The organism is Bradyrhizobium sp. SZCCHNRI20481, from assembly GCF_032485055.1.
Taxonomy (GTDB): Bacteria; Pseudomonadota; Alphaproteobacteria; order Rhizobiales; family Xanthobacteraceae; genus Bradyrhizobium.
Genome location: NZ_JAUEUE010000016.1, coordinates 1 through 112,430 on the forward strand (window position 1 = coordinate 1; position 112,430 = coordinate 112,430).

The window sequence follows — 112,430 nt, forward strand, 5'->3', positions numbered from 1 at the left end:
TCAGAGACGGCAATATCGTCGGCGGCACCGCGCGCACCGTGTCATTCCACTCCGCCAGCACCCGACGCCGCTCCGCCGCGTCGAGAATGTCGATTGCGCCAATCGGCCGACTGGGATCGTGTGCGATTGCCTCGACCAACCTCACGAGACGTTGCTGGTGACAGGCGAGATCGTTCGAGGTGTAAAGGGCGGGATTAGCGTCGAAATCAATTCGAAGCCCTTTTCCATCTCCACGGTCGTAGACGAAAATTGCGAGGTCGTCGGCCGAGCCATTGGAGAGGTTGTGAGTCGTTGCGGAATGGCCGCCGAACCGGAGGTCGTAGTCGAATGGCTCGATATTGATGACAGTGGTAAAAAGGTGCCCGTTGGTGGAAAGCAGGCTAAGGTCCCGCCTGAGGTCCTCGTATCTGTAGGACTGGTGTCGAATCGCTTCGCGGACCTGCCTTCCCACATCGCGAATGAGTGCCGTCGCGCTCATGCTCGGACTCATCGCCAAACGTAGCGGCACGGCGTTGGCAACCATGCCGGGAACACGCCGCAGCCGTCCCTTGGGCCGGGCGGCAACCGGCAGGCCAACGACCAAATCGTCAATACCTGTCACGCGATGGATGTAGGCTGCGATCGCGGCGATCATGATCTGCGGGAGACTTGCGCCGCTGGCCTGCGCCGTTGCGCGCATCGCCTTCACGCTTCCAGCACCGAGATGGGTCGTCTGGCGGAGAAGGCCACCGACATTTTGCCTTCGCTGATCGGCAAGACTAAACGCAACCGGGCGATCGGCGAAGTGCTTCAGCCAATACTCGCGGTCGCGTGCAAATCGTTCGGAGCTCCGATACGCGGTCTCTTCTTCGAGGAGAAGCGCCAAAGGACCGAAAGTACCTTGTTCGGGAGCGCGTCCCTCGGTGAGAGCCGTGTAGATCTCGGCGACGCGCCGGGCGAAGAGCCCGCCGGTGAAACCGTCCATGACGATGTGATGGCTGCGATGATACCAGAAATAGTGATCCGCCGCGGCCTTGAACAATGCGCAGGTCCAAAGCGGCCCTGTCAGCAGATCGACCGGTTGGGTCAACTCTGCCATCATCCAGCCTTCTGCTGCCGCCCGCGGGTCAGGTTCGGAGCTAACGTCGATGAATGGAAAGGTCGTATCCAATCTGCGGGGAATCATCTGGCGAATTCCATCACTTCGCTCGATGAACCGCACTCGCACGGTTTCCGCTTCCATCCCGGCTTGCCGCAAGGCCGCCTCGAACAGCGGCGGATCAATCGGACCGTGTATCTCTATGGACTCCGCAAGATTGAATATCGAGTCCGGCGAACTGAACTTCTGCGCAAACCACATGCCCGTCTGAGCCGCGGAGAGTGGCAATACCTGTGAAGGTTCGTTGATCGCGTTCACGGCTTCCCCAACCATGTATTATGCCTTAGACGGATGATCGAGTCTGCGGCTATGCCGGATGGCTATCAGCGCGGGCTCTCGGAAGCATGTCCGTCCAGTTTGTGTCGATGTAGTCGATGCAGGCCCGGCGGCTGTTCTGTGCGTAGACCACGGACCAGCCGGCCGGAATCTCCGCAGCTGCGAGCCAGAGCGAATGTTGACCTTGGTCATTGAGCAGGACGACGAAGGTGCCGCCCTGATCATCGAAAGGGTTACTCACGTCTCGTGCTCCGATCTCGACTAGGGGATGACTTCAGTCGTGCGCCCACGATCAGGCCGCGGCTGCGTGCGCGAGGCCCACACGCGCTTCAAGCTGTCGAAGGATTTGTGTAGACACGTCAAGCTGTCCGGCCATGGCGATGGTGTTGCCGACTCGGCGCGCGGGGCCGAGGCGCTCGAGTCGCCAGCCAGCCCGCCGCAGGACTCGCTCCATACGCACGTCGACGACACAAGCGATCGTGTTTATGCCGTTCGACAAACTGAATTTCAGAACTCCGATCAGCAGATCGTAGGTCGCTTGTGATATGCCCGATTGAGTGCCGCCGGTGTTCCCGCTCACTGCAAATCGGCTGGCTTCCCACACGCGTTCTCCGCGAGGCACGGCTGCCTTGGTCACAAGGGACGCAAAGATATCGCGAAGCATATTCGGACCGGTCGTCGGCAGGAGGCGGACGCAACCGTTCAGGATGCCGTGTCTGTCCATCGAGAGCAGATAGCGAGGCCGCAAGGCGTCGTATTCGTCAACCTCAAGTTCGCCGTTTACGATGACGTCCCAACCGAGCCGGTCCTTGAAGACCGCCTTCCGAAGACGATGCATTTGATACAAACCGCTACCGCTGATGTGGCGTTCTGCATTGTCCTTCGTGACAATTCGTATCATTGGCGTCCTCGTGCCGTCCGTCAGGCTGGAGTATGACCCGGCGCCAACATCAGCTCGAGCTGTCTACCTTTGCAGGTATCCCGTGTTTGGGGACTGCCCTAGAGTCGGCGTCGGTAGCTCGCGAACATGCTGCGCTATGCACCGACGCGGCCACAACGGGTGGTGCCGACACGATAGACGGATGCGACACCAAGTGACCTCGAGGAGCGACGCTACGGAGAGCGACGCTATCAAGACGCGCATCTGCAAGCCCAGGCGCGACCACTCCAAGGTCGCGGCACTTCGGACCGCTCGACGAACGGCTACATGCTGATGATGTCGTACGCCAGTCCCTTGGCGACCGCCTGTTGCACGGTCGCAACTCCGAGCTTGCGCTTGGCATTCTGGGTGTGAAAGACAACCGTTCGTCGGCTGACGTTTATGATTTCCGCTGTGTCCAAAGCGCTCTTTCCGCGAGCTGCCCATTGCAGGCAGACCCTCTCGCGCTGTGTCAGGTATGGGCGAGGCGATGACGTGGGCGATGGCGTTACGTCACGCAATTGCGCATACAGGTAGATCGCAATGAGATGCAGCTGATGGCGGTATTTCTCGACTTGGGATTCGAACGCCGGACGGGAATTGCCAGCCGAGAGCGTGAGTGTGGCAACTTTACCCTGGCGATCATGGATCGGAATCGTGACACCACGTCGAATGTTGAACTCGCTGGCCTCTTTTAGAAGCCCCTTCTGCCTGTTGGTCAGCCCTGCATCAAATCGATCAGCCGACCAAGCGAAGGGAAGCGTCGTTGTAACCGAGCGGGCGATCACCGGATCGATCCTGTCGTACCGATTTGCACAGTACCGCTCCACCCAGGAACTCGGATACGTCGTCATTGCCAGTGTATCGTCTTCGTCACCTCGCGGCGTGAAGCTTAGATAAGCGAAACATGGAAAGCCGTACTGATCCAAGGTCTGTCGCAATAGACGCTCGATTTCATGCGCGTTGTCGCACGTCGTCAGATTTTGAACGAATTGTTCAAATACCCTCATGTCGCACCCCCTTGCCTACGACAGCCGCGCCTTTCTTCGAGCTGATCCATAACCGATTTGGGGGATACGGCGACACTTCTGGCCCCTGTTGGTGATGTTGCCGTCGGACCATTGCGTTGGCGGTGAAGATCATCGTGACTATTGACCGTTGGTTACTTACTTGAATTCGTGCCTTCCTGAGCTGCCACCACAGCATTCATAATGGTTTATGAACGAGGATAGGCTGGATAACGACTCTCCAAGCTTCACATCCCCACCATCAGACGAATCCGAAGCTAAGGATTCCGCCGAGCTCACGGACGATGCCCTGAAGTTGATAGTACATCGACGCATTCAGAGGTTGCAAATGAAAATTACACGACAATCAGATTTGGAACAGCATTGCTGCGAGTTCTCGTAGCTGCGTCGCAAAGCCGCAGCCTATCGAGCTGATGAATCCAATTTTCTTTTCCATGAGCAGATCAGGCATCAGTTTGGTGGTGCTGCTGTCGGTGCTAACGAGATGCCGCGCGCGGGCTCGGCCTTAAGCGCGCCGGGTCACTCGCGACTGGACGCGCCTTGCAAAGATGCGGCTTCCCGCTATTGTCGCGCGATCGGACGGAAGCTTCCTGGTGCTGGCACCTAATGAGCTTGGTGTGAAATGGATTTTCAGCATCTCGAAATCGATGGTCTTGTTCTCATCGTCCCCTCAAGGCGTGGTGACCATCGGGGTTTTTTTTCGGAGACCTTCCGCAAGGATGATCTGAGGGCACACGGCGTGACCGACGATCTGGTCCAGGAGAACCATGTCTTCTCCGCCGAACGCGGCGTGCTGCGCGGACTTCATTTTCAACTGCCTCCCAAAGCCCAGGGCAAGCTCGTTCGTTGCGTCGGAGGATCGATCTTGGATGTGGCCGTGGACATCCGGCGAGGATCTCCGACCTACGGACGTCATGTAGCGATCGAGCTGTCTGCGGCGAACTGGAAGCAATTATGGGTACCGTCAGGATTCGCTCATGGCTATGTGACCTTGGAAGCACCGGTCGAGGTTATTTATAAGGTGACCGACTATTGGGCCCCGGATCTCGAGCGAGGGATCGCCTGGGACGATCCGGACCTTGCAATCGATTGGCGATTAGCAGTTGAGCCCATTTTGTCTGAAAAGGATCAGCGGAATCCTCGACTCAGTTCCGTTGTCTCTCCCTTCTCCGTTTTCTCTTCCTTCGAGAATGCGCTGGGGAACGACTGAACATGCACATTCTTGTCACGGGCGGAGCAGGATTTATCGGCTCGTCGGTCTGTCGGCATTTTGTTTTTGACCTTGGCCTCAAGGTCGTTGTCGTCGACAAATTGACCTATGCCGGCAATTTGGCCTCGCTTGCGCTGGTTGCCGAGCATCCCAACTATGCGTTCGAGAGGGCCGACATCTGCGATGCCGATGCCCTGCAGAAGATTTTCATCAAGCATAGACCGACTGCAGTCGTTCATCTTGCAGCAGAAAGCCACGTCGACAGGTCGATTACGGGCGCAAATGCATTTGTCCAAACAAACGTTGTAGGCACCTTCACCCTGCTGGAGGCCACGCGCCGCCATCTCGACCATAATCCCCTGCTCGCCGATCGATTCCGGTTCATTCACGTTTCGACCGATGAAGTCTACGGCTCGCTGGGAGAGACCGGACTTTTCACCGAACTTACGCGATATGATCCGAGTTCCCCCTATTCAGCGACCAAGGCCGCGTCCGATCATCTTGCAAAGGCCTGGCACAGAACCTACGACGTGCCCGTCATTGTATCCAATTGCTCAAACAATTATGGGCCCTATCAATTTCCTGAAAAGCTCATTCCGTTGATGGTCCTCAACGCTCTGCATGGGGAGCCGTTGCCGGTGTATGGAAATGGTCTAAATGTCCGGGATTGGCTGTTTGTCGAGGATCATGCGCGCGCGCTGGGCTTGATCCTCGAGAAAGGAGTTCCAGGCGAGACCTATAATGTCGGTGGTCGCAACGAACGCTCCAACATCGAGGTGGTAAGACAAATCTGCGCATGCCTTGACGAACTGCGTGGGCCCGCACATTCGCACGACGGCTTGATCACCTATACCGAGGATCGTCCGGGTCACGATTTGCGCTACGCCATCGACGCAACAAAGCTCGAAACGGCTCTGGGTTGGCGCGCTGAGGAGACTCTGGAAAGCGGCATCAAAAAGACGGTCAGATGGTATCTCGAGCATCCCGCGTGGTGGAGGCCGCTGCGCGAAAACGTATACCGTGGCGAGCGACTAGGTCTTGGTCGACATTGAGCAGAACGATGCGTCTATATGTTATTGGGAGCGAAGGTCAGGTCGCTCGATCATTGCGGGAGGCTGCCGCAGCGAACCCCGACATCACGATCAGATGCTCCACGCGCTCCGACCTCGACCTGTTGCGCATCGAACAGATTGAAAGGGCTTTGGCGGAGTTCTCGCCAGACATCGTTGTAAATCCTGCCGCCTATACCGCTGTCGATCGTGCGGAGACGGAACCGGATCTGGCCTACTCGATCAATTCCAAGGCAGCTGGTGCGGTCGCATCAGCAGCAAGTCGATTGGATGTTCCCCTCATCCATCTGTCGACGGATTACGTTTTCGACGGCAAGAATCCGGCTCCTTACGTCGAAACCGACGCGACTTCGCCGCAGAGCGTATATGGTCGATCGAAGCTCGCCGGCGAAGTCGCGGTGGCGTCTGCCGCCGATCGTTACCTGATCTTGCGAACTTCATGGGTCTACGCGCCCTATGGCAACAATTTCGTGAAGACGGTCATGCGGCTCGCCCGGCAACGGGATCGATTGGGTATCGTCAACGACCAGATCGGCTGCCCCACTTACGCGCCCGACATCGCCGATGCCATCATTGCCGTCGCTCGGCAGATCGCGGGTTCGGGCTGGCAGTCTGGTCATGGCGGCGTCACGCATCTGGCGGGTCCTGACGAAATGAGCTGGTTCGAGTTCGCCAGACGCATCGTCCTCGACCTCGCAACGAGACGAGATTGTCCAGCCCGTGTTGAGGCGATCTCGACGAAGGACTATCCGACGGCCGCTGTTAGGCCGGCGAATTCCCGTCTGAACTGCGACAGATTGAACTCTGTCTTCGGGCTGCGCCTGCCTCACTCATCGCAATCCTTGCGGATCTGCCTCGATCGCCTGTGCGATCCCGCTCACGCCAATTTGGAGTAGATCTTGAAAGGCATCATTCTGGCTGGCGGAACCGGCACCCGCCTCTATCCCATGACGTTGGTGGTGTCCAAACAGCTCCTGCCGATTTACGACAAGCCAATGATCTACTACCCGCTAACGACATTGATGCTGGCGGGTATCAGGGACATACTGATTATATCGACACCGGGCGATCTTCCGCTATTTCAGTCCCTGCTGGGCGACGGCGGGCAATGGGGACTGACGCTATCCTATGCCGTGCAACCCAAACCTGAAGGCCTGGCTCAAGCCTACATTATCGGAGCAGATTTTGTGCGCGGCGAATCGTCAGCCTTAATCTTGGGCGACAACATCTATTTTGGCCATGGTCTGCCGGACATGCTTGTCAGGGCCGCTGGCCGCCGGTTCGGTGCGACGGTCTTTGCCTATCATGTCGCCGACCCCGAACGGTACGGCGTGGTTGGCTTCGACAGCACAGGACAAGCAACTTCGATAGAAGAGAAACCCGCAACTCCAAAATCGAACTTTGCCGTGACGGGGCTATATTTTTATGATCCCCAGGTGGTCGAAATTGCCGCCAGCATTGTTCCCTCCGCGCGAGGGGAGCTTGAGATTACCGACGTCAACAGGGTCTATTTGGAACGAGGGCTGCTCGCTGTTGAGCAAATGGGCCGCGGCTTCGCTTGGTTGGATACTGGAACACCCGACAGTCTCATGGCCGCCGCGGACTTCGTCGCGACCCTGGAGAAACGGCAAGGCTTTCGCATCGCCTGTCCGGAGGAGATCGCGTTCAAACAGGGTTTCATCGAGCAGAAGCAGCTGGAGCGGCTGGGGGCAGCGCTCGGCAAGAGCGACTACGCCAGATACGTGCAGGCTCTCGCCAAGGCAGCTGCTCTCTGATACGCGCGCGTTCCGAGATTGACGTTCGACGATTCGCGTTGATTGATGGCGCGCGCCGTGTGTTCGACAGGCCTCGGCGAGCTAGAAACGTGCTTCGCCGCAAACGTCTTGTGTCAACTTGTCCCGGAAGAGCCGTTTTGCAATCACTAGACCAGGTGTGGTGCCCTGCTGGGCTCGTCCCTTCTCATCCATGCTCTCGACGGCCCGACCCGCGGCTCGCTTGAATTACGCAAATGCCCAGTTGTCGAAGCTACGGTCGCTCGCGTGCACCGTAGCTAGGACCGTAGTTTTATAAGCCAAGGTTCGAAAACCGCTTACTATTCAATGCTCTTGATGACACCCCTTCTTCCAACGACCCGACGAGCCTCGCCGAGAAGGTCCGCCGATCCGCCCACCATCTTCCGGGGTTTCTGCTTTTGGTCGTGGGCCGGAGACCTTCTTCGGAGGGACTATGGGTGTATTTCCATCTCATCGATGGCACCTGGCTCGAGGCTAAGAACGCCCACTTCTAGGCCAATATCAGATCATGATGGATGGCTCATCATGGCACGACAATCTTCGGATCGAGCGCTACGACCGCACCTTGAGTTTAGCCGGGTCGACGCTCTTCTCTTTCGCCCACGCGGCCACGGTTGATCAAGAAATGTACGAATAACCGAGTCGTGGTTGACGCAAGTTGACTCGCAATCGGAAGGACGCTTGATGCGGGTGCGCGGGCTATACGTCGCAATCAGCTCGTCGCAGTTCGGTTCTCGGTCAGAGAGCGAGCGGCGCTTCCGGGGCCGCACTTGCGGCTTTATCGAGGGCCGACAAGGGTCCTCGGAGGAGGCGCAGCCCAGGGAATTGTTTGTTTCTGGAGGCGCCCATCGGGTACAGGGAGGGCGCCGATTTCAGGCTTTCGAGCGGGCGTTCTGCGACAATTGGCGTGCGCGAATTTCCGATAGACGACGCCTTGGGAATCGGGGAGGTCTTCACTACAACCATTCTCGGCCGAAATCGGACACCCCACCCTTTGCAGATCAATTACTTAGCTCGCCAAAAAATCGCAAATCCCGAACTTCGAGCGCGAATCCGCGAACTCGGGCTAGCTGTTCGCAGCGCAAGTTGCTTGCGATGAATCGCATAGCGAAGCTGGACGACGCTGCGAGCGCGCGCCTCTCGCCCGCTCTGCCAAATCTTCGTTGTTCATCGCCGGCCGCGGCCGCCGCCCAGGCCGGGAGGACTGCCGCCGCCAAGGCCGGGAGGACCGCCGCCTCCAAGGCCGGGAGGACCGCCACCGCCAAGGCCGGGAGGACCGCCACCGCCAAGGCCGGGAGGACCGCCACCGCCAAGGCCGGGAGGACCGCCGCCGCCAAGGCCGGGAGGACCGCCACCGCCCAGGCCGGGAGGACCGCCGCCTGGCACAGTAGCGCCGCCCGGGACGTCCGAGCCGCCGGGCGTCGCACCCGGAGTTTGCTCGGATCTCGTACCTTGGATCGAGTCGCCCGGAAATTTGTTGACGGATTGGATGGATTCAACCCGCAAGCCACGGGAACTGTCAAAGGTGGCGTTCACGACCACGCGGGCATTGCCTGAGGATGCGAAGCGACTATCGTCATGCGCGACATAGCCCGAGCCGAATTGCAGATAGCTGCCGACGCGGCGGACATAGCCTTCGATCGACAGACGGTTCGCGCCGAAGAAATCAGAAAGGTTGTCAGCCCTTACGCGCGAGATCTGCATCACGCCTTGCGTAACGCGGCCCTCAGCCTGAACACGTTGTCCGACGAGTGCGGCATCGGCGCCGTTGAGTCGCAACCCGCCTATTCGCAGGCCGCCGCGATCGCGTTCGAGTGGTCCGGAAACCCGCGTTGTCGCGTTAAGGCGTTGCTCGACCAGGCTTGAGACGATCACGCCGTCGATGCGGCGCACCCCGAAGACCGCGACATTGGCGCCCGGATGGCGCCAGCTTTCGTGGCCGGCCGCTATGATCCGCTGGCCCAGCACGGTCATCTCGCCGTCCCTGACGCTTTCGATCGGCCCCATCACCTCACTGACCACGTTGACGCCGCGGGTGATCAGCGAACCGTTCGCCTGCGGCAGCGCCAGCACACGGGCCAGATGTCCGATCTTGAGCGCCTTCGCCGATACCGGTTCGCCATCGATCCGCACCGGGACGTTCGGCGCATAGCTGATGCGTTGGCCGTTGACGAAAATGCTGCCGAAACGCTGAATGACGCCAACAATGCCGGTGCCGCCGATGCCCTGATCGTGGCCACGCGTGATACCGGTGCCGCCGATACCCTGATCGCTGCCGCGGCGCACCTGTGCCCAGGCGGAGGACGATCCGGCAAGCCAGAGTCCCATAAGCAACGAGCGGCGCGAGATGACGGGCTGCTTGGTCATGACGAGCCGCCTTCGTCAGCATCACCATTCGCCGCGTCGTCCGGACCTTCGCTGTAAATGTAGATGCCGAAATTCCAGCGGTGGTCGCCGCCCTTGTCCCTGGCGAGCGCGCGGTTTGCTTCCCGGTTGGCGATCTTCAGGGCGTCCATGGCCAGTTCGCGCGAACGCCCTTCGAGACGTTTTGCGAGCTTGGCCGAAAGGCCGTCATAGTGCACCGCGCGTTCGAGGAAACGGGGTGCTGGCCCGGATACGTTTTCGGCGGCTGCCGCGATATGATCATGCAGGTTACGGCCGAGATAGTGCCATTTGCGCTCGTCATCGCCGCGCGGAACGAAGCCGGTGTCCACCAACACGATCTCTTCATCGCCGTTGATGGTCACGAGCTCGCGGTCCAGCCATTCATCCAGCACTGCGCGCGGGCGGACATCCTTCGTGATCGAACTGACGAGCTGCTCGAACGAGGGCGCATCGCCACTGGCCATGCGCGGCAAGGGCAGCGGATCGCCGTTCGCGTCCGTGAACTCCGGAGCGGCGAGCCAGCGTGCCATGATCGCGCTGGTCAGCGACAGAGTGGCAGGCGTTTCATTGACCGGCGCACCGGCGCCGCGCAGCCGCGCAACCTCCTTGCGGTGAATTCCGGTGAGCAGACTCACGCGGCTGTCGGTCTGCTCCTTTCCCTCCAGGGCAAAGTCGTGCTCGGCAACATTGACGAAGAGTTCTCGCAACAGCTGAGCCAGCTCAGGAAATGTCATTCCGCCGCGGATGCATAGCCGCACCAGCGGGCGCAGCAGGCGCGCCAAGGGCGCGCGCAGGCTCGCCGCCGCAATCGGCTGATGCGAAGCCGACTTCGATCTCCGGGATTTGGCGTTCATGGCGAAATTGTAGCGGCGAGTCCCGTGGGATACAATCCCACTTTTCCGTCGAGATCAATTGACGTGTGAAATTTTCCCACATATAAGGGAGGCGCTCAGTCATGGAGAGTTCGGCCATGCTCGCTCCCTCTCGGCGCCTCTCGGTGCTTCACATCTTCAATGACTGCTATCCCGACCTGTTCGGCGGAGCCCCGTCGGTGATCCGCGACATATGCGCAGGACTGAAAGACGCGTTCACCGCCTGCGTGCTGGTCTGCTCCAAGTCGAACGGGCAACGGCGCATCGTCGTGAACGGCGTAACGATCGAGCGCGTGCGCTCGTTCGGCGATGTAGGTTCGCTTCCGGCCGCGCCGACTTATCCGCTGCGGTTATGGCGCCAGGTCGCCGATCACGATCTGCTCGCGCTTCATGCACCGTTTTCGCTCGCCGATCTCATGCTCGCCCTGGGGTTGGGCCGCGATCGACCTTTGGTCGTGCACTACCATGCGGACATCGTTTCGCATGCCGGACTGAGGTGGTTTATGAAGCCGCTGTTGCGCCGGACGCTGCGGCAGGCGGACGCAATCATCGTGTCCAATGCCATTCTGCTGTACAGCAGCCCGCTGCTGCAGGAATTCGCTGAGAAATGTCACGTCGTTCCGTTCGGCGTCGATGCCTCGAAGTACGATTGGCCGGAGCCGCGCGACAATGACGCTGCCGAACGCGATCGTGGACGGCTCGTGCTGGCTTGCGGGCAACTCGTCCCCTACAAGGGCTTCGATGTGCTGGTGCGAGCGGCGGTCGGCCACCGCTTTGAGGTCTGGATCATCGGCGAGGGTCCAGAACGGGCACGGCTTGAACGAATGATTCATAGCCTCGGCGTCGCGGATCGCGTCCGCCTGCTCGGCTCCGCTCCGAAGGCCAAACTCGCCAGTCTCATGTGTACAGCGGACGTCTTTGTCCTGCCGTCCGTGACCAATGCGGAAACGTTTGGCATCGCTCAACTGGAAGCGATGGCGGCGGGACGGCCGATCATCAATACATGGCTTGACACGGCCGTTCCACGCGTTGCGCGCCACGGCATCGAGGCCATCACCGTTCCACCCGGCAATCATGTTCGGTTGGCGGAAGCGATCGAAACATTGCTCCGCGATCCGGAGCGGCGCTGGCGCATGGGCCATGCCGCCCGGCTTCGCGCAACGACGCAATATTCCGTCGACGCCTTCGGGAAGGGAATCGAAACTGTCTATCGCCATGCCGTGATGACCAAGGCATCAAGCCGGTCGACCCTGGCTTCACGCCCCGGAACAATCGGAACGGGTCCGGAAAATCGACATTGCTGAGACTGATTGTGCTGAAACTCGTCGCGCAGGCTCAGCTCGCGATCACGATCCGTGAATAGTCAGGAAGGAGCTACTTATGTACTCGCAAAGCATACCTCTCGTAGAGAATGCGTGGGACGGGCCTGCGCGCGATCCAAACGGCCGATTCGATCCGCGGATTGGAAAGCCCATGAAACCGCCTGGCCGTTCTCCTCGCCCCTCCGGCCTCAAGGACGACAATATCGCGAGCGACCGGCCGTCGATTGGCAGGCGAACACTCCACACCCTTGCCCGGCTCGTTATTGCAGTTCTCATCGGTATCGGCGCCACCCTTGCCTGGCAGTCCTACGGTAACGCAGCAAGGGACAAGGTGGTGGCCCGGGCTCCATCGCTGGGCTGGTTGTTATCCGTCTCGACGACGAAGTCGCCAGCCATTGCTGCAACTGTCCCGGACCCGATGCAGCAGCTTGAGCCCCTGGCGTTCAATCTCGATGTCGTGCGGCGCAGCGTCGAGCAACTCACCGCCAAGCAAGAACAGATGACCCAGAGCATTGCGACGCTGCAAGCTGTCGCAGACGACATCAGACAGAGAATGTCAACAACCCCGCCTTCGTCGCTGTCCCAGCAGCAGGCGGCCCCGATCCCGCAGCATAAACCCTCGCAACCCAGGGCACAGTCAGCGGCTGTGCAGTCGTCAGTGCCTCGTCCGCTGCCCTCTGCCGGACCACCCCTGCTCTCGCGCTGATGGCCCAGATTGCCGGCGGGCTTTTTTATTGATGGGACGTAGACGCGCGCGGCATGACGGTGCGTAAGCTGCGCCTCAAGTCACGTATCGTGAATTTGTCGATACCCGCTTCCTTGATCACGCGATTGACCATCGTTTTGAAGTCGGACATTTGGCGTCCGGACTTCATAAGCCTGCGAAACTGCTGGAGAATCGACGTTCAACGGCGGCCCCACGGCCTACTACCTTCCGCCTATGAGAGCCTGGCAGAGCTGATGCTGTAATCGCTCCCGATGCTTGCAGCGCGACTGCACATCTGGGGCTTGGCGCGCACGTGCCACAACAAAGAAATATGCGGAGGGAACTGATGAATTTCACGAGCAGGAGATTCTTGGCTGGCATCTCGACGGTTGCCTTCCTCGTCGCCGGCACGCTTGGCGTCCGCGCCAACGACTCGGCGCTGAAGGCCGCCGGCGCGCCCGGGGCCTGGGCGATGGCGGGCCATGATTACGGCAACACCCGGTTCAGCCCGCTCAAGGAGATCAACACCGAGAACGCCGGCAAGCTGTCGCTGGTCTATTCGTTCTCGCTGGCCTCGCTACGCTCGAACGAGGCCTCGCCGATCGTGATCGGCAACACGCTCTACGTCTCGACGTCGTGGGGGCCGAAATACGTCTATGCGCTTGATGCCGCGACCGGCGCGCGCAAATGGACCTATGAGCCGGACATTCCGGACGATACGCTGCAATATGCCTGCTGCGACGTGAACAGCCGCGGCATCTCCTATGCCGACGGCAAGCTGTTCGTCGGCCGGCTCGACGGCAAGCTGACCGCGCTCGATGCCGCCACCGGCAGGGAGCTCTGGACGTCCAAGGTGGTCGACTACAAGCAGGGCTCGGTGATCACCTCGCCGCCGCTGGTCGTGCGCGACAAGGTCATCACCGGCTTCGGCGGCGGCGAGTACGGCGTGCGCGGCTCGCTGCAGGCCTACGACATCAACTCCGGCAAATTGGTCTGGCAGACCTATACCGTGCCTGCGCCCGGCGAGCCCGGCAGCGAGACCTGGAAGGGCGACACCGGCCTGCATGGCGGCGGCGCGGCCTGGCTGGTCGGCTCCTACGATCCGAAGAGCGACACGGTCTATTGGGGCACCAGCAACCCCGGTCCTTGGAACACCGCTGTGCGCTCGACCGGCAATGGCGATTTCGGCAAGCTGACCAATCTGTATACGGCGTCCACGCTGGCGCTCGATCCGAACACCGGCAAGATCAAGTGGCACATCCAGACGACGCCTGCCGATGCCTGGGACTATGACGGCGTCAACGAGGCTATTCTCGCCGATCTCAAGGTTGGCGGTGCGGCTGTCCCGACGCTGATGAAGGCCGATCGCAACGGCTTCTTCTTCGTGGCCAACCGCGAGACCGGCAAGGTGATCTCGGCCGAGAAGTACGTCTTCGCCAACTGGGCGCAGAAATGGGACATCTCGACGTTGCGCGCGGTCGAGGATCCGGACAAACGGCCGGGCCCTGGACATCCCGTCAAGGACGTCTGCCCGAACCTGATCGGCGGCAAGAACTGGCAGCCGATGTCGTACAATCCGGACACCGGGCTGGTCTACATCCCGGCGAACAATGTCTGCATGGACTGGTCGGTCAGCGACGTCTCGTACAAGCGCGGTGTGTTCTATCTCGGTGCGGAATTCCCGACCAAGGAAGGCCCCGGCGGCTTCCTCGGTGAGCTCATTGCCTGGGATCCCGTGAACAACAAGAAGGTGTGGTCGATCCAGGAAGACCTTCCGTTCAACGGAGGCACGCTCAGCACCGCCGGCGGCCTGGTGTTCTCCGGCAATCTGCACGGCGATTTCCGCGCCATCGACGCCAAGACCGGCAATATCCTGTGGAAGCGCAATCTCGGCTCCGGCATCGGCGCCGGTCCAGTGACCTACTCCGTCGACGGCAAGCAGTACGTAGCTGTCGTCGTCGGCCGCACCGCCTCGATCCCGGCGTTCCTGGGCGAGATCGGCAAGAAGATGACGAACGCGGCTCCCGAGGGCGGCGCCCTGTTCGTGTTCGCGATCCAATAGCCGCAACGCTCGCGACGGCTGCGCGTGCCCCCGGCCGCGGGGACACGCGCAGCGTTTAGCCAATCCGCATCAAGCGGACGAAGACGGCCCGGCCGCGAGACCGAACCGTACAAACAGATAAACAAGACCCGAGGGATCGAGGATGCGCCTGAATCGCCGTCAGACTGGCTCGAAGTGGCGGGCCGCCGCCGAACTGGCAGCAAGCGCGACGGCACTCGTCGCCTTGGTGGCCTCTACCGTGCTGGCCGCATCGTCGGCGGGCCTGGCCAACGAGGCGGACCCGCTGCGGCTCTGTGCGGATCCGACCAATCTTCCATTCTCGAGCGACAATCCAACGCAGCCGGGATTCTACCTCGAGGTCGGCCAGGCGCTGTCACAGCAGCTCGGACGGCCCGTGACGTATGACTGGTACAAATCCTATTTCGGCAAGCGAACCGTGCGCGTGACGCTGCTCGGCAAGCAGTGCGACGCGATGATCGGCCTGCCGCTGTCCTCGGATTTCATGGGACCGACGGTGATCTTCTCGAAGAAGATCGCGACCGAGACCTACGCGCTTGTCAGCCGCGGAACGCTCGTCGTCCACAGCATCGACGACCTCCGAGGCAAGCGCGTCGCCGTGCAATACCAGACCACGCCGCAAGATCTGCTGGCCGAGCGCGACGACATCGAGAAGGTGACGGTGCTGACGCCGAACGAGGGCATGGTGGCGCTGGCACAGGGCAAGGCCGACGTCGCCTTCGTCTGGGGACCGGTTGCAGGCTGGCTGAACAAGACGACCTACGAGAGCAGCTTCCGGATCCAGCCGGTCGAAGGCGACGGTCTGTCCTGGGATGCCGCGATCGGCTTTGCCAAGGGCTCCACGCAGTTGCGCGATCAGATCGACGTCGCCTTGCCGCAGCTCGCACCGCTGATAGCCGAGCTGGCTGGCAAATACGGGCTGCCCAGCGAACCACCGATCAGGCTCGGCGCCCTGCCTGGCCCAATCAAGCTGGCCTCGCTGGCCGGCCCTGCTCAGCTTCTCCGCCAGCCGGTCGCCGAGGCGGCCGTGATCAGGGTTTCGGACTCGGCTGCTGCGAGCGATTCCAAGACCGAGGCGGTCAGCGCCGGCAAGGAGATCTTCAACGGCACCTGCGCGCATTGTCATGGACCGGACGCCGTGCAGGCGGAACGGAAGATCGACCTGCGGCGGCTGCAGACCCGTTATGGCGAGGATATGCGCGACAAGTTTTGGACCACCGTGCATGAAGGCCGTCCGTCCAAGGGCATGCCGGCCTGGAAGGAGGTCTTTACCGACGAGCAGTTCGAGAGCATCTATGCGTTCCTGCGGACCGTGCAGTCGTCCGAAACGGCCAATTGAAGGAGGCGGACACCGGCCGCTCGATCTGCCGGATCACCCGGCGCGTACAGGGGGCAAGTGAGGGGGGGGGCGGACATGACGCGCTTTCTGATCATCGACGATCATCCGCTGTTTCGCGAAGCCCTCGGCAATGCGGTGCGTCTGGCGCATCCTGACGCCGAGATCTTCGAGGCGCTGTCGATTGCCGATGCGCTCAACACCCTCGCGCTAGAACCCGACATCGACCTGGCGCTGCTCGACCTGACGCTGCCCGATGCCGTGGGCTTCTCAGGATTCCTGCGGCTTCGTGCCACGCATCCCCGGCTTCCGGTCGCGATCGTCTCCAGTGATGAAGACCTCAACGTCGTGCGCGAGGCGCTTTCGCTCGGCGCCGCCGGCTATCTGCCGAAGTCGACCTCGAAGCGTGAGCTGACGTCCGCGATCGAGCGCGTGCTCAGCGGCTCGATCTCGGTCCCGAAGGACTTCGTGCCCGTGGCGGAGCGCCACGGCAACGGCTCCGCCCGCGCGCTGCAGGCGCGCCTCGAGGAGCTGACCCCACAACAGCTTCGCGTCCTCGACCTGATCAGGCGTGGCTATCAGAACCGGGAAATCGCGGGCGAGCTTCAGCTCGCGGAGTCAACCGTCAAGGCGCACATCACGGAGATCCTGAGAAAACTCCGCCTGTTCAGCCGCAACAAGGCCGTTATCGAGATCGGCAAGATCGCGCTGCCCGTTCCGGCCGACCGCCAGGGATCGCGCAACGTCTCGCGCAGAAAGCACCCGTAGCGCTATTGCTGCGCTGCAGGAGGTCACGGCCGCCGCAGGCGTCGCACCGTTGATGGCGTCTTGGTCGTTGATTGAGGCCGACCGACGCGCTATCGCTGGTGCTCCGGCCCTGACGTTCTTTCGAAGACGCAGCGCGCGCACTGGTTTGAATGTCAGATCCGCGACAATGAACAAACCGGATCTCCGATCCGGCCGGGGGGTGACAGGCACGTGGCTCGATTGCTCATCGTCGAGGACCATCCGCTGTTTCGCGAGGCGCTGGAGAGCGCGATCCGCGCCGCTCTGGCTGATGCCGAGATGCGCGAGGCAACATCCATCGACATGGCCGTCGATCTTCTGTCATCGCCTCCGAGATTCGACCTGATCCTGCTCGACCTCTCAACACCCGGAACGACCGGGCTCTCCGGCGTGATCCGCATTCGCAAGACCGCGCCGCGCACACCGATCCTGGTGGTTTCCGCGCATCAGGACCCGCGCCTCGTCGCCCATGTTCTCGCGCTGGGTGTCTCCGGCTATATTTCGAAATCAACCTCGAAGCAGCAACTGGCCGACGCGATCAAGGCGGTGCTGCGCGGCGAAGTCCACGTTGAAGGTGGCTCCCTCTGCGCCGGCGTGCGCCGTGGCCGACTTCCCGCTCAAGATCTCCTGAAGCGTCTTCACGAGCTGACGCCGCAGCAGCTGCGCGTGCTCGACCTGATCCGCCGCGGACTGCAGAACAAGCAGATCGCCTTCGAACTCGGGATCTGCGAGACGACGGTGAAGGTCCACGTCTCTGAAATCCTGCGAAAGCTCCGCGTGATGAGCCGGACCAAGGCCATCATCGAGATGGAAAAGATCGACTTCGTAAACCTCATCAGCGGGCCACGCATGCCGGCGCGGGCGAGCGGCGTTGACGCGCTCATGACAGCAGGAACGACAACAGCGCGCGAAGCTCCGCAGGCCTGACCGGCTTGGTCAGGATCTCGAGCCCGTATTGGCTCGCTTCCCTGGCTGCATCTTCGGAATAGTCAGCGGTGACGATCATGGCCGCAACATCTCGGCTGAGGAATTGCCGGATGTCCCGGATGGCGGCAAGCCCGCTCTCGTCGCCATCCAGGTGAAGATCGGCGATGATCGCCTCGGGGGCCGCCCCGAGCGCACTCAGGCGCTGCAGCGCGTCCTTCGACGAGACCGTGGCCACGACGTCGCAGCCCCATTTTTCCAGCAGACCGACCATGGCATCGGCGGTGGCCAGGTCGTTTTCGATCAACAGGATCTTGGCGCCTTCGAGCCCGCCATAATCGTGCTCGACGTGCTCAGCAGGATGCGGATCCGGCGGTACGGCTGCCGGGTCTGCCCGGTCGAGCGCGAGCTTGAATGTGGATCCATGGCCAACCCGCGAAGCCAGCCTGACTTCATGGTCCAATGCATTGGCGAAGCGACGGACGATCGACAGGCCGAGCCCAAAGCCGGCCTGGTCCTCGGCGCTCGAATGACCGCGCTGGAATTCGAGGAAGATCGCCTCCTGCTGCGGCTTGGGAATGCCAGGGCCGGTATCGTAGACCTCGATGCGAACCCGGCTTGCCCCCGGTCCGCGCCGGCATCCCATGACGACGCCGCCTCGCCGCGTGTAGCGCAGAGCGTTCGCGAGGAGATTCTGCAAGATGCGCCGCAGCATCATAGCATCCGAGACCACCGCGACCGAGCAGGGACAAATGCGCAAGGACAACCCGCGTTTGGCCGCGATCGGGGCGAATTCGCGTTCGAGCGGCTCGAACAGGCTCGAGATCAGAACGGGCCTCACGTCGGGCCGCAGGGCTCCGGCATCGAGCTTGGCAATCTCCAGCAGGGACCGCAGCAGATCTTCCAGCATGGCCAGCGAATGGTCGACCTGGCCGACCATGGCTGTGCCACGATCGGACGAGACTTCGTCCGCCAAGGTCGACAGCGTCAGCCGCGCCGCGTTGAGTGGCTGAAGCAGATCATGCGTGACGGAGATGAGAACCGAGGATTTCAGGGAGCTGGCCGCTTCGGCCTGCTGCTTGGCGCGAAACAGGTCCTTGTTGGCCGTTTCGATCGAACGCAGCGCATCGCGCAGCTGCCGCGTCCGCTCGCGCACCTGCTGATCGAGTGCGATCGCCGTTTCGAACAGTGAGAACGCATTGAACTGCTGGTCCATCGAGCGCTCGACCCGGGACATCAGTGCGGCATTGATCTTCCTGAGCTTGGCCGCCTCGCGCTGCAGGTCTTCCGGAGACCCGACGACAGTCATTGCTGCGCCCCTGGACGCTTGCCGATCGCGACGCCGGTCAACGTCTGATTGACGTGCATTGAACCGTACTGCTCACCATAGGTATGGAACCCGACGATCCGGTTATCGCGATAGAGCTCGGACATTTCCCGCGCGAACTGATGCTGCTCAGCGTCGAGACGACGGAGGATGCACTCGAAACCGATGAAGATCGAGACCTCGCCGATGTCGTCTCGAACCTCGGCCAGCATCTCGCGGGCGGCGGCCACGGAGTTGCGCGACCTTGCCGCCGTCAGCACCATTCCTTCGTCGATCGCGCAGAAGAACCGCAGCGAGCCGTCAGGGCTGACGCGCTGAATCGAGCGCGCGAAATAGGAGCCGCCGACGCGCACCAGCACCGGATGGGCTGCAAACAGGAATGGGTCGAGCTCGGAATCCGCGATGCCCACCGCGCGGCAATATTCCTCCGCCGCCGGCTCGGCATTGAGCTGCTTGACGATACGCTGTTCGAGATCGGCCTCCGTCACCACCATCTTGGTCGAGGTCGGCTCGAAATTGTCACATTTGAACAGCCGGAACGGCAATGACGTCCTGATCAGGATCAGCACCGCCATGTCCGTATGCGCTTTGCCGTCGTGAAAGACCCAGGTGCGCTCGAAGCGCAGACCATCGCCGGCCGACCCGCCGACCAAGGGGATATTGTCGAGCGACGCATAGATCGCCGACATGACCGCCTCTTCGCGCTGGCACATGCCGTCGATCAGGACGAGCCCGAACACGCCGTCATCGTCGCGACCGCCGTGCCGCGACAGATCCTGCCTCAACTGGATGCCAAGGCGGCGGCCCTCGTCGACGCGGAAGCCCGACAGCCCGAAGATGGGCTGTGCGAATACCGTGAAATCGTCGGCGGCAAAGCCGAGAGCGACGACGCTGTTGTCGTCCCAGCCATCGGGCGACAGCTCTCCAGCCGTCGTACAACCATACACGGGGATGTCTGCGAGACGGGTCGTCACTTCCGCCATGAACGCGTTTGGGTCGTAGTGGGGCGACAGGAAGATCAGCACCATGGCCAAGCCGTCAGCCGGCAACTGGCCGCAGATGTCGGCCGCCGCGGCGGCCTCCGTCGCAGCCTTCGACTTCGCCGCAATCACGCCAGACGGACGCGCGGGCCGAGGATCGGCGTCTCCCACCGGGCACCTCCCAGAACGACACTTTGGGTTTCGTGTTGGTGATCGTTCGTTTTTTTAGAAGATTAAGCCAATTGAGCAGCAACGGCAACTGCGCGGCTTGATCCAGAACAAGGACTTGGGCCGGGCTGTCGTCAGATCATCTGCACCGATCTGCTCACCGGCCTGGCCGCGGGGCTGGCGCGCGCCCGCTCCGGATCAAAAGGGAAGGATTCGCATGCTCCGCCGCATCGTTCTTGTCGTTGTTCTCGCAATTCTGGCGTCGAGCGCCCGGGCGCTGGATGGGGATCCCGTCGCTGGGAAGGGCATCTTCCAGCGCATCTGCCAGAATTGCCACTCTGCCGAGATAGGCATCAACAAGGTCGGCCCGAGCCTCTGGAACATCGTCGGACGGCAACCGGCGGTTGTACCGGACTACGCCTATTCCGAGGGCATGAAAAAAAACAGCGCGCCTTGGACCACGACCGCGCTGGATGCCTATATCGCCGATCCGCGCGGGGACGTTCACGGCGTCAAGATGTATTTCAAGGGATTGGCGGACGCGAAGGAGCGGGCCGACGTCGTCGCCTATCTGTCGACGCTGAAATAGCGCAGCCGGGGAAGCCTACGCTACCGCAAGGCCTCCTTACGCGTTAACTGCACTCGTTACAGAATCTGTACTCTGCTCTCCACGTTGACCCGCAAAGGGCGGCTGTTGCGGGGCAACACTCTCGCGTTTTCCTGCTTCCCGCGTCAGAACGCGGTTCGCCAGACTGCGGCCACTGGTATGCGATCGATTCCTGTCCGCCGACTGCTTCCGGATTAATATCTCAGGCCGGCACAACGGCGTCGCCGCCGATGGCACGGTCATTGTCGGCACCGACATCAATCCATCCGGCAACACCGAGACGATCATGCGCTGCAAGTGGCGGAAGGTCGTTATCTGACGGGGGAGTTTGACTGACACTCCCTCAGTTAGACTGGGCGGGACTTCCCAATCGCGAAGCTCAGCCGCTTGTGTGCAGGATGGCTCTACGGCCCAGGCAAGCCTCCAGCCGGTCTTTTCTTGAGGACTCAGGGTTTGCCAGCTCTCGGAAAATGCATTGTGTACCTGCGGAATCGAACCCCTGTTTCAGCCTAGAGAGGATGTTGCCCCCGACGGGCCGCACCAGTCTCGCACCAGAAACGATCCGAACAAACCGCAACGAACTCAATCGAAATCGAACGAGAACGCAGCAAAATCGACGAAGCCGATCGATACCTTGCCGCTCATCCCGCGCGGCGCACTGCGCCCAGGTCGTGCATCGATCATGTCCCTCTGAATGAGGAGAGCGCGCGAGGAAGGCCGGACCTCGGCTGAGGCCCGGATCGCGATCTGCGATCGCGCCGCGGAACGCAGGGACACTCAACAATGAGCCGGGCCTGCTTTGTCCTTCAGGATCTCGCGGGCCGCGATCGCGATACGCCGGCACAGAGCCAACGCGGTCTCCCTGTCCTTCACATGGAAGATCTCGTCGCTGATCAGGCGGTCGGCGAGCCAGGCGCGGAAGGCCTGCTCGCTGTCCGCCGTGAACGTGCCGTCCTCATAGACGAATCCACTGAGGGGCCCCTCGATCACGTAATCCGTCTCATCGGCATGTTGCGAGGACCGCGCGCATTGCGCCCAGACGCGGCCTTCCTCGTCGACGACGGCCAGCACGCCGTCATCGCGCTGTTCGACTTTCATTCCTACCTCCGCAGCGCGTGAACAAAGGCGAGCCTTCTCCACGTCATTGCGAGCGCAGCGACGCAATCCAGAGTCTTTCCGTAGAGGCAGTCTGGATTGCTTCGTCGCTGACACTCCTCGCAATGACGGAGGAGAGGTGATGCGCTCTCTGTTCGCCCCGAGCCTGCCGCCTGCCCCCGGTCCGCACGATACGGCCGCCGCCGGATCGCTAACCCTGCCGCGGACAGTTGATCTCCTTGTAGACGGCGTCGGCAAACGCCTTGATGCCGGTGTTGATGCGCAAGGGCGAGGTCAGCGTCTGATAGGTGACGATGCCGCGCGTGATCGACAGCACCTTGTAGCTCTCGGCGATCTTCGTCTTGTAGCACTTGCCGACCTGGATGGCGTCCTCTGTCAATGGCATGCTGTCTCCCGTCGCATTGGCGTCCCGGACCTCACATCAAGAATCACGCCAGCGGCACGGCAGCTCGCGCCGCGGCCGGGACCGGCGGCCCGCGATCGACGGCCTTGAGCGCGTCGAGACATGCCAACAGCGCCTGCTGACCGTCGGCAACCGCCTCCTCGGCGTGGGCGCCGATGCCGATGACCCCGGGAATGTCGGGGAAGGTGACGAGAAAGCCGCCGCCATCCTCGGCGCCGAGCGCCGTGACCTCATGGGCATAGACGCGGGAATCGCTCATCGCGTCGCCTCGTCCATTCCGTCGATCATCGCCACGAAGGCCCGGACATGCGGCGGCCTGATCCTCGCCTTCAGCGGGATCGTCACGCAATTCGGGACCGCGGGATGCAGGAACACCTCGTGGGTGCCGGTGATCTTGCGAAACTTGATCGCGTATTGCGAGGCGATGATCTCGAAATCGACCGGCTTCCAGTCGCCGCCCGGACTAGCCCGCAGCGCATCGATGCGGCGCGACTGCGTCCGGCCCTGTCGGCTTTCCGACGCGTCGCCGGACGTCGCTACGCCGTTGTCCCTCGCGGCGTCGTCCGTTGTGGCGCCGCGCCCCTCGGGAAGTACCAGTTGCAGGAAAGCCACGATGAAGTCACCGACCGTGTCGCTGCGATGCGCCAGGCGCCAGTTCTGCGACAGCACGAGGCTGGCGCCGCTCGCTGCATTGTGGCGCGCAACGAGTTCGTCCATCATGGTCAGGACCCTGACGACGCTTAGATTGTAGGGCTCCTGGGTGAACTTCCGCGCGAGGTCGACGCGCTCCCGCCTGAGGCTCGCGTTCTCGATGAGCCAATCGATAATCGTAGCGGCCCAGAGCTCCCGGGCATTGCGCGGCTCAGACATGGACCGTTCTCCAGGCACGCGATCTCGACCAGCAAGCCGCGCGAGCGGCGAACCGACCGACCGAGATCACAATCCGACGGCATCGCCACACCGCATGCGCGTCGGACGTTCAACCGCTCGCGGAGATCGATACAAGACTTATGCCATGGGAAAGCAGGACATCAGGGGCCATCACGACGCCAGCGGGGCGCAGGGGAGGTCTCGTCAGCCGGCTAGCCGTCACGCCAGATCGCCAGCGCGATCTGGCGCGCAGACGACCTCGTGTCAGAGGATCAATCGGCCGATCTCACCACCACGGGCCGCGCCAATGACCACCCAACCGTCATAGCGGTGCCGCCAATATGGACGGGCCTCGTATGGACGACCGTAGTACGGCCCGTAGCCGACGCCGACATAGCCGTAGAGAGCTGCAGCCGCCCGTTCTCCTTCTCCGGCAGGAGACGGACAAATCTCCGCATCGCGGAACGTTCCGGGAGAAACGCACGACGTCTGCGCTCACCCTCGCCGCTTGCGGCCCTGCCCGGCCGCGGCCTGCTTGCGCAGACCCTGGGCCGCGCTGCCGACGATCTCGGAAATCTGCATCAGTTGCTTGGCGAGCGGGCTGGTCTTGCGCCAGACCATGCCGACCGTGCGCTGCGGCTGCGGATCGGCGAAGCGCGCCAGCGACACCGACGCCGAGCGCGTCTCGACGCCGACCGCCATCTCCGGAATCAACGTCACGCCCATGCCGGCGCCCACCATCTGCACCAGGGTCGACAGCGAGGAGGCATCGAGCATCTCGCGCGGCGCCTGCATGTTGCAGAACGACAGCGCCTGGTCGCGAAAGCAGTGCCCCTCCTCCAGCAACAGCAGCCGCATCTCGCGCAGCATCTCGCTGCTCGGCACCGCCGCGCCTTCATATTCCGGCGGCCGCACCAGCAGGAAGTTCTCCGCGAACAGCGCGACCTCAGTCAGCGACGGCTCCGAGACCGGCAGCGCGACGATGGCGGCATCGAGGCGGCCCTCGACCAGCTCCTCGATCAAGGTCGGCGTCTTGGACTCGCGGACGTGGATGTCGATCTCGGGATGTTTGCGCGTCAGGTTCCCGATCACCTTGGGCAGCAGATAAGGCGCAATCGTCGGGATCATGCCGAGCCGGAGCCGGCCGGTGAGCTTGTCGCGCGAGGCGCGGGCGAAGTCGCCGAGCTCATCGACCGAGCGCAGGATCTCGCGCACGCGCTCGGCGAGCTGCTCGCCGAACCGGGTCAGCACGACCTGGCGGGCGTTGCGCTCCAGCAGCACGCCGCCGAGCGCCTCCTCCATCTCCTTGATCTGCATCGACAGCGCCGGCTGCGAGATCGCGCAGGCCTCGGCGGCGCGGCCGAAATGCCCCAGACGCGCCAGCGCGTCGAAATAGCGAAGCTGCCGCATCGTCAAATGTATCATCAGATTATCTTATCGATCAGCGCCGCGAAGTCAATTTTCCTGACCACAATCTTGAGATGCGGAGGTAACGCACCGCGTCCATATGCGTTTGGACAGCGTCACACCACATTCATCAGATAATCTTATCGTTATGATCATCAATCTCAATTTCCCCTGATCGAAGTAGCCGCGTAGGGTCCCGGCTCCCACCCCAGGGGGGAACCATGACGATCACGTCAGGAGGCAAACATGGATGACGTCAGCAAGTGCCCGTTCTCGGGCGGCTTGAAGGGATTTTCGAACAAGGATTGGTGGCCGAACCAGCTCAATCTGTCGGTCCTGCATCAGCACTCGAACCTCTCCGATCCGCTCGGCGAGGCGTTCGATTACTCCAAGGAATTCAAGAGCCTCGATCTCGACGCGCTGGTCAAGGATCTGCACGCGCTGATGACGGATTCGCAGGACTGGTGGCCGGCCGATTTCGGCCATTACGGTCCGCTGTTCATCCGCATGGCCTGGCACGCCGCCGGCACCTATCGCATCGGCGATGGCCGTGGCGGCGCCGGCACTGGTCAGCAGCGTTTTGCGCCGCTGAACAGCTGGCCGGACAACGCCAACCTCGACAAGGCGCGCCGCCTACTGTGGCCGATCAAGCAGAAGTACGGCCAGAAGATCTCCTGGGCCGACCTGTTCGTGCTGACCGGCAACGTTGCGCTGGAATCGATGGGCTTCAAGACCTTCGGCTTCGGCGGTGGTCGCGCCGATACCTGGGAGCCCGAGCAGGACATCTATTGGGGCCCCGAGGGCAAGTGGCTCGCCGACGAGCGCTACAGCGGCGACCGCGAGCTCGCAGGCTCGCTCGCTGCCGTGCAGATGGGCCTCATCTACGTCAACCCGGAAGGCCCGAACGGCAATCCCGATCCGCTGGCTGCCGCGCGCGACATCCGCGAGACCTTCGCCCGCATGGCGATGAACGACGAAGAGACGGTGGCGCTGATCGCCGGCGGTCACACCTTCGGCAAGACCCACGGCGCGGGTGATGCGTCGCTGGTCGGGGCCGAGCCGGAAGGCGCCGACATCGCGCAGCAGGGTCTCGGCTGGGCCAGCAAGTACGGCTCCGGCAAGGGCGGCGATACCATCACCTCCGGCATCGAAGTGATCTGGACGACGACGCCGACCAAGTGGAGCAACAACTTCTTCTGGAATCTGTTCGGCTATGAATGGGAGCTGACCAAGAGCCCGGCCGGCGCGCACCAGTGGAAGCCGAAGCATGGCGCCGGCGCCAACACCGTGCCGGATGCGCATGACAAGTCCAAGCGCCACGCGCCGTCGATGCTGACCACCGACCTCGCGCTGCGCTTCGATCCGGCCTACGAGAAGATCTCGCGCCGGTTCATGGAGAACCCGGATCAGTTCGCCGATGCTTTCGCCCGCGCCTGGTTCAAGCTGACCCACCGCGACATGGGTCCGAAGGTGCGCTACCTCGGCCCGCTGGTGCCGAAGGAGGATCTGATCTGGCAGGATCCGGTGCCGCCGGTCGACCATCCGCTCGTGGACGACAACGACGTCGCGTCGCTCAAGGCGAAGATCCTTGCCTCTGGCCTGTCGGTGTCGCAACTGGTGTCGACGGCCTGGGCCTCGGCCTCGACCTTCCGCGGCTCGGACAAGCGCGGCGGCGCCAATGGCGCGCGCATTCGTCTCGCTCCGCAGAAGGACTGGGCGGTCAACAACCCGGCCGAGCTCGCCAAGGTGCTCTCGACGCTCGAGGGCATCCAGAAGGAGTTCAACGCGCAGGCCACCGGCGGCAAGAAGGTGTCGCTCGCCGACCTGATCGTGCTGGCCGGCAATGCCGGCATCGAAGCGGCGGCCAAGAAGGCCGGCGTCGAGGTGACCGTGCCGTTCGTGCCCGGCCGCACCGATGCCTCGCAGGAGCAGACCGACGTCGAGTCGTTCGCGGTGCTCGAGCCGACCTATGACGGCTTCCGCAACTATCTCAGCGGCAAGCAGTGGCTGTCGGGCGAGGAGCTGCTGGTCGACAAGGCCCAGCTGCTGACGCTGACCGCGCCGGAGATGACCGTTCTGGTCGGCGGCCTGCGCGTGCTCGGCGCCAACGCAGGCGGCTCCAAGCATGGCGTGTTCACCGCCCAGACGGAGACGCTCACGAACGACTTCTTCGCCAACCTGCTCGACATGGGCGTGGTGTGGCGGCCGGTCGATCAGGGCGAGCACACCTTCGAGGGCCGTGACCGCAAGTCCGGCGCGATCAAGTGGACGGCCACCCGCGCCGACCTGATCTTCGGCTCGCACTCGCAGCTGCGGGCGCTCGCCGAGGTCTATGCGAGCTCGGATGCCAAGCAGAAGTTCGTCAAGGACTTCGTCGCCGCCTGGACCAAGGTGATGAACCTGGACCGGTTCGAGCTGAAGGCCTGAGGCGATCAGCCGACTGACCAAGACGAAGCGGCGCTTCAGTGATGAAGCGCCGCTTTCTTGTGTGCATCCGTGCGCGCGAGATGACGACTACCGCTCCGCGGCCGAGCCGCCGCCGTCGATCTGGCGGCCCATCAGCGCGATCGCCTTCTGGTAGACGCCCGCGGCGTTCCAGGCCTCGATCGCCACGAAGTTCGGCTCGCCCGGCTGATAGCCGGCGCCCGCCTTCCAGCCATTGGCGCGCAGGAAGTTGGCGGTGGAAGCCAGCGCGTTGGCGGCGACGTCGAGATTGCCGGTGCCATAGGCGAGGATGTTCTTCGGCATGAACTGCGTCTGCCCGACCTCGCCATGCATCGAGCCGCGGGTGTTGCCCGACAGCACGCCGCGGTCGATCAGCTTGAGCGCGGCATAGAGCTGGTCGGTGAAGAATTCCGGACGGCGGCAGTCATAGGCGAGCGTCGCGATCGACGACAGCATGTGCTGATTGCCGCGCTGGCTGCCGAACGCACTTTCCATGCCCCAGATCGCGATCAGGGGTCCGGGCGGCACGCCGTAGCGCTGCTCGATCGAGGCGAACATCGCCGCCTGCGACTGCTTGAGCTGGCGGCCGCGCGCGACGATCGCCGCAGCCCCGCGCTTGGCGAGGAACTGATCGAGCGAGAGCTGGAAGCTGCGCTGGCCGCGATCGGCGGCGACCGTCGCCGAGGCGTAGTTGGTCTGCATCAACGCGGCGATCGCGGTGCCGCCGACGCCCTTCGCCCTCGCCTCCTCGCTGAATTCGCGCTTCCACGCCTCGAACCCCGCCGGCGACGAGCCGCACTGCGCCGCCTGCGCAACGCCGCCGCAGGCTGCGAGCAGCGTCGCGGCAGTGAACGTGAAGATGATCATGGCCCGCCGGTTGATCATTCAGACTCCTCTGGTCGCGTCCGCCGATGCGGCCTGCATCGTGCCCCTGTCGGAACATCGGACGCCGCTGCGCGGCAATATCGGCCGCCCCTGGTTGAAACGGCGACAACCTATCGGAAATGGAAGAAAATCATAGCCGGCGGCGCGTGAGCCGCAGATGAACGCGCCGAGCGCCGCCTGTGAACGAGCAGCAGGACGATCGGCCCAGGCTGCCGTGCAGGTTCCAAGATCCAGCTCCCGCAATCGTGATCCGCGGATACGCGTCGATCGCCTTCGGGCTTGATCAAATCGCAATAACAATACTATACAGTTTCGTTTAGTGAACGGATGGGTGGGACGTGCGATCGCGTTGGATCCGAGCGGCAGGGAGTCTGGCCGCGTTCTGCAGCCTGGCTCTCCTGCTCGGCGGCTGTGCCGCCGTTCAGCGCGCGGCCTATTCGGCCAACGACGCCAAACGCGCCACGATCGACGGCTTTCGCGCGATCCGGATGTGGGCCGATGCGCCGGCCGCGAGCTTCGACAACGCCGCGTTCAAGCCGCAGCCGCAACCTGGCAAGCCCTTCGCCTATCTTGCGCTGTCCGGCGGCGGCGGCGACGGCGCATTCGGCGCCGGCGTTCTCAACGGCTGGAGCGAAAGCGGGGCTCGTCCCGAATTCACGATCGTCTCGGGCGTCAGCACCGGTGCCCTGATCGCGCCGTTCGCCTTCCTCGGGCCAGCCTACGATGCGACGCTGAAGGAGATGTATACGAGCGGGCTCGCCAGCTCGTTCGCGGCCTCCCCCAACGCGCTCAACGCCGTGTTCGGCTCATCCCTGTTCGATGGGCAGCCGCTCCGCGACGCGATCAGCCACTACACGACGCCGGACCTGCTCGCGGCGATCGCCAGAGAACACGCCAAGGGCCGGAGACTGTTCGTCGTGACCACCGACCTGGACGCGGGGCGCCCGGTGTTGTGGAACATGGGTGAGATCGCCTCGGCGCGGACGCCGCGCGCGCTCGATCTGTTCCGGCAGGTCCTGACCGCGTCCGCCAGCGTTCCCGTCGCGTTTCCGCCGTCGCTGATCGCGGCCTCCTCCGACGGCAAGCCGATCGAGGAGATGCATGTCGACGGCGGCGTCTCGACCCAGGTGTTCACCTTTCCGGACCGTCTGTTGATGCAGCCCGAATCATCGCGGCGCATGGCCTCAGCGAGGCCCGCCATCTACATCATCATGAACGGTCGGACGTCCACCGATTTCCAGCCGGTCGAAAACAGCGCCAAGGCGATCGCGATCCGCTCGCTGGCCATGAAGAGCAAACGCGAGATCCGGAGCTACCTCTCGGCCACCTATCAGTTCGCCCGGCACAATGGCCTGGCCTTCAACATGACGGCGATCGACCCGTCCGTCCCCGAAGGTCAAGGCGTCGGCTTCGACACCGACTACATGCGCTCGCTCTACACCCTCGGCCATGACGGCGCGCGCTCGGGTCGCTTCTGGACCCAGACGCCGCCGGCGCCGTTACCTTGACAACCGCGCCGCCGACAATTATAAAACGATACAGTTTCGTTTTATCGCAACCGTTTCCCAAGGGAATGCTCTACAAGCACCGACCGAGATCGGAGACAGCAGGCCGTCATGAAACGATTCATTCTGTTGACCTTGATCCTGCTGTCATGGACTCCCCTGGCGCACGCCGTCGCCGGAACCGGCACCGGCATGCAGACGGAGGGTGATCCGCAAGCCTCCACCGATCCGGCGCTGAGCCAGGAGACGATTGATCGCGAGCTCGACAAGTTCAGGCGGACGGAGGTGTCACTGCACCAGGCGCTGCGAATCGCCGAAAGGATTCATCCTGGCTCCAAGACCGCGGACATCAGCTTCGAGGGTGGGCTCGACGCCCCCGTCTACAAGGTTCGAACCCTGCAGCGCGGACGGATCTGGGAATCCGACATCGACGGCACCACGGCAAAGGTGCGCAACAGCGTGCTGTTCTCGACCGTGGACGGACTGAGCGAAAGCGACCGTAACAGCCTGGCCGCCCTCACCACGGTCCGGCTCAAGATGTCGGATGCGATTCGGATCGCCGAGCGCTCGGCGGCCGGCCGGGCGATCAGTGGCGGCCTGATGAACAAGGACGGCAAGCTCGCCTTCATCGTGGTCGTCGTCAGCGGCAACGATCTCAAGCAGGTGACGCTCGAACCGTCATTGCTGCGGCGGCGCTGATCGCGCTGCTCAGGCCTTCGGCTGCAGCGCCAGGAAAGTCTTGACCCGGTCACGGACGAAGCCGGGCAGCTCCCTGCGGATCGTCCGTTCGCTCTCGCCCATCAGCGAGCGCATGATCACCGGCATGACGATCAGGTCGATGAAGATCTCGGCGGAGGCCGCCGACGCCTTCGACGGCGTCCGGCGGGCGGTCATGGCCGAGACGCCGATCGTCTCGGCGAGCAGCGCCGCCACGGCATGGGTGGCGCGCTTACGCGAGACGTCATGAAACTGACAACTGAGATCGGGAAACCGGTAGGCCTCCCCGATCGTGACCCGTAACAATCCGAGCGATTCCTTCAGCGCGCGATCGACGATGGCGATGGCAAGTCCAACCAGCTTTTCCTGTGCAGTGCCGGCGACCGGCGTGTAGGCCCCGAGATTCATCACGTCGTTGATGGAGCGCTCGACGACGGCGGCAAACAAGGCGGCCTTGCCGGTGTATCGGGCATAAATCGTCGGCTTGCTGGCGGGAGCGCGTTCGGCGATCTCGTCGATGCTGGCGCCGTCAAAGCCGCGCTCGAGAAACACCGCGCGCGCAGCGTCCAGAATACGTTCCTCGATGTTTCCAGCCAGCGCCTTCGGCGGCCGTCCCACCCGCCCGCGAAACGCTTCCGTGCGTGCAACGTCCGTACGTTTCAATTTGGCCTGCGTGCGGGCCATACTCAACGACCTCGACTCGACATGAAGACATATCGTTAACGGATTACACGTTCTTGTCGAGACGGCAATAGAACAACTACGCCACGCGGCTATGCGCATGGTGGCGTACATAATCGGCAATGCATCAGCACAGGCACCTCAAAATACCTCAGGCAACAAACTCCACGAGATCGTCGAGCACAGCGAGCGCACCGTCGAACGTGTCGTCATGAAAGTAGAGGCTGCGCGTGATCAGCACGGGAACGCCGGCGCGGGTCGCAGCCATCAACCCGTTACCGGAGTCCTCGATCGCGATGCAACTGGCCGCGGGTAGATCGAGCTGCGACAAGACCTCCAGGTAGACATCGGGCGCAGGCTTCTTGCGCGCGACATCGTCGGCCGCCACGACGGCGGCAAATCCTGCCTCCCAATCCACGCCCAACACGGGCGCCAGCAGGGCATCGATATTGGCGCGCGTGGTCGTCGTCGCGATCGCGAGCCGCTGCCCGCGTGCCGAGGCAGCCCCCAGCAGTGCTTCGACGCCCGGACGCAATGGGCATCCCTTGTCGGCCATCAGCGCGGCAAACCGCTCCGTCTTGATGCGATGAAGCCGGGCAATGACTGCGTCGCTCAGCGGCGGCCCCGTGCGCCGCCTCTGGTCGAAGGCGCGAATGCGCTCCTTGCCGCCGGCGACGCGCAGCAGCTCCTTGTAGATGCGGCGGCCCCAGTGCCAGTCGATGCCGACCGCGACGAACGCCTCGTTGAAGGCCTCGCGATGGATCTCCTCGGTCTCGGCCATGGTGCCGTCGACATCGAAGATCAGCGCGCCGGCGTCGGCGATGCGGCGCCTGAGATCGTCGAGCGGCGCGTTCATCACCAAAGCGAGACTCATGATTGCGCCTCCGCCCTGCCGTCGCCTGCGTCGGCGCCCTTGGCGAACACGCGACTCGCCAGCACGTCGCTGGCTTCGATCGACATCACGTCATCGGACGTCAGTACGCGGTCGAGCCGCGACACCAGCCGGTTGGCCTGGCGCAGGCGGATCCGATCCAGCGCGTTGCGGATCGAGCGCGCGTTCGAGAACAACGGTTGGGTGCGCCGGACGGCGATGTACTTTTCGAAAGCGGCGCGGGCCTCCGGGGTGAAGCGATAATTCTGCCCCTCCAGCATCATCTCGGAGATCGTCAGTAGCTCGGCTTCCGAATAGTCGGGGAAGTCGATGTGGTGGGCGATGCGCGAGCGGAAGCCGGGATTGCTCTGGAAGAACTTCTCCATCCGGTCGGCATAGCCGGCAAGAATGACCACGAGGTCCTCGCGCTGCGATTCCATGATCTGCAGCAGGATCTCGATCGACTCCTGGCCGTAGTCGCGCTCGTTCTCGGGACGGTAGAGATAATAGGCCTCGTCAATGAACAGGACGCCCCCCATCGCCTTCTTCAGCACTTCCTTGGTCTTTGGCGCGGTGTGGCCGATATATTGGCCGACGAGATCGTCGCGGGTGACACTGATGACGTGGCCGCGACGGACGAAGCCCAGCCGGTGCAGGATGCCCGCCATGCGCAGCGCGACCGTGGTCTTGCCGGTGCCGGGATTGCCGGTGAACGACATGTGCAGGGTCGGAAACGTCGTCGCCAGCCCCATCTTGCGGCGGATCCGCTCCATCATCAGCAGCGAGGCGATCTCGCGGATCCGCGTCTTGACCGGCGCGAGCCCGACCAGCTCACGGTCGAGCTGCTCCAGCACGGGCGCAATATCGACGCTCTCGAACTCGCGGCGCAGGTCGACGGTATCGACCGGCGTCGCCTGGGTGGTGTCCGCCTGCGTGGCCTGCATCATCCGCTCGTGCTCCGTTCGGGACGCTCGCATCAGATCGCCGTGCCTTCGAACCTGGCAGCAACGAAGCAACGGCAAATAGAAGGTGATATGGCCGCTCCGGGCGGAGATCCCTGCCACGCCGCAGACCTGCAAGCGCAGCAGCGACCTCCGCCCGCCAGGGATCAGTAACGCTGGCCTTCGGGGCGCTCGGCCGCGTAGGACCGCGTCGAATAACGCTGATTGCGCCCGACGGTTTCCTGCCGGTCGAGCCGGAAGCCCGGCTCGTTCTGCGGCCGGTTGACGATGAAGGACAGCCGGGTCGACTCCCAGCCGTGGGTGGAGTCGAAGGCCGAGATGCGGATGTAGCGGTCGCCATAGATCTTCCGGCATTCGGCCAGCTCGCGCATGATGCCGGCGGCGTCACGCAGGTCGAACATCGGCAGGCCCCACATCTCCCAATAGGTGTTGCGGGGATGCGGATCGTCGGTGAACTCGATGTTCACGGCCCAATTCTTCTCGAGGCAATACTGGATCTGGGCCGTGATCTGCTCGTCGGTCAGATCGGGTAGGAAAGAAAAGCAGCCTTGGGTCACGCGCATGTTGATGTCTCCTGATGTGGCTGATGCGGGCGAGCGGGCTCCGGCCCGCGTCGCGGCGGCGCATCGAATAATGACTAGGCGGCGGGCGTGACGGTCGGCACGAAGTCCGGCGAGTCGGTCGATTCGTAGTTGAAGGTGACGTCCTTCCAGATCTCCAGCGCCTCGCGCAGCGGCGTGCAGGTCTGCGCCGCCTTGGCCAGGATCTCCGGGCCCTCATGCACGTAGTCGCGGCCCTCGTTGCGGGCGAGGATCATCGCCTCCAGCGCGACGCGGTTGGCGGTCGCACCGGCGGCGATGCCGCGCGGATGGCCGATGGTGCCGCCACCGAACTGCAGCACGACGTCCTCGCCGAGCAGGTCGAGCAACTGGTGCATCTGGCCGGCATGGATGCCGCCGGACGCCACCGGCATCAGCTTGTTCAGGCTGGCCCAGTTCTGGTCGAAGAACACGCCGTGCTCGAGCCGCATCGGATTAAAGTCCTCGCGGCAGATGTCGTAGTAGCCGCGTGTGGTGTTCGGGTCGCCCTCGAGCTTGCCGACCACGGTGCCGGCATGGATGTGGTCGACGCCGGCAAGCCTCATCCATTTGGCGATGACGCGGAACGACACGCCGTGCGCGCGCTGCCGCGTATAGGTCGAGTGTCCTGCACGATGCAGATGCAGGATCATGTCGTTCTTGCGAGCCCACTTCGCCATCGACTGGATCGCGGTGTAGCCGATCACGAGGTCGATCATGACAACGCATGACCCGAGCTCCTTGGCGAACTCGGCGCGCTCATACATGTCTTCCATGGTCGCTGCGGTAATGTTGAGATAAGTCCCCTTCATCTCACCGGTGGCCGCCTGCGCCTTGTTGACCGCCTCCATGCAGTACAGGAAGCGCTCGCGCCAGTGCATGAACGGCTGCGAGTTGATGTTCTCGTCGTCCTTGGTGAAATCGAGCCCGCCCTTCAGCGCCTCGTAGACGACGCGGCCGTAGTTGCGGCCGGACAGGCCGAGCTTCGGCTTGACGGTAGCGCCCAGCAGCGGCCGGCCGAACTTGTCGAGCCGCTCGCGCTCGACGACGATGCCGGTCGCCGGCCCCTGGAACGTCTTCACATAGGCAACCGGCAGCCGCATGTCCTCCAGCCGCAGCGCCTTCAGCGGCTTGAAGCCGAACACGTTGCCGATGATCGAGGCCGTCAGGTTGGAGATCGAGCCCGGCTCGAACAGATCGAGGTCATAGGCGATATAGGCGAAGTAGCTGCCGGGCGAGCCCGGCACCGGCTCGACGCGGTAGCACTTGGCGCGGTACTTCTCGGCCGCCGTCAGGCGGTCGGTCCACACCACGGTCCAGGTCGCGGTCGAGGATTCGCCGGCGACCGCGGCGCAGGCCTCGGTCGGATCGACACCGTCCTGCGGCGTGACGCGGAACAGCGCGATCACGTCGGTGTCCTTTGGCTGATAGGACGGCTCCCAATAGCCCATGCGCTTGTATTCCATGACGCCGGACTTGTAGCGATCCTTGCCGCGCACCGTGATCGATGGGTCGTTCATGTGTTCCTCCTGAATGTTCGTTATCGCCGTGGATGTCAGGCAGCTTCAGTCATTCCCCCAACTCGCGGATCGAGTGCGCCGGAGCGGTAGCGCTTGGCCATTTCGGCGAGCGGAATGACCTTGATCCTGGACGCATTGCCGGCAGCGCCGAACTGCTCGAACCGCTCGCGGCACAACTCGCGCATCGAATCCATCGCGGGCTTCAGGAACTTGCGCGGATCGAACTCGACCTTCGACGACGCGCCGACCTTGCGGAAGATCGCGGTCATCGCCAGCCGGCAGTCGGTGTCGATATTGACCTTGCGGACGCCGTGGCGGATGCCGCGCACGATCTCCTCGACCGGCACGCCCCAGGTCTGCGGCATCTCGCCGCCGAACTGGTTGAACATGTCCTGCAGCGCCTGGGGCACCGAGGACGAGCCGTGCATCACCAGATGCGTGTTCGGCAGCCGGCGATGGATCTCCTCGATCACGTTCATGGCGAGGATCTCGCCGTCCGGCTTGCGCGAGAACTTGTAGGCGCCGTGCGAGGTGCCCATCGCGATCGCCAGCGCATCGACCTTGGTGGCGCGGACGAAATCCACGGCCTGGTCCGGATCGGTCAGCAGCTGCTCGCGGCTGACTTTGCCCTCGAGGCCATGACCATCCTCCTGCTCGCCGCCGCCATGCTCGAGCGAGCCGAGCACGCCGAGTTCGCCCTCGACCGAGGCGCCGACCCAATGCGCCATGTCAGTGACACGGCGGGTGATGTCGACATTGTAGTCGTAGTCAGCCGCGGTCTTGGCGTCGGCCTTGAGCGACCCGTCCATCATGACAGAGGTGAAGCCGTACTTGATCGCGGTGGCGCAGGTCGCCTCGTCGTTGCCGTGGTCCTGGTGCAGGCAGAGCGGAATCTGCGGATACATCTCCTCCAGCGCGTCGATCATCTTCGACAGCATGATGTCGCCGGCATAGGAGCGCGCGCCGCGCGAGGCCTGGATGATCACGGGGGCGTCGACCGCCGCGGCCGCCTCCATGATCGCGAGCCCCTGCTCCATGTTGTTGATGTTGAAAGCCGGCACGCCATAGCTGCGCTCGGCAGCATGGTCCAGCAATTGTCTGAGCGTGATCCGCGCCATGTTGATCTCCGTCCCTGTTTCGATGTTCTATTCTGTGACGCGGCTCAGGAAGCCCGCGCCCGGATGATGTTGCGCATGGCCGCATCGGCGACCGCCGCAGGCGTGATGCCGAATTCGCGGTACAGCACCTCGGCCGGCGCCGAGGCGCCAAAGCCCTGCATGCCGACGAACTCGCCGGCATCACCGAGCCAGCGCGCCCAGTCGCCCTCGATCGCAGCTTCGACCCCGATGCGTGGCGCATGGCCGAGCACCTCGGCGCGATACTCTGCCGACTGCTTGCGGAACAATTCGAAGCACGGCGCCGACACCACCGCCGCCTGGACGCCTTCGGCCGCCAGCAGCTTGGCCGCCTCCAGCGCGATGGCCACCTCCGAGCCGGTCGCAATCAAAGTCACGTCGCGACCGGCCTCGGGCTCGATGACCACGTAGGCGCCGAGCGCTACCTTGTTGTGATCCGATGCCTCGGTGCGGAACGCCGGCAGCGCCTGCCGCGACAGGCACAGCACCGACGGCGAGGTCTCCGCACGCAGCGCGCAATCCCAGGCTTCCGCCGTCTCGACCGCGTCGGCCGGGCGGAATACCAGGAGGTTCGGAATGGCCCGCAAGCTCGCGACATGCTCGACCGGCTGATGCGTCGGGCCGTCCTCACCGAGGCCGATGGAATCGTGGGTCATCACGTGGATGACGCGGATGCCCATCAGCGCGGCCAGGCGAATCGCCGGCCGGCTGTAGTCGGCGAACGCGAGGAAGGTGCCGCCATAGGGAATGAAGCCGCCATGCAGCGCGATGCCGTTCATGGCCGCGGCCATCGCATGCTCGCGCACGCCATAGTGGATGTAGTTGCCGTCCATGGTCGCGGGCGTGACGGACTTGTGCGTCTTTGCCTTCGTGAGGTTGGAGTGAGTGAGATCCGCCGAGCCACCGAGCAGATTGGGCAGCACCGTCGCAATGACATCGATGACGTTCTGCGAGGCCTGGCGGGTGGCGATCTTCGGCCGCTCGGCCGTGAGCTGCGCGATGAACTGCGCCATGCGCTCGGTATAGGCGGCTGGAAGCTTCTTGTTCAGCGCGTCGTGGCAGGGCGACCGGTCCGCGGTGCACAGCTTGCGCGCACGCTCCTTCCAGGCCTGGCGCACGCTGCGGCCGCGCGCGCCGATCTCGCGCCAGCTCACCACCACGTCGGCCGGCACCTCGAACGGACGGTGGGGCCAGTGCAGTGCCGCGCGGGTCTTCTCGACCTCCTCCGGCCCAAGCGGCGCGCCATGCGCCTTCTCCGAGCCCTGCCGTCCGGGTGAACCGAAGCCGATCGTCGTCCGGCACGCGATCATGCTGGGACGATCGCTCTGCCGCGCAGCCGCGATCGCCGCAGCAATCGCTTCCGGATCATGGCCGTCGATGCGGCAGGTCGCCCAGCCAGAGGCGGCAAAGCGCGCGAGCTGATCGTCGGAGCATGCCAGCCCGGTCGATCCGTCAATCGAGATGCCGTTGTCGTCGAACAGCACGATCAAACGATTCAGCTTGAGATGCCCCGCGAGCGAGATCGCCTCGTGACTGATGCCCTCCATCAGGCAGCCGTCGCCGGCGATCACATAGGTGTAGTGATCGACCAGATCGTTGCCATAGCGCGCGTTCATCAGGCGCTCGGCGAGCGCCATGCCGACCGCCGTCGCGATGCCCTGCCCCAGCGGACCGGTCGTGGTCTCGACGCCCGGCGTGTGGCCATATTCCGGATGCCCGGGCGTCTTGGCGCCCCATTGCCGGAACTTCTTCAGCTCATCGATCGTGACCGCCTCGTAGCCGGTCAGATGCAGCAGCGCATAGAGCAGCATAGAGCCGTGTCCGGCCGACAGCACGAACCGGTCGCGATCGGGCCAGGCCGGATCGGCGGGATCGAACTTCAGGAAGCGCTGATACAGCACAGTGGCGACATCGGCCATGCCCATCGGCATGCCGGGGTGGCCCGACTTCGCCTTTTCGACGGCGTCGATCGCGAGGAAGCGGATGGCATTCGCCATCTCCGCATGGCTGGGATCGGCCTTGATATCGGTCTTGCTATCAGTCTTGGGGGCCAGCGTCTGCACGGCGGTGGCGGTCATAGCGTGCGCCTCTTTCGGTCCATCAGTTGCATGATCATGGGGGTGAGAATGAGCTGCATGGCGAGATCGAGCCTGGAACCATGGATCACGATCGAATTCGCGCGCGACATGAAGCTGCCCTGGATCATCGAGAGCAGATAGGGAAAGTCGATGCCGCGCGGATTCTTCAGGCGGATGACGACCATCGACTCGTCGGGCGTGGGAATCCAGCGCGCGATGAAGGGATTCGACGTGTCGACCGTCGGTACACGCTGGAAGTTGATGTCGGTCTCGGAAAACTGCGGAATGATGTAGTTCACATAGTCCGGCATGCGCCGCAGGATTGTGTCGGTGACCGCCTCGGTGGTATAGCCGCGCGAGGCACGGTCGCGGTGCAGCTTCTGGATCCATTCGAGATTGATGACCGGAACGACACCGATCTTGAGGTCCGCATGCTGGGCAATGTTGACCGTCTCGGTGACGACAGCGCCATGCAGGCCTTCGTAGAACAGAAGATCGGACTCTTCCGGCAGCCGCGTCCAGTCGGTGAAGTTGCCGGGCCTTGTGTCGTAGAGCCGCGCCTCCTCCTCGTCATGGACGTAGTGGCGCGTCATGCCCGTGCCGGTCTCGGAGTAATCGCGGAAGGTCTTCTCGAGCTCCTCGAACAGGTTGGTGTCGGGGCTGAAATGGCTGAAGTGCTTGTTGCCGAGTTCGGCCTCCTCGACCATCTTGCGGCGCATCTCCTCGCGATTGTAGCGATGGAAGGCATCGCCCTCGATGTAGGCCGCCTTGACGTTCTCGCGGCGGAAGATGTTCTCGAAGGTCTTCTTGACGGACGTGGTGCCGGCGCCCGACGAGCCCGTGATCGAGATGATGGGATGACGACGTGACATGACTTTTCTCCGGAAGGCGCGTTCGGCAGGCAGGCTCAGCGGAACAGGCCGCGCCGCGCGAACAGGGGCGCATCGCTGGTTTCGAACAGCGGCTCGACACCCTCGTGCAGCTGGTCGACGTCACGAACAAGGCGAACGTCGCCCATGATCAGCGGCGCGCGCTGATGCGGCGAGCGCGCCGACAGTTCGAGAATGCGCGAACGGCCGCTCGAGGCCGAGCCGCCGGCCCATTCCATGATCAGCGCCATCGGATGCGCCTCGTAGACCAGCCGCAGCCGGCCCTCACGATAGCCGGGGCGGGAGTCGGCCGGATAGAGGAACACGCCGCCGCGCATCAGGATGCGATAGGCCTCGGCGACCAGCGAGGCGATCCAACGCATGTTGAAGTCGCGGCCGCGCGGGCCCGCGGCGCCCGCCAGGCATTCGTCGACATAGTTGCGCACCGTCCCGCTCCAGTGCCGGCGGTTCGAGGCGTTGATGGCGAACTCCGGCGTATCCTGCGGGATGCGGATTCCGGACTTGGCGAGCATGAACTCGTGCAAGGTCGGATGCAGGACGTAGAGATCGACGCGGCGGTCGATCGCGAGCACCAGGCAGGTCTGCGGTCCGTAGACGAAAAAGCCGGCGGCACGCTGCGCGGTGCCGGGCTCGAAGAAGCTGGAGAGCACGTCGCGGCCGCGCGGCCGGATCGAGAAGATGGTGCCGACCGAGATGTTGTTCTGCAGGTTCGAGGAGCCGTCGAGCGGGTCGATCGCCACGCAAAGTGGGGCAGCAGCGTTGACCGTTTCCGGCCGATCGACCTCTTCGGACAGGATGCCGGCGACAGGAGCCCGGCGCAGCGCATCCCGCATCAGATTGTCGGCGACGATGTCGAGCGCCTTCTGGACGTCGCCGTCGGCGTTCACGGTGGCGGCGCCTTCGTCGACGCCGGACAGCGGCGCGATAGCGATCTGCCGCGCGAGCTCGCGCGCCGCCTCGGCCAGAGCCTCGATGACCGCGGCACAGTCGGCGTCGGCACCCTGCGCCGCCAGATGTGCCTGCAATGTCTGATGATGATCCATGGGCCACTCCCTTGCCATCAGCCCATTCTTTGGAGAGCTTGATGCGTGCGGCACGAAGGGGTCGTGCCGCACCCCCATCAAGGCCCGGTTTGCGTGATTAGGGAAATTTCATTATCTTTGGATCGACAAAAGTTTTCCTTATATCGAGGGTTCCATGAGCCGGCGCTTCTCACGCGACCTCACCATTCGCCAGCTGCGCGCGCTCGCAGCCGTGCAGGAGTCCGGATCGGTCACCTCCGCGGCCGGCCGTCTTCACCTGACGCAGCCTGCGGTCACGCTGCAAATTCGCAACCTTCAGGAGCTCGCCGGCCTGCCGCTGATCCAGCGCACCACCGACGGCATGATTCTCACCGAAGCCGGACGCAGCGTGCTGGCGCTGGCCGAACGCGTCGAGGCGGCGCTGCAGGATTGCGAGCAGGCGCTCGACATTTTGGCGGGGCGCAGCGGCGGCAGGGTCGCGATCGGCGCGGTCAGCACGGCGAAATATTTCGTTCCCTTCGCCATAGCGGAATTCTCGCGACGGTTCCCCAAGATCGACGTCACCCTGCGGATCGGCAATCGCGACACCATCCGCGAAGCGCTCAGAGGATACGATCTCGACATCGCCATCATGGGACGGCCGCCGGCGGACATTCCCGTCGACATGCGGCCGATGGGCAAGCATCCGCATGTCATCGTCGCGCCGGCGGGGCACCGGCTCGCGCGCCGAAAACGGATCGCGGCCGCAGAGCTCGCGGGCGAGGTGTTCATCACGCGCGAGAGCGGCTCGGGAACCCGCATGCTGATGGAGACCTTCCTGGAGAAGCACGGTCTGCATCTCAAGACCAGCATGGAGATGGACAGCAACGAGACCATCAAGCAGGCCGTCATCGCCGGCCTCGGCATCGCCTTCATCTCGCAGCACACGGTGTCGCACGAGCTCTCCGAGGGCCGCCTGGTCACCTTGAAGGTGCCCGGACTGCCCGTGATCCGGCAATGGCATGCGGTACGGCGCGCCGACAAGCTGCTGCTGCCGCCGGCGCAGGCCATGCTGGATTTCCTCGGCAAGGAGGGCGCACGGTTCCTGCCCCGTTGACGGCACGGTGAGGGACCGGCGTGGTGGCACCGTGCGCGCGCACTTCGATGTGCGCGCACCAGACCTCACGCGGCCTGCGCCAGCCCCATCTCGGCCCAGATCGCCGAGAGTGCCGTCGGCCGAAATTGCCAACACGACCGTCGCAACCACACCCGCTCTCAGCATCCTGCGTTGTCCCGATTTTCCGAATCCTCGCGCAGCTATCCCTTACAGTGATTAGTGCGATGAATACTTGTCATGCCATGTGTCGGTGAAATGATTGCTGAAAATGAGCGGTCAAGCCGCAGTTTGAACATGCGGCAGGCGCAGGGATACCGTTGGAAGTATGTGCTTGTAAATAAGCCTTGACACTGAGGGCGCAGCATGGACTGTCGAGTCTCTCAAGACGTTAGCGGGATGCGACCTAGCGCCTTCAAGATGGGCGCCGACGGCGTCGGCCGTGGTCCTTGAGCGTCTCCAACGGGTGCCTAGACCATGGCCGAATTTCACGGTCCACGCGCCGACGTGACATTACTGCTCGACATGGACGGCGTGATCCGTGAGGCGACGCTGTCTCCCAACATGTCATCCGAAAATGTCGACGTGTGGCTTGGCCGTCCTTGGTCCGAGATCGTCGACGGTGCGAGCGAGAAGATCGAACGCATCATGCAGGACACCAAGCGGACCGGCATTTCCGCATTCCGCCAGATCACGCAGCGCTTCCCCAGCGGCCTCGAACTTCCGATGGAATTCACGACTGTACTGCTCGGCGGTCGGGCTGGCATGCTCGCGATCGGCAAGAACCTGCAGGCCGTGGCCGAGCTGCAGGCCCGGCTGATCTCGGCCCAGCAGACCATCGAGCGCGACTATTGGAAGCTGCGCGAGATCGAAACGCGCTACCGGCTCGTGATCGAGGATTCCAACGAGGCCGTACTGCTGACGAAGGTCCGGGATCTGCGCATCGTCGAAGCCAACCGGACCGCGGCCTCCGCGCTGGGGGCATCCGGCCGCCGCAGGGACAATCTGGTCGGCCGCGAGTTTCTGCAGGAGATTCCAGCCACTGACCGCGAGCTGGTTGAACAGATGCTGAGACGCGTGCGCGACCAGGGCAAGGCGCCCGGCATCGTGGTCCATCTCGGCGCAGAGGCCGTCCCCTGGATGCTCAGGGGATCCCTGATGACCAGCAATACCGGGCCGATGTTCCTGCTGCAGATGGCGCCGATCGGCAAGGCTGCGCAGCCTGGCCTCGTGCCGGACAATCCCGAAGCGCTGATCGACAGCCTCCCCGACGCCGTCATCAGCATCGACGGCGGCGGTGCCATCAAGCGCGCGAATCGCGCGTTTCTGGAACTGGTCGAGATCGGGTCGACGGAGGCGGTCATCGGCGAGAAGCTGAGCCGCTGGTTGACGCGCCCGGGCGCCGACCTTTCGGTCCTGATCTCCAACGTCGAGCGCCACGGCACCGTTCGGCTGCTATCCACGACCATCCAAGGCGAGCTCGGCACCGAAACGGAGGTCGAGATCTCGGCTGCGGCCTATGGTCTGGACGGCCATCCCCGGATTGCGCTGGTGCTGCGCAATGTCGCCAGGCGGCTGTTGCCGACTGCGGAGCATGACAACCTCAGGGTCGCGCTGGCCGCCCTGAACGAATCCGTCGGCAAGACTCCGCTGCGCAAGCTGGTGAAGAGCACGGTCGAGGTCGTTGAACAGCATTACGTCCGTGCGGCGCTCGAGCTCGCCAATGGGAATCGGACGTCGGCCGCCGAAATTCTTGGTCTCAGCCGCCAAAGCCTTTACGCCAAGCTCGATCGGTATGACCTCAGCCAACCAGAAGAAAGCGACGACGAGGAAACCGAAAAGGGGAGCTAGTTGCCCGCTGCGAGCGCGCGGACCGCGGTCGACTTGCCGGCGCCGCGATCGCCAAAGGCCAGCACGCCGCCGACCTTCGGATCGACGACAGCGATCATCAGCGTCAGCTTCATTTCGTCCTGGCCGACGATGGCCGAGAACGGAAGGCGATCCCCATGAGCTTCCCCTGCACCGCGACGAGTTCCCGTCGCGTTGTCAGCATGAGATCACAATCAGGGGCCGCACTTCAACCCGTGAGGAATGCACGCCCTCAGCGTGCCAGGCTCGGCAGGTCGAGGCCGTAGGCCTCGGCGCACGCGATAGCGTCCTCGTAGCCGGCATCGGCATGGCGCATCACGCCGGTGGCCGGATCGTTCCACAACACGCGCTCCAGCCGCCGCGCGGCGTCGGCCGTGCCATCGGCGACGATCACCATGCCGGCATGCTGCGAATACCCGATGCCAACCCCGCCGCCATGATGCAGCGACACCCAGGTCGCGCCGCTCGCGCAATTCAGGAGCGCGTTGAGCAGCGGCCAGTCCGAAACGGCATCCGAGCCGTCCTTCATCGCCTCAGTCTCGCGGTTCGGGCTCGCGACCGAGCCGGAGTCGAGATGGTCGCGCCCGATCACGATCGGGGCCTTCAATTCGCCACGGGCGACCATCTCGTTGAACGCAAGCCCGAGGCGATGACGATCGCCGAGCCCCACCCAGCAGATCCGCGCCGGCAGCCCCTGGAACTTGATGCGCTGCCTCGCCATGTCGAGCCAGTTGTGCAGGTGCTTGTTGTCCGGCAGCAGCTCCTTCACCTTGGCGTCGGTCTTGTAGATGTCTTGCGGATCGCCCGACAGCGCAGCCCAGCGGAACGGACCGATGCCGCGGCAGAACAACGGGCGAATATACGCCGGCACGAAGCCCGGAAAATCGAACGCGTTGGCGAGGCCCATGTCCTTCGCCATCTGGCGGATGTTGTTGCCGTAGTCGAGCGTCGGGATGCCCATGGCGTGGAAATCCAGCATCGCCTGGACGTGGCCGACCATCGAGGTCTTCGCCGCCTGCTCGACGGCCTTCGGCTCCGACGCGCGCTTGGCCTCCCACTCGGCCAGCGTCCAGCCCTTCGGCAGATAGCCGTTGATCGGATCATGCGCGCTGGTCTGGTCGGTGACGATGTCGGGGCGCACGCCGCGGCGCACGAGCTCCGGGAAGATCTCGGCGGCGTTGCCAAGCAGGCCGACGGACACCGCCTTCTTGGTGTTGGCGGCCTCGGCCATCAGTGCCAGCGCCTCGTCGAGCGTGGCCGCCTGGCGATCGAGATAGCCGGTGCGCAGCCGCATCTCGATGCGGCTCGGCTGGCATTCGACGGCGAGCATCGACGCGCCCGCCATCGTGGCGGCCAACGGCTGCGCGCCGCCCATGCCGCCGAGGCCCGCGGTCAGGATCCACTTGCCAGCGAGATCACCATTGTAGTGACGGCGGCCGACCTCGACGAAGGTCTCATAGGTGCCCTGCACGATGCCCTGGCTGCCGATATAGATCCAGGAGCCGGCCGTCATCTGGCCGTACATCATCAGGCCCATTTTATCGAGCGCGTTGAAATGATCGAGCGTCGCCCAATGCGGCACGATGTTGGAGTTGGCGATCAGCACGCGCGGCGCATCCGGGTGCGTACGGAAGATGCCGACCGGCTTGCCGGACTGCACCACGAGCGTCTGATCGGCTTCGAGCTTGCGCAAGGAGGCAACGATGCGATCAAAACTGTCCCAGTCGCGCGCGGCGCGGCCGATGCCGCCATAGACGATCAGTTCGCTCGGCTTCTCTGCCACATCAGGATCGAGATTGTTCATCAGCATGCGCAAGGGCGCTTCGGTGAGCCAGCTCTTGGCGCTGATGTCGCTGCCAATGGGGGCGCGGATCACCCGCGCATTGTCCAGGCGTCGGTTCATGGGTCCCTCTCATCCAAGCTTGGGAAACGGATCGCGTCCGAGTGCATGCGTTGCAACCGTGGCCAGCACACCGCCACCGACGAGCGCGGCCGCCTTGGCGAGATCGTCGGCCATGTAGCGGTCGTGCACCAGCGCCGGCACATGCGCGCGAAGCGCGGCAATGACAGCAGACAGCGCCGCGCTGGTGCCGTGCGGCGCTCGCAGCTCGATGCCTTGGGCGGCGACGAGCAGCTCGATGCCGATGATAGCAGCGAGATTGTCAGCCATGTCGTGCAGCCGCCGCGCCGCATGCGCGGCCATCGAGACGTGGTCTTCCTGGTTGGCGCTGGTCGGCGTGGAGTCGATCGAGCATGGCAGCGCGCGCTGCTTGTTCTCGGCGAACAAAGCCGCCGCCGTCACCTCGGCGATCATGAAGCCGGAGTTCAGTCCCGGCTCCGGCGTGAGGAACGGCGGCAGGCCGAAATTCAGCGCGGGATCGACCAGCGTGGCGATGCGCCGCTCGCTGATGGCGCCGAGCTCGGACAGCGCCAGCGCGATCTGGTCCGCAGCGAACGCCACCGGCTCGGCATGGAAGTTGCCGCCGGAGATGATCTCGCCGGTCCCGACCAGCACCAGCGGATTGTCGGTGACGGCATTGGCCTCGATCACCAGTGTGCGCGCCGACTGCGTCAACAGATCGAGCGCGGCGCCTGCGACCTGCGGCTGGCAGCGCAGGCAATACGGATCCTGCACGCGTTCGTCGCCTTCCAGATGCGACAGGCGGATGGCGCTGCCGTCGAGCAGCTCCGTCAGCACGCGGCCAGCTTCGATCTGACCGGGATGACCGCGCAGCGCCTGGATCTCGGGGCGGAACGGCGCGGTCGAGGCCATCGCGGCATCGACCGACAGCGCGCCGGCCACCAGCGCGGCGTTGAGCAGATCATGCGCGCGCAACAGGCCAGCGAGCGCATAGGCCGTCGAGAACTGCGTCCCGTTGATCAGCGCGAGGCCTTCTTTCGGCCCGAGCGTGACCGGCGTCAGGCCGGCGTGCGCCAGCGCCTCGCGCCCGGGCACCAGCCGGCCATCGTGGAAGGCCTGGCCCTCGCCGATCATGACCGCCGTCATGTGCGCGAGCGGCGCCAGATCGCCGGAGGCGCCGACGGAGCCCTGCTGCGGCACGAACGGAGACACGCCGTGCGCCAGCATCGCCTGGAGCTGCTCGATGATCTCGCGCCGCACGCCCGAGGCGCCGCGGCCGAGCGAGATGATCTTCAGCGCCATCATCAGCCGCACGACCGGCTCGGGCGTCGCCGGGCCGACGCCGCAGCAATGCGAGAGGATCAGATTGCGCTGGAGCTGCGCGGTCTGATCGGGCGGGATGCGCTTCGAGGCCAGCTTGCCGAAACCGGTATTGATGCCATAGACCGGCTCGGCGCCTTGCGCCGCCTTGGCGACGATCGCGGCCGCCGCCTCGACGTCAGGCCAATAGGAAGGCTCGAGCGCGACCGCGGCTCCGGCGTAGATCTGCGCGAGATCGTACAGGCCGATGCGGCCCGGCGCTGCAATGATGGTGCTCATCGGCCCCTCCAGACGCGCTGATGCAGGGGATTGAAGCCCATGCGGTAGACCAGCTCCGCGGGACGGCGGATGTCCCAGATCGCGAGATCGCACCATTTGCCGGCGTCGAGCGTGCCGGTCTCAGCCGACAGACCAAGTGCGCGGGCGCCTTCGCGCGTCACTGCGGCAAGACACTCGTCGACGGTCATGCGAAACAAGGTCGCGGCCATGTTCATTGTGAGAAGCAGCGAGGTCAAAGGCGACGAGCCTGGATTGCAGTCGGTGGCGAGGGCCAGCCTCACGCCATGTTTGCGGAACAGCTCGACCGGCGGCTTCTGCGTCTCGCGGATGAAGTAGTAGGCGCCGGGCAGCAGCACTGCGACCGTGCCGGCGCGCGCCATCGCGGCGGCGCCGGCATCGTCGGTGTGCTCGAGATGATCGGCCGACAGCGCGCCGAATTCGGCGGCGAGCGCAGCGCCACCGAGATTGGACAGTTGGTCGGCATGCAGCTTGACCGGCAGGCCGAGCGCTTTCGCCGCAGCAAATACCCGCGACGTTTGCGCGTGAGAGAAGGCGATGTTTTCCATGAACGCATCGACGGCATCGGCGAGGCACGACCTTGCGACCGCCGGCAGCATCTCATTGCAGACGAGATCGATGTAGCGGTCCTTGTCGCCGCCAGCCTCCACCGGCAGCGCGTGGGCGCCGAGAAAGCTGGTGCGCACGCCGACCGGCCGCCTGCTGCCGAGCGCGCGGGCTGCGGACAATTGCCGCAGCTCGGTTGCGGTTTCCAGGCCATAGCCGGACTTGATCTCGATCGTGGTGACGCCCTCGGCGAGCAGTGCATCGAGCCGCGGCAGAGCGCTTGCAACCAGCGCCTCCTCGCTGGCGGCGCGCGTTGCAGCGACGGTCGAGACGATGCCGCCGCCAGCACGGGCGATCTCCTCATAGCTCGCGCCCGCCAAGCGCAGCTCGAACTCATGGGCGCGGTCGCCGCCGTAGACGAGATGGGTGTGACAATCGACGAGGCCCGGCGTGATCCAGCGGCCCTCGCAATCGATGCGCTCGGGCGCATCCGCATTGGCTGGAAAATCGGACTGCGGGCCGGCAAAGGCGATGCGGCCGCCGCGCGCGGCCACCACGCCCTGCTCGATCACGCCGAGGCCCGGCTGCCCCTCGCGCAGCGTCGCGAGCCGCGCATTGTGCCAGATCCGATCGAAGCGCTCGGCCATGCTGCTGCCTCCCAACTTCACGAAAGCTTGACGGGCGATATGTCTATACATAAACTCGCTTCCGCCGTCCTGTCCAGCGGGCTTATCGATCATGGCGTCACTGCACTTCGCATCCGCGCTTCTGCCCAAGGGTTGGGCCGAGGACGTGCAGGTCGTCATCAGCAACGGCACAATCGCGTCGGTCACCGCGGGCGTGCCTCCGACCTCCGCCGACGAGCAACATGAGGTCGCGATCCCCGGCATCGCCAGCCTGCACAGTCACGCGTTCCAGCGCGGCATGGCAGGGGTTGCCGAGATCAGCGGTCCTTCCACCGACACGTTCTGGACCTGGCGCGAGACGATGTATCGCTTCGCGCTGGCGATGAGCCCTGACGATGTCGAGGCGGTCGCGACGCTGCTCTATGTCGAGATGCTGGAGCGCGGTTTTACGCGGGTCGGCGAATTCCATTATCTGCATCATGATCGCGATGGCACGCCTTACGCCGACATCGCCGAGATGGCGGTGCGCATCGCCGGTGCAGCTCAATCATCCGGCATCGGCCTGACGCTGCTGCCGAGCTTCTATGCGCATGGCGGGTTCGGCGGCGCCGCGCCGCATGAGGGACAGCGGCGCTTCATCTGCGATGTCGATCGCTTCGAGAGGCTGCTCGCGGCGTCGCGCAGGGCTATCAGCACTCTTGCCGGCGCCAATCTCGGCATCGCGCCGCACAGCCTGCGCGCCGTCGCGCCGGATGAGCTGAGCACGCTGTTGCCGCTTGCGGACGGCGGCCCGATCCACATTCACGCCGCCGAGCAGGTCAAGGAGGTCGAGGACTGCCTGGCCTGGTCGGCGCAGCGTCCCGTGCAATGGCTGCTCGATCATCATGCCGTCGATGCTCGCTGGTGCCTGATCCACGCGACGCACATGACGCCGGATGAAACGGCGGCACTCGCGAGCAGCGGCGCGACGGCCGGCCTTTGCCCCATCACCGAAGCCAGCCTCGGCGACGGCATCTTCCCGGCGCGCGACTTCTTGCGCGCGCGTGGACGCATCGGCGTAGGCACCGACTCGAACGTGCTGGTCGGCGTTAGCGATGAGTTGCGCCAGCTCGAATACGGCCAGCGGCTGACGCATCGCGAGCGCAACGTGCTGACGTCAAGTCCGGATGCGTCGACGGGCCGCACGCTTCTCGATGCCGCGCTCGCCGGCGGCGCGCAGGCGCTGGCGCAATCTCTCGCCGGGCTGCAGGTGGGCGGCCGTGCCGACATCGTCACGTTCGATCTGACGCATCCTTCGCTCGCGGGGCGGACGCAAGATGCGCTGCTCGACGGCTGGATCTTCGCGACGTCGAACGACGCGATCGACTGCGTCTGGGCCGGCGGCGCCAAGGTCGTCCAGGGCGGCCACCATCGTTCGCGCGACACGGCCCGGCGCGGCTTCAACAGAGCCGTGCGGAGGCTGCTCGCATGAGCCTCGCCGATGACAGCGCCAAGCAGGCAACCGGCACGCTCTACAAGACGATCCGGCAGGACATCGAGCGCCGCATCCTCACCGGCGAATGGCCGCCGGGCCATCGCATCCCGTTCGAGCACGAGATCATGGAGCACTATGGTTGCTCGCGCATGACCGTGAACAAGGCGCTGTCGGAGCTTGCCCAGGCCGACCTGATCGAGCGGCGGCGGCGCGCCGGCACTTTCGTGCGGCGACCGCAATTCCTGTCGGCCGTGCTGAAGATCCCCGACATCCGCGCCGAGATCGGCGCGCTCGGCCGCGCCTATGGCTACGAGCTGATCTCATCGACGCGCCGCACCGCCAACGCGGCCGATCGCGAGCGCCTCGGCGTCAAGACGCCATGCAAGGTGATCGCGATCCGCTGCCGGCACAGCGCCGACAATTTGCCATTCGCGATCGAGGATCGCCTGATCGACCTCGATGCCGTCCCCGACGCGGCCAAGGCCAATTTCAAGGTCGATCCGCCCGGCTCCTGGCTGCTACATCACGTGCCATGGACCGAAGCGGAGCATGCGATCAGCGCCATCGTCGCCGACGAGGCGATCGCCGATGGGCTCGACATCGCGATCGGCGCACCCTGCCTCGTGATCGAGCGGCACACCTGGCGCCAGAACCAGCCGCTCACAGCGGTGCGGCTGGTCTATCCCGGCGAGCAGCATCGGCTTGTGGCGCGGTTCAGGGGCAGCGAATGAAACGATCAAGCGCGCCCGGCCTGAGCACGAGATTTGCAAGCACGCTTGCAGACGCAGGCGGACCGCGCAGCCTTGACGGCGCGCGAGCCGCGCGACCAGTTTCCTCCCACCGCAAAGGACGATGACGATGCGCAGATTCGGGCTACTTGCAGTAACGGCCGCGCTCCTGACTTCGACGACCGCCTACGCCGATGACGTCAAGGTCGGCATCGGCATTTCCGGCTGGACCGGCTTCGCGCCGCTGACCTTGGCGAAGGAAGCCGGCATCTTCAAGAAGAACGGCCTCGACGTCACCATCAAGAAGATCCCGCAGAAGGATCGCCACCTCGCGATCGCCGCCGGCGACGTGCAGTGCGCGGCAACTACGGTCGAGACCTGGATCTCCTGGAACGCCAACGGCGTCGCCACCAAGCAGATCTTCCAGCTCGACAAGAGCTACGGCGCCGACGGCATGGCCGTGCGCAACGACATCGCTTCCATCAAGGACCTGAAGGGCAAGACCGTCGCCGCGTCTGCACCCGGCACCTCGCCCTATTTCGGGTTGGCCTGGATGCTCAAGAAGAACGGCCTCACGGTAAAGGACGTCACCATCGTGAACCTGGAGCCGGCCGCCGCCGCGCAGGCCTTCGTCGCCGGCCAGAACGATGCGGCGATGACCTACGAGCCGTATCTGTCGACGGTGCGCACCGCTCCCGACAAGGGCAAGATCATCGCGACCACGCTGGACTATCCAATGGTGATGGATACGTTCGGCTGCACGCCGAAGTTCCTGACTGAGAACCCAAAGGCCGCCAAGGCGCTCGCCGACAGCTACTACGAGGCGCTCGACATGATCGCCAAGGACCAGGCCAAGGCGTACGAGATCATGGGCGCGGATGTGAAGCAGAGTGGCGAGCAGTTCGGCAACTCGGCAAAGTATCTGCGCTGGCAGGACAAGGCGGCGAGCCAGAAGTTCTTCGAGACGGAGTTCAAGACCTTCAACAAGGAGGCCGCCGAGCTCCTGCTCGAGGTTGGCATCATCAAGCAGATCCCGAAAATCGAGGATCTGTATGATGCGAGCTTCATCAAGTAAAGCCCGCCCCGCACAATCCGTCATTGCGAGCGAAGCGAAGCAATCCAGGGCCCAGAGTGCGACCTCTGGATTGCTTCGTCGCTTCGCTCCTCGCAGTGACGGCGTTGATGCATCTTGCCCAACAATGAGCAGGGTACTCCGAGCTCTTTCAGACTCACCATCCGCAGCCCGCAATCCTTCGCGGGCTGCATCCAACGCGAAAGCCTGATCCGTGATCCGTCCCCTCGACCCCGTCAGCGCCAGATCGAGAACCGCGCTCGGCCTCGGCTTCTTCGTCGTGTTCGTCGCCGCGTGGTCGCTGGCGACGTTCGGCGGCTATGTGCCGAAGACGTTCCTCGCCGATCCCCTGACCATGCTGCACGAGGGCTGGGATCTGCTGACCAAGTTCGGCTTCCTCTATGATATCGGCATGACCGTCTGGCGCGTCGTCGGCGGCTTCGTGCTCGCTTCCGTCATCGCCGTTCCGCTCGGCCTGTTGATGGGCGCCTACAAGCCGATCGAGGCGTTCCTCGAGCCGTTCGTGTCCTTCGCGCGCTATCTGCCCGCCTCCGCTTTCATTCCGCTGTTGATCCTGTGGGCCGGCATCGGCGAGCTCCAGAAGCTTCTGATCATCTTCATCGGCTCGGTGTTCCAGATCATCCTGATGATCACCGTGACTGTCGGCAATACCAGGCGCGATCTCGTCGAGGCTGCGTATACGCTGGGCGCCAGCGACCGCGGCATCATCGGCCGGGTGCTGCTGCCGTCCGCTGCGCCTGATATCGCCGAGGTCCTGCGCCTCGTGCTCGGCTGGGCCTGGACCTACGTCATCGTCGCCGAGCTGATCGGCTCGTCCTCCGGCATCGGCCACATGATCACCGACAGCCAGGCGTTGCTCAACACCGGACAGATCATCTTCGGCATCATCGTCATCGGCCTGATCGGGCTGATCTCGGACTTCCTGTTCAAGGCGTTCAACGCCTGGCTGTTTCCGTGGAAGCTCGCATGACCACGCTCGTCATCGACAACGTCACGCGCACCTTTCCGGCCCGCCAGGGCCATGCGCCGACACGCGCGTTGGAGCCGGTCGATCTCACGATCGGCACCAACGACTTCGTCACCATTCTCGGCCCCTCCGGCTGCGGCAAGTCGACCTTGCTGCGCATCGTTGCCGGCCTCGACCATCCGAGCAGCGGCAAGGTGCTGCTCGACGGCAGCGAGGTGACCGGCCCCGGCGCCGATCGCGGCATGGTGTTCCAGTCCTACACGCTGTTCCCCTGGCTCAGCGTGCGCGAGAACATCGCCTTCGGCCTGCGCGAGCGCGGCGTATCCGAGGCCGAGCGCAACGCGATCGCCGACCGCTTCATCAATCAGATCGGGTTGAAGGGTTTTGAGAACCACTGGCCCAAGCAGCTGTCCGGCGGCATGCAGCAACGCTGCGCGATCGCGCGCGCTCTCGCCAACGATCCGAAGATCCTGCTGCTCGACGAGCCGTTCGGCGCGCTCGACAACCAGACGCGGGTGCTGATGCAGGAGATGCTGCTCGGCATCTGGGAGCGCGACCAGAAGACGGTGCTGTTCGTCACCCACGACATCGAGGAGGCGATCTTCCTCGGCAGCCGGGTGCTGGTGATGAGCGCGCGGCCCGGCCGCATCAAGGCCGACATCAAGATCGAGCTGCCGCATCCGCGCTCCTACAAGGTCAAGACCTCGCCGGAGTTCGTGGCGCTCAAGGAGCGGCTGGTCGAGGAGATCCGCGCCGAGGCGCTGAAGGTAGCGGCGGAGGCGTAATCCCCCCCGATCAGAACCGCTCGGGCCTGACCACCTCGACATCGGACACGGTGACGAGGCCGATCTGATGCTGGACCACGGCAAAGACGGCATCGAGCACGGCATCGACGCGACCGCCATCGACGATGCACATGATGGCCGCCATCTGGCCGACCTCCGAGACCTGGCCGCCGGCCGACCAGGGGCCGGACTGGCCACGCCCGGCGATCACCGGCAGCACGGAATAGCCGGTCACGCCGGCCTGGTCGAAGCGCTCGGTGACCCGTCGCAGCAGCGGCATCTCGATGATCAGATCGATGCGCTTCTTGGCGAATGTCTTCATCGTCTCCTCCCTCATTTCACGGCGCCGGCGAGCATCGTCGCAGCGCCGATATAGAGCGGAATGCCGACCAGCAGGTTGAACGGAAAGGTGATCCCTAGCGAGAGCGTGAGCGGGATCGCCGCATTGGCCTCCGGCAGCGCCAGCCGCAGCGCGGCGGGCACGGCGATGTAGGACGCGGAGGCCGCGAGGGTCATCAGCACGGCGGCCGAGCCGGCCGATAGCCCGATGGCACTCGCGAGCAGAGCGCCCAGCGCCGCGCCGATCAGCGGCATCAGCACGGCGAAGCTGCACAGCGGCACGCTGAGATATTTGCGGCCGTGCTGCAGGCCGCGGCCTGCGATCAAGCCCATGTCCAGCAGGAACACGCAGAGGAAGCCTGGGAAGAGATCGACCAGGAACGGCTTCACCGTCGCGAGCCCCTTGGTGCCGGTGATCATGCCCACCACGAAGGCACCGAGCAGAGTGACCACGGAGCCGTTCAGCATCACCTCGCGCCACATCGAATGCCCGTCTCCCGCTTCGGTCTTGCGATGCGGACGCGCGAGCTGCAGCGCCGACACGATCGCGGGCGTCTCCATCGCAGCCGCGACCGCGACCATGTAGCCCGCGAACGGCAGGGACACGAGATTGAGCGCGCCGGTGACGGCGGCAAATGTCACCGCCGAGATCGAGCCGTAGTGTCCGGCCACGGCCGCGGCGTCCACCGGCGACAGCCGGCTCATTCGCGTCAGCAGCAGATAGGCCAGGATCGGCGTGAAATAGGACAGCAGGATACCGGCGCAGATCGCGGCGACCAGATCCCAGCTCATGCCGTGATGCGCGACCTCGACGCCGCCGCGGAAGCCGATCGACATCAGGAGATAGAGCGACAGCAGCTTCGCCACCGCCTCAGGTACGGTGAGATCGGACTTCGCCAGCGCGGCGGCGAGGCCGACCACGAAGAACAACACCATCGGCGACAGCAGATTCTGAAACGCAAGTTCGGTCAGCCCCATGAAGCCCTACTCCGCATCGGGCGGACGGCCTCCGGTGCCGGCCTCCGCCCTCCAAGGGCGCCCCCCAATGGGCGCCGGCCGCACTTGCAGCAAAGGGCGATAATTTGTAAAATTGATAATTGAAAGCTTTACCATTGTAATTCTCAATCATGACCGCCCCATGCCGAAGACGCTGACCAATCTCGACATCGACCTTGTGCGCACCTTCGCGACCATCGCGCGGCTCGGCAGCTTCACCCAGGCCGCCGAGCGGCTCGGACGCCAGCAATCGACGATCTCGCTGCAGATCGGGCGGCTCGAAAGCGCGGTCAACGCCAAGCTGCTGGAGCGCTCGCCGCGCGCGGTGGCGCTGACCACCGAGGGCAAGCTGTTCCTGGACTACGCGCAGAAGCTGCTCGACCTGAACGACGAGGCGGTGGCGCGGTTCGGCGAGCCGATGATGACCGGCGTGGTGCGGCTGGGGACGCCGGAGGATTTCGCGACCCGCCATCTGCCCGAGGTGCTCGCGCGATTCGCCCAGGCCTATCCGTCCGTCGCGCTCGAAGTCACCTGCGACCTGACGCTCAACCTGGTCGACCGCTTCCGCGCCGGCGATTTCGATCTGGTGCTGGTCAAGCAGGAGCCATCGGTGCGCGCCAAGGGCCTGCGCGTCTGGCGCGAGCCGCTGGTATGGGTGTCAGGCAGCCGCGACTTCCTGCATCACGGCGCGAAGGTGCCGCTGGTGGTGTCGCCGCCGCCCTGCGTCTACCGCAAGCGCGCCACCACGGCGCTCGACAGAGCGAGGAAGCCATGGCGCATCTCCTACACCTGCGCCGCCCTGTCCGGCGCGCATGCCGCAGTCAAGGCAGGGCTCGGGCTCGCGGTGCTGCCGAAGGATATGGTGCCGGCAGGCCTGCACGTGCTCGACGGCCATGACCTACCGGATCTCAAGGACACCGAGATCGCGCTGCTCGAAGTCAAGGGTCTGTCGCTGCCGGCGCAACGGCTGAAGCAGCACATCGTCCGCTCGCTCGAATAGCAAGGTAGCGGCCGATACGCTTCAACCATGGCACGAGGTGGAACGCGCTCATCAGCAAATACATCACGGTCATGTCGCCGAGCGGCGCGCCCGCCGGCATGGCCGTGCAGATCACGTCCGACCGGCCGTCACGCGCCATGGCGTTCAGCACGGCCATCAGCGCGAAGGTCGGCGCCGCAGCGAAGCGGAGACCATTGGCGATGTCGGGCATCGCGCGCATCCTGGTCGGGAGGAACGCCATGGCTCTGCTCCGTGGTCAGCGCTGGCCGTATTCGTCGTGGCGACGCCACCAGACGCCCTGCTCGTTGCGGCCCTTGGGTGCGCGATCGAGCCATTGATAGGCGCCCCATAGCCCGTCGAGGCCGCGCGCATAGGCCGAATAGGTGTGATAGACGGCACCATCCTCAAGGATGAAGGCGCTCATGCCCGGCCGATCGCGCATGAAGGTCGCGCCATCCGTGCCGGTGCCGGCGGCGATCTCCGCCACCATCGCCGGCACGTCGCCAGCCCCGAGCGGAGGACTGGTGCGGTAGTTGTAGTCGGTGCCGCCCTGGCGCTGCTGCTCCTCGGTGATCGCGACGTTGAAGTCGAAGTTGAAGTCGCTGCTCGCCGACGACGCCCAGGGGAAGGTCCAGCCCATCCGCGCCTTGTAGGCCTTCAGCTTGGCCAGCGGCGCGCGCGACACCGCCCACAGCATCACATCATGATTGGCGAGATGCACCGAAAAGCCGTTGAAGCCGTCGGCGATCATCGAGCAGGACGGGCAGCCGGCCTGGAAGTCGGGTCCGAACATGAAGTGATAGACCAGCAGCTGCGAGCGTCCCCTGAACAGGTCGGGCAGCGCGGCGGGTCCGTCCTCGGTGTCGAAGCGATAGGCCTTGTCGACGCGCACCCATGGCAGGGCCTGGCGGCGCTCCGCCAACTCGTCGCTGCGGCGGGTGAGTTCCTTCTCGGCTTGCAGCAGGTCGAGCCGGGCCTTCAACCAATCTTCGCGCGTCCCGGTGATATGCATGGTCATGATCGTCATCCTTTTGCGTGTTGACCGCAGCTCAGACTAGGATCGGTACGGGAGGGGCCGGGAGTGACAAGTATGGCGGGATTTGCATGGACTCGCTGATCTCAGCGGCGGCGCAGGCACTCGCTGCGGGCGATCCGCTCGGCGCATTGAACCGGGTTGCGTTGCGCGATGATCCCCCGGCGCTGGCGCTGCGCGGCATCGCGATGGCGCGGCTTGGCGATTTCGGGCGTGCGAAGGCGCTGCTGCGGCAGGCCGCGCGAAGCTTTGGCCCCAAGGCAGTTCTGGCCCGCGCCCGCTGCACCGTCGCAGAGGCCGAGATCGCACTCGCAGCGCGCGATCTCGGCTGGCCGACCAAATCGCTCGCGGCCGCACGCCAGACCCTGGAGCAGCAGGGCGACCGCGCCAATGCCGCCTATGCGCGCAGCCTCGAGATCAGGCGCATGATTCTGATCGGGCACCTCGATGACGCCGAGCGAGGCCTCGCCGAGCTCGATCCCTCGCCGCTGCTGCCGGCCGCACGCACGATCTACGAGCTGATCGTCGCCGGACTGGCCTTGCGCCGTCTACAAACAAAGACCGCGCGATCGGCGCTCGAGCGCGCGACGCGGTCGGCGCGGCAGGCCCGCATTCCGGAGCTCCAGGCGGAGATCGAGCGGGCCTCGTCGGCGCTGTCGGCGCCGGCCGCGCGGATGATCCTGCGCGGCGAGGAACGCCTGCTGCAGCTCGACGACGTCGAATCGCTGTTCCGGTCGGATGTGCTGATCGTCGATGCCTGCCGATTGGCGGTACGCCGGGCGAGCCAGATCGTGTCGCTGGCGCGGCGCCCGGTGCTGTTTGCACTCGCCCGGCGGCTGGCCGAGGGGGTCCCCGATGATGTGCCGCGGGCCGCACTGATCGCGCATGCATTCCGCGGCAAGGAAGCCGACGAGTCGCACCGCGCCCGCCTGCGCGTCGAGATCGGACGGTTGCGCCAGCTCCTCCATGGCCTGGCCGATATCAATGCCACGCGCGACGGCTTTGCCCTGGTGCCGGGTCGCGATCACGACGTCGTCGTCCTCGCACAGCCGATCGAGGACGACAATGCCACCGTGCTTGCTTGCCTCGCCGACGGTGAGGCATGGTCAAGCTCCGGCCTTGCGCTGGCGCTGGGCGCGAGCCAGCGAACCGTGCAGCGTGCCCTCGATGGACTGGCATCGTCCGGCAGGGTCCAGTCGTTCGGTCGGGGCCGCGCGCAACGCTGGACCTGCCCCGTCGTGCCGGAATTCGCGACCGCGTTGTTACTCCCGGCGTGGTCGTCGCTCGACTAGCGTGGGTCCATCGGAAAAAGTGGGATGGCAGACATGACACGAGCAACCGCAGAGATCATTCGCGAGTACGGCCCGTTCGACGACGCCGAGCGCGTCAACGGCGTCAGCTATGACGGTCGGCAGGTGTGGATCGCGACCGGCAACAGCATCAAGGCGTTCGATCCGGCCGACGGCGCGGTACGGAAGTCATTGGATATCCCCTCGCATGCCGGCACGGCGTTCGATGGCCGGCACCTCTATCAGATTGCCGAAGATCGCATTCACAAGGTCGATCCCGATAATGGCCGCGTGCTCGCGACGATCCCGGCGCCGTCGGGAGGCGGGGACTCGGGGCTCGCCTGGGCCGAGGGATCGCTCTGGGTCGGCGCCTATCGCGATCGCAAGATCCACCAGATCGATCCCGCGACCGGGCAAATCCTGCGCAGCATCCCGTGCACGCGTTTCGTCACCGGCGTCACCTGGGTCGATGGCGAGCTTTGGCATGGCACCTGGGAAGACGACGTCAGCGACATCAGGCGCATCGATCCCGCGACCGGCGAGGTGCTCGACCAGCTCGACATGCCTGCTGGCACCGGCGTCTCCGGCATGGAATCCGACGGCGGCGAGACGCTGTATTGCGGCGGCGGCGGCAGCGGCAAGGTCCGCGCCGTCAGGCGGCCGAAGCGGTCGCGAGGGTGAGCCGGCAAATCGACCCGCGGACGGCGTAGCGAAGGGAAGGCAGCCCTATTTCCCGATCGACGTATAGGCCGCCTTGCGGAAGTTGGCGTTGGCTTCCTCGCGGGTCTGCAGCTGCTGGCCACCGCCGCCACCGACCGGCTTGGTCGGCGTGACCACCGAGAACAGGACGAAGCCGCCGGCCTTGCGCGGGAAGATGAAGTATTCGGCGATGTCCGACTTCTCGCTGTCCTCGCAGGAGGACATGCCGCGGAACACGACGGCGCTGTCGACCAGTTCGCTGTTGCGCGCCGAGATGAACTTGCCCTTGCAGTCGCGCGCGTCGTTGCCGATGATCGTGGCGGCGACTTCGAGGCCGTCGACATTCCGCTGCGGCGGCACGATCCGAACGAACCCGGTGGCGTTGTCGGCCTTCCAGGCGACCCCGCCCGATGTCAACCACACTGGCCGTTCGCCCCCGCCCAGAATGGCCGGATGCGACAGCGCGGCTTTGAGAATGAAGTTGGAGGCGATCTGCATCGCTTCCAATTGCAACTCGGGAGAGTCCTCCGACGCCCGCGCCGGCTGCGTGCTCGCCGTCGCGGTGGCGGCGGGCGGCGCTCCCTGACGCTGCGCCGAGGGAGCGCCGTGCTGCACGGTGAAATTCGTCGCGGCCGCCATTCCGCCGGCATTGATCATGCGCACGCAATTCGCCAGCGACGGCAGCAGCACCGACGTGCCGTTCAGATCGAACTGGAACAGATTGCCCTGGGCGAAGGCCGACATCGTCCGTGCCGCCCTGAATGCCTTGATCAGGCTGGAGTCGTTCGGCATCGGCACGACGACCATGTTGGCCGACCACACCGAGCCCTCGACATTGTAGGAATTGCGCCCGTCGAAGCTGAGCACGATGGGAAACTTCTGTCCCTGCGACAGCGACCAGCCGGGATGGATGAAGGCGAGAGCCCAGTTGAAGGTCGGCAGCGCGAGAACACCGAAATTGATGCCGCTCTTGTAGCTGGCGGAAGCGATGCAGCTCGAGAATTTTCCGGTGTTGTCGTCGGTGTAGGCGCCGCCCGACCAGCCCGCGACGGAGATGGAGCCGTAAGGCCCCTTCGCATGCGCAGGCTCATTCAACGCAGCTGTCGCCAGCGCCAGGAGTGAAGCCATCAGTCCAAGGACCGCACGCCGTACCGTCATCCCAATTCCCCGTTTTCGCCGCATTGTTGCAATTCCCGCGGCTACGTCAAGTAGCAGCGAACAACGTGCGACCACCCCAGGGATTGCGAGGCCGACCGGCCTCGTGCCCACGAAGGCACAACATGTCGCGGACGTCCTCCACAGCCCTTCATGGGAGCGTCATCGAACTCCGCTAGCGCTTGCCGGGTCTCACGCAGGCCAAGGGCTTCCTCGAAAGGGTTTCCTCGACATGACCACCACGCTGCCGGTGCTCGGCGCCGCCCTCTCCGTCAAGTCCATTCCGGCTCATCGCGACTGGCTGCTCCAACGTCAACGCGATCTCGAGATCCAGGACTTCTTCCGCGCGGACCTTCTCGACAGCGACTGGCGCAGCACCGCCAAGGAGATCAAGTCGATGCTGGACGGGCACACCGGTCGGCTCGGCATCCACGGCCCGTTCTGGGGCTTCAAGATCGACAGCCACGACCCGATGATCCGCCGCGCCGTGACCAAACGCTTGCTGCAGGGGCTCGAGGTCGCCGAATTTCTCGGCGCCACCCAGATGGTGATCCACTCGCCGTACACGACCTGGGATGCCAACAACATCGACATGCTGCCGGACAATCGCGAGGCGCTGATCGAGCGCGTGCGGGCGACCTTGACCGACGTCATTGCCTCTGCCGAGCAGGCCAACTGCGAGATCGTGATCGAGAACATCGAGGACAAGAACCCGCAGGATCGCGTTGGACTGGCGAAGGCGCTGGGCAGCAGCAAGGTGCGGGTCTCGCTCGACACCGGCCATGCCAACTACGCGCACCATTCGACCGGCGCGCCGCCCGTCGACTACTACGTCGATTCTGCCGGCGACATGCTGACCCATGTCCATCTGCAGGACACCGACGGCTACGCCGACCGCCACTGGGCGCCGGGCGAAGGCAATATCCGCTGGGTCGCCGTGTTCCGCGCGCTCGCCCGACTCAATTCCAACCCGCGCCTGATCCTCGAACTGCGCAACCATGATCACGTCAAGGCCGGCGCAGCGTATCTCGCCTCGCTCGAGCTCGCTCAATAAGCCAACGCATCCTCATTTCTCGGACAACCTCAGACCACAGAGATATTGCCATGACCAAGCTCACCCGCCGCGGCCTGCTCGGCGCCGGCGCCGCGATCGGCGGCAGCTTCATCCTGCCGCGCGTCTCGATCGCGCAAGCCGACAACCGTCCCTCGGTCACCATCGCCGTGCAGAAGGTGACCAACTCGAACGTGCTCGACGTGCTGCGCGAGCAGTCCAATGTCGGCGAGCGCGTGTTCTACTCGTCGCTGTGGGAAGGCCTGATCTCCAAGAACTTCCGCGGCAATCTCGAAGCCGTTCCCGGCCTCGCCACCGAGTGGAAGCGCATCGACGACCAGACCGTCGAATTGAAGCTGCGCCAGGGCGTCAAGTTCCACAATGGCGACGAGATGACGGCCGAGGACGTCGTGTTCTCGTTCAGCCGCGAGCGCATGTTCGGCGACAGCGAGGCCAAGAGCCGCAGCACCATCAAGGCATTCGAGAAGATCCCGGCGCCGCGCCCCGGCAAGGAGCTGCCGCCGGACGTCATCGGCGTGGCCCGCCGCATCTGGCCGGATCTCGTCCGCGTCGATGCGATCGACAAATACACCGTGCGCTTCGTCAACGCGACGCCCGACGTGACCATCGAAGGCCGGCTGATGCGCTACGGCTCCGACATCATGAGCCGCCGCGGCTGGGAGGAAGCTGCGAGCTATCTCGACTGGGCGCGTAAGCCTATCACCACCGGCCCCTACAAGATCGTCGAGTTCAAGCCCGACGTGTCGCTGACACTCGAGGCACATGATGAATATTGGGGCGGCCGTCCGCCCTTGAAGCGCATCCGCTTCCTGGAAGTGCCGGAGGTCGCTAGCCGCATCAACGGGCTGCTGTCGGGTGAGTATCAGTTCGCCTGCGACATCCCGCCGGACCAGATCGCGGGCATCGAGAGGAATGCGGCGTTCGAGGTGCAGGGCGGCACCATCCTCAACCACCGCCTCACCGTGTTCGACAAGAATCATCCGCAGCTCGCCAATCCGCTGGTGCGGCGCGCCTTCACCCATGCGATCGACCGCCAGGCGATCGTCGACAGCCTGTGGGCCGGCCGCACCCGCGTGCCGAAGGGTTTGCAGTGGGAGTTCTACGGCGACATGTTCGTCGCCGACTGGAGCGTGCCGGCGTTCGATCCGAAGCTGGCGCAGGACCTGCTCAAGCAGGCCGGCTACAAGGGCGACCCGATCCCCTATCGCCTGATGAACAACTACTACACCAACCAGGTCGCGACCGCGCAGGTGCTGGTCGAGATGTGGCAGGCGGTCGGCCTCAATGTGCAGATCGAGACCAAGGAGAACTGGTCGCAGATCCTGGAGCGCGCGCCCACCCGCGCCGTGCGCGACTGGTCGAACTCGGCCGCGTTCAACGATCCGGTGTCGTCGCTGGTCGCCCAGCACGGTCCGAACGGCCAGCAGCAGCAGGTCGGCGAATGGAGCAACGACGAGCTCAACCGGCTGTCGGAGTTCCTGGAGACCTCGACCGATCGCGAGGCGCGCAAGAAGGCGTTCCGGCGGATGCTGGAGATCGCCGAGCGCGAGGACCCGGCCTACACGGTGCTGCACCAGAACGCGACCTTCACCGCCAAGCCGAAGTCGATCAAGTGGAAGGCCTCGCCGGCCTTCGCGATGGACTTCCGCATCGGCAACTACGGAGCGTGATGCCGTGGCGCCGCTGGTCAGCATCTCCGGCCTCAGGGTCGCGTTCGACGGCACGCCCGTGCTGCATGGCATCGATCTCGACATCCGCAAGGGCGAGGCCGTCGGCCTCGTCGGCGAGTCCGGATCCGGCAAGTCGGTGACGTGGCTCGCTGCGCTCGGCCTGTTGCCGGTCAAGGCGAAAGTGTCCGGATCAGCCAAGCTCGAAGGCCGCGAGCTGCTGGGTGCTGATGGCAAGGTGCTCGACCACGTGCGCGGCCGCCGCATCGCGATGATCTTCCAGGATCCCGCCAGCGCGCTCAATCCGGTGCTCACGATCCGCCGCCAGTTGTGCGAAAGCCTCGCGCTGCATCGCGGGCTGCGCGGCGAGGCCGCGCGGGCCGAGGCGCTCAGGCTGCTCAATCTCGTCGGCATTCCCGATGCGGCGCGGCGGCTGTCGGCTTATCCGCACGAGTTCTCCGGCGGCCAGGTCCAGCGCATCATGATCGCGATGGCGCTCGCCGGCCAGCCCGACCTCCTGATCGCGGACGAGCCGACCACCGCGCTCGACGCCACGATCCAGGCGCAGATCCTCGATCTGTTGTCGGCCATCCGGCGCGAGTTCAACATGGCGATGGTCCTGATCAGCCACGACCTCGGCGTCGTCGCCGAGAATTGCGACCGCGTCTGCGTGATGTATGCGGGCCGCATCGTCGAGCGCGCCCCGGCGACGAGGCTGTTCGATGATCCCTGGCACCCCTACGCGCAGGGCCTGATCGGTGCGCTGCCGCCGCTCGATGGCATCAGGCGGCGGCTGCAGGCCATTCCCGGCACGGTCCCTGATCCCCGCGCCCTGCCGAGCGGTTGCGCCTTCGCGCCACGCTGCACCTTTGCCGGCGACGGCTGCCATGCCGGCGTGCCGCCACTGGCGCCGATCGAGCCGGACCGCGCGGTGGCCTGCCTGCGGCCGCAGCGTCTGCCGGTGGAGCTCGCCGCCGAATGACCGCGCCGCTGGTCGAGGTCCACGGGATCTCGCGCACCTACCGGATGAGGTCCGGCCTGTTCGGGCGTCCTGCATCGGTCCACGCCGTTGACGGCTTGAGCTTTGCGATTGCGAAGGGCGAGACGCTCGGCATCGTCGGCGAATCCGGCTCCGGCAAATCCACCACGGGGCGCATGGTGCTCGGGCTCGAGCCGCCCGACCAGGGCAGCGTGCGCTTCGACGGCGCGCCGATCGCGGCCCCTGGCTCGGCGGCGTGGCGCGCCCAGCGCGCGCGCATGCAGATGATCTTCCAGGATCCGCTCGGCGCACTCGACCGCCGGCTTGCCGTCGCCGAGCAGATCCGCGAGCCGCTCGACATCCACGACATCGGGACCCAGCCAGAGCGCGAGGCGCGCGTGCGCGAGCTGCTGCACGCCGTCGATCTCAACGACAGCCATGGCCGGCGCTATCCCGGCGCGCTGTCGGGCGGCCAGCGCCAGCGCATCGTGCTCGCTCGCGCACTGGCGACCAGGCCGGACTTTCTCGTCTGCGACGAGCCGGTCAGCGCGCTCGACGTCTCGATCCAGGCGCAGGTGGTCAACCTGCTCGTCGATCTGCAGGCGCGGCTCGGGCTGACCATGCTGTTCATCAGCCACGACCTGCGCGTCGTCAGGCAGATCAGCACCAAGGTCGCGGTGATGTATCTCGGCCGCATCGTCGAGCATGGCAACGCCGACGATCTGTTCGCGCGGCCCCAGCATCCCTATACGCAGGCGCTGGTCTCGGCCTCCCCTGCTCCGGGACGCCGCAGCACCAACCGCATCGTCCTGACGGGCGATCCGCCGAATCCGGCGGCGCGTCCTTCCGGTTGCGCCTTCCATCCGCGCTGCAGCCGCGCGACCGCCCGCTGCGCCAATGAGGTGCCCGCGCTCACCGCGCTGGATCAGCAGCGCCAGGTGGCCTGCCATCTCGTGACGGGGCCGCAGTCACAGACCCAGGATGCCGCGTAATGCTGCGCTATTTCGCGATCCGCCTGTCGCGCGCGCTGCTGACGATCGCACTCGTCGTCACCTTCGCCTTCATCGTGCTCAGGCTGTCGGGCGATCCCGCGCTGATGATCATGGGGCCCGAGGCGCCGCCCGAGGTGATCGCCGCATTCCGCAAGGCGTGGGGCCTCGATCATCCGATCTGGATGCAATATCTCGATTACTTCAAGGCAATCGGCCAGGGCGAGCTCGGACGCTCGATGCGCGACGGCCGGCCGGCGATCCAGCTCGTCATCGAGCGCATCCCGGCGACCCTGGCGCTGACCATCCCGGCGTTCCTGGTGAAAGTGTTGCTCGGCATTCCCGCCGGCATCTATGCAGCGCTTCACCGCGGCTCAGCCATCGACCGCGCCGTGATGATCACGGCGGTGGCCGGCTTCACGGTGCCGAGCTTCGTGCTGGCGCTGATTCTGGTGCTGATCTTCGCCGTCCAGCTCGGCTGGCTGCCGTCGGGCGGGCAGGACTCCTGGCGTCATGCCATCCTGCCGATCGTGACGCTCGGCTTCGGCGGCGCTGCGGTGCTGGCGCGGTTCACGCGTAGCGCGATGCTCGAGATCCTCGGCCAGCCCTATATACGGACCGCATCAGCCAAGGGCGTGCCCTGGCGCCGGGTCATCACCGACCATGCGCTGCCGAACGCCGCGATCCCGACCGTCACCATCCTCGGCTTCATGGTCGGCAGCCTGATCGCCGGCGCGGTCGTGGTGGAAAGCGTGTTCTCGTGGCCGGGCGTCGGCCGGCTGCTCGTCGTCGCCGTCGCCAACCGCGACCTCGCGGTCGTGCAATGCATCCTGCTGCTGGTGGCGATGACGATGGTCACGTCGAACCTGATCGTCGATTTCCTCTACGGCCTGCTCGATCCGCGGCTGCGCAGCAAGGGAGCGGAGGCATGACCGACGTTGCGATGAAGGCACCTGCCGCGCGGCGGCTGAGCTGGCCCGACGTTCCCGTCTCCGTCACGATCGCCGCGTGCTGGATCGCGGCAATGCTGCTGCTGGCCGTCTTCGCCGACCAGTTCGCACCTTATGGCTTCACCAAGTTCGACCTGCGCAATCGCCTGGCGCTGCCCGGCAACGCCGCGCATTGGCTCGGCACCGACGAACTCGGCCGTGACGTGCTGTCGCGCCTGATCGTCTCGATCCGGATCTCGCTCCTGATCGCGTTCGGCGCAACCGCGATCTCCGCCATCGCCGGCACCACGCTCGGCTTTCTCGCCGCGCATTTTCGCGGACTGGTCGAGCAGTTCGTGCTGATGCTGGCGGACTTCCAGGCCAGCATGCCGTTCCTCATCCTCGCGCTTGCCGTGCTCGCCTTCTTCGGCAACTCGCTGCCGCTCCTGATCGGGCTGATGGGCCTGTTCGGCTGGGAGCGCTATGCGCGCATCGCGCGCGGGCTCGCCATCTCGGCCAATGCGCAAGGCTATGCCGCCGCCGTGCGCCAGCTCGGCGCGACGCCGCAGCGCGTGTATCTCAAGCACATCCTGCCGAACATCGCCTCGACCCTGATCGTGTCGATGACGCTGGTGTTTCCGGAAGTCATCCTGCTGGAGTCCGGCCTCTCGTTCCTCGGGCTCGGCGTGCAGCCGCCGATGACGAGCCTCGGCAACATGGTCGGCTATGGCCGCGAATATCTCACGCGCGCGCCGTGGATCATGCTGGCGCCGGCGATCATCATCGTCGTGACCACGCTTGCGGTGTCCGTGATCGGCGACTGGCTGCGCGACCGGCTCGACCCGACGCTGCAATAGCTGCACTCAGCCGCGGGCTTCCTTGGTCGCAGAGGCGCCCTGTTCGCAGACGATCACCGCGTTGCCAGCCGGCTCGCCCGCCAGCGCCGTCCATTTCGATGCTTCCTGCAGCCAAAGGTCGCGGCGTGCCGGATCGCGTGCGGCTTCCTCATGGCAGCTCGACGCCGCCGCCAAACATGCCGATTTCCTGTCCATGCGCCAAGGTCCGACAGATCAACACCAAACGCGTTAACACAGGATAGCACGATCTGAGGTTGTGATCGACTTCGCATGATTGTCCTGCCGGCAGGTTACACATAGCGCATCGGCAGCGAATGATGTGCGTGGCAGGCGGCCACCGCGGCATGGCCGAACGCGACCGAGATCTGGTGTAGGTCGGTGACGACGTCGCCGATACCATAAAGCCCGTCGACGCCGCAGCGCTGCTTGGCGTCCACCTCCAGAAAATCCTCGGCCGTGTGTCGCGCGCCCATCCGGATGGCGAGCTCCGAGCGGACCTCAGCCCCCAGCGCGGGATAGATGACCTCGAAGCGTTCGCTGGCGCCATCTGCGAACGCCGCCTCGATGGCACCGCTCCGGCGCTGAAGCGACTGGAGAGGCGGCATCACGCGAACCCCGGCCGCGGCCAGCTCCTCCCGCGCTGCGTCGTTCTGCGCGTCATCGCTCGGGATCAACGTGATGTCGGCGCTGTAGACACGCATGAACAGCGCCTTGCCTGCAGCATGACCGAGTGCACCGACGATCGCGATCTTGCGGTCGGCTGCCTCGTAGCCATCGCAGACAGGGCAGTAGCGCAGCTCACCCTGGCGAACCGCCTCGATCCAGTCGGGAAGAGGAAACTGCCTGTCGACTATCCCCGTCGCCAGAATCACCCGCTGCGCGGCGATTGCGCCGTCAGCATATGTCGCGACGACGTCGGCGCCGGTCCTGTCGAGCGATGTCACCGTGCCGCGGATGATCGGAACGCGGAGGTCCTCCACCTGATGCTCCATCCGCGCGAGCAGCTCATGTCCCGAAATGCCGTCAGGAAAGCCAGGTAGATTATGACTGCGGGGAATCAGGGCTGCCCGAGATGCGCCGCTGTCGATGATCACGACGTCCCGTCGGAACCGCGCCAGATAGATCGCGGCCATCAGGCCGGCCGGCCCGCCGCCGACGACGAGAACTTCGGTGCGCATCGCAGCCCCTCGCCCTTCTTGACAGCTCGGCCGCGTCTGCCGCGAAACCGTTGTTCGTCCCATGCGCGCGACCGCTGCCGAACCGCAGGTTCCTGAGCGCTCGGTCGACGCCGACACCCCAAATTCTACGCAGCCAGCGGTCCCAAGTTCCCCCCCCCCCCGGGCTCCGGAGCGAAATTCGCACGGCCATAATCCGGAACACACAAGGAACTTTTTTGGGCAACGGAACTTAACCTATGTCACTGCCATGCCGCGGCGATAGTGGCAAAATTTGATACCTAAGGTTGCGTTTCGGGGAGCATCGATGCGATTTGAGAATTCAACCGACGAAAGTCTGTTGGCCTATTATGAGAGTGTCCGAAAGCAAGTTGCCGCTGATAGTCGGATCGGGGGACCCTATCGGCTCATCGGAGACCGGGCCAAGCAATACGCCCAGGAGCTTCAGGCTGAAATGCGACGACGGCAGATGCGCTTTACGCCCATCGAATGGCCGAACTGATCTGTAGAATTAATGGTGTCGTTCGTGGAGAGATACCCATCACGCGACCGCACATATGGATGGACCGGCGATGCCCTCTTCCACAAGGGGAGAGGGCACCGCATTGCGCAGGAATTATTTCGCAGCCAAGCAAAACGGGCTCACGATCATTCCCACGACCAGCTCGCGAAATCGTTCTCGAACTGAGGCACGTCCTTCCAGACGCCCTTCAGCTTCTTGTTGATCACCGTGATCCACTGCGGCTGGAACAGGAAGCCGGCGGCCGCATCCGTTGCCAGCATGCGCTGGGCGTCGCCGAGCAGCTTGGTGCGCTCCGCCTCGTTCGGCGTGTCGACGATCTTCTGATACAGCTTGTCGAAGGCCTCGGACTGATAGCCGAAGTAGTAGTTCTTATCGGTGAACTTCACGAGATCGAACGGCTCGACATGCGAGACGATGGTCAGGTCGAAATCATGCGGTCCGTTGAACACCTGTGACAGCCACGCCGCCCATTCGAGATTCTCGATCTTGGCGACGATGCCGACCTTGGCCAATTGAGCCGCGAGCACCTCGCCGCCCTGGCGCGCATAGGCCGGCGGCGGCAGCCGCAGCGACAGTTGCAGCGGCGTGGCGATGCCGGCTTCCGCCAGCAGCTTCTTGGCCTTCTCCGGGTCGTAGGGATTGATGTCGGTGGTGTCGACATAGCCGAGCGAGCCCGGCACGTAGAAGCTTCCGATCGGCGTACCCAGGCCGTCGACGGCGCCTTCGATCATCGCCTTGCGATCGATCGCGGCAAGGATCGCGCGGCGGACGCGGACGTCGTCGAGCGGCTTCTTCTTGTTGTTGATGGTGACGATGGTCTTCGCCTTTGAGCCGCCGATCAGCACGGTGAAGCGCGGGTCGGACTTGAACTGCGCGATGGTGCGCGCCGTGGTGCCGCGCGGGAAGGCATCGACGTCACCCGACAACAACGCCGCGACCTGCGCCGCCGGATCGGAGATGAAGCGGATCGTCACCTTGGACAGCTTCACGGCTGCGGCGTTGCGATAGTCCGGCCATTTGTTCAAGCTCAGGGACGAGCCCTTGGCCCAGCTACCCAGCGTGTACGGCCCAGTACCGACCGGCTGCGTCGCGTTGGTCGGCGCGCTCTTCGGCTCGACGATCGCGGCTGTGGCCTGTCCGAGCAGGAACGGCAGGTTGGGCTCGGAATATTTGAGCTTGACCTCGATCGTCTCGGCATCGGGCGCGTTGACCGCCTCCATCGCCTGGAACAGCGCCTTGTCCTTGTTGGTGCTGTTCGCGGCGCCGGCGCGCTCGAACGAGAACTTCACGGCGGCGGAATCGAACGCCTCGCCGTTCTGGAATTTCACGCCCTTGACGAGCTTGAAAGTGTAGCTCTTCAGATCCGACGAGGCCTGCCAGCTCGAGGCCAGCAGCGGCGACACCGAGCCGTCCTCGTTGATCTTGGTCAGCGTCTCATAGACGTTGTAGAGCGTGACCTCGGCGATGGCCGCGGCGGCCGCGCTGGTCGGATCGAGCCCCGGCGGCTCCAAGGTCATGCCGACGACGACGCTGTCCTTCTTGCTTTGTGCCGAGGCCGGCACAGCGGTGGCCGCGACGAGCGCGGCCAATGCGACGATGGATAGTCTTTTCAACATTGTTCGTTTCTCCCGGACGGAACCAAGTTACGCGTCAAAGCGGCTTCGAGACAAGAGGCTGGTGTTCTGCGGCGACGAGCACCGGCAGCGCCATCACGCTTTCCGCCTTGTGGCAGGCAGCGGAATGCAGCCCCGTGAGCGCCCGCAGGGAGGGTGCCGTCGCCCGGCACTGGGCATCAGCGAGTGGACAGCGCGGCGCGTAGGCGCATCCGGCCGCGCCGAGGGATTGCGACGCGATCGCGACGTTCTCGCGCCGGCGCCGGATCGCGCCGGCCTGCGCCCGCGGCACGGCGTCGAGCAGCGCCCGGGTGTACGGGTGCGCGCACTGGCCGAACAGATCCTCGGGCCGTCCGCGCTCGACGATGCGCCCGAGATACATCACCGCGACCTCGTCGCAGAGATAGTCGACGACTGCCAGATCATGACTGATCAGCACATAGCTGAGGCCGAATTGCTCCTGCAGGTCCTGCATCAAATTGAGCACCTGCGCCTGCACCGAGACGTCGAGCGCGCTGACGGGCTCGTCGGCGACGATCAGCTTCGGCTGCGTGATCAGCGCCCGCGCGATCGCGATGCGCTGACGCTGGCCGCCGGAGAACTCGTGCGGATACTTGTCCATGTCGGCGTCGCGCAATCCGACCTGCCGCAGCACCGTTGCCACGCGCGTGCGCAGGCTGTTGCGATCCGGGCTTTCCAAGGCGGTCAGCGGCTCGGCGACGATGCGCGCGATGATCTGGCGCGGATCGAGCGATCCATATGGGTCCTGAAACACCATCTGGAAATCGCGACGGGCCCGCCGCAGCTCATCCACCGAGAGGCGGTTGAGATCGCGCCCGGACATCAGCACCGATCCCGATGACGGCCGCTCCAATGCCATGATCAGCCGCGCCAAGGTCGACTTGCCGGAGCCGGACTCGCCGACGATGCCGAGGCTCTTACCCGGCATCAACGTCAGCGACACGCCGTTGAGCGCGAGCACCTGGCCCGGCGGCCGCAGCAGGCTCTCGCGCGGCAGCGCGTAGCGCTGCACGAGCTCCCTGACCTCGAGCAGCGACGTCTCTGCAATTCCTTGCGCGGCGGTGCTCAAGCGACCACTCCCGCCGGATCACATGCGAGCGCGACGCCGGTCCGGATGCACCGGACGCCGTGCCCGGCGCCGATCTCGATCGACGGCGGCAGCGCCGTGCGACAGGCGTCGATCACCAGCCCGCAGCGATCTGCGAACGGACAGCCGGCCGGCAGATCGGCGAGCTCCGGCACGGTGCCGGCGATGGTCGCGAGCCGCGTGCCCTTGCGGGCCCCGAGCCGCGGCCGCGCCCGGAACAGGCCCTGCGTGTAGGGATGGCCCATGCGCGAGAACACGGCATCGGTGCTGCCGCTCTCGACCACCGTGCCGCCATACATCACGATCATGCGCTGCACATTCTCGGCGATGACGCCGAGATCATGCGAGATCAGGATCATCGCCATGCCCTGCTCCGCCACGAGATCGGCGATGAGGTCGAGGATCTGGCGCTGGATGGTGACGTCGAGCGCGGTGGTCGGCTCGTCGGCAATCAGCACGTCGGGCTTGCAGGCGAGCGCCATCGCGATGGTGACGCGCTGGCGCTGGCCGCCGGAAAACTGGTGCGGATAGGCGTCGTAGCGTCGGGTGGGGTCCGGCAGACCGACGCGGTCGAGCAGCGCGATCGCCTGGCGTTTCGCTTCAGTCGCCGAGCAGCCGGTATGTCGCAGCAGCGGCTCGGCCACTTGGTGGCCGATCGTATGCATCGGGTTGAGCGCGGTCATCGGCTCCTGAAAGATCATGCTGATGCGGTTGCCGCGCAGCTTGCAGTAATCGGCATCGGGCAATCCGACCAGCTCGCGGCCATCGAGCTTGATGCTGCCGCTGACGACAGCGCTGTCGGGCAGAAGCCCGAGCAGAGCGAGCGCCGTGATCGACTTGCCGCAGCCGGACTCGCCGACGATGCCCAAGGTCTCGCCGCGCCGGAGCGCGAACGACACCTCGCGCACCGCTTGCGCCGGGCCGCGGCTGGTGCTGAGCCGGATGCCGAGACCGCTGACATCGAGCAGAGGCTGATCGCTCGCCATCATCGCTGCCTCGCCAGCCGTGGGTCGAGCAGATCACGCAGGCCGTCGCCGAGCAGGTTGAGGCCGAGCACCGCGAGCGCGATGGCGGCGCCGGGATACACGGCGAGGCTCGGCGACTGGAACAGCAGGGTCTGCGCATCGTTCAGCATGCGCCCCCAGGACGGCTGCGGCGGCTGGGTGCCCAAGCCGAGATAAGACAGCGCCGCCTCCGCCAGGATCGCCAGCGCAAACTGGATCGTCGCCTGCACGATCAGGACCGACAGGATGTTCGGCAGCACGTGCTCGATGGTGATGCGGAAGCGGCCCTTGCCGGCAGCGCGTGCCGCCAGGATGAACTCGCGCGCCCAGACAGCACCGGCCTGGCCGCGAGTGACGCGCACGAACACCGGGATCTGGAAGATGCCGATCGCGGTGATCGAGGTCACCATGCCCGGGCCGATCACAGCCGCCAGCATGATCGCCGACAACACCGCCGGAAAGGCGAAGGTGAAATCGCTGAAGCGCATGATCAGCTCCTCGGTCCAGCCGCGCTGCGCGGCTGCGATTAGGCCGAGGCAGACGCCGCAGGTGAGACCGATGCCGACGGCGATGATGCCGACCAGAATGGTCGCTCGCGCGCCGACCAAGAGCAGCGAGACGATATCGCGGCCGAGCACGTCGGTGCCGAGCCAATGCGCTGATGACGGCGGCCGCAGCTTCGAGGCGACGTCGATCTCATAGGCCGACCACGGCGTCCACACCAGCGACAGCAGCGCAGCGCCGAGCACCAGCAGACACAGCAGCGCGCCGACGATGAAGCTGCGATGGCGCAGCGCGCGGCGCCAGAACGCGCTCGGCGCGGGGGCCGTGCCGGCTGCGGCTTGAACGATCACGGACGAACTCACAGCTCGTGCACCTTGATGCGCGGATCGATCACCGCATACAGCACGTCGACCACGAAGTTGACGACGATCACCATCGCCGCCAGCAGCATGACGCAATTGCGCACGACGATGAGATCGCGATTGGCGATCGACTGGAAGATGAGACGCCCCAGGCCCGGCAGATAGAACACGTTCTCGATCACGATGGTGCCGGCCAGCAGGTTTGCGAATTGCAGGCCCATCACGGTGAGCACCGGGATCATCGCGTTGCGCAAGACGTGCTGCCACAGCACCTCGCGCTTCGTCAGACCCTTGGCGCGCGCGGTCCGGACGAAATCCTCGCGCAGAACGTCGAGCACCGCAGAGCGCGTCACCCGCGCCAGGATCGCGGCCTGCACCACCGCCAGCGCCACAGCCGGCAACAGCAGCGCGCGCAGCCCCGGCCAGATGCCGTCCTCCCAGCCGGGGAAGCCGCCGGCCGACAGCCATTGCAGCTTCACCGCAAACAGGAGGATCAGGAGGATCGCGAACCAGAAGTTCGGCAAGGCGATGCCGATCTGGGTCAGGGACATCACGCCGACATCGCCGAGGCGGTTGTGATTGGCGGCCGTGTAGATGCCGGCCGCGAGCGCCAGCACGGTCGTGAGTCCCATGGCCAGGATCGCGAGCGGAATCGTCATCGCCAGCCGCTCGCGGATCAGTTCGGCCACCGGCGTGCCATAGGCATAGCTGTTGCCGAGATCGCCGCTCAGCATGCCGCCGATCCAGTGCAGGTAGCGCCAGGCCAGCGGCTGATCCAGCCCGAGCTTGACCGTCAGCGCCCTGACCGCATCGGGCGAGGCATCCGCGCCCATCAGCATCTGGGCGGCGTTGCCCGGGAGCGCGTCGAGCACCAGGAATATGATCAGCGACGCGCCGACGAGGGTCGCCAGCAAGGTCAGGCAGCGCCGCAGCAGAAAAACGCTCATTCGCGCCGGGACTCCAGTTTTCGGCGGCCGCACGTTCCACAGCTTTCGGCTCCGATGCAAGCCTGTTGCCTGCATGATTGCCATTGCCCGGCGCAGGACATCTTCGCAGGCCACACCGGCCACGGTATCGTCGGCTTGATCCCGGTCAACGGCGGAGCGCCGGCGACCGCCATCATGCGGCTGATCGCAACAACGCAAGGGCCCCTCTCGATCATGACCATCCGTCCGAGCTTTCTCTGGGGTGCCTCGACCTCGGCCTTCCAGATCGAGGGCGCAGCCCATCTCGACGGCCGCGCCGACAGCATCTGGGATGTCTTTCTGCGCGCGCCGGGCCGCACCAAGACCAACGACACGGCCGAGACCGCATGCGACCATTATCATCGCTACGCCGGCGACGTGGCGTTGATGCAAGAGCTCGGCCTCAACGCCTATCGCTTCTCGATCTCCTGGCCGCGGGTGCTGCCGCAAGGCCGCGGCGCGGCCAACGAAGCCGGCCTCGCCTTCTACGACCGCCTGATCGACGCCCTGCTTGCCGCTGAGATAGAGCCGTGGCTCTGTCTCTACCACTGGGACCTGCCGCAGGCGCTGGAGGCGCTCGGCGGCTGGCAAAACCGCGACATCGCCGGCTGGTTCGCCGACTATACCGCGCTGGTCGCGCGGCGCTATGGCGACCGGGTCAAGCGCTTCGCCACCTTCAACGAGCCCTGCGTGTTCACGCTGTTCGGCTACGGCCTCGGCTGGCATGCCCCTGGCTTGGCCGACAAGACGGCGCTTCACAAGGCGATCCATCACGTCAATCTCAGCCATGGCCGCGCCGTCGACGTGCTGCGCAAAGACGTTGCCGGCGCCTCGATCGGCGCGATCCACAACCGCCAGCCCTGCTATCCCTGCACCAGCAAGCCGGCGGACGCTGCAGCGGCGCTGCGGCTCGCGGCCTATTGGAACGACGCTTTCCCGTTCCCGCAAGCGTTTGCCAGCTACCCGCCGGAGCTGGCGGAGGCCGTCGCGCCATATGTCGCGCCCGGCGACATGGCGCAGATCGCACGGCCCGTCGACTGGTTCGGGCTCAACCACTACTCGCCGCATTACGTGAGGGCTGACACCAACCTGATCGGGGCGAGCTTCGGGCCGGCGCCCGACACCGTGCCGCGCAGCGCGATCGGCTGGCCGGTCGTGCCCGGTGCGTTCCACGACACGCTCCTGGATATCCACCAGCGGTTCCAGCTTCCGATCTACGTGCTTGAAAACGGCACCGCAGCTGCCGACGTCCTCGGCAATGATGGCCAGGTTCATGACGTGGACCGGATCGCCTATCTCAAGGCCTACACTGCCGCCATGGAACAGGCGATGAAAGAAGGCGCCGACGTCCGCGGCTATTTCGTGTGGTCGCTGCTGGATAATTTTGAATGGGGGGCGGGCTATTCGCAGCGTTTCGGCATTGTCTATGTCGACCACACCACGCAGCGTCGCATTCCCAAGGCGTCTGCGCGATGGTATGCGGACATGATCGCGGCCCACCGGACCTCCGACGGGCCGTACAACCGGGCGGAAGACTGAGGCATGAGCGATCGCGTTCTTCTGGGCGATATCGGCGGCACAAATGCGCGCTTCGCGCTGCTCGACGATGGCGTGGTCGGAGAGGTCGAACACCTGAAGGTCGCGGACTTCGCCACCATTGCCGATGCGATCACCGCGTTCCTGTCGCGGCACGCAGAAGGCGGAGCGCCCTCCGCGGCCGTGCTCGATATCGCCGGGCCGATCGAGCGCAATCGCGGCATGCTGACCAACAGCACCTGGGCCATCGACGGCGCCGAGCTGGCCGCGCAATTCAATCTCCGCTCGGCGAAGCTGCTGAACGATTTCGAGGCCGTCGGCTGGTCGCTGCCGGCGCTCCGGCCGGATGATCTGTATCCGCTCGGCGGCAGCGCGGCCGTCGCCGGCGCGCCGATGCTGGTGATCGGCCCGGGCACCGGGTTCGGCGCGGCCTGCTATCTGCCGGGCGGCGGCCGTCCCACGGTTGCCGTCACCGAGGCGGGTCACGCCACCTTGCCGGCCACCACCGCGCGCGAGGCCGCGGTGCTGGCCAAGATGCGCGAGCACTTCGGCCATGTCTCGATCGAGCGCGCGCTGTCCGGCAGGGGTCTCGAAAACGTCTATCATGCCATCGCGGCCGTCGACGGAGCCTCGGTGCCGAAGCGCGACGCCGCCGCCATCACCAGCGCCGCGCTCGACGGCGGCTGCGCCACCAGCCGCGCGACGCTCGACATGTTCTGCGCCTGGCTCGGCGCCGTCGCCGGCAACCTGACGCTCACCTTCTGTGCCCGCGGCGGCGTCTACATCGCCGGCGGCATCCCGCCGAGGTTTCCGGACTACTTTGCCAAATCCGATTTCCGCCGGCAGTTCGAGAGCAAGGGACGCTATGACAGCTATCTGCGGCCGATCCCGGTGCACATCGTCACCAAGCCCGACATCAGCTTCCTCGGCCTCAAATCGTTCTTCGAGGCCAGCATTACCGCGAGCGGCGGCTCCCCGACGCACTGAGATCGAATGAGCGACATCGTCACGATCACGCCGAACCCGGCCGTCGACGTCTCGACGACCGTCGAGAAAATCGTGCCGGTGGCCAAGCTGCGCGGCACGACGCAACAGCGAGATCCCGGTGGTGGCGGTATCAACGTCGCCCGTGTCATCGCCCGCCTCAGCGGCGACGTCACCGCGCTCTATCCGGTCGGCGGTCCGACCGGCCTGCTGCTGAAACAGCTCGTCGAGAAGGAAGGCGTCGCCAGCCGCACCTGGGCGACGGCCGAGGACACGCGTGAGGACTTCTTCGTCCAGGAGCGCGTCAGCGGCCAGCCCTATCGCTTCATCCTGCCGGGTCCGACGCTGACCGAGGCCGAATGGCAGGCCGGCCTTGCCTTGCTCGCAGCCCAGGATCCGTTCCCCCGCTTCGTCATCGGCAGCGGCAGCCTGCCGCGCGGCGTGCCGACCGACTTCTACGCGCGCGCTGCGACGCTTGCACGATCACGCGGCGCGCAATTCGTGCTCGACACCTCGGGTCCAGCTCTGGCCGCGGCGGTTGCCGGCGGCATCGACCTGATGAAGCCGTCGCTGCACGAGATGCAAGAGCTGGTCGGCGGCGCCCTGCCCGATGCAACGGCGTGGGAGAAAGCCGCCCACGCGCTGGTCGCGAGCGGCAAGGCTGGCACCGTCGCGCTCACCATGGGTCATCTCGGCGCCCTGCTGGTGACCCGCGACCGCGTGCTGCGCGCTCAGCCGCTGACGATGGTGCCGGTCAATGCGGTCGGCGCCGGCGACAGTTTTCTCGGCGCGCTGGTCGCGAAGCTCGCCGCAGGCGAGTTGCTGGACGACGCGTTTCGCTTTGCGGTCGCCGCAGGTGCTGCGGCGCTGCTGCGCACCGGCACCGCGCTGTGCGATCCCGCCGACGTCAGCCGTCTGCAGGCTGACGTGCGGCTCGAGACGGCGTGACATCGCTCGCCGCATCACCGTTGAGCCGATCGAGCGAGAGCAGCAACCCGCCGACGCGCTCCAGCGACGACATCCACTCGGCGAGGCGGTTGAAATTGTCCACCATCCAATTGAACGACCCCTGCACCAGCGTGAACGCAGCGGCAGCCTGGGTGAGTTCGCCCAGGGTCATCTGATCGCCGAGGAATTTCGGCGCGCACAGCACGAGGCCGATGATCGGCGCGAGCAGCGTATTCAGATGAGACACCAGGGTGTTGCGCATCAGCTGCCAGCACAGCCGCTTCCATTGCTGGATCGTGCGGTCGAGCGCCATCCACAGCCCGGCAATGACGCCGCGTTCCTCCTGCTTGGGCGCGATGCCTTCGCCGATGTCGCGCAAGTGATGGGCCGCGGTGATCAGCTCCGACTCGGCCTGGTTCTTGGTCTGGATGACGCGCGTGAGCGGCGAACCGACCCACAGCATGGCCCCGGTCACCAGCCCGGAATAGATGACGACGCTGACCACCAGGTAGCCTGGAATCCACAACTGCTGCCCGCCCACGACGAAGCCGATGGATCCGCCGACCTGCCACAGCACCTGGACGAACACGACCGCCGTCAGCAGCGAGGAGATCACACTGACCACGAAGTCGATCGGCGCATCGGTGGCGATGCGGACGTCCTCGGCAATGCGATACTCCGGAATCTTCAGATCGCCCTGCACCGTCGCGAGCCGCGCATAGCGGTCGTTCTCGACCCAGTAATTGATCACCTTGGCGCTCAACCATTGCCGCCAGCTGCGTTGCATCACCATGCGGCCCCACACCGAGACGATCGCCAGCACGACGCTCGCCAGACAAAGCGGAATGAGCAGAGCGGCCTGCTGCCGCAGCCGCGTCGGATCGCGGCCCTCCAGCGCGTCGAAGAAATCCCTGTTCCAGTAATTGAAGCGGAACTGCACGTAGAGCTGGAGCACCACGAGGACGACCAGGGCGACGCAAAGCAGCCAGACCCGCCACGCCGTCGATCCGAGCCAGAATTGCCGCGCCGTGAGCCAGAATCGCGACCATTCGCGATTGCCGTCCTCGTTCTGGTCGTCGGAGATCATTGGTGATCCGGATGGAGGTGATCGATGGGTTTTAGCAAACATCCTCGCCTATGGTGGAACCGTTGTCATCCCGCGATTTAAGGAGCTCGCGGAGCGCCCTGCTTGATCTTGCGCAAGGCAGCCGCCGCCCGCCGCGACAAACTGACGTTTGCGTTGCGATGCGGGAGATGACCGATGACGGCACCTAGCTACATCCGCTGGTTCAAGGATCTCCGCATCGAGGACGTGCCGGGCGTCGGCGGCAAGACGGCGTCGCTCGGCGAGCTGTATTCGGCGCTGGCGTCGCACGGCGTGCGCGTGCCCAACGGCTTCGCACTGACGGCGGCCGCCTATCGCGATGCGCTGCGCGCGGCCGGAGCCGACGACGAGCTGCGGAAGCTGCTCGCCGGCCTCGACAAGCGCCGCATTGCCGACCTCGCCAAGCGCGCGGCGAAGGCCCGCGCGATCGTGTTCGCGGCGACCGACCGTGACGACCTGCGCCACGAGGTCGCAGAGGCCTACAAGCAGTTGGAGCAGGAGTATGGCCGCGGCGTCGCGGTTGCCGTGCGCAGCTCGGCCACCGCCGAGGACCTGCCGAATGCGAGCTTCGCAGGCCAGCACGAGAGCTTTCTCAACATTCGCGGCGCGAAGGATCTGTTCGAGGCGTGCCGCCGCTGCTTCGCCTCGCTCTATACGGACCGCGCGATCTCCTACCGCATCGACAACGGCTTCGACCACGACAAGGTCGCGCTGTCGGTCGCCGTGATGAAGATGGTGCGCTCGGACCGCGCCGCGAGCGGCGTGATGTTCTCGTTGGACACCGAGAGCGGCTTTCGCGACGTCGCCTTCATCACCGGGGTCTACGGCCTCGGCGAGACCATCGTGCAGGGCACGGTCGATCCGGACGAATTCTACGTCCACAAGCCGACCTTCGCGGCCGGCTTCCGCAGCGTGCTGTCGCGCCGGCTCGGCGCCAAGGACAAACGGATGGTCTATGCCAAAGCCGGCGCAAAGCCCGGCGCGCGCAGTCGTGGCCCCACGACGCGCACCGAGGCGACGCCGCCGGCTGACAGGGCGAAATTCTGCATCAGCGATGCCGACGTGCTGGAGCTCGCGCAGGCCACCATCGTCGTCGAGGAGCACTACTCGCAGAAGGCCGGCAGGCCGACACCGATGGACGTCGAATGGGCCAAGGACGGCCGCGACGGCGCGCTCTACATCATCCAGGCGCGGCCGGAGACGGTGGCCTCGCAGCGGCGGCCCGAAGCGATCGAGACCTACGTTCTGAAGAAGACCGGCAAGGCGCTGGCAACCGGCCGCGCCGTGGGCGAAAGGATTGCCACGGGCAAGATCCGCCGGATCCGCACTCCCAAGGATCTGAACGCGTTCCGCCCCGGCGAGGTGCTGGTCGCCGCATCGACCAGTCCGGACTGGGAGCCGGTGATGAAGACCGCGGCGGCGATCGTCACCGATCATGGCGGCCGCACCTGCCATGCCGCGATCATCGCCCGCGAGCTCGGCGTGCCGGCCGTGGTCGGCACGGAGGATTTCAGCAAGCGCGCGAAGACCGGAACGACCGTCACCGTCTGCTGTGCGGAGGGCGATGCCGGCCATGTCTACGACGGCGCACTGCCGTTCGGTGTCGAGCGCCTGGCGATCGACAGCCTGGAGAAGCCTCGCACGGAGATCATGGTCAATCTCGGCAATCCCGAACTGGCCTTCAAGACCGCGCTGCTGCCGAACGATGGCGTCGGCCTCGCCCGCATGGAGTTCATCATCAACCAGGCGATCGGCATCCACCCGATGGCGCTGGCGACGCCCGCAAAGGTGACCGCGGCAAAGGACCGCGCGACGATCAAGCGCCTGACTGCGCGCTACAAGAAGCCCGCCGACTTCTTCGTCGAGCGGCTGTCGGAAGGCGTCGGCACCATCGCCGCGGCGTTCTACCCGCGGCCGGTGATCGTGCGCCTCTCGGACTTCAAGACCAACGAATATGCCAGCCTGATCGGTGGCTCCGATTTCGAGCCGAAGGAAGAGAACCCCATGCTCGGCTTCCGCGGCGCCTCGCGCTATGCGCATCCCGCCTACGCCGCCGGCTTCGCGCTGGAATGCGCGGCGTTGAAGCGCGTGCGCGACACGATGGGGCTCGCCAATCTGAAGATCATGATCCCGTTCTGCCGCCGCGTCGAGGAGGCGCGCAAGGTGATCGCGGCGATGGCCGGGCACGGCTTGGTGCGTGGCGAGAACGGGCTCGAGATCTACATGATGTGCGAGATCCCGAACAACGTGATCCTGATCGACGAGTTCGCCAAACATTTCGACGGCTTCTCGATCGGCTCCAATGATCTCACCCAGCTCACGCTCGGCGTCGACCGCGATTCCGACATCGTCGCGTTCGATTTCGACGAGCGCGATCCCGGCATGCTGGCGATGCTGAGGATGGCGGTCGAAGGCGCGCATCGCAACCGTCGCCATGTCGGCATCTGCGGCGAGGCGCCGGCCAACTATCCCGAAGTGGCGCGCTATCTGGCCGAACTCGGCATCGATTCGATCAGCGTCAATCCGGCGAGCGTCGTGCGCACCGTGGAGATCGTCCGCACCGCGGAGCGGGAGCTTGCCTCGCGCACGCCGCAAGCGCTGGCGAGCTGATCATGGCCGAAGCTCAAGAGCAGGCCTTGAAGAAGTCCAGCACGGTCGAAGCGCCGCCCATGACGTCGCCGCCGCCATAGAGGCTTGCCAGGAACGTGCCGCGATGGCTGGCGCCGGTGACCGCTGTGCCTTGCGCAAAGCGGCCGTCGGCCGCCAGCGGCATCTTGACCAGGCTCGGCGGCAGCGCCTCGTCGAGAAGGCCGTAGTAGAACCGCATCGGGGCGTCATAATCCCAATAGGTCGAGCTGTTGCCGGCCAGGCGGCGGAGGAAGCGGCTGTTGGTCTCGTGGGTGAAGCGCTCGAAGAAGCCGTCGACCAGCAGGTCCGAGGGCTGCGGCACCGACTTGCTGAACGTCTCGTCCATGCTGTAGTCGGCCCAGTATTTCTCGGCCAGCGCGAGGTGTTGCGGCTTGATCGCGGTCTTGAACAGGTCGCCGAGCCGGTAATACTGGCGATAGCTGCCCAGGAGGACGATGACGCACGGCGTGATCCAAATCGGCTGCTTCGGGTAGGTGCTGTCAGTCGACGCGCTGCCCGGTTCGGCCGACACCCAATAGCGCATCGAATCCGCAAGATTATTGAACGGACTTTGCGTTGCGCTCGCCGCCACCGCGACGCGCCGCCGCTGCAGCTCCTGGCGCAGCCATTGCGTGTTCAAGGCACCCTGCGACCAGCCGTTCAGGAACAGCCCGGTCTTTCGCAGGCCGAGATGATCGAGCGCGAGCAGGCCCGCGTTCAGCACGTCCAGGCAGCACTGCACGGTCGCGTCCTTCACCGCATAGGCCTCGCCTCGCCCCTGGCGATACGGTCCCTTGCCGAGATAGTCGGCCGCGATCAATGCAAAGCCGTTGCCGACCAGGCGCTGGACGTTGAACAGCGTCTCGATCGAATCGACATTGTCGCGCGGTTCGTAGTTCGGATCGGCCAGTCTGACGAGATTGGACGGGACCTGATCGAACGACAGGATGGTGCCGTGCTGCCACGACACGACCGGCAGTGCGCCCTTGTGATCGGCGGGCAGCACGAGCAGGCCGCTGACCTTGACGCGCTCACCGGTCTCGGGGACGCGCGTGTAGGTCGTCAGCCGGCGCAGTTCGACGTCGACCCGCGCCCCGTGCTTCTCGGCCGAGAATGGCGGCAAGATATTGTGCTCATTGAAGACGGCGTGGAGCTTCGCTGCGAGCGCATCGAGCCGGTCCTTGCTGACGCGCACCGGCCGGCCGAGGCTTGCGCCGTCACGTGGTTGCGCGATCGCCGGGCCGGCTGAGAACGATACGGCCGCAGCGCCGAGGCCGAGGCCGGCTGAGGCCAGCAGCCTTCGGCGGGATGGCCGGCCGGCCAAGGCTGCAGAGCCGAACTCCGGCCCGGTCAGTTTGGCCATCGGCTGGGCCAACGCCTCTTCGGATCCCGCGACCAGGGTATCCAGGCCGATCATTCGCCGCTTCATCACGTCCCTCCGAGCCGACTACAGCCGAAGGTAGTTCGCAAAGCCTAGCACTTGTTAAATGGTGCAGCAATCGGACCTGAATGTTTCGAACAGTCGCCCGCACTGTCGAGCCTGAAGCGGCCGCGTCGCGGCTCGCCTCCGCACGTCAAGCGTAGCCATGCGAATGATTTGCGATGGCGTTCTCGGCGCACACCAGGAAGAGATCACGAGGAGGAGATGAAGGCTTACCGCGCCGCTTCGAAACCTCCGAGCACTGCGGTCAAGTTCTGCCCGAGAATGTCCGAGAGGTAGCCCCCCTCCTGCACGAACACCGTGGGCAGGCCGAGCCGCGCGATCGCGCCGCCGATGCGGCGGAAACCCGGCGTCGTCACGGAGAGCCCCTTGAGCGGATCGTGCTCGGAGGCATCGAGACCGAGCGCGACCACGAGCGCGCCGGGCGCGAACGCATGGATCGTCTTGGCCGCGGTCTCGAACGCCTTGAGATAGGTGTCGTCGCCGCTCTTCAGCGGCAGCGGAATGTTGAGGTTGGCGCCAAGGCCCGCGCCTGCGCCGCGCTCATGCGCATAGCCCCAGACGAACGGGTAGTAGTGCGTGGGGTCGGCGTGGATCGAGATGGTGAGCACGTCGGGCCGCTCGTAGAAGATGCCCTGCGTGCCGTTGCCGTGGTGGACGTCGACGTCGAGGATGGCGACCCGCTCGTGGCGCTGACGCAGATGCGCGGCTGCAATGGCGGAGTTGTTCATGAAGCAGAAGCCCGAGGCCATGTCCCGATAGGCATGGTGGCCCGGCGGCCGGCACAGCGCATACGCCGCATCCTCGCCATCGAGCAGCAGTTGCGCCGCGGTCGCAGCCACGTCGGTCGCGGCGCAGGCGCCTTCCCACGTCCCCGGCCCGATCGGCGCCGAGGTGTCGGTCGTGTGCCAGCCGAGCCGCCCGACGATGTGCGTCGGATAGGTGGCGGCATTGCGAACGGGATGGATGTTCGGAATCATCTCCGCACCGGCATCGCCGAGCGCGGCCCACGCGTCCCATGCTTCTTCCAGGAAACTGAGGTATTCCGGACTGTGCACGCGCGCGCGAGCTTCCTGGCCGAAATGAATCGGCGCGACCAACTCGTGATGGCCGGCCTTCAATCCCGCAAGCAGACGATCCGCCCGCTCGGGCTGCTCGGTGGTGCGCTTGACGACGCCGCGCACCAGATAGAATTGCGGATCATGGCTGCGATGCAGCTCGGTGTAGACGGCCTTCACGCGCAATGGCTCCTGTTCGCTTGCACCGACGATTGTGCACGCAGTAGCAGCCGATACAAGCACAGATGGTTCGCACGTCCATTGGTCCGTGGGCGGCTTCCAACCGGCGGAACGGACCGCTGCGCTTCGCATCTTGTCGGCAGCGAATTTGCCGGGATCCAGGCGATCCGGCGCGTGAGGCGCGGTGGGAGAGATCCGCCCGCCATGCTGGCGGTTGCCGCGACGGTCGTCGGAATGCGCCACGAAATCTGAAAAACTCGACGGGCAATCCTGATCGGCTCCTGCGCGTATGGTCAGGAGAGAAGCCTTTGCCCGGCATGGAGACCCCGAGATTGATCCAAAATTTGGATCGATCGATACAGGCTTCGGTTTGGACCGCGGCCCTCCCTCTCCTCTAGGACAGTTCTCGAGGAACGTGACAAGAGAGGTGGCGCGCATGAGCGCAATCGTAACCACGGCCGAACTGCGCCGATCGCGCGTGCGGCTGTTTATCGTGACCATGCTGTTCCTGGTCACGACCGTGAACTATGCCGACCGCGCGACCTTGTCGATCGCAGGACCTTCGCTGTCCAAGGAGCTGCATCTCGATCCCGTGGCGATGGGCTATGTGTTCTCCGCCTTCGGCTGGTCCTATGTGCTCGCGCAGGTGCCGGGCGGCTGGCTGCTCGATCGCTTCGGTTCGCGCTGGGTCTATGCCTGCAGCATCGTGATCTGGTCGATCTTCACCATGATGCAGGGCTGGATCGGCTTCTTCTCCGGCGCCGCCGCCGTCACCGCGCTGTTCACGCTGCGCTTCATGGTCGGTCTCGCCGAGGCACCGAGCTTCCCGGCCAATGCCCGCATCGTCGCCGCCTGGTTTCCGAGCAGCGAACGCGGCACGGCGTCGGCCTTCTTCAACTCGGGGCAGTATTTCGCGACCGTGATCTTCGCGCCGCTGATGGGCTGGATCGCGCACGCGTTCGGCTGGCGCCACGTCTTCACCGTGATGGGCGCGCTCGGCATCCTCATGGGCCTGATCTGGATCAGGACCATGTACGGACCGAAGGAGCACGCGAGCGTCAACCAGGCCGAGCTCGACTACATCAAGGACGGCGGCGCGCTGGTCGACATGGAGGGCGCGAAAGACGCCAAGGCCGCCTCCGGTGGTCCGACCTGGTCGCACATCGGACAGTTGCTGTCGAACCGCATGATGCTCGGCGTCTATATCGGCCAGTACTGCATCAACACGCTGACCTATTTCTTCCTGACCTGGTTCCCGGTCTATCTGGTCAAGGAGCGCGGCCTGTCGATCCTGCAGGCCGGCTTCATCGCCACCCTGCCGGCGCTGTGCGGCTTCATCGGCGGCGTGCTCGGCGGTTTCATCTCCGACGCCATCCTGCGCAAGACGGGATCGCTGACGCTCGCCCGCAAGATCCCGATCGTCGGCGGCATGCTGCTGTCGATGGCGATCATCGGCTGCAACTATGTCGACGGCCAGGCGCTGGTGGTCGGCCTGATGGCGCTGGCCTTCTTCGGCAAGGGCATCGGCGCGCTCGGCTGGGCGGTCGTCTCCGACACCTCGCCGAAGGAAGCCGGCGGCGTCTCCGGCGGCCTGTTCAACACCTTCGGCAACCTCTCCAGCATCACCACCCCGATCGTGATCGGCTACATCCTGTCGGCCACCGGCTCGTTCAACGGCGCGCTGGTGTTCGTCGGCCTCAACGCCCTGGTCGCGGCGTGTGCCTACTTGCTGATCGTCGGCAAGATCCAGCGCGTCCAGCTCCGAACCTCCTGAGCACCACGCCGCGCTTCGCGTGGTCTCGACTCCAACGGCGGCCCCCCGGCCGCCGTTTTCTTTGTCGGCGCCTCGCTGCCATTCCAGGGCGACGCGCGATAGCGCGGTGGAATGGCGCAGGTGGCGTTCAATTGAACAGCCAATCGTCGACATGCATGAGCACTAATACGCTATTCCCTGCCACAACGAGAAATATGCAAAGCCAGAACACCAAGCCAAAAAAGTACATCTTGGGCTGCACGTCACGATCGTAGACGGCGCCACGACCAAGCAGCCGCCCAGTTCGCAGGGCGGTCCAGACGATCGGACCTCCGAACCAGAGCAGCACCAAAGGAAACACGGCAAAGCCGGCAAGCATGATTTTCAGAGCCATCAGAAGCAACCCAGACGTGGTGGAAACGGACACGATCTCATCATCTCAACCCGCCGATCAGCGGACAGGCCTATCGAGCCGAGCAAAGGGAGCGCGGGGAAAGTTGCCCCGGCACACGCCACAAAGTCCCCCGCCCCCGGCGCGATAGGCGCACCCGAAACCACGGTGATCCCCAGCAATGGACTGCGGCTCCCGGCATCTCGGCGTTGTTAGGTGAGCAATGTATCCTTAATCCAAGGTCGCGCGATGAATGAGCTTCATACTTTACAACATACAACCTGTGGTTAAAATGTCACAATGGGTTGAAATTTACATACGAAACAACCAGACGTTATTGCCCACGGACCCGCGCACCGAATAGCATGGCTCGGGTCTGGTGGTGGGAGGCAACGATGCGTAACGCATCCATCGCAATCATTTCTGCTGTTTCAATCCTTCCATTTGCGCAGGCCGCGTCGGCGGCCGATCTGCCGCTAAAGGCCCCGCCCCGCGCTGCGCCGCTCGCCGTGTTTAGTTGGACGGGATGCTATGTCGGCGCGAACCTCGGCGGGGGCCAGGTGAAACACAACCTGACGACCGACGCGCCTCCGTTCCCGCCCAATCTCATCAGTGGCATTGCAAGAACGGCAATCAACAATGCCGGTCTGGCGAGCTCGAGTCACACCGGCATTACCGGTGGAGGACAGGTTGGATGCAACTGGCAGCCAACAACGGCAGGCTGGTCGCACTTGGTCTTGGGTATCGAGGGCGATTTCAACGGCATTGATGGCAACGTGTCGCGAAACACTGGCAATGTTGTCGAGCCGGTATCGGGGAGAACGGTTGCATCAGTCGACCACATTGGTATGAATTGGTTCGCCACGGTCCGAGGGCGCGTTGGCTGGGCCTTTGACCGATTCATGATCTATGGCACGGGCGGCGCGGCGATCGCCAATGTCGACGCATCAAAGAGATTTGCGTGGGATTTTGCCGACGGCTGCCCGATCGTGAACGGCTTGAATGAATGTCATGTCGGCGGCCGCAGCAGCACCCGTGTCGGCTGGACAGCCGGCGGTGGCGTCGAATGGGCATTCCGAGACCATTGGTCCGCGAAGGCTGAGTATCTCTACGCCGACCTCGGCAACTTCTCCTATTCGACTTTCAATAACGCACCCGGATTTGGCCCCCCTGGACAAGTAGCCAACCATACGGTGAGCACGAAACTCCAGATCGTTCGCGTGGGCATCAACTATCGCTTCTAGCGGACTACGTTGAATGCGTACTGAACTCGCAGAGCAACAATGGCGCTCCTTGGCGGTGCCGTTTGTCAATTGATTGCACTGTCACTGCCCCCGCAGCTGGTCCATCAACAGCGCGTACGATCTAGCGGCAAGTGGTTGGTCCGCTTATGGCACGAAACGTCGGTCCCCCGAATGGAGGGCGTATTTCCGAAGCTGGAGGTACACCGTCTGTACCATCACCCGACCGGCAACAGCCGGATTTGATGATTCTCTCTGCGGGGAAGCTGATGCGGCGCTTCGTTGAGCAAGAGCTTCTGCTCGCTCTTGGGCCCGAGCCCGGGAAGCGCCGCAATCTCACCGAGGTCACCCGGCAGCTCGCGCCTGAGCCGGTCAAGCACATCGAACTTGTGCGACGTTACGATGGCCTCGATCTTGCCCGCGAGGTCCTTGCCGATCCCAGGTAGCTCGGAGAGATCCTCGCCAGCCTTCAGCAGGCTGGTGATGCTCTTGGGCAGGCGCTCGATCAGGCGGGCTGCGTTACGATACGCGCGAGAGCGGCCCTTGACCTCCAGGAGATCCGCGGTCTGGTCGAACATCTTGGCAATTTCGGCATTCTGAACCGGCATAGGCGCTCTCCACGCCTTCTAGGCGCACACCGGGCGTTCCGCTCTTGATACAGATGACGAGAATTAGCCGCAGCAACCTACTTCGTCTTCAAGTCGACAGCAGCGGCCAATTCTCGGAGCCGTGCCGCCACATGGACCGGATAGGACGAGCCGACCTGGAGTCCCTCAAGAGCTCTCGGCAGTCGCCCCAATTGAGTCCGGGCGTAGGCGCGGATATCCTGGAGCGAGGGCTGATGCGTGACCGGACGCCCTTGTTGCAAGACAGGGACGATCAGGGCTTCTCCCTCTTGGACATCATCTTCCGTCGAGAGCACGTCGGATGTCATGTGGCCGTCGGGATCATAGCGACGCCACACCTGCTTGCGGCCCGGCCAAGTCGCTTTGCCGGTCGAACGCTTTCGCCGCGGCGTGCCTGCATACTCTTGTAGCTTATAGGCGCAGTCGAGGGCGGGGGCATCGGAGGATGTCGCCAGGCTGGTGCCGATCCCGACACCGTCGATGGGGGCGGCTTCAAAGGAAGACAGTGCCTCTTCGTCGATGCCGCCGCTGACGAAAATGGTCACGTCCTCGAGATCGCCCTCATCAAGGATCCGCCGGACGCTTCTCGAGAGCGCCACCAGGTCACCACTGTCGATCCGTACTCCACGGATGGAAATGCCAAGGGCCCGCAGCCGGGGAGCCAAGGCCACCACCTTTCTGGCCGCCATCTCCGTGTCATAGGTGTCGATCAACAGCACGAGATCCTTCGGTCTTGCCCGCGCAAAAGCTTCAAACGCTGCCGTCTCGTCATCGAACGATTGGACGAACGAATGCGCCATCGTGCCATAGGAAGGGATTCCAAAGCATTTCTCGGCGAGAACGGTCGCAGTCCCGGCAAAGCCCCCGATATAGCTGGCGCGGGCTGCCAAAAGACCGGCTTCCGCGCCATGAGCCCGGCGCAGCCCGAAATCGACCAACAGCTTGTTCGGCGCGAGCAGCGCCATGCGGGCGGCCTTGGACGCGATCAGCGACTGGAAATGCAACAGATTGATCAAGCGGGTCTCGACGAGCTGAGCCTCGGGGAGAGGCGCCGTGACGCGGAGGATAGGTTCGTTGGCGAAAAATACCGTGCCCTCCGGCATGGCGTGGACGTCACCGCTGAAGCGGAAATCCGCGATATAACGGATCAGGCTCGCGCTGAACCGGCCGCTTCGTACCAGCCAGCTCAGTTCGTCGTCGGAAAAGCGCAGACCTCGCAGGAACTCGAGCGCCTGCTCCAGACCGGCCGCCACCAGGAAGTTGCGCTGGGGCGGCAGCTTCCGGACGAAGAATTCGAAGACGGCGGTCTGCGTCTGGCCCGCTTCCAGATACGCCTGCACCATGTTCAGTTGGTACAGGTCCGTCAGGAGCGCGCTTGACGACGTATTCATGAGCAACCCCGAGATCAGGAGGCCGGTGTCGTCGTCTTCTTCGCCGGAAACCGCTTTAAGGTTGCGATGACCTCGTCATCGCTGACTTGGCCGAAGTCACGATAATAGTAGCCGATCGCGCCAAAGTCTCGCGGCGTGTCCAGGCAAACGACCGCATCGACCTCCGTGTGCAACCGCTGCAAGGTCTCGAGCGGCGCGACCGGGACGGCTAGGACCAACTCCTTCGGCTCTCGCCTTCGCAGCGCGCGGATCGCTGCGAGCGTCGTCGCCCCCGTCGCAATGCCGTCGTCGACGATGATCGCGACCTGCCCTTTGACGTCGGACCGCAGGCGACCGCCAAGATAAAGTTCGCGCCGCCTGTCGATCTCGGCAAGCTCACCGGCGCAGATGGCGTCGAACGTCTTCTCGCTCACGCCGGTCAGATCGATGACGTCCTGATTGCGAACGATAATCGGATCATCTCCGTCCACCACCGCCCCGATCGCGAGCTCCGGCTGCATGGGCGCGCCGATCTTGCGCACCAGAACCAGATCGAGCGGCGCTTCCAACCGTTCGGCCACCTCAGCGGCCACGGGAACGCCGCCGCGAGGCAACGCCAGAATCACGGGATGGCGGCTCTTGTACTTCAGCAAGGTTTTTGCCAGCTGACGGCCGGCGTCTTCCCGGTCCTGAAACAACATGTCCGCAGATCCGCTTGAATTTTTGCCAGATTATTGCTCCGGCGCCCGGGATCGTTGATCGGTGTCAAACTGTCTCGGTCTTCGTTTGGCAAGTGATTGTCATGCTGGACCGCCAGAACGAGCTCACGACGGACGGTGCCGAGAACGTCAGCGTTTCTGCCCTTTCCGGCAAGGTCGCATTCCTGAGCCGCCCCGAGGGCTACACTCCCGTTCCCGACCGCCTTCAGACGCGCGAGACCCACATGTCCTGGGTCTTCATGAATGGCGGGCGGGTCTACAAGCTCAAGAAGCCGGTCCGTTTTGCCTATCTCGATTTTTCGACTCTGGCTCGCCGCAGGACGGCCTGCCTGGCAGAAGCCAGCCTCAACCACCGGCTGGCACCCGACGTCTATCTCGGCGTCGTTCCGCTGACCGAGACTGCTTCGGGGTACGCGATCGGCGGCTCCGGTCCGGTGGCTGACTGGCTCGTCGTCATGCGCCGACTGAACGAGGACGAAACGCTCGAGGCCATGCTGCGCAACGGCACGGCTCGCCAGACCGATGCCGACCAGCTCGCAGCGGTTCTCGCCGGGTTCTATTCGCATGCTTCGCGGGTCCTGATCGACCCAGAGACCTATTTGGCTTCGTTGCACGAAGCCGCCGTCCTCGATTTGCAAGTCCTGCTGAATCGACGCTTCGCCCTGCCGCACGGCACGATCTTGCGCGTTGCATCCGTTCAACGACGATTTCTCAAGCAGAACGCCCGGATCCTCATCGATCGGGTCTCGCAAAGGCTTATCGTCGATGGTCACGGCGACCTGAGACCAGAGCACATCTGGCTCACGCCTGCCCATCCGATCATCGACTGTCTCGAGTTCAATTCGCGTTTGCGGGCCAGCGATGCACTGGACGAGATCGCGTTTCTGCACCTGGAATGCGAACGGCTTGGCAGCCGATGGTTCGGCGACACGATCCGACAAGGGCTGGCACGCACGCTGCACGATGATCCGGCCAGCGGCGTATTCCTGTTTTATCGAGTTGGTCGCGCGATGCTACGGGCGCGCTTGTCCATCGCGCATTTGCTCGATGCCCGGCCGCGCACGCCGGAAAAATGGCCCCGCGTCGCGCGCCACTATCTCGCCCTTGCCGAAGCCGATGCAAAGCGGCTTGAACGGCTGCTCGCCCGATGATTCGAGCAAGGCTTCGTCAAGCCTGATACATCATCAAATCAGCCAGCGACTCGTTCTGATGCAGCCGTCTGATGGCTTCTGCCAGCAGCGGAGCCGCCGAGATCACCTCAAGCTTGGCGAGAACCGGACCCGGGCGCAGCCGAAACGGCGGAACGGTGTCCGTCGCGATAATGTGATCGATAGACGCGTCCGCAAGTGCCGTTTCCGCCCCCGGCATGAACAGGCCGTGAGCGACACACGCAATGACACTTCCTGCGCCGTGCGCGCGCGCCGCTTTCGCCGCACGCACCAGGGTTCCGCCACTGCTGATGAGATCGTCGACGACGACGCAGAACGCATCAGCCACGTCGCCGGCAAAGAGGTCGCCGGACACCCGGCCGGAGCTGCGATGTTTCTCGACGAAGGCCTTGCCTATGGGTCTCTGCAAGGCCTTTTGCAATGCCTCCCGCAACAGATCGGCCCGCTTGCCACCACCGAGATCGGGAGAGACGACGCTGATCGGCCTGTCGCCGGCGATTGATCTTATCCTTCCGATCAGCAGCGGCGCCGTGGTGAGTGCAATCGAAGGACAGCGGAATGCATTCTCGAAGGCAGCCTCGTTATGCACATCGAGCGTCACCATCCTGGCCGTGCCGACCGCCTCGAACAACGACGCCAGGTAACGGATCGTCACGGGATCATTCTCTTTCGTTCTGCGATCCTTTCGCGCATAGCAAAGATATGGCGTGACCGCGGTCACGCTCGTGGCACCTGCGTCTTTCAGTGCGGCGATCATGAACAACAGACGACAAAGCTTGTCGTTCGGACTCTCAATCGGACCTCCATGGAGACTGTGAACGACAAAGACATCGCACCCGGCAACCGTATCGAGTGGCCGGACCTTGTGCTCGCCGTCTTCAAAGCTGCGCTCTTCGTGGGCCGCCAGCTTGCAGCCCAATGAGGACGCAATCCGCTCGCCCAGCTCCGTGCTGCCATTCAAGGCAAAAAGGCGCAACCGATCGCTCCGCGTCCGTGCGGTACGAGGCGTCCAGCTACTGTCCATTGTGAGCACACCACCAATTGAGATGAGGAACCACCTACGTCCGCATGCCGTGTTTGCTCAGGAGCCTGACCGTGCTGGCCTGAGGCCCCTTTTCTCCGAGCTCCTCGACATAGCCGACACGCGCGCCGACGGCGATGTTCGCGCGGCCTTCCAGAACACTGTTGCAATTGAAATAAACCTCGTGGCCGTCGTCCGCCTCGAGGAACCCGAATTCGCCGCTAGGATCGATCCGTAGCACGGTGCCAACCGGCTCTCCTTGGTGGTGCTTCGTCTCGCGGTGCATCACAAGCACCTGATCCTGCAGTTGCCGCCGCGCCCGCTTGAAAGCGTCGTCCACTGCAAAGGTCGGGTCGGCATACCTTTCATCCTCCTTGGGCGTCCGGCCCACGTTGACTTCGCGCCCGTCGGGAAGAACGAGCCGGATGTTTACCTGGTACTGACCGCCCGTCTTGTGACGCTCGCCAGGGCCTCGCACGATGACGCGACCTGCGGTCGCTCGACCGAAGCGCTTTTCCAGCTCGGAAATGTGCTGGCTAATCGCAGCTTGCAGCTCAGGAGACGGCGTCAGATTCTCGAATTCGATTTGAGCCGGGGTTTGCATGATCTTGCTCCTCAAAAAAGGCGACCGATCTGAGCACGCCGCCCGCGCACGGCCTTGCGCGAAATCAACCCGGCCCGACGCCCTCAACCAGGTAACTAGCCGCCGGTCCAGAACGCCCGGCGGCGCTCATTTTGTTGCCCTCCTTCGGGGAACTTTGCGGCAGGTCAAAGCAGGCCGAGGACAGGCTGCGACTAATTGACCACCTGTCTCTGTCCTGGGAGCGACACCATGAGCACAACAACGGGTGTGACTGCATTGGATCATTCGGTTCAGGAAACCAATGTTTGGCTCAAAGCGATCGATGAGCAGCTGGCCCTGGAAAGCCGCCACCATGCCTACAATGCGTTGCGAGCCGTCCTGCACGCGCTGCGCGACCGTCTGCCGCCAGAGGTCGCAGCCAAGCTCGGCGCGCAGCTACCGATCATCGTGCGCGGCATCTACTACGAGGGCTGGCATATGGCGGCGACTCCGACCAAGGAGCGGCACATCGACGAATTTGTAGCGCATGTTGGCCGAGAGCTTCCGCCGCAATTTCCCATCGATCCCCTCACGGCCGCGCGTGGAATCTACGAAGTGCTATGGGAAAAGCTGGATCCCGGCGAATTCGAGAAATTGATGGCCCATCTTCCGGCCCAACTCAGAAACCTCCAGGGCTGATCCAGAAGGGCTGACCCAGAGCGGATGCGTCATGAAGATCGATCAAGCGTTCGACGTTCGCATTCCGCCATTCGGGCTGGCAGGAACGCTGACCCTGCCGGAAAATGCACGCGGCCTGGTCGTCTTTGCACACGGCAGCGGCTCAAGCCGATTCAGTATCCGGAACATTGCGGTCGCGCAGGGGCTGAATGAGCGCGGCTTTGCGACGCTGCTATTCGATCTTCTCACACAGCAAGAAGAGCATGACCGCTCGAACGTTTTCAATATCGGAATGCTTGGAAAGCGGCTGGTCGCAGCCATCGACTGGCTTCAAGGCCTTAAACCAGCGATTGCCGGCCTCCCGGTTGGATTGTTCGGCGCCAGCACCGGCGCCGCGGCCGCCCTTGTTGCCGCGGCTCAATTGCCTCATCGAATTGCCGCCGTAGTCTCCCGCGGCGGCCGTCCGGATTTGGCTGGCGAGGCCTTGCCTCATGTCCATGCGCCAACCCTGCTGATCGTGGGCGGCGCCGACTCCGACGTGATCGAGCTGAACGAGGAGGCGCTCACCCGGCTTGGCGGGCCAACGGAACTGGAAATCATTCCCGGCGCGACGCACCTGTTTCCAGAGCCGGGCGCAATGAACACCGTCATCGACCATGCCAGCCAGTGGTTCGAGCGATATCTGCGCACACCAGCGCCTGTCCCCACCTCAAGCTAGGAGAGAACCATGGAACTCCTGTCCGGCGCTTTTGTCGACCGATCGACTATTCCGCGACGCTTCACCTGCGACGGCGAAAACCTGTCCCCGCACCTGCAGTGGGCCAACGCACCCGAGGGAACCCGCAGTTATGTCCTGCTCTGTGACGATCCTGATGCCCCAAGCGGCACCTGGCATCATTGGGCGGTCTACGACATCCCACCCACGCAAACCGGCCTTGTGGATGGCGCAGCACAGAAGCCCGGGCTGAAGCAGGCCGCCAACGATTTCCGGAAGATTGGCTATGGAGGACCGTGTCCTCCGCCGGGACATGGCGTCCACCACTATCATTTCCGGCTCCTTGCGCTCTCGGCGGATCATCTGAATCTACGGGCGAATGCTTCGTGCCGCGACGTCGAACGCGAGGCGCGCAAGTTCACCCTTGCCGAGGCCACTCTGGTCGGCCTGTATCATAGATAGTCGCGTACGAGACGCCGATCGTCACGATCGGCCCAATGTGCCTGGAACTTGCGCCCACAAAGGTTTAGCGGACTCTCGACTGAACCCAAAGATGAAGTAGGCGAAAGGACACTCATCGTCTGAACCGAATGATGGACCAGCGAGACTGGGATCACCGCTGCGAGGGACACTGCCAGCAACCTCGGCCATTCCTCCGGACAGCACATGTCCACCTGCGATATGGACGGGAAGGCTGTAGGTGCGATCGCACGTGCCGGCGTCAGTAATGATGAGACCATTCCAATATCCGTCGTAGCCGTCACCCCGGCCGGAGATCGCCATCCGGTGCGCCTGCCGCGCATCCGCCGCACTGGCGAAGGCAGCGGCCACGACCAGCATGGTCCAGAATCCTGCGCGACAAACGTTAGCGCGAATGGTGGGACCGGCGGCTATTGTCATTCCGGGTGCTTAGGGTGCGTCAGGCGTCCAAACTTAACTCGCTGATGTTCTGCCCTCGCCGAAGAAGCTCGTTCTGCACGCGTAGCAGCTCGAGTATCTCTTCATTCTGCGCCTGGAGCTTGGGCAGGACAGACATAACCAGCTTGGGTGGGGCGCCTTCCGGAAGGCTCGCCATTATCCACCCCATGTGGGCGAGCATCTTCTTGTTCACCCAATCACCTGCTGTGCGCGTCAAGCGATGCCGCGGCTCGACCGGAAGACACCGGAGCGCGACCACGCCGCCAACTGCGGCCAACCCCAGCACGACCAATTTGGTCATCCAAGTCATCCCGGCCTCCCTGCGCCGCGCACCACCACGCGCCTACGAAGATTCAGCCCTTCGCGAAAGCGTCTTCCAAAGCAGATAGCCGCCGAGCACGATCAAGATAATGGGCATAAGCGGCAAGGGCAGAGCAACAAGATCCCATATGCCGGCCGCGAGCATGATGAGCCCCACGATTACACCAAACATCTCGACCTTCAGGCCCCGTTGCTGTCGCACGATCTGCGCGCCTACAATGAGGACGCCGACTCCTACAAGGAACCAAGCCCAGGGCAGGTCGGCGAGCATGACGACACCGACCCAGATGAAGAACACCGCCCAGGCTGCTGAATCGATCTGGCGAGTGCGTTCGTCTCGGCTCGAAGGTCCCGGTGAGTCAGTCAAAGGCGACTGCACGGACATGGTGCACCTCTTTTGTAAAAAGATCGCGCCGTTACAGCCGACTGCTGTTGATCTGGATCAACGGTGCTACTGGCTTTCATTTCGATCGGGTTCGTCCCAATCGACGCGAAGCGCCTCCCCGTCGACCGATCGGGAACGGCCTCCGAGGTGCCTGATCGCATTCTTTCGAAATGGCACAGCGCCCGCTTACCGGTCTTGAATGGTTGACTTGACCTCAATCAGTTTCATCAAGTCGAATATGCCTCATTCTAAATTTAAGATACGCGGCCAAGCCTTACAATTTGAGAACGATGCCCACTATCGCCGATCGCGAACGATATCTCCTACGCCTGTGCTCTACCGAATAGATCGACATCGATTGGTGCTAACGTCCATCGAAGGCACTGCGGTCAGTGGCAAGTTTGAATTTGTTCGCGCTCCAAGTACCAGGTCACTTATCTCGTACGCCGTCGCAATGCATGAGTTGGGGCACATCAAGGACCACAATCAGCGCAGCAACATTGTGCGTGACCCTTGAGCTTGAGGACAGCACAACATCGATCTTGTGATCAGGTATATCAGTTCAGAGGAAGATGCCCGACACGGCTTGCCGGAGACGCGGCCGCAACGCGCACGCGACTGGAGGCGAAGCGCGATCGGATCGAGGGCGAGCGGCAACGCATTGCAGAGCTGAACGGGGGACGACAGCGTGTCGAGGCGGAACGGGCCGCGCTTGAGGAAGTCCCCATCCCTGTGGCCCTGCATCCGGCAACCTTGGATCGCCATGTCGCGACCGTCGACGGCGCTGGCGGAAAGGATGGCGGGCCACGCCAGTGCCGACGACGACCGAGGCACCCTGTTCGACGATTTCCGGGCCCTCGTGCATGGCGTCGCGGTTCACCCGAAGGGACCCCGGGAGGGCTTTGAGATTGAAGTCAAGGGAAAGCTGGCCGCATTGCTCGGGGAGATGTGTTCCCAGAGGCCCGCTACAATAGTGGGTCACGCGTGGTAGCGGGGGAGGGACTCGAACCCCCGACCCCAGGATTATGATTCCCGTGCTCTAACCAGCTGAGCTACCCCGCCACGGTGTTCGATCAAGGCAAGACCAGCCGAAGCGGGCGCCGGGCCTTGTGAACGGGCGGCATATAAGGAGGCGTCTCCGCCCCTGTCAAGCAAAGCTCGCGGGCCGCAGCGGTTTTCGCACGAGCGGATTCTAGGCGACTCTCCAAGGCCTTGCGAATGTATCCGTCGCTCGCCGAGGGGCACGGGCCGACGCGCGCAGGAGAGAGAGGCAGCTCGGCAATGCAGATCACAAAAGGCTCACTTCGGCTGCACGTTCGGATTGCCGCCGGGGCTGCCGGGCGGCGGAATCACCGGCGTCGTGCCGCCCTCCGGGGTCGGCGCGTGCATCTCCGGATCGACCCCGCTCGGCGGACACAACACGCCGTTGGTCTTCGCCAGCTTGTCGCCGAGCGGCTCGCCGGCGCGGCCGGTGGTGATGCCGTCGGGCGTCGCCGTCGCGCGGACGTTCGGCGCGCAGGCGGCATTCGCGTCGGGGGCCGGTGCCGTCGCCTGCGGCGGCGTGGCCGGCGTCGGGGGCGCCTGGGCGTGGGCCGCAGCCGCGGCCGAGGCCAGTGCGAACGAGAGGAACAAGGATTGCCTGATGCTCATGGCGGGGCAACGCAAACCCCGCGCTCGCGTTCCGCGCGGAGGGCATGGCAAAGCGCTGCCAGAGTATCTGGCGATCAGCCCTTGCGGTAGCGAATGAGCGAGAAGTGTCCGAGCGGCGGCATCGGCCGGCGCTCGGCCAGCGTGACGCCGCCATGCTTCGCGGCCCAGTTCACGAGGCGAGCCCAGGGGAACTCCGGCCGCCAGCCAAGCCGGCGCGCGATCGGCGCGAAGGCGAGCTCGAAGAGGCGGCGCGGGCCGCTCTCGGCGCCGATGTGGTTGACCAGGATCAGCTCGCCGCCGGGCTTCAACACGCGGATGAAATCGTCGAGCGTCGCTTCGGGATCCGGCACCGCGGTGATGACGTATTGCGCGACCACCGCGTCGAAGAAATTGTCGGGAAAAGCGAGATGCTTCGCGTCCATCACCGCAAGCGTCTCGACGTTGAAGAGCTTCAGCTCGCGCACGCGGGCCTGCGCCCGCCGCAGCATCGGCTCGGAGATATCGACGCCGCAGATCTTCGTGGTCCGGGCATAGTCCGACAAAGACAGGCCGGTGCCGACGCCGACGTCGAGAATGCGGCCGCCGATGCGATCGGCTTCCGCGATGGTCGATTGGCGGCCCTGATCGAAGACCTTGCCGAACACCAGATCGTAGATCGGCGCCCAGCGCTCATAGGCCTTTTCGACCCCCGCGCGGTCGATGTCCCCCATGCCCCTGCCCCGAATGATGGATGCTGATCAGCCGCGGACCGGCTCGGCCACGCGCTGCGGCCTGATCACGTTGCCGCCCAAGCTGCTGCTTTCCGCAACAGCGCTCTGGATGAAGCCGCCGCCGAGCACGCGGGCGCGGCCGGACGCGGCATCGTAGAACACGCAGGCCTGGCCCGGCGAGACGCCCTCTTCGCCGGCGACGAGCTCGACCTCGTAATGGCCGTCCGCACCGCGCAGCCAGGCCGGCTGCGGCGGCCGCGTCGAGCGCACCCGCACGAACAATTCGAGGCCCTCGCGCGCGGCCGCGTCGAGCGCGCCGTCACCGATCCAGTTGACCTCGCGTAGCGTGATGCGATGCGTCCGCAGCGCCTCGCGCGGGCCGACCACGACGCGGCGGGTGGCGACGTCCAGCTTGACGACGTAGAGCGGCGCGCCGGCAGCGATGCCGAGGCCCTTGCGCTGACCGATCGTGTAGTTCGCGATGCCGTGATGCACACCGAGCACGCGGCCCTGGAGATCGACGATCTCGCCCGGCTCCATCGCGTTCGGGCGCAGCTTGCCGATGATGTCGGTGTAGCGGCCGGTCGGCACGAAGCAGATGTCCTGGCTGTCGTGCTTGTCGGCGACCTCCAGGCCGAAGCGGCGCGCGAGCTCGCGCACCTCCGGCTTGGTCATGTCGCCGAGCGGAAAGCGCAGATAATCGAGCTGCTCGCGCGTGGTCGCGAACAGGAAGTAGCTCTGGTCGCGATCGCTGTCCGCCGCGCAAGTGAGCGCGCGCGATCCGTCCGCCAGCCGCCGCGAGGCGACGTAGTGGCCGGTGGCGAGCACGGAGGCGCCGAGCTCGCGCGCGGTCTTCAGGAGATCGCCGAACTTGATGGCGCGGTTGCACTCGATGCACGGCACCGGCGTCTCGCCCGAAGCGTAACTGGCGGCGAAATTGTCGATCACCGACTCGCGGAAGCGGTCTTCGTAGTCCAGCACGTAATGCGGGATGCCGAGGCGCTCGGCGACGTTGCGGGCATCGTGGATGTCCTGGCCGGCGCAGCACGCGCCCTTGCGGTGCGTCGCCGCGCCGTGATCGTAGAGCTGCAGGGTGATGCCGACGACGTCGTAGCCTTCCGACTTCAACAGCGCGGCCGTCACCGAGGAGTCCACGCCGCCGGACATGGCGACGACGACCCTGGTGTCTTCGGGACGGCCTTCGAGATCGAGACTGTTGAGCATGATCCGGTCACTGCGATCGCGGCGTCAGGCAACGGGTTCCCGGCGCGGGAACGCCTCGCATGCGCCGTCTTTGCGGATGGCTTGCTTCGGGCGATCTCCGGACAGGACGTCCTGATCGGAAACAACACGAAAGCATCTGTCTCTAATATAGGCGCACTTCCTGCGAAGCAATTGCGCCGGTCGCAGATGCCGGCGGCAAATCTTGCCGGCCGGGCAGAAATGGCGAGGACGCAGCGGGGGATCCACGCCCCGATCGATTCCATAAGAATTTGAATTTGTTGACTATTTTTGACAGAACTGGCTTGGCCCGCTCCTTGCTGAACTGCTTCGTCGAGTTCATCGCGAGAGGTTCCAAGGTGTTCAGCGTCACGTCAGACATCCAGGCCGGCACGGCTCTCAAGACCACGGCGCCGAGACAGTCCCGTCAGGACGCTCCGCAGCCGGCCGACAGCTTCTCGGCGCTGGTCGACGCCGCGACTCCGGATCCGTCGACAGCGTCGCCGCCCACCTCCGCGTCGCCGTCACCGCGCGCCGGCAGCGCCTCCACCCCGAGCCGCGAGCCGGCGCGGGCCGGCGACGCCGATCGCACCGCCCAGGCCAGGTCGCAGGACAAGCCGGCGGACAAGGCCGACGGCAGCAGTGCGGGCGCCGACGCCAGCGGTCCCGATACCACGGCCGACGCGACCACCGGCACGCCGACCAAGACCGATGCGGCCGGGACCGCCGACGGCAAGACCAGCGACGGCAAGACCGGCGACAAGAAGGACGGCGATCAGACCAGCGCGGATGCGAGCGCCGTGACGACCGCGGTAGCCGAGCAGACCCTGACCGTGGCGACGCCGGTCGCCGTCGTCATCCAGCCGGAGACCATCCTCGCCAACCCTGCTACCGGCGATGGCACGTCGGACGGCGACGGCCCATCCAACGCACCCGGCGCCACCGCGCCCGTCGGAACGGCCGGTGTTGGCCCGCAGGGCTCGGTCGATGCCGCAGCAGGTCTGCTGGCAGCCGCAGCCAAATCCACCGGCGCGGCCAAGGATGCCGACGGAGCCGGATCCGCCGCGGCGGCGCCCGAGACGGCAACGGCGGCCTCCGGCGACGCTGCCGCATCTGCCGATCAGACCTTCACCGCCGCGCTCGATGCGGCCGTTCCCGGCGGCACCAAGACGACGGGCAAGCCGGGCACCCAGACCAAGACGGGGCTCGCCGACGGCGCAGCCGGCAAGGTCACCGAACCGGGCAATGGCGACGTCCAGGCCGCTCAGCAGCCGGGCCATGGCGCCCTCGCCCAACAGCCCGCTGTTGCAGCCAAGCCGGACTCCGTCGAGGCCGGCGACGGGAAGGCGAATGGCAACGTGCAGGCACCAGCCTCACATGATCGCAACGCCGCGCCGACGACCAGCCCGACCAACGCGCCGGCGCCCGACCCGAGCGCACAGGCCACGGCCGCCGTGCAGCCCCAGCTGTCGACGCCGGCCGCATCGACCAGCCAGATCACCTCGGCCAACCTGACCGCGACAGCCGCCACGGTGGCCACCGTGCCGCTGCACGGGCTTGCCGTCGAGATCGCAGCCTCCGCGCTCAACGGCAAGAGCCGCTTCGAGATCAGGCTGGATCCGGCCGAGCTCGGCCGCATCGACGTCCGCATCGACGTCGACCGCAACGGCCAGGTGACCTCGCATCTGCGGGTCGAGAAGCCGGAGACGCTGGCGATGCTGCAGCAGACGGCGCCGCAGCTGCAGCAGGCGCTGCAGGACGCCGGCCTCAAGAGCAACAACAGCGGATTGCAGTTCTCACTCCGCGACCAGAACTCGTCCGGCCAGAACGGCGGCGATTATCAACAGAATGGCAACGCACAACGCCTGATCGTGACCGAGGACGAAAACGTCCCGGTCCAGCTCGCCGGCCGGTCCTATGGACGGATGTTCGGCGCGCAAGGCGGCGTGGATATCAGGGTTTAACAGGAGGCTTCCATGGCAATCGGCGACGCAATCACGTCAAGCCCGCCAGTCTCGGGCACGACCAACACCAATTCGTCATCCGGAAACAGCAACCTCGGCTCGAGCGCGGGCTCGACGATTGCAGGCAACTTCCAGACCTTCCTGACGCTGCTGACGACGCAGCTGCAGAACCAGAATCCGCTGGATCCGCTCGACACCAACCAGTTCACCCAGCAGCTCGTACAGTTTGCCGGCGTCGAGCAGCAGCTCAAGACCAACGACCAGCTCGCATCGCTGCTCACGATGCAGCAGACGGCACAGGCGACCCAGGCGCTGGCCTTCGTCGGCAAGACCGCGGTCGTCGCCGGCGACACCACCAGCCTGTCCAGTGGAAAGGCGAGCTGGGGCCTCACCATCCCCAAGAACTGCAATCTGACGGTCAACATCATCAACAAGGCCGGGCAGACCGTCTTCACCGGCAAATATACGGCCAACGCCGGTGACAACCAGACCTACAGCTGGAATGGTCAGGGCAATGACGGCACGCAATGGCCGGATGGACAGTACAAGATCACGACGGTGGCGACCGACGCCACCAACGGCAATCCGGTTGCGATCAAGACCCAGGTCCAGGGCGCGGTGTCCTCGGTCGACCTGACCCAGCAGCCGCCATTGCTGACGATCGGCGGCCAGACCTACACGGTCAACCAGATCCGGCAGATCGTCGGCTAGCCCCCAAGCAACCGGCTCCTGAGACCGCGGATGCGCCTGCAGCTGAGCTTGAACATCAAGCTCTGCTGCCGCGACGACACGTCAGCGTAAGCGCCGGAAATTCTTAACCAATCATTTACCACGATTCCGCTCCCGGGGCGTCTCGCCACCGGAAGTGGCGGCGTTCGCGCACATCGCCGGATTCGCGCCCTTGGCTTAGGCAAATTTTAAGCGAGGCGGCGTAGGGTCTTACCGTGAGTTCAGTGGTTAAGAGTTTGTGAGTACGCCATGACAGAACCCCATCGCCCGAGGGTGAAATACGTCATCGGGCCTGACGGCAGCCCGCTCACCATCGCGGATTTGCCTGCCCCAGGCACCAAGAGGTGGGTCATTCGCCGGAAGGCGGAAGTCGTTGCCGCCGTTCGCGGCGGCTTGCTATCCCTCGAGGAAGCGTGCAGCCGCTACACCCTGACCGTCGACGAATTCCTGTCGTGGCAGTTCTCGATCGACCAGCACGGTCTGGCCGGCCTGCGCACCACCCGAATTCAGCAATATCGCCAATAGATCGTTACCGACGCGACTGGATTTCTTCGAAAATCGGCTTGGCCCCGCCAAGCCGATTTTTTGCATGTCTACACTTTGTTAGGACCCTTTAACCACCGTTAACCATATCGAAACCTTCCCATAGGCAATAATTGCCCAGTGGTTCGTTTCAACCTCCGCAACCCGTCCCGCGAATGGCGGGGGCAGCGGCTGACATCGGATCGCCACCTGGAATGCGGGTGTTGGTGAAGGTTAAGGATTGAATTTCGCGATCTATGCAACCGGCCGTAAAGGCCCGCGAAGCTCAAATCACCTTTCAGCAGCCACCCGTCGAAATGCCGAACTATGGGGCAGTTGCTTGCAAGGTCTCTTGGACTTTCTGAAGGGTTTGGGCGCCGCGCGGCTCACCGCCATGATCGCAGTCACCGCTGCTCTGATCGGCTTCTTCGGTTTCGTCATCATGCGCGTGACGGCGCCGCAGATGACCACCCTCTTCACCGACCTGACCATGGAAGACTCCTCCAGCATCATCAAGGATCTGGAGCGGCAGGGCATCGCCTTCGAGATCCGCAATGAAGGCAGCGTGATCCTGGTGCCGAAGGACAAGGTCACCCGGCTGCGCATGAAGCTCGCCGAGGGCGGCCTGCCCAAGGGCGGTGGCGTCGGCTACGAGATCTTCGACAAGTCGGACGCGCTGGGCACCACGAGCTTCGTCCAGAACATCAACCATCTCCGCGCGCTCGAGGGCGAGCTCGCCCGCACCATCCGCGCCATCGACCGCGTCCAGGCGGCACGCGTCCATCTCGTCCTGCCGGAGCGGCCGCTGTTCTCGCGCGAGACCCCGGAGCCGTCCGCCTCGATCGTCGTGCGCGTGCGCGGCACCCTCGAGCCGGCGCAGATCCGCGCCATCCGCCACCTCGTCGCTTCCGCCGTCAACGGCCTGAAGCCGCAGCGGGTGTCGATCGTCGACGAGGCCGGACAGCTGCTCGCCGACGGCACCCAGACCGACATCGACCAGCAGGTCGGCGACGAGCGCCGCAACGCCTTCGAGAAGCGGATGCGCAAGCAGGTCGAGGACATCGTCTCCTCGGTCGTCGGTGCGGGCCGCGCCCGCGTCCAGCTCTCCGCCGACTTCGACTTCAACCGCATCACTCAGACATCCGACCGCTACGATCCGGAAGGCCGCGTGCTGCGCTCGAGCCAGACCCGCGAAGAGCAGTCGGCGACCAACGAGAGCAACGGCCAGGTTACGGTCAACAACGAGCTGCCGGGCAACCAGCAGAACCAGCCGCCGCAGCAGCCGCGGGACCAGAGCAAGAAGACCGAAGAGACCAACAATTACGAGATCTCCCGGACCACCAAGACGGAGGTCACCGAGGCCGGACGGGTCAACCGCATCTCGGTCGCGGTGCTGGTCGACGGCGCCTACTCCAAGAACGAAAAGGGCGAGCTGGTCTATCAGGAGCGCAGCAAGGACGAGCTCGACCGCATCGCCGCGCTGGTCCGCTCCGCAATCGGCTTCGACCAGAAGCGCGGCGACCAGGTCGAGGTGGTCAACCTGAAATTCGCCGACGCTCCCACGGTGCCGCAGATCAACGAGCCCACCGGCTTCCTCGGCATGCTCCACTTCACCAAGGATGACGTCATGTACGTCATCGAGCTCGCGGTGATGATGCTGCTCGGCATTGTCGTCGTGTTCATGGTGGTGCGGCCGCTGGTGAAGAAGATCATTGCCACCGAAGAGGTCGCCGCCCTGGGCGGCGGCCTGCCGGCGCTCACCGACGAAACCGTCCAGGCAGCCGCTCACGCCCAGCAGACCGCCAGCCTGATCGACGTCGCCCAGGTCCAGGGCCAGGTCCACGCCCAGTCCGTCCACCGGGTGGGCGAGCTGGCCGACCGCAACCCGGGCGAAGCCGCCGCCATCATCCGCCAGTGGCTCGCCGAGCCGCAGCAGAACTGATCCCACCGACGTGAACCGCCTGAACTGAAAAGAACGTAGACGCCATGTCGCTGCCGCAGACCCAGAACGCCAACGCCAACAACAACGACATTTCCACGGTGATCGCGACGCTGGCGAGCCGCCAGGCGCAGCGCCCGAAGACCGAGCCCTTGAGCGGCCCGCGGCGCGCTGCCGTGATGATGCTCGCGCTCGGCGAGCAGTATGGCGGCAAGATCTGGCAGCAGCTCGATGACGACGAGGTGCGTGAGCTGTCGCTCGCGATGTCGACGCTGGGAACCATCGAAGCCGACGTCGTCGAGGACCTGATGCTCGAATTCGTCTCGCGCATGTCTGCTTCCGGCGCGCTGATGGGCAATTTCGACGCCACCGAGCGGCTGCTGCAGCAATATCTGCCGCCGGAGCGCGTCAACGGCATCATGGACGAGATCCGCGGCCCGGCCGGCCGCAACATGTGGGAGAAGCTCTCCAACGTCCAGGAAGAAGTGCTCGCCAACTACCTCAAGAACGAATATCCGCAGACCATCGCGGTCGTGCTGTCCAAGCTGAAGCCGGAGCATGCCGCGCGCGTGCTCGCGATCCTGCCCGAGGACATGGCACTCGACGTGATCGGCCGCATGCTCCGCATGGAAGCGGTGCAGAAGGAGGTCATCGAGCGGGTGGAGCAGACCTTGCGCACCGAATTCATGTCGAACCTGTCGCAGACCCGGCGCCGCGACGCCCACGAGGTCATGGCCGAGATCTTCAACAATTTCGACCGCCAGACCGAGACCCGCTTCATCACCTCGCTGGAGGAAGATAACCGGGAGTCAGCCGAGCGCATCAAGGCGCTGATGTTCACCTTCGACGACCTGATCAAGCTCGATTCCGCCTCGGCGCAGACGCTGCTGCGCAATGTCGACAAGGACAAGCTCGGCGTGGCGCTCAAGAGCGCCAACGAGGAGGTGCGCAACTTCTTCTTCGGCAACATGTCGTCGCGCGCCGCCAAGATGCTGCAGGACGACATGGCCGCCATGGGACCGGTGCGGCTGCGCGACGTCGACGAGGCGCAGGCCCTGCTCGTCAATCTCGCCAAGGATCTCGCCGCCAAGGGCGAGATCATGCTCAGCAAGAACCGCGCCGACGACGAACTGGTGTATTGATGGCTCAGCCCGCGAAATTCCTGTTCGATACCGACTTCGCCGCGCCGGAGAAGACGACGCGGGAGCGTGCGGCCACGTCCGCCGAGATCGCACAGAAGGTCGCGGCCGCCGAAGCCGCCGCCTACCGCAACGGCTATGAGGCGGCGCAGCGCGAAGCCAAGGTCGAGGCCGACCGCCGCGTCGCGTCGGCTCTGGAGCAGATCAACATCCAATTGCAGGGCATCTCCGCCCGCTTCGAAGGCATCGAGCAGCGGATGGAAACTGAGGCCGTCGATGTGGCGGTCGCCGTCGCCCGCAAGCTGTGCGCGGCGCTGATCGAGGCGGAGCCGCTCGGCGAGATCATCGGCCTCGTGCACGACTGCTTCGCGCATCTGGTGGCCACGCCGCACCTCGTGCTGCGCATCAACGAGACGCTGTACGAGCTCGCCCGCGAGAAGATCGAGAAGCTCGCCAAGCAGAGCGGCTTCGAGGGGCGCCTCGTGATCCTCGCCGAGCCGGAGATCGCGACCGGCGACTGCCGCATCGAATGGGCCGATGGCGGCGTGGTGCTGGAGCGCGCTGCGATCGACGCCAAGATCAACGAGCTGGTCGGACGCTACATGGCGTCCAGGAAGAACTAGGCCGCTGTGGCGGCCGAAGGAGTTTAAGTCATGAGCGACAACGAGATCCCGCTTCCCGACCTCAATTCCGCGGACGCGCCTCCCCTGGGCGGGGACGTCGGCTACAATGAAGAAGAGCATGCCGCGCGCATCGCGGCCGACCTCGAGGCAGTGTTCGACGTCCCGGTTCAGGTCTCGGCCGTGCTCGGCCGCTCGAAGATGGATGTTGGCGAGCTCCTGAAGCTCGGGCCCGGCACTGTGCTCGAGCTCGACCGCAAGGTCGGCGAGGCGATCGACATCTACGTCAACAACCGGCTCGTGGCACGCGGCGAGGTGGTTCTGGTCGAAGACAAGCTCGGCGTGACGATGACCGAAATCATCAAGTCCGACCGCAACTGACAGGCATGACCTGCGTGCCGATCGAGAGCGGCGCGACCGAATAGGAGACCAACATGCGGCTTCTCATCGTCGGAACGCTGAAGGGCCAGTTGACGACGGCCACCAAGATCGCCATGGAGAACGGCGCCACCGTCACCCATGCCGAGGACAACGAGCAGGCGATGCGGGTGCTGCGCGGCGGCAAGGGTGCCGACCTGCTGCTGGTCGACGTCGCGCTCGACATCCGCGACCTGGTGATGCGGCTCGACGCCGAGCACATCCACGTGCCGATCGTCGCCTGCGGCATCACCAGCGATGCACGCGCCGCGGTCGCCGCCATCCATGCCGGCGCCAAGGAATACATTCCGCTGCCGCCGGATCCCGAGCTGATCGCGGCGGTGCTCGCCGCCGTCGCCAACGATTCGCGCGACCTCGTCTATCGCGACGAGGCGATGGCCAAGGTGATCAAGCTCGCCCAGCAGATCGCCGGCTCCGACGCCTCCGTGATGATCACCGGCGAGTCCGGCACCGGCAAGGAGGTGCTGGCGCGCTACGTCCACACCCGCTCGGCCCGCGCCAAGCGTCCCTTCATCTCGATCAACTGCGCCGCGATCCCCGAGCATCTGCTGGAATCCGAGCTGTTCGGCCACGAGAAGGGCGCCTTCACCGGCGCGGTCGCCCGCCGCATCGGCAAGTTCGAGGAGGCCAATGGCGGCACTCTGCTGCTCGACGAAATCTCGGAAATGGACGTGCGGCTGCAGTCCAAGCTGCTGCGCGCCATCCAGGAGCGCGTGATCGACCGCGTCGGCGGCACCCGCCCGGTGCCGGTCGATATCCGCATCATCGCGACCTCCAACCGCAACCTTGCCGACGCCGTTCGCGAGGGCACGTTCCGCGAGGACCTGCTGTTCCGCCTCAACGTCGTCAACCTGAAGATCCCGCCGCTGCGCGAACGCCCCGCCGACATTCTCGAGCTGGCGCAGCATTTCGCGCGCAAATACTCCGATGCCAATGCCGTGCCGCTGCGGCCGATCTCGGCGGAAGCCAAGCGCATCCTCACCACCAATCGCTGGCCGGGGAACGTGCGCGAGCTGGAGAACACGATGCATCGCGCGGTGCTGATGGCGCAGGGCGACGAGATCGGGCCGGATGCCATCCTCACGCCGGACGGCACCCGTCTCGACATCGGCAAGACCCAGCCTGCTGTCGCGCATGCTACGATGGCCGCGGAACAGGTCACACGCGCTTTGGTCGGCCGCACGGTCGCCGATGTCGAACGTGACCTGATCCTGGAGACCCTGAAGCACTGCCTGGGCAACCGGACACATGCGGCCAATATCTTGGGCATCTCGATCCGCACGTTGCGCAACAAGCTCAACGAATATGCCGACGGCGGCGTGCCGATCCCGCCGCCAGGCTCCGGCGACACGCCGCGCGTGCCGAGCGCCGTATAATCTGCCCATCCGGATCGTTCTCGGCGGCGCGCTGGCCCTCGGCGCGCCGCTTGCCGTTTCGCCGGCTGATGCCGCAACGCGCGGCGTGCTGTCCGGCTGCTGGGAGCAGACGTCGCACGCACCGCTCGTCAATCCGTCGTCGGGTCAGGAATGGGGCGCCCGGAGCTGGTGCTTCGCAGGCAAGGGCAAGCTGATCTCGCGAACGATCGCCTGTGGCAGGGAGGGCTGCGACGGCTGGGACAATGAACGCAGCTATCGCTGGCGGCCGCCCACCCTCTCGTTGTCCGATGCCGAGACGTCGCCGGATGGCGGGCGCATCAAAGTGTGGCGCCGCTGCCGCGTGCAGTTTCTGACCGACGATTGGATGCAGCTACAGGACTGTCAGCAGTCCCCGGATCCGTGGGGTCGCGAGAACACGCCGGCGCGTCGTCGCCGGGCACCACCTCACGAATAGTTCGGCGCCTCAGGATTGCGGAAAATGTGAATGGGATCGCCGGGCGTGAACTCGCGTTGCGTCAGCACGGCATAGGCATAGAGCGCGAGATACAGGATCGCGACGGTGCCGATCACGTAGAGCGCCCAGGTTCCGATCCGTTTCATCAGCTCCGCCGCAAACACCGCCTCAAGGCCGCGGTGCTTTTACGGCGTTCAGCTTCGGGACGCCACCCTGCGACCAACCGCCGCTCACCCCCTACGGCACGTCCTGCGGATCGGCCCCGCCGAGGGGGGCAAGTCGGGCGATGTCCGCGTCGCGGTCGACGTGCACATAGCCGCCATGCCAATACGCCAGGGCTGCCGCTTGCGGCGCCACCTCGACATGCACCACGCGGCCGATCACGATGCCATGGGAATGCCGCTCGATGATCTCCTCGACCTCGCAGTCCAGCGCGGCGAGCGCCCCGACCAGGAGCGGCACGCCGGTCACGTGCTTGCGCCACTCGGCGCCGGCGAACCGCTCGGCGCCTCTGAGACCGCCTTTACCCGAGAACCGCTCGGCCACGCCGATCTGGTCCGCGGCGAGCAGATTGGCGCCGAAAACACGCTCCCGCTGCAGGATCGGCCAGGACGAGGCGTTCCGGTTCAGGCTCACGATCACCGAGGGCGGCTCGATGGACAGCGACGCCAGCGAACTCACGGTCATACCGGTCACATCATCGCCGCGCCCTACGGTGATGACGCTGACGCCGCCGACCAGTTGGCGCATCGCAGAGCGGAAGTCAGGCTGAAGCGCCGTAGCATCGGGCATGTGACGGATGATGGAGTTCATTGCGATGATATCTCCTAACCCGCCGTGCCCGGTCCAAGCAACTGGCCCAGGATCGAGCCTTCCAGCGCCGCAAGCTCCGCAGAGCCGCGCTGGCGCGGGCGCGGCAGATCGACCCTGATGTCCTCGGCGATCCGGCCATTCTCGATGACCAGAACCCGGTCGGCCAGGGCCACGGCTTCCGCCACGTCATGGGTGACCAGGATTGCGGTGAAGGTTTGATCGGCCCAGACCCGCTCCAGCAGCCGCTGCATCGCGATCCGCGTCAACGCATCGAGGGCGCCGAGCGGCTCGTCGAACGCCAGCAGGCGCGGACCGCTGACGAGCGCGCGCGCCAGCGCGACGCGCTGCTTCTGGCCGCCGGACAGCACCGCCGGCCATTGGTCGCGCTTGTCGGCGAGACCCACTTCCTCCAGCGCCTGCCGCGCGCGCTCATGCGCGCCGGCGGCCTTGCGCTCGCGGCCGAGGCCGACCTCGACATTGCCGAGCACCCGCGCCCACGGCAGCAGCCGCGGTTCCTGGAACATGACGCGGACGTCCTCGGGCCGCGCCGCGGCTTCACCGAAGCTGATGCTGCCTGACGTCGGCTTGTCCAGACCTGCGATCAGGCGGAGCAGCGTGCTCTTGCCGCAGCCACTCTGACCGACGATCGCCACGAACTGACCGGCCGGAATCTCGAGATCGATGCCGCGCAGCACCTCGTTGTCGCCGAACGCCTTGCGAAGGTCGCGGATCACCAGCGGCAGGCCGCGCGTCTCGGGTTTGGCCGGGGTCACGCCTGGCTTCCTCGCGCGGCGGAAGGCCTCAGCCTGCCCGATCACGTCAGTGCCGTCGATCGCCTCGGCGCCGGACACGGGAATTCGGAGCGCTTGCTGCATTTACGAACCTCAATGTTTGCTGAAGGCCGGATGCCAGGACAGCGTCATCCGTTCCAGCACCCGCGAAGCGCTGTCGGCGACCTTGCCCAGCAGGGCGTAGATCAGGATGGAGAGCACGACGACGTCGATCTGCATGAACTCGCGCGCCTGCATCGCCATGTAGCCGAGGCCTGAAGAGGCCGCGATCGTCTCGGCGACAATCAAGGTGAGCCACATGATGCCGAGCGCGAAGCGAAGGCCGACGAAGATCGACGGCAGCGCGCCGGGGAAGATCACGCGGCGAAACAGCTCGCCGTCGGTCATGCCGTAGACGCGGCCCATTTCAATGAGTTGCGGATCGACGGTGCGAATCCCGTGCAGCGTGTTGAGGTAGACGGGGAAGAACACGCCGAGGGCCACCAGGAACAGTTTTGCGCTCTCGTCGATGCCGAACCACAGGATGACCAGCGGGATCAGCGCCAGATGTGGCACGTTGCGCACCATCTGCAAGGTGGTGTCCGTCAGCTTCGCCGACAGCTGCGACAGGCCATTGGCGAGCCCGAAGGCGAAGCCGATGCTGCCGCCGATCAAGAAGCCGATCGAGGCGCGCCAGAAGCTGACCCAGATGTTGCGGCCGAGCTCACCCGACCACAGCAGCTTCCACCCGGCGCGCGCGACGTCGCTCGGCGCCGGCAGCACCCGCGGCGACACGAGACCGGCGACCGAGGCCGCCTGCCAGATCAGAATGATCGCGAGCGGCACCAGCCAGGGCAGAAATCCATCCGCCTTTGGCACCCTGAGCTTGCGAACCTTGGGAAGGCTTTCGATCAGGCTCATGATTGCGACGCCCGCTGCAGGGGACGATGCTCGTTGGCGATGGTCTCACCGAATGGGCCGGTGTTGGTGCGCAGTTTGGTCACGTTGCCGGCCTGCTCCGACACGTTCAGCCCAAGCTTGGGAAACACCAGCTCGGCGAAGCGGTAGGCTTCTTCGAGGTGCGGGTAGCCGGACAGGATGAAGGTGTCGATGCCGAGCTCCTGGTACTCGCGGATGCGCGCCGCGACCGTGTCGGGATCGCCGACCAGCGCGGTCCCGGCGCCGCCGCGGACGAGGCCGACGCCGGCCCACAGGTTCGGGCTGATCTCGAGCTTGTCGCGCCGGCCGCCGTGGAGCTGCGACATCCGCTGCTGGCCGACCGAATCCATCCGCGCAAAAATCTTCTGTGCCGAGGCGATGGTGTCGTCGGTGACGTGCTTGATGAGGTCGTCGGCGGCCGCCCACGCCTCCGCGTTGGTCTCGCGCACGATCACGTGCAGGCGGATGCCGAACGACAGCTTGCGGCCACGGCTGTCGGCGACGGCTCTCACCTTGGCGATCTTCGCCGCGACATCTGCCGGCGGCTCGCCCCAGGTAAGATACTTCTCGACCGTATCGACGGCGACGTCGATGCCGGCATCCGACGAGCCACCGAAGAACAGCGGCGGGCGTGGCGAATGCACCGGTGGGAACAGCAGCCGGCCATCCTCGACCTTGATGTGCTTGCCGGCGAAGTTGACGGCTTCGCCTTCGAGCAGCGCGTTGTAGACGGTGAGAAACTCGCGGGTGACCTCGTAGCGCTCCTCATGCGACAGGAAGACGCCGTCGCCCTTGTTTTCGACCGGATCGCCGCCGGTGACGACGTTGACCAGCAGGCGTCCGTTGGTGACGCGGTCCAGCGTCGCAGTCATGCGCGCGGCCACGGCCGGCGATTGCAGACCCGGACGCACCGCGACGAGATAGCGCAGCTTCTCGGTGAAAGGCGCCACGGCCGACGCCACGATCCAGGAATCCTCGCAGCTGCGCCCCGTCGGGATCAGCACGCCGAAATAGCCGAGCTGGTCGGCGGCCTGCGCGACCTGGCGCAGATAGTTGAAGTTGACCTCGCGGCCGCCTTGCGAGGTGCCGAGATAGCGGCCGTCGCCATGGGTCGGCAGGAACCACAGCACATTGGGCTTCGAAGCATTGCTCATGTCGTTCTCTTTCGGATCGTGTCGCAGGCGAGCGTCAGGTGGACGGCGTCCACTTCCAGACGATGTCGGCGACGTTGACTTGTTTCGGGATGAGCCCAACCCGGGCGAAGCGGTCGGCGACGGCCTGCTGGCTCTTGATGACCTCGTCGTCGATCGGCACGACGCTATAGACCGAGCGGTCGACGAAGCGCTTGACCGCCTCAAGATCGACGCCGGTGGCCTCGGCCTGGGCCTTGGCGACCTCCTCGTGATGGCTGTTGGCCCACACGCCTTCTGCGGCGAAGGCGGCGTTCAGCCTGGCCACCACGGCCGGGTACTTTTCGACGAAGTCGGAGCCGACGATGTAGAACGAGTTCGGCTTGTGCACGTCTTTGTCCCACGCGATCACCCGCGCATTCTCCTTGAGCTCGGCGAGCGCGAGATACGGATCCCAGATCGACCAGGCGTCGACCGAGCCCTTGACGAAGGCGGCGGTGGCATCGGCGGGCGCGAGCGGCGCCGGCGTGATGTCGGTCCAGGACAGGCCCGCCTTCTCCAGCGCGGCGACCAGGAGATTGTGCGCGCTCGAGCCCTTGCCGAAGGCGACGCGCTTGCCCTTGAGATCGGCCATCGTCTTGATCGGCGAGTCCTTGGGCACGATGATCGCCTGGCTGCTGCCGTTCTGCTTGACGGCGGCCGCATAGCGGATCTTGGCGCTGGCAGCCTGCGCGAAGATCGGCGGGGCGTCGCCGACATAGCCGAAATCGACGCTGCCGACATTGATGGCTTCCAGCAGCGGCGGACCGAACTGGAAGTCGACCCAGACGATGTCGATGCCGACAGGCTTGAACGTGTCCTCGATGGTGCGGCGCGCCTTCACGGCCGGGAAGAAGCCGCCCTTCTGGGTGCCGATCCGGATCTCCTTCGGCTTGTCCTCGGCGCGCAGCGGCGCCGCTGAGGCCATCACCGCAGCCGATGCCAACGACAGTTTCAGAAAATCACGCCGCTTCATTGCCCTCTCCGATCACCCTTGTGCATCTACGTTGATGCGATGCACAGGATGATGGTGGCGGGCGAAACGCGTGTCGAGCACCCCTGGAAAATAGTGATGCCGGTCCTCTCGGCTCACGACCAGAGGGGATGATCGTATCGAGGGCCCCACGCAAAGCAGCGAGAATTTCTCGCAAGCAAAGATGCGATCACGCGTCTTCACGGCCCATCAACCAAGATCTCGGTGGGACCGGCGCGACTCCGCTCTGGCGGTGCGCCGGTGTGCGCGAGGTTCCGCCCGCTTGATCCAGGTCAACGCCGGTTTCCGGAGCTTTCTTAAACAT

General features: G+C 64.8%; 109 protein-coding genes, 1 tRNA gene and 1 pseudogene. 50 read left to right on the forward strand and 61 right to left on the reverse strand.

The window, feature by feature from the left end; all coding sequences use genetic code 11:
* The 4 genes from QX132_RS24425 to QX132_RS24440 all read right to left on the reverse strand — a co-directional run.
* On the reverse strand, positions 1 to 1,396 hold a 1,396-nt coding region (locus tag QX132_RS24425; RefSeq protein WP_316163086.1), incomplete at its 3' end, for a condensation domain-containing protein.
* A gap of 49 nt (positions 1,397 to 1,445) precedes the next feature.
* Positions 1,446 to 1,655, reverse strand: a complete 210-nt coding sequence (locus QX132_RS24430) for an MbtH family protein (RefSeq protein ID WP_315774298.1) — start codon at positions 1,653 to 1,655, stop codon at positions 1,446 to 1,448.
* 51 nt (positions 1,656 to 1,706) lie between these two features.
* A complete protein-coding gene (locus tag QX132_RS24435; RefSeq protein WP_316163087.1) occupies positions 1,707 to 2,315 on the reverse strand; it encodes an acyl-homoserine-lactone synthase in 609 nt (202 codons plus the stop codon).
* Between the two features lie 302 nt (positions 2,316 to 2,617).
* On the reverse strand, positions 2,618 to 3,343 hold the full coding sequence (locus QX132_RS24440; protein ID WP_315774297.1) for a LuxR family transcriptional regulator: 726 nt from the start codon (positions 3,341 to 3,343) through the stop codon (positions 2,618 to 2,620).
* A 640-nt stretch (positions 3,344 to 3,983) separates the two neighbouring features.
* Between QX132_RS24440 and rfbC the strand changes: the two genes are divergently transcribed.
* The 4 genes from rfbC to rfbA are packed head-to-tail and all read left to right on the forward strand — an operon-like array spanning position 3,984 to position 7,416.
* Entirely contained in the window at positions 3,984 to 4,571 is a 588-nt protein-coding gene (gene rfbC / locus QX132_RS24445; protein ID WP_316163088.1) for a dTDP-4-dehydrorhamnose 3,5-epimerase, read from the forward strand.
* Between the two features lie 2 nt (positions 4,572 to 4,573).
* A complete protein-coding gene (rfbB, locus tag QX132_RS24450) occupies positions 4,574 to 5,623 on the forward strand; it encodes a dTDP-glucose 4,6-dehydratase (RefSeq protein ID WP_316163089.1) in 1,050 nt (349 codons plus the stop codon).
* 8 nt (positions 5,624 to 5,631) lie between these two features.
* Positions 5,632 to 6,537 (forward strand): dTDP-4-dehydrorhamnose reductase, encoded by a 906-nt coding sequence (gene rfbD / locus QX132_RS24455; RefSeq protein WP_315798234.1) that lies wholly within the window; start codon positions 5,632 to 5,634, stop codon positions 6,535 to 6,537.
* Between the two features lie 3 nt (positions 6,538 to 6,540).
* Positions 6,541 to 7,416 carry a glucose-1-phosphate thymidylyltransferase RfbA gene (rfbA, locus tag QX132_RS24460; protein ID WP_315733691.1) on the forward strand — a complete coding sequence of 292 codons (876 nt, stop codon included), beginning with the start codon at positions 6,541 to 6,543 and terminating at the stop codon, positions 7,414 to 7,416.
* A 1,185-nt stretch (positions 7,417 to 8,601) separates the two neighbouring features.
* Here rfbA and QX132_RS24465 read toward each other — a convergent pair.
* On the reverse strand, positions 8,602 to 9,801 hold the full coding sequence (locus QX132_RS24465; RefSeq protein WP_316163090.1) for a hypothetical protein: 1,200 nt from the start codon (positions 9,799 to 9,801) through the stop codon (positions 8,602 to 8,604).
* Positions 9,798 to 10,673 carry a DUF6502 family protein gene (locus QX132_RS24470; RefSeq protein WP_315714183.1) on the reverse strand — a complete coding sequence of 292 codons (876 nt, stop codon included), beginning with the start codon at positions 10,671 to 10,673 and terminating at the stop codon, positions 9,798 to 9,800. Before QX132_RS24470 ends, QX132_RS24465 begins: the two co-directional genes overlap by 4 nt.
* Before the next feature lie 101 nt (positions 10,674 to 10,774).
* Here QX132_RS24470 and QX132_RS24475 point away from each other — a divergent pair, with 101 nt between their 5' ends.
* The 6 genes from QX132_RS24475 to QX132_RS24500 all read left to right on the forward strand — a co-directional run bounded on the left by QX132_RS24475 (position 10,775) and on the right by QX132_RS24500 (position 17,848).
* Positions 10,775 to 11,995, forward strand: coding sequence for a glycosyltransferase (locus tag QX132_RS24475; RefSeq protein WP_315778452.1), 1,221 nt, complete (start codon positions 10,775 to 10,777; stop codon positions 11,993 to 11,995).
* Between the two features lie 169 nt (positions 11,996 to 12,164).
* Complete coding sequence (locus QX132_RS24480; RefSeq protein WP_316163091.1) at positions 12,165 to 12,719, forward strand: hypothetical protein; 555 nt, start codon at positions 12,165 to 12,167, stop codon at positions 12,717 to 12,719.
* Positions 12,720 to 13,089: 370 nt separating this feature from the next.
* Entirely contained in the window at positions 13,090 to 14,781 is a 1,692-nt protein-coding gene (locus QX132_RS24485; protein WP_410052888.1) for a PQQ-dependent methanol/ethanol family dehydrogenase, read from the forward strand.
* 142 nt (positions 14,782 to 14,923) lie between these two features.
* Positions 14,924 to 16,138 (forward strand): c-type cytochrome, encoded by a 1,215-nt coding sequence (locus tag QX132_RS24490; protein ID WP_316163093.1) that lies wholly within the window; start codon positions 14,924 to 14,926, stop codon positions 16,136 to 16,138.
* Between the two features lie 75 nt (positions 16,139 to 16,213).
* Positions 16,214 to 16,903, forward strand: a complete 690-nt coding sequence (locus QX132_RS24495; protein ID WP_315733706.1) for a response regulator transcription factor — start codon at positions 16,214 to 16,216, stop codon at positions 16,901 to 16,903.
* A 210-nt stretch (positions 16,904 to 17,113) separates the two neighbouring features.
* Positions 17,114 to 17,848, forward strand: coding sequence for a response regulator transcription factor (locus QX132_RS24500; protein ID WP_315785566.1), 735 nt, complete (start codon positions 17,114 to 17,116; stop codon positions 17,846 to 17,848).
* Here QX132_RS24500 and QX132_RS24505 read toward each other — a convergent pair.
* Both QX132_RS24505 and QX132_RS24510 read right to left on the reverse strand, forming a co-directional pair.
* Positions 17,802 to 19,154 carry a hybrid sensor histidine kinase/response regulator gene (locus QX132_RS24505; protein ID WP_316163094.1) on the reverse strand — a complete coding sequence of 451 codons (1,353 nt, stop codon included), beginning with the start codon at positions 19,152 to 19,154 and terminating at the stop codon, positions 17,802 to 17,804. The two genes, QX132_RS24500 and QX132_RS24505, sit on opposite strands and share 47 nt — an antisense overlap.
* On the reverse strand, positions 19,151 to 20,323 hold the full coding sequence (locus QX132_RS24510; RefSeq protein ID WP_316163095.1) for an FIST N-terminal domain-containing protein: 1,173 nt from the start codon (positions 20,321 to 20,323) through the stop codon (positions 19,151 to 19,153). The genes QX132_RS24505 and QX132_RS24510 overlap by 4 nt, the downstream gene beginning before the upstream one ends.
* Positions 20,324 to 20,537: 214 nt before the next feature.
* On the opposite strand from QX132_RS24510, the gene QX132_RS24515 reads away from it, so the two are divergent.
* A complete protein-coding gene (locus tag QX132_RS24515) occupies positions 20,538 to 20,909 on the forward strand; it encodes a c-type cytochrome (protein WP_316163096.1) in 372 nt (123 codons plus the stop codon).
* A gap of 795 nt (positions 20,910 to 21,704) precedes the next feature.
* Here QX132_RS24515 and QX132_RS24520 read toward each other — a convergent pair.
* The 5 genes from QX132_RS24520 to QX132_RS24540 all read right to left on the reverse strand — a co-directional run bounded on the left by QX132_RS24520 (position 21,705) and on the right by QX132_RS24540 (position 24,741).
* Positions 21,705 to 22,025 carry a hypothetical protein gene (locus QX132_RS24520; RefSeq protein ID WP_315733716.1) on the reverse strand — a complete coding sequence of 107 codons (321 nt, stop codon included), beginning with the start codon at positions 22,023 to 22,025 and terminating at the stop codon, positions 21,705 to 21,707.
* Between the two features lie 208 nt (positions 22,026 to 22,233).
* Positions 22,234 to 22,428 (reverse strand): hypothetical protein, encoded by a 195-nt coding sequence (locus QX132_RS24525; protein WP_315733718.1) that lies wholly within the window; start codon positions 22,426 to 22,428, stop codon positions 22,234 to 22,236.
* Between the two features lie 43 nt (positions 22,429 to 22,471).
* Complete coding sequence (locus tag QX132_RS24530; RefSeq protein WP_316163097.1) at positions 22,472 to 22,705, reverse strand: type II toxin-antitoxin system HicB family antitoxin; 234 nt, start codon at positions 22,703 to 22,705, stop codon at positions 22,472 to 22,474.
* Positions 22,702 to 23,316, reverse strand: a complete 615-nt coding sequence (locus QX132_RS24535) for a hypothetical protein (protein WP_316163098.1) — start codon at positions 23,314 to 23,316, stop codon at positions 22,702 to 22,704. Before QX132_RS24535 ends, QX132_RS24530 begins: the two co-directional genes overlap by 4 nt.
* 495 nt (positions 23,317 to 23,811) lie before the next feature.
* On the reverse strand, positions 23,812 to 24,741 hold the full coding sequence (locus QX132_RS24540; protein WP_315798223.1) for a hydrogen peroxide-inducible genes activator: 930 nt from the start codon (positions 24,739 to 24,741) through the stop codon (positions 23,812 to 23,814).
* Positions 24,742 to 24,969: 228 nt separating this feature from the next.
* Here QX132_RS24540 and katG point away from each other — a divergent pair, with 228 nt between their 5' ends.
* Positions 24,970 to 27,150: a catalase/peroxidase HPI gene (gene katG / locus QX132_RS24545; protein ID WP_316163099.1), complete on the forward strand. Its 2,181-nt coding sequence runs from the start codon at positions 24,970 to 24,972 to the stop codon at positions 27,148 to 27,150.
* Between the two features lie 87 nt (positions 27,151 to 27,237).
* Here katG and QX132_RS24550 read toward each other — a convergent pair whose 3' ends face one another.
* On the reverse strand, positions 27,238 to 28,053 hold the full coding sequence (locus tag QX132_RS24550; protein WP_410052886.1) for a lytic transglycosylase domain-containing protein: 816 nt from the start codon (positions 28,051 to 28,053) through the stop codon (positions 27,238 to 27,240).
* A gap of 338 nt (positions 28,054 to 28,391) precedes the next feature.
* Here QX132_RS24550 and QX132_RS24555 point away from each other — a divergent pair, with 338 nt between their 5' ends.
* Complete coding sequence (locus QX132_RS24555) at positions 28,392 to 29,561, forward strand: patatin-like phospholipase family protein (RefSeq protein WP_316163100.1); 1,170 nt, start codon at positions 28,392 to 28,394, stop codon at positions 29,559 to 29,561.
* Between the two features lie 108 nt (positions 29,562 to 29,669).
* The gene (locus QX132_RS24560; RefSeq protein ID WP_316163101.1) at positions 29,670 to 30,257 is read left to right on the forward strand and encodes a PepSY domain-containing protein; all 588 of its coding nucleotides are present in this window, start codon (positions 29,670 to 29,672) and stop codon (positions 30,255 to 30,257) included.
* Positions 30,258 to 30,266: 9 nt separating this feature from the next.
* On the opposite strand, the gene QX132_RS24565 is transcribed toward QX132_RS24560, so the two are convergent.
* From QX132_RS24565 to QX132_RS24605, 9 genes are all read right to left on the reverse strand, one after another.
* Positions 30,267 to 30,959, reverse strand: a complete 693-nt coding sequence (locus tag QX132_RS24565) for a TetR/AcrR family transcriptional regulator (protein WP_315813157.1) — start codon at positions 30,957 to 30,959, stop codon at positions 30,267 to 30,269.
* Between the two features lie 148 nt (positions 30,960 to 31,107).
* The gene (locus tag QX132_RS24570; RefSeq protein WP_315733732.1) at positions 31,108 to 31,830 is read right to left on the reverse strand and encodes an HAD-IA family hydrolase; all 723 of its coding nucleotides are present in this window, start codon (positions 31,828 to 31,830) and stop codon (positions 31,108 to 31,110) included.
* Positions 31,827 to 32,771 carry a CbbX protein gene (gene cbbX / locus QX132_RS24575; protein ID WP_315735640.1) on the reverse strand — a complete coding sequence of 315 codons (945 nt, stop codon included), beginning with the start codon at positions 32,769 to 32,771 and terminating at the stop codon, positions 31,827 to 31,829. Before cbbX ends, QX132_RS24570 begins: the two co-directional genes overlap by 4 nt.
* 164 nt (positions 32,772 to 32,935) lie before the next feature.
* Entirely contained in the window at positions 32,936 to 33,352 is a 417-nt protein-coding gene (locus QX132_RS24580) for a ribulose bisphosphate carboxylase small subunit (RefSeq protein ID WP_315733734.1), read from the reverse strand.
* 74 nt (positions 33,353 to 33,426) lie between these two features.
* On the reverse strand, positions 33,427 to 34,887 hold the full coding sequence (locus tag QX132_RS24585) for a form I ribulose bisphosphate carboxylase large subunit (protein WP_315778468.1): 1,461 nt from the start codon (positions 34,885 to 34,887) through the stop codon (positions 33,427 to 33,429).
* Positions 34,888 to 34,922: 35 nt separating this feature from the next.
* Positions 34,923 to 36,005, reverse strand: coding sequence for a class II fructose-bisphosphate aldolase (gene fba / locus QX132_RS24590; RefSeq protein WP_315733737.1), 1,083 nt, complete (start codon positions 36,003 to 36,005; stop codon positions 34,923 to 34,925).
* A 44-nt stretch (positions 36,006 to 36,049) separates the two neighbouring features.
* Positions 36,050 to 38,101, reverse strand: coding sequence for a transketolase (tkt, locus tag QX132_RS24595; RefSeq protein WP_316163102.1), 2,052 nt, complete (start codon positions 38,099 to 38,101; stop codon positions 36,050 to 36,052).
* Positions 38,098 to 38,973, reverse strand: a complete 876-nt coding sequence (locus QX132_RS24600; protein WP_315733741.1) for a phosphoribulokinase — start codon at positions 38,971 to 38,973, stop codon at positions 38,098 to 38,100. Before QX132_RS24600 ends, tkt begins: the two co-directional genes overlap by 4 nt.
* 35 nt (positions 38,974 to 39,008) lie before the next feature.
* On the reverse strand, positions 39,009 to 40,052 hold the full coding sequence (locus tag QX132_RS24605; protein WP_315733743.1) for a class 1 fructose-bisphosphatase: 1,044 nt from the start codon (positions 40,050 to 40,052) through the stop codon (positions 39,009 to 39,011).
* A 136-nt stretch (positions 40,053 to 40,188) separates the two neighbouring features.
* Between QX132_RS24605 and QX132_RS24610 the strand changes: the two genes are divergently transcribed.
* Positions 40,189 to 41,109 carry a LysR family transcriptional regulator gene (locus QX132_RS24610; RefSeq protein WP_315755203.1) on the forward strand — a complete coding sequence of 307 codons (921 nt, stop codon included), beginning with the start codon at positions 40,189 to 40,191 and terminating at the stop codon, positions 41,107 to 41,109.
* A 474-nt stretch (positions 41,110 to 41,583) separates the two neighbouring features.
* The gene (gene ppsR / locus QX132_RS24615) at positions 41,584 to 42,957 is read left to right on the forward strand and encodes a transcriptional regulator PpsR (protein ID WP_315785537.1); all 1,374 of its coding nucleotides are present in this window, start codon (positions 41,584 to 41,586) and stop codon (positions 42,955 to 42,957) included.
* Between the two features lie 5 nt (positions 42,958 to 42,962).
* Here ppsR and QX132_RS24620 read toward each other — a convergent pair.
* The 4 genes and pseudogenes from QX132_RS24620 to hutI form a co-directional block, all read right to left on the reverse strand.
* Positions 42,963 to 43,100 (reverse strand): annotated as a pseudogene (locus QX132_RS24620) (magnesium chelatase ATPase subunit I); the annotation flags it as partial.
* A gap of 107 nt (positions 43,101 to 43,207) precedes the next feature.
* Positions 43,208 to 44,878 carry a urocanate hydratase gene (hutU, locus tag QX132_RS24625; RefSeq protein ID WP_316163103.1) on the reverse strand — a complete coding sequence of 557 codons (1,671 nt, stop codon included), beginning with the start codon at positions 44,876 to 44,878 and terminating at the stop codon, positions 43,208 to 43,210.
* Positions 44,879 to 44,887: 9 nt separating this feature from the next.
* Positions 44,888 to 46,435, reverse strand: coding sequence for a histidine ammonia-lyase (gene hutH / locus QX132_RS24630; protein WP_316163104.1), 1,548 nt, complete (start codon positions 46,433 to 46,435; stop codon positions 44,888 to 44,890).
* Entirely contained in the window at positions 46,432 to 47,646 is a 1,215-nt protein-coding gene (hutI, locus tag QX132_RS24635; protein WP_316163105.1) for an imidazolonepropionase, read from the reverse strand. The genes hutH and hutI overlap by 4 nt, the downstream gene beginning before the upstream one ends.
* Positions 47,647 to 47,737: 91 nt before the next feature.
* Here hutI and QX132_RS24640 point away from each other — a divergent pair, with 91 nt between their 5' ends.
* From QX132_RS24640 to QX132_RS24660, 5 genes are all read left to right on the forward strand, one after another.
* On the forward strand, positions 47,738 to 49,096 hold the full coding sequence (locus QX132_RS24640) for a formimidoylglutamate deiminase (RefSeq protein WP_315733755.1): 1,359 nt from the start codon (positions 47,738 to 47,740) through the stop codon (positions 49,094 to 49,096).
* Positions 49,093 to 49,830, forward strand: a complete 738-nt coding sequence (gene hutC, locus QX132_RS24645) for a histidine utilization repressor (protein ID WP_315785525.1) — start codon at positions 49,093 to 49,095, stop codon at positions 49,828 to 49,830. Before QX132_RS24640 ends, hutC begins: the two co-directional genes overlap by 4 nt.
* Before the next feature lie 127 nt (positions 49,831 to 49,957).
* On the forward strand, positions 49,958 to 50,902 hold the full coding sequence (locus tag QX132_RS24650; protein WP_316163106.1) for an ABC transporter substrate-binding protein: 945 nt from the start codon (positions 49,958 to 49,960) through the stop codon (positions 50,900 to 50,902).
* Positions 50,903 to 51,116: 214 nt separating this feature from the next.
* Complete coding sequence (locus QX132_RS24655) at positions 51,117 to 51,890, forward strand: ABC transporter permease (RefSeq protein WP_316163171.1); 774 nt, start codon at positions 51,117 to 51,119, stop codon at positions 51,888 to 51,890.
* Positions 51,887 to 52,672, forward strand: coding sequence for an ABC transporter ATP-binding protein (locus QX132_RS24660; RefSeq protein ID WP_316163107.1), 786 nt, complete (start codon positions 51,887 to 51,889; stop codon positions 52,670 to 52,672). Before QX132_RS24655 ends, QX132_RS24660 begins: the two co-directional genes overlap by 4 nt.
* Before the next feature lie 10 nt (positions 52,673 to 52,682).
* On the opposite strand, the gene QX132_RS24665 is transcribed toward QX132_RS24660, so the two are convergent.
* Positions 52,683 to 52,994 carry a DUF190 domain-containing protein gene (locus QX132_RS24665; RefSeq protein WP_315733763.1) on the reverse strand — a complete coding sequence of 104 codons (312 nt, stop codon included), beginning with the start codon at positions 52,992 to 52,994 and terminating at the stop codon, positions 52,683 to 52,685.
* Positions 52,995 to 53,005: 11 nt separating this feature from the next.
* On the reverse strand, positions 53,006 to 53,989 hold the full coding sequence (locus QX132_RS24670; protein WP_316163108.1) for a sodium-dependent bicarbonate transport family permease: 984 nt from the start codon (positions 53,987 to 53,989) through the stop codon (positions 53,006 to 53,008).
* Positions 53,990 to 54,149: 160 nt separating this feature from the next.
* On the opposite strand from QX132_RS24670, the gene QX132_RS24675 reads away from it, so the two are divergent.
* Positions 54,150 to 55,007 (forward strand): LysR substrate-binding domain-containing protein, encoded by an 858-nt coding sequence (locus QX132_RS24675; RefSeq protein WP_315733767.1) that lies wholly within the window; start codon positions 54,150 to 54,152, stop codon positions 55,005 to 55,007.
* On the opposite strand, the gene QX132_RS24680 is transcribed toward QX132_RS24675, so the two are convergent.
* Both QX132_RS24680 and QX132_RS24685 read right to left on the reverse strand, forming a co-directional pair.
* The gene (locus QX132_RS24680; protein ID WP_316163109.1) at positions 54,946 to 55,248 is read right to left on the reverse strand and encodes a hypothetical protein; all 303 of its coding nucleotides are present in this window, start codon (positions 55,246 to 55,248) and stop codon (positions 54,946 to 54,948) included. The genes QX132_RS24675 and QX132_RS24680 overlap by 62 nt on opposite strands.
* A 15-nt stretch (positions 55,249 to 55,263) precedes the next feature.
* A complete protein-coding gene (locus QX132_RS24685; RefSeq protein ID WP_316163110.1) occupies positions 55,264 to 56,025 on the reverse strand; it encodes a DUF899 domain-containing protein in 762 nt (253 codons plus the stop codon).
* A gap of 86 nt (positions 56,026 to 56,111) precedes the next feature.
* On the opposite strand from QX132_RS24685, the gene QX132_RS24690 reads away from it, so the two are divergent.
* Together QX132_RS24690 and QX132_RS24695 are read left to right on the forward strand one after the other, a co-directional pair.
* Entirely contained in the window at positions 56,112 to 57,332 is a 1,221-nt protein-coding gene (locus tag QX132_RS24690) for a helix-turn-helix domain-containing protein (protein WP_316163111.1), read from the forward strand.
* A gap of 33 nt (positions 57,333 to 57,365) precedes the next feature.
* The gene (locus tag QX132_RS24695) at positions 57,366 to 58,010 is read left to right on the forward strand and encodes a PQQ-binding-like beta-propeller repeat protein (RefSeq protein ID WP_315733775.1); all 645 of its coding nucleotides are present in this window, start codon (positions 57,366 to 57,368) and stop codon (positions 58,008 to 58,010) included.
* Positions 58,011 to 58,055: 45 nt separating this feature from the next.
* Here the strand turns inward: QX132_RS24695 and QX132_RS24700 are convergent, their stop codons facing one another.
* A complete protein-coding gene (locus QX132_RS24700) occupies positions 58,056 to 59,186 on the reverse strand; it encodes a hypothetical protein (protein WP_316163112.1) in 1,131 nt (376 codons plus the stop codon).
* 229 nt (positions 59,187 to 59,415) lie between these two features.
* Here QX132_RS24700 and QX132_RS24705 point away from each other — a divergent pair, with 229 nt between their 5' ends.
* Genes QX132_RS24705 through QX132_RS24730 form a run of 6 tightly spaced genes read left to right on the forward strand, consistent with a single transcriptional unit; the run spans position 59,416 to position 65,676 of the window.
* Positions 59,416 to 60,237: a sugar phosphate isomerase/epimerase family protein gene (locus tag QX132_RS24705; protein WP_315733779.1), complete on the forward strand. Its 822-nt coding sequence runs from the start codon at positions 59,416 to 59,418 to the stop codon at positions 60,235 to 60,237.
* A gap of 50 nt (positions 60,238 to 60,287) precedes the next feature.
* The gene (locus tag QX132_RS24710) at positions 60,288 to 61,925 is read left to right on the forward strand and encodes an ABC transporter substrate-binding protein (RefSeq protein ID WP_316163113.1); all 1,638 of its coding nucleotides are present in this window, start codon (positions 60,288 to 60,290) and stop codon (positions 61,923 to 61,925) included.
* 4 nt (positions 61,926 to 61,929) lie between these two features.
* A complete protein-coding gene (locus QX132_RS24715) occupies positions 61,930 to 62,904 on the forward strand; it encodes an ABC transporter ATP-binding protein (RefSeq protein WP_316163114.1) in 975 nt (324 codons plus the stop codon).
* Positions 62,901 to 63,893, forward strand: coding sequence for an oligopeptide/dipeptide ABC transporter ATP-binding protein (locus tag QX132_RS24720; protein ID WP_316163115.1), 993 nt, complete (start codon positions 62,901 to 62,903; stop codon positions 63,891 to 63,893). The genes QX132_RS24715 and QX132_RS24720 overlap by 4 nt, the downstream gene beginning before the upstream one ends.
* A complete protein-coding gene (locus tag QX132_RS24725) occupies positions 63,893 to 64,822 on the forward strand; it encodes an ABC transporter permease (RefSeq protein WP_315785493.1) in 930 nt (309 codons plus the stop codon). Before QX132_RS24720 ends, QX132_RS24725 begins: the two co-directional genes overlap by 1 nt.
* An 11-nt stretch (positions 64,823 to 64,833) precedes the next feature.
* Positions 64,834 to 65,676, forward strand: coding sequence for an ABC transporter permease (locus tag QX132_RS24730; protein WP_409998864.1), 843 nt, complete (start codon positions 64,834 to 64,836; stop codon positions 65,674 to 65,676).
* Positions 65,677 to 65,682: 6 nt separating this feature from the next.
* On the opposite strand, the gene QX132_RS24735 is transcribed toward QX132_RS24730, so the two are convergent.
* Entirely contained in the window at positions 65,683 to 65,871 is a 189-nt protein-coding gene (locus QX132_RS24735) for a hypothetical protein (RefSeq protein WP_315785487.1), read from the reverse strand.
* 95 nt (positions 65,872 to 65,966) lie between these two features.
* A complete protein-coding gene (locus QX132_RS24740) occupies positions 65,967 to 66,854 on the reverse strand; it encodes an NAD(P)/FAD-dependent oxidoreductase (protein WP_315798203.1) in 888 nt (295 codons plus the stop codon).
* 304 nt (positions 66,855 to 67,158) lie between these two features.
* Between QX132_RS24740 and QX132_RS24745 the strand changes: the two genes are divergently transcribed.
* Positions 67,159 to 67,353, forward strand: a complete 195-nt coding sequence (locus QX132_RS24745) for a hypothetical protein (protein ID WP_315755179.1) — start codon at positions 67,159 to 67,161, stop codon at positions 67,351 to 67,353.
* Between the two features lie 146 nt (positions 67,354 to 67,499).
* On the opposite strand, the gene QX132_RS24750 is transcribed toward QX132_RS24745, so the two are convergent.
* Genes QX132_RS24750 through QX132_RS24770 form a run of 5 tightly spaced genes read right to left on the reverse strand, consistent with a single transcriptional unit; the run spans position 67,500 to position 72,912 of the window.
* Complete coding sequence (locus QX132_RS24750) at positions 67,500 to 68,990, reverse strand: ABC transporter substrate-binding protein (protein WP_315798202.1); 1,491 nt, start codon at positions 68,988 to 68,990, stop codon at positions 67,500 to 67,502.
* A 34-nt stretch (positions 68,991 to 69,024) separates the two neighbouring features.
* Entirely contained in the window at positions 69,025 to 70,077 is a 1,053-nt protein-coding gene (locus QX132_RS24755; protein ID WP_316163116.1) for an oligopeptide/dipeptide ABC transporter ATP-binding protein, read from the reverse strand.
* Positions 70,074 to 71,084, reverse strand: a complete 1,011-nt coding sequence (locus QX132_RS24760) for an ABC transporter ATP-binding protein (protein WP_316163117.1) — start codon at positions 71,082 to 71,084, stop codon at positions 70,074 to 70,076. The genes QX132_RS24755 and QX132_RS24760 overlap by 4 nt, the downstream gene beginning before the upstream one ends.
* Entirely contained in the window at positions 71,081 to 71,953 is an 873-nt protein-coding gene (locus tag QX132_RS24765) for an ABC transporter permease (protein ID WP_410052043.1), read from the reverse strand. The genes QX132_RS24760 and QX132_RS24765 overlap by 4 nt, the downstream gene beginning before the upstream one ends.
* An 8-nt stretch (positions 71,954 to 71,961) precedes the next feature.
* A complete protein-coding gene (locus QX132_RS24770; protein ID WP_315778097.1) occupies positions 71,962 to 72,912 on the reverse strand; it encodes an ABC transporter permease in 951 nt (316 codons plus the stop codon).
* A gap of 213 nt (positions 72,913 to 73,125) precedes the next feature.
* On the opposite strand from QX132_RS24770, the gene QX132_RS24775 reads away from it, so the two are divergent.
* The 3 genes from QX132_RS24775 to QX132_RS24785 are packed head-to-tail and all read left to right on the forward strand — an operon-like array spanning position 73,126 to position 76,398.
* Positions 73,126 to 74,469, forward strand: a complete 1,344-nt coding sequence (locus QX132_RS24775) for a GH1 family beta-glucosidase (RefSeq protein ID WP_315785601.1) — start codon at positions 73,126 to 73,128, stop codon at positions 74,467 to 74,469.
* Positions 74,470 to 74,472: 3 nt separating this feature from the next.
* Positions 74,473 to 75,453, forward strand: coding sequence for a glucokinase (gene glk, locus QX132_RS24780; RefSeq protein ID WP_316163119.1), 981 nt, complete (start codon positions 74,473 to 74,475; stop codon positions 75,451 to 75,453).
* 6 nt (positions 75,454 to 75,459) lie between these two features.
* Positions 75,460 to 76,398, forward strand: a complete 939-nt coding sequence (locus tag QX132_RS24785) for a 1-phosphofructokinase family hexose kinase (RefSeq protein WP_316163120.1) — start codon at positions 75,460 to 75,462, stop codon at positions 76,396 to 76,398.
* On the opposite strand, the gene QX132_RS24790 is transcribed toward QX132_RS24785, so the two are convergent.
* Positions 76,358 to 77,485 (reverse strand): SbmA/BacA-like family transporter, encoded by a 1,128-nt coding sequence (locus tag QX132_RS24790; RefSeq protein WP_315778094.1) that lies wholly within the window; start codon positions 77,483 to 77,485, stop codon positions 76,358 to 76,360. The two genes, QX132_RS24785 and QX132_RS24790, sit on opposite strands and share 41 nt — an antisense overlap.
* Positions 77,486 to 77,659: 174 nt before the next feature.
* Here QX132_RS24790 and ppsA point away from each other — a divergent pair, with 174 nt between their 5' ends.
* Positions 77,660 to 80,113, forward strand: a complete 2,454-nt coding sequence (gene ppsA / locus QX132_RS24795; RefSeq protein ID WP_316163121.1) for a phosphoenolpyruvate synthase — start codon at positions 77,660 to 77,662, stop codon at positions 80,111 to 80,113.
* Positions 80,114 to 80,126: 13 nt separating this feature from the next.
* Here the strand turns inward: ppsA and QX132_RS24800 are convergent, their stop codons facing one another.
* Positions 80,127 to 81,560: a lysophospholipase gene (locus tag QX132_RS24800; RefSeq protein ID WP_316163122.1), complete on the reverse strand. Its 1,434-nt coding sequence runs from the start codon at positions 81,558 to 81,560 to the stop codon at positions 80,127 to 80,129.
* 224 nt (positions 81,561 to 81,784) lie between these two features.
* Positions 81,785 to 82,810, reverse strand: a complete 1,026-nt coding sequence (locus tag QX132_RS24805; protein WP_315785474.1) for a histone deacetylase family protein — start codon at positions 82,808 to 82,810, stop codon at positions 81,785 to 81,787.
* Between the two features lie 436 nt (positions 82,811 to 83,246).
* Here QX132_RS24805 and QX132_RS24810 point away from each other — a divergent pair, with 436 nt between their 5' ends.
* Positions 83,247 to 84,584 carry an MFS transporter gene (locus tag QX132_RS24810; protein ID WP_316163123.1) on the forward strand — a complete coding sequence of 446 codons (1,338 nt, stop codon included), beginning with the start codon at positions 83,247 to 83,249 and terminating at the stop codon, positions 84,582 to 84,584.
* A 127-nt stretch (positions 84,585 to 84,711) separates the two neighbouring features.
* Here QX132_RS24810 and QX132_RS24815 read toward each other — a convergent pair whose 3' ends face one another.
* The gene (locus tag QX132_RS24815) at positions 84,712 to 84,990 is read right to left on the reverse strand and encodes a hypothetical protein (RefSeq protein ID WP_315778090.1); all 279 of its coding nucleotides are present in this window, start codon (positions 84,988 to 84,990) and stop codon (positions 84,712 to 84,714) included.
* Between the two features lie 359 nt (positions 84,991 to 85,349).
* On the opposite strand from QX132_RS24815, the gene QX132_RS24820 reads away from it, so the two are divergent.
* Complete coding sequence (locus QX132_RS24820; protein ID WP_315733823.1) at positions 85,350 to 86,198, forward strand: outer membrane protein; 849 nt, start codon at positions 85,350 to 85,352, stop codon at positions 86,196 to 86,198.
* A 215-nt stretch (positions 86,199 to 86,413) separates the two neighbouring features.
* On the opposite strand, the gene QX132_RS24825 is transcribed toward QX132_RS24820, so the two are convergent.
* From QX132_RS24825 to QX132_RS24835, 3 genes are all read right to left on the reverse strand, one after another.
* Positions 86,414 to 86,803 carry a helix-hairpin-helix domain-containing protein gene (locus QX132_RS24825; RefSeq protein WP_315733824.1) on the reverse strand — a complete coding sequence of 130 codons (390 nt, stop codon included), beginning with the start codon at positions 86,801 to 86,803 and terminating at the stop codon, positions 86,414 to 86,416.
* A gap of 77 nt (positions 86,804 to 86,880) precedes the next feature.
* The gene (locus QX132_RS24830; protein WP_316163124.1) at positions 86,881 to 88,212 is read right to left on the reverse strand and encodes a nicotinate phosphoribosyltransferase; all 1,332 of its coding nucleotides are present in this window, start codon (positions 88,210 to 88,212) and stop codon (positions 86,881 to 86,883) included.
* A gap of 14 nt (positions 88,213 to 88,226) precedes the next feature.
* Positions 88,227 to 88,892 carry a phosphoribosyltransferase gene (locus QX132_RS24835; protein ID WP_316163125.1) on the reverse strand — a complete coding sequence of 222 codons (666 nt, stop codon included), beginning with the start codon at positions 88,890 to 88,892 and terminating at the stop codon, positions 88,227 to 88,229.
* A gap of 101 nt (positions 88,893 to 88,993) precedes the next feature.
* Between QX132_RS24835 and QX132_RS24840 the strand changes: the two genes are divergently transcribed.
* Positions 88,994 to 90,061, forward strand: a complete 1,068-nt coding sequence (locus QX132_RS24840; RefSeq protein ID WP_315733829.1) for a hypothetical protein — start codon at positions 88,994 to 88,996, stop codon at positions 90,059 to 90,061.
* A gap of 16 nt (positions 90,062 to 90,077) precedes the next feature.
* Here the strand turns inward: QX132_RS24840 and QX132_RS24845 are convergent, their stop codons facing one another.
* Together QX132_RS24845 and QX132_RS24850 are read right to left on the reverse strand one after the other, a co-directional pair.
* On the reverse strand, positions 90,078 to 91,055 hold the full coding sequence (locus QX132_RS24845; RefSeq protein ID WP_316163126.1) for a ribose-phosphate diphosphokinase: 978 nt from the start codon (positions 91,053 to 91,055) through the stop codon (positions 90,078 to 90,080).
* Between the two features lie 82 nt (positions 91,056 to 91,137).
* On the reverse strand, positions 91,138 to 91,704 hold the full coding sequence (locus QX132_RS24850) for an HPF/RaiA family ribosome-associated protein (protein ID WP_315778083.1): 567 nt from the start codon (positions 91,702 to 91,704) through the stop codon (positions 91,138 to 91,140).
* A gap of 228 nt (positions 91,705 to 91,932) precedes the next feature.
* Here QX132_RS24850 and QX132_RS24855 point away from each other — a divergent pair, with 228 nt between their 5' ends.
* The 3 genes from QX132_RS24855 to QX132_RS24865 are packed head-to-tail and all read left to right on the forward strand — an operon-like array spanning position 91,933 to position 93,517.
* Positions 91,933 to 92,361 carry a DUF2267 domain-containing protein gene (locus tag QX132_RS24855; RefSeq protein WP_315733835.1) on the forward strand — a complete coding sequence of 143 codons (429 nt, stop codon included), beginning with the start codon at positions 91,933 to 91,935 and terminating at the stop codon, positions 92,359 to 92,361.
* 31 nt (positions 92,362 to 92,392) lie between these two features.
* Positions 92,393 to 93,058, forward strand: coding sequence for a dienelactone hydrolase family protein (locus QX132_RS24860; protein ID WP_316163127.1), 666 nt, complete (start codon positions 92,393 to 92,395; stop codon positions 93,056 to 93,058).
* Positions 93,059 to 93,067: 9 nt separating this feature from the next.
* The gene (locus tag QX132_RS24865; RefSeq protein ID WP_316163128.1) at positions 93,068 to 93,517 is read left to right on the forward strand and encodes a YbhB/YbcL family Raf kinase inhibitor-like protein; all 450 of its coding nucleotides are present in this window, start codon (positions 93,068 to 93,070) and stop codon (positions 93,515 to 93,517) included.
* Between the two features lie 21 nt (positions 93,518 to 93,538).
* On the opposite strand, the gene QX132_RS24870 is transcribed toward QX132_RS24865, so the two are convergent.
* The 7 genes from QX132_RS24870 to mnmA form a co-directional block, all read right to left on the reverse strand.
* Positions 93,539 to 93,895, reverse strand: coding sequence for a hypothetical protein (locus QX132_RS24870; RefSeq protein ID WP_315785464.1), 357 nt, complete (start codon positions 93,893 to 93,895; stop codon positions 93,539 to 93,541).
* A 79-nt stretch (positions 93,896 to 93,974) separates the two neighbouring features.
* Positions 93,975 to 94,274: a hypothetical protein gene (locus tag QX132_RS24875; protein ID WP_315785462.1), complete on the reverse strand. Its 300-nt coding sequence runs from the start codon at positions 94,272 to 94,274 to the stop codon at positions 93,975 to 93,977.
* Positions 94,275 to 94,316: 42 nt separating this feature from the next.
* The gene (locus tag QX132_RS24880; protein ID WP_315785461.1) at positions 94,317 to 94,679 is read right to left on the reverse strand and encodes a hypothetical protein; all 363 of its coding nucleotides are present in this window, start codon (positions 94,677 to 94,679) and stop codon (positions 94,317 to 94,319) included.
* 985 nt (positions 94,680 to 95,664) lie between these two features.
* A tRNA-Met gene (locus QX132_RS24885) sits at positions 95,665 to 95,741 on the reverse strand.
* Between the two features lie 237 nt (positions 95,742 to 95,978).
* Positions 95,979 to 96,329, reverse strand: coding sequence for a hypothetical protein (locus QX132_RS24890; RefSeq protein ID WP_315757300.1), 351 nt, complete (start codon positions 96,327 to 96,329; stop codon positions 95,979 to 95,981).
* A 74-nt stretch (positions 96,330 to 96,403) separates the two neighbouring features.
* On the reverse strand, positions 96,404 to 97,039 hold the full coding sequence (locus QX132_RS24895; protein WP_315733850.1) for a class I SAM-dependent methyltransferase: 636 nt from the start codon (positions 97,037 to 97,039) through the stop codon (positions 96,404 to 96,406).
* A gap of 27 nt (positions 97,040 to 97,066) precedes the next feature.
* Positions 97,067 to 98,263 (reverse strand): tRNA 2-thiouridine(34) synthase MnmA, encoded by a 1,197-nt coding sequence (mnmA, locus tag QX132_RS24900; protein WP_315733852.1) that lies wholly within the window; start codon positions 98,261 to 98,263, stop codon positions 97,067 to 97,069.
* A 356-nt stretch (positions 98,264 to 98,619) separates the two neighbouring features.
* Between mnmA and QX132_RS24905 the strand changes: the two genes are divergently transcribed.
* The 9 genes from QX132_RS24905 (at position 98,620) to QX132_RS24945 (ending at position 107,441) form a co-directional block, all read left to right on the forward strand.
* A complete protein-coding gene (locus QX132_RS24905) occupies positions 98,620 to 100,224 on the forward strand; it encodes a flagellar hook-length control protein FliK (protein WP_410052889.1) in 1,605 nt (534 codons plus the stop codon).
* Between the two features lie 12 nt (positions 100,225 to 100,236).
* Entirely contained in the window at positions 100,237 to 100,935 is a 699-nt protein-coding gene (locus tag QX132_RS24910) for a flagellar hook assembly protein FlgD (protein WP_315733856.1), read from the forward strand.
* Positions 100,936 to 101,202: 267 nt separating this feature from the next.
* A complete protein-coding gene (locus tag QX132_RS24915; RefSeq protein WP_002714638.1) occupies positions 101,203 to 101,478 on the forward strand; it encodes a DUF1153 domain-containing protein in 276 nt (91 codons plus the stop codon).
* A gap of 337 nt (positions 101,479 to 101,815) precedes the next feature.
* Positions 101,816 to 103,417 (forward strand): flagellar basal-body MS-ring/collar protein FliF, encoded by a 1,602-nt coding sequence (gene fliF / locus QX132_RS24920; protein WP_315733858.1) that lies wholly within the window; start codon positions 101,816 to 101,818, stop codon positions 103,415 to 103,417.
* A 44-nt stretch (positions 103,418 to 103,461) separates the two neighbouring features.
* Entirely contained in the window at positions 103,462 to 104,556 is a 1,095-nt protein-coding gene (gene fliG / locus QX132_RS24925; RefSeq protein ID WP_315733860.1) for a flagellar motor switch protein FliG, read from the forward strand.
* Entirely contained in the window at positions 104,556 to 105,176 is a 621-nt protein-coding gene (locus tag QX132_RS24930) for a FliH/SctL family protein (RefSeq protein WP_315757304.1), read from the forward strand. Before fliG ends, QX132_RS24930 begins: the two co-directional genes overlap by 1 nt.
* 30 nt (positions 105,177 to 105,206) lie before the next feature.
* A complete protein-coding gene (gene fliN / locus QX132_RS24935; RefSeq protein ID WP_315733864.1) occupies positions 105,207 to 105,554 on the forward strand; it encodes a flagellar motor switch protein FliN in 348 nt (115 codons plus the stop codon).
* A gap of 53 nt (positions 105,555 to 105,607) precedes the next feature.
* Positions 105,608 to 106,987, forward strand: a complete 1,380-nt coding sequence (locus QX132_RS24940; protein ID WP_315784177.1) for a sigma-54 dependent transcriptional regulator — start codon at positions 105,608 to 105,610, stop codon at positions 106,985 to 106,987.
* A complete protein-coding gene (locus QX132_RS24945; RefSeq protein ID WP_316163130.1) occupies positions 106,917 to 107,441 on the forward strand; it encodes a hypothetical protein in 525 nt (174 codons plus the stop codon). Before QX132_RS24940 ends, QX132_RS24945 begins: the two co-directional genes overlap by 71 nt.
* Here the strand turns inward: QX132_RS24945 and QX132_RS24950 are convergent.
* From QX132_RS24950 to QX132_RS24975, 6 genes are all read right to left on the reverse strand, one after another.
* Positions 107,432 to 107,587, reverse strand: a complete 156-nt coding sequence (locus QX132_RS24950; RefSeq protein WP_315733870.1) for a hypothetical protein — start codon at positions 107,585 to 107,587, stop codon at positions 107,432 to 107,434. The genes QX132_RS24945 and QX132_RS24950 overlap by 10 nt on opposite strands.
* A gap of 91 nt (positions 107,588 to 107,678) precedes the next feature.
* Complete coding sequence (locus tag QX132_RS24955) at positions 107,679 to 108,254, reverse strand: flavin reductase family protein (protein ID WP_315778074.1); 576 nt, start codon at positions 108,252 to 108,254, stop codon at positions 107,679 to 107,681.
* 14 nt (positions 108,255 to 108,268) lie between these two features.
* Positions 108,269 to 109,129: an ATP-binding cassette domain-containing protein gene (locus QX132_RS24960; RefSeq protein WP_316163131.1), complete on the reverse strand. Its 861-nt coding sequence runs from the start codon at positions 109,127 to 109,129 to the stop codon at positions 108,269 to 108,271.
* A 9-nt stretch (positions 109,130 to 109,138) separates the two neighbouring features.
* Positions 109,139 to 109,945, reverse strand: a complete 807-nt coding sequence (locus QX132_RS24965; RefSeq protein WP_315733876.1) for an ABC transporter permease subunit — start codon at positions 109,943 to 109,945, stop codon at positions 109,139 to 109,141.
* Positions 109,942 to 111,117 carry an FMNH2-dependent alkanesulfonate monooxygenase gene (ssuD, locus tag QX132_RS24970; protein WP_316163132.1) on the reverse strand — a complete coding sequence of 392 codons (1,176 nt, stop codon included), beginning with the start codon at positions 111,115 to 111,117 and terminating at the stop codon, positions 109,942 to 109,944. Before ssuD ends, QX132_RS24965 begins: the two co-directional genes overlap by 4 nt.
* A gap of 34 nt (positions 111,118 to 111,151) precedes the next feature.
* The gene (locus tag QX132_RS24975) at positions 111,152 to 112,108 is read right to left on the reverse strand and encodes an aliphatic sulfonate ABC transporter substrate-binding protein (protein ID WP_316163133.1); all 957 of its coding nucleotides are present in this window, start codon (positions 112,106 to 112,108) and stop codon (positions 111,152 to 111,154) included.
* Between the last annotated feature and the right edge of the window lie 322 nt (positions 112,109 to 112,430).

Bases quoted from the DNA above. Each gene is read 5' to 3' on its own strand.
- QX132_RS24435 (WP_316163087.1), bottom strand. From the start codon at position 2,315: ATGATACGAATTGTCACGAAGGACAATGCAGAACGCCACATCAGCGGT.
- QX132_RS24440 (WP_315774297.1), bottom strand. From the start codon at position 3,343: ATGAGGGTATTTGAACAATTCGTTCAAAATCTGACGACGTGCGACAAC.
- rfbC (WP_316163088.1), top strand. From the start codon at position 3,984: ATGGATTTTCAGCATCTCGAAATCGATGGTCTTGTTCTCATCGTCCCC.
- rfbB (WP_316163089.1), top strand. From the start codon at position 4,574: ATGCACATTCTTGTCACGGGCGGAGCAGGATTTATCGGCTCGTCGGTC.
- rfbD (WP_315798234.1), top strand. From the start codon at position 5,632: ATGCGTCTATATGTTATTGGGAGCGAAGGTCAGGTCGCTCGATCATTG.
- QX132_RS24465 (WP_316163090.1), bottom strand. From the start codon at position 9,801: ATGACCAAGCAGCCCGTCATCTCGCGCCGCTCGTTGCTTATGGGACTC.
- QX132_RS24470 (WP_315714183.1), bottom strand. From the start codon at position 10,673: ATGAACGCCAAATCCCGGAGATCGAAGTCGGCTTCGCATCAGCCGATT.
- QX132_RS24475 (WP_315778452.1), top strand. From the start codon at position 10,775: ATGGAGAGTTCGGCCATGCTCGCTCCCTCTCGGCGCCTCTCGGTGCTT.
- QX132_RS24480 (WP_316163091.1), top strand. From the start codon at position 12,165: ATGAAACCGCCTGGCCGTTCTCCTCGCCCCTCCGGCCTCAAGGACGAC.
- QX132_RS24490 (WP_316163093.1), top strand. From the start codon at position 14,924: ATGCGCCTGAATCGCCGTCAGACTGGCTCGAAGTGGCGGGCCGCCGCC.
- QX132_RS24495 (WP_315733706.1), top strand. From the start codon at position 16,214: ATGACGCGCTTTCTGATCATCGACGATCATCCGCTGTTTCGCGAAGCC.
- QX132_RS24505 (WP_316163094.1), bottom strand. From the start codon at position 19,154: ATGACTGTCGTCGGGTCTCCGGAAGACCTGCAGCGCGAGGCGGCCAAG.
- QX132_RS24515 (WP_316163096.1), top strand. From the start codon at position 20,538: ATGCTCCGCCGCATCGTTCTTGTCGTTGTTCTCGCAATTCTGGCGTCG.
- QX132_RS24520 (WP_315733716.1), bottom strand. From the start codon at position 22,025: ATGAAAGTCGAACAGCGCGATGACGGCGTGCTGGCCGTCGTCGACGAG.
- QX132_RS24525 (WP_315733718.1), bottom strand. From the start codon at position 22,428: ATGCCATTGACAGAGGACGCCATCCAGGTCGGCAAGTGCTACAAGACG.
- QX132_RS24530 (WP_316163097.1), bottom strand. From the start codon at position 22,705: ATGAGCGATTCCCGCGTCTATGCCCATGAGGTCACGGCGCTCGGCGCC.
- QX132_RS24535 (WP_316163098.1), bottom strand. From the start codon at position 23,316: ATGTCTGAGCCGCGCAATGCCCGGGAGCTCTGGGCCGCTACGATTATC.
- QX132_RS24540 (WP_315798223.1), bottom strand. From the start codon at position 24,741: ATGATACATTTGACGATGCGGCAGCTTCGCTATTTCGACGCGCTGGCG.
- katG (WP_316163099.1), top strand. From the start codon at position 24,970: ATGGATGACGTCAGCAAGTGCCCGTTCTCGGGCGGCTTGAAGGGATTT.
- QX132_RS24550 (WP_410052886.1), bottom strand. From the start codon at position 28,053: ATGATCAACCGGCGGGCCATGATCATCTTCACGTTCACTGCCGCGACG.
- QX132_RS24560 (WP_316163101.1), top strand. From the start codon at position 29,670: ATGAAACGATTCATTCTGTTGACCTTGATCCTGCTGTCATGGACTCCC.
- QX132_RS24565 (WP_315813157.1), bottom strand. From the start codon at position 30,959: ATGGCCCGCACGCAGGCCAAATTGAAACGTACGGACGTTGCACGCACG.
- QX132_RS24570 (WP_315733732.1), bottom strand. From the start codon at position 31,830: ATGAGTCTCGCTTTGGTGATGAACGCGCCGCTCGACGATCTCAGGCGC.
- cbbX (WP_315735640.1), bottom strand. From the start codon at position 32,771: ATGCAGGCCACGCAGGCGGACACCACCCAGGCGACGCCGGTCGATACC.
- QX132_RS24580 (WP_315733734.1), bottom strand. From the start codon at position 33,352: ATGCGCGTGACCCAAGGCTGCTTTTCTTTCCTACCCGATCTGACCGAC.
- QX132_RS24585 (WP_315778468.1), bottom strand. From the start codon at position 34,887: ATGAACGACCCATCGATCACGGTGCGCGGCAAGGATCGCTACAAGTCC.
- fba (WP_315733737.1), bottom strand. From the start codon at position 36,005: ATGGCGCGGATCACGCTCAGACAATTGCTGGACCATGCTGCCGAGCGC.
- tkt (WP_316163102.1), bottom strand. From the start codon at position 38,101: ATGACCGCCACCGCCGTGCAGACGCTGGCCCCCAAGACTGATAGCAAG.
- QX132_RS24600 (WP_315733741.1), bottom strand. From the start codon at position 38,973: ATGTCACGTCGTCATCCCATCATCTCGATCACGGGCTCGTCGGGCGCC.
- QX132_RS24605 (WP_315733743.1), bottom strand. From the start codon at position 40,052: ATGGCAAGGGAGTGGCCCATGGATCATCATCAGACATTGCAGGCACAT.
- QX132_RS24610 (WP_315755203.1), top strand. From the start codon at position 40,189: ATGAGCCGGCGCTTCTCACGCGACCTCACCATTCGCCAGCTGCGCGCG.
- ppsR (WP_315785537.1), top strand. From the start codon at position 41,584: ATGGCCGAATTTCACGGTCCACGCGCCGACGTGACATTACTGCTCGAC.
- hutU (WP_316163103.1), bottom strand. From the start codon at position 44,878: ATGAACCGACGCCTGGACAATGCGCGGGTGATCCGCGCCCCCATTGGC.
- hutH (WP_316163104.1), bottom strand. From the start codon at position 46,435: ATGAGCACCATCATTGCAGCGCCGGGCCGCATCGGCCTGTACGATCTC.
- hutI (WP_316163105.1), bottom strand. From the start codon at position 47,646: ATGGCCGAGCGCTTCGATCGGATCTGGCACAATGCGCGGCTCGCGACG.
- QX132_RS24640 (WP_315733755.1), top strand. From the start codon at position 47,738: ATGGCGTCACTGCACTTCGCATCCGCGCTTCTGCCCAAGGGTTGGGCC.
- hutC (WP_315785525.1), top strand. From the start codon at position 49,093: ATGAGCCTCGCCGATGACAGCGCCAAGCAGGCAACCGGCACGCTCTAC.
- QX132_RS24650 (WP_316163106.1), top strand. From the start codon at position 49,958: ATGCGCAGATTCGGGCTACTTGCAGTAACGGCCGCGCTCCTGACTTCG.
- QX132_RS24660 (WP_316163107.1), top strand. From the start codon at position 51,887: ATGACCACGCTCGTCATCGACAACGTCACGCGCACCTTTCCGGCCCGC.
- QX132_RS24665 (WP_315733763.1), bottom strand. From the start codon at position 52,994: ATGAAGACATTCGCCAAGAAGCGCATCGATCTGATCATCGAGATGCCG.
- QX132_RS24670 (WP_316163108.1), bottom strand. From the start codon at position 53,989: ATGGGGCTGACCGAACTTGCGTTTCAGAATCTGCTGTCGCCGATGGTG.
- QX132_RS24675 (WP_315733767.1), top strand. From the start codon at position 54,150: ATGCCGAAGACGCTGACCAATCTCGACATCGACCTTGTGCGCACCTTC.
- QX132_RS24680 (WP_316163109.1), bottom strand. From the start codon at position 55,248: ATGGCGTTCCTCCCGACCAGGATGCGCGCGATGCCCGACATCGCCAAT.
- QX132_RS24685 (WP_316163110.1), bottom strand. From the start codon at position 56,025: ATGACCATGCATATCACCGGGACGCGCGAAGATTGGTTGAAGGCCCGG.
- QX132_RS24690 (WP_316163111.1), top strand. From the start codon at position 56,112: ATGGACTCGCTGATCTCAGCGGCGGCGCAGGCACTCGCTGCGGGCGAT.
- QX132_RS24695 (WP_315733775.1), top strand. From the start codon at position 57,366: ATGACACGAGCAACCGCAGAGATCATTCGCGAGTACGGCCCGTTCGAC.
- QX132_RS24700 (WP_316163112.1), bottom strand. From the start codon at position 59,186: ATGACGGTACGGCGTGCGGTCCTTGGACTGATGGCTTCACTCCTGGCG.
- QX132_RS24705 (WP_315733779.1), top strand. From the start codon at position 59,416: ATGACCACCACGCTGCCGGTGCTCGGCGCCGCCCTCTCCGTCAAGTCC.
- QX132_RS24710 (WP_316163113.1), top strand. From the start codon at position 60,288: ATGACCAAGCTCACCCGCCGCGGCCTGCTCGGCGCCGGCGCCGCGATC.
- QX132_RS24720 (WP_316163115.1), top strand. From the start codon at position 62,901: ATGACCGCGCCGCTGGTCGAGGTCCACGGGATCTCGCGCACCTACCGG.
- QX132_RS24725 (WP_315785493.1), top strand. From the start codon at position 63,893: ATGCTGCGCTATTTCGCGATCCGCCTGTCGCGCGCGCTGCTGACGATC.
- QX132_RS24730 (WP_409998864.1), top strand. From the start codon at position 64,834: ATGAAGGCACCTGCCGCGCGGCGGCTGAGCTGGCCCGACGTTCCCGTC.
- QX132_RS24735 (WP_315785487.1), bottom strand. From the start codon at position 65,871: ATGGACAGGAAATCGGCATGTTTGGCGGCGGCGTCGAGCTGCCATGAG.
- QX132_RS24740 (WP_315798203.1), bottom strand. From the start codon at position 66,854: ATGCGCACCGAAGTTCTCGTCGTCGGCGGCGGGCCGGCCGGCCTGATG.
- QX132_RS24745 (WP_315755179.1), top strand. From the start codon at position 67,159: ATGCGATTTGAGAATTCAACCGACGAAAGTCTGTTGGCCTATTATGAG.
- QX132_RS24750 (WP_315798202.1), bottom strand. From the start codon at position 68,990: ATGTTGAAAAGACTATCCATCGTCGCATTGGCCGCGCTCGTCGCGGCC.
- QX132_RS24760 (WP_316163117.1), bottom strand. From the start codon at position 71,084: ATGATGGCGAGCGATCAGCCTCTGCTCGATGTCAGCGGTCTCGGCATC.
- QX132_RS24770 (WP_315778097.1), bottom strand. From the start codon at position 72,912: ATGAGCGTTTTTCTGCTGCGGCGCTGCCTGACCTTGCTGGCGACCCTC.
- QX132_RS24775 (WP_315785601.1), top strand. From the start codon at position 73,126: ATGACCATCCGTCCGAGCTTTCTCTGGGGTGCCTCGACCTCGGCCTTC.
- glk (WP_316163119.1), top strand. From the start codon at position 74,473: ATGAGCGATCGCGTTCTTCTGGGCGATATCGGCGGCACAAATGCGCGC.
- QX132_RS24785 (WP_316163120.1), top strand. From the start codon at position 75,460: ATGAGCGACATCGTCACGATCACGCCGAACCCGGCCGTCGACGTCTCG.
- QX132_RS24790 (WP_315778094.1), bottom strand. From the start codon at position 77,485: ATGATCTCCGACGACCAGAACGAGGACGGCAATCGCGAATGGTCGCGA.
- ppsA (WP_316163121.1), top strand. From the start codon at position 77,660: ATGACGGCACCTAGCTACATCCGCTGGTTCAAGGATCTCCGCATCGAG.
- QX132_RS24800 (WP_316163122.1), bottom strand. From the start codon at position 81,560: ATGAAGCGGCGAATGATCGGCCTGGATACCCTGGTCGCGGGATCCGAA.
- QX132_RS24810 (WP_316163123.1), top strand. From the start codon at position 83,247: ATGAGCGCAATCGTAACCACGGCCGAACTGCGCCGATCGCGCGTGCGG.
- QX132_RS24820 (WP_315733823.1), top strand. From the start codon at position 85,350: ATGCGTAACGCATCCATCGCAATCATTTCTGCTGTTTCAATCCTTCCA.
- QX132_RS24825 (WP_315733824.1), bottom strand. From the start codon at position 86,803: ATGCCGGTTCAGAATGCCGAAATTGCCAAGATGTTCGACCAGACCGCG.
- QX132_RS24830 (WP_316163124.1), bottom strand. From the start codon at position 88,212: ATGAATACGTCGTCAAGCGCGCTCCTGACGGACCTGTACCAACTGAAC.
- QX132_RS24835 (WP_316163125.1), bottom strand. From the start codon at position 88,892: ATGTTGTTTCAGGACCGGGAAGACGCCGGCCGTCAGCTGGCAAAAACC.
- QX132_RS24840 (WP_315733829.1), top strand. From the start codon at position 88,994: ATGCTGGACCGCCAGAACGAGCTCACGACGGACGGTGCCGAGAACGTC.
- QX132_RS24850 (WP_315778083.1), bottom strand. From the start codon at position 91,704: ATGCAAACCCCGGCTCAAATCGAATTCGAGAATCTGACGCCGTCTCCT.
- QX132_RS24855 (WP_315733835.1), top strand. From the start codon at position 91,933: ATGAGCACAACAACGGGTGTGACTGCATTGGATCATTCGGTTCAGGAA.
- QX132_RS24860 (WP_316163127.1), top strand. From the start codon at position 92,393: ATGAAGATCGATCAAGCGTTCGACGTTCGCATTCCGCCATTCGGGCTG.
- QX132_RS24865 (WP_316163128.1), top strand. From the start codon at position 93,068: ATGGAACTCCTGTCCGGCGCTTTTGTCGACCGATCGACTATTCCGCGA.
- QX132_RS24870 (WP_315785464.1), bottom strand. From the start codon at position 93,895: ATGCTGGTCGTGGCCGCTGCCTTCGCCAGTGCGGCGGATGCGCGGCAG.
- QX132_RS24875 (WP_315785462.1), bottom strand. From the start codon at position 94,274: ATGACCAAATTGGTCGTGCTGGGGTTGGCCGCAGTTGGCGGCGTGGTC.
- QX132_RS24880 (WP_315785461.1), bottom strand. From the start codon at position 94,679: ATGTCCGTGCAGTCGCCTTTGACTGACTCACCGGGACCTTCGAGCCGA.
- QX132_RS24890 (WP_315757300.1), bottom strand. From the start codon at position 96,329: ATGAGCATCAGGCAATCCTTGTTCCTCTCGTTCGCACTGGCCTCGGCC.
- QX132_RS24895 (WP_315733850.1), bottom strand. From the start codon at position 97,039: ATGGGGGACATCGACCGCGCGGGGGTCGAAAAGGCCTATGAGCGCTGG.
- mnmA (WP_315733852.1), bottom strand. From the start codon at position 98,263: ATGCTCAACAGTCTCGATCTCGAAGGCCGTCCCGAAGACACCAGGGTC.
- QX132_RS24910 (WP_315733856.1), top strand. From the start codon at position 100,237: ATGGCAATCGGCGACGCAATCACGTCAAGCCCGCCAGTCTCGGGCACG.
- QX132_RS24915 (WP_002714638.1), top strand. From the start codon at position 101,203: ATGACAGAACCCCATCGCCCGAGGGTGAAATACGTCATCGGGCCTGAC.
- fliG (WP_315733860.1), top strand. From the start codon at position 103,462: ATGTCGCTGCCGCAGACCCAGAACGCCAACGCCAACAACAACGACATT.
- QX132_RS24930 (WP_315757304.1), top strand. From the start codon at position 104,556: ATGGCTCAGCCCGCGAAATTCCTGTTCGATACCGACTTCGCCGCGCCG.
- fliN (WP_315733864.1), top strand. From the start codon at position 105,207: ATGAGCGACAACGAGATCCCGCTTCCCGACCTCAATTCCGCGGACGCG.
- QX132_RS24940 (WP_315784177.1), top strand. From the start codon at position 105,608: ATGCGGCTTCTCATCGTCGGAACGCTGAAGGGCCAGTTGACGACGGCC.
- QX132_RS24945 (WP_316163130.1), top strand. From the start codon at position 106,917: ATGCCGACGGCGGCGTGCCGATCCCGCCGCCAGGCTCCGGCGACACGC.
- QX132_RS24950 (WP_315733870.1), bottom strand. From the start codon at position 107,587: ATGAAACGGATCGGAACCTGGGCGCTCTACGTGATCGGCACCGTCGCG.
- QX132_RS24955 (WP_315778074.1), bottom strand. From the start codon at position 108,254: ATGAACTCCATCATCCGTCACATGCCCGATGCTACGGCGCTTCAGCCT.
- QX132_RS24960 (WP_316163131.1), bottom strand. From the start codon at position 109,129: ATGCAGCAAGCGCTCCGAATTCCCGTGTCCGGCGCCGAGGCGATCGAC.
- QX132_RS24965 (WP_315733876.1), bottom strand. From the start codon at position 109,945: ATGAGCCTGATCGAAAGCCTTCCCAAGGTTCGCAAGCTCAGGGTGCCA.
- ssuD (WP_316163132.1), bottom strand. From the start codon at position 111,117: ATGAGCAATGCTTCGAAGCCCAATGTGCTGTGGTTCCTGCCGACCCAT.
- QX132_RS24975 (WP_316163133.1), bottom strand. From the start codon at position 112,108: ATGAAGCGGCGTGATTTTCTGAAACTGTCGTTGGCATCGGCTGCGGTG.